The sequence below is a fragment of the Allobosea sp. RAF48 genome (genome assembly GCF_052114025.1).
GTDB lineage: Bacteria > Pseudomonadota > Alphaproteobacteria > Rhizobiales > Beijerinckiaceae > Allobosea.
The window spans coordinates 1-104,163 of sequence record NZ_JBFRDZ010000017.1; the positions used below are offsets into that span (position 1 = coordinate 1).

Annotated in this window: 93 protein-coding genes and 8 pseudogenes; 51 read left to right on the forward strand and 50 right to left on the reverse strand. The window is 64.0% G+C overall.

Features of this window, described 5'->3' with window-relative positions:
* Both AB4Z10_RS25095 and AB4Z10_RS25100 read left to right on the forward strand, forming a co-directional pair.
* The coding region (locus AB4Z10_RS25095) for an AAA family ATPase (protein WP_465247581.1) at window positions 1-279 on the forward strand (279 nt) is incomplete at its 5' end.
* Window positions 280-418: 139 nt separating this feature from the next.
* A complete protein-coding gene (locus AB4Z10_RS25100; RefSeq protein ID WP_441473132.1) occupies window positions 419-1,282 on the forward strand; it encodes an aldo/keto reductase in 864 nt (287 codons plus the stop codon).
* Between the two features lie 170 nt (window positions 1,283-1,452).
* On the opposite strand, the pseudogene AB4Z10_RS25105 reads toward AB4Z10_RS25100, so the two are convergent.
* Window positions 1,453-1,716 (reverse strand): annotated as a pseudogene (locus AB4Z10_RS25105) (MFS transporter); the annotation flags it as partial.
* Between the two features lie 65 nt (window positions 1,717-1,781).
* The gene (locus tag AB4Z10_RS25110; RefSeq protein WP_441473133.1) at window positions 1,782-2,225 is read right to left on the reverse strand and encodes a VOC family protein; all 444 of its coding nucleotides are present in this window, start codon (window positions 2,223-2,225) and stop codon (window positions 1,782-1,784) included.
* 115 nt (window positions 2,226-2,340) lie between these two features.
* On the opposite strand from AB4Z10_RS25110, the gene AB4Z10_RS25115 reads away from it, so the two are divergent.
* Complete coding sequence (locus AB4Z10_RS25115) at window positions 2,341-2,784, forward strand: MarR family winged helix-turn-helix transcriptional regulator (RefSeq protein WP_441473134.1); 444 nt, start codon at window positions 2,341-2,343, stop codon at window positions 2,782-2,784.
* A gap of 80 nt (window positions 2,785-2,864) precedes the next feature.
* On the opposite strand, the gene AB4Z10_RS25120 is transcribed toward AB4Z10_RS25115, so the two are convergent.
* From AB4Z10_RS25120 to AB4Z10_RS25170, 11 genes are all read right to left on the reverse strand, one after another.
* A complete protein-coding gene (locus AB4Z10_RS25120; RefSeq protein WP_441473135.1) occupies window positions 2,865-4,064 on the reverse strand; it encodes an alpha/beta hydrolase family protein in 1,200 nt (399 codons plus the stop codon).
* Between the two features lie 446 nt (window positions 4,065-4,510).
* Complete coding sequence (locus AB4Z10_RS25125) at window positions 4,511-5,614, reverse strand: NAD(P)/FAD-dependent oxidoreductase (RefSeq protein WP_441473136.1); 1,104 nt, start codon at window positions 5,612-5,614, stop codon at window positions 4,511-4,513.
* A 36-nt stretch (window positions 5,615-5,650) separates the two neighbouring features.
* Complete coding sequence (locus AB4Z10_RS25130; RefSeq protein ID WP_441473137.1) at window positions 5,651-6,739, reverse strand: NAD/NADP octopine/nopaline dehydrogenase family protein; 1,089 nt, start codon at window positions 6,737-6,739, stop codon at window positions 5,651-5,653.
* 78 nt (window positions 6,740-6,817) lie between these two features.
* On the reverse strand, window positions 6,818-8,560 hold the full coding sequence (locus AB4Z10_RS25135; protein WP_441473138.1) for an ABC transporter substrate-binding protein: 1,743 nt from the start codon (window positions 8,558-8,560) through the stop codon (window positions 6,818-6,820).
* 47 nt (window positions 8,561-8,607) lie between these two features.
* Complete coding sequence (locus AB4Z10_RS25140; RefSeq protein ID WP_441473139.1) at window positions 8,608-9,720, reverse strand: NAD(P)/FAD-dependent oxidoreductase; 1,113 nt, start codon at window positions 9,718-9,720, stop codon at window positions 8,608-8,610.
* A gap of 25 nt (window positions 9,721-9,745) precedes the next feature.
* Window positions 9,746-10,777 (reverse strand): ABC transporter ATP-binding protein, encoded by a 1,032-nt coding sequence (locus tag AB4Z10_RS25145; RefSeq protein ID WP_441473140.1) that lies wholly within the window; start codon window positions 10,775-10,777, stop codon window positions 9,746-9,748.
* On the reverse strand, window positions 10,770-11,852 hold the full coding sequence (locus AB4Z10_RS25150; protein WP_441473141.1) for an ABC transporter ATP-binding protein: 1,083 nt from the start codon (window positions 11,850-11,852) through the stop codon (window positions 10,770-10,772). The genes AB4Z10_RS25145 and AB4Z10_RS25150 overlap by 8 nt, the downstream gene beginning before the upstream one ends.
* Window positions 11,852-12,796 (reverse strand): ABC transporter permease, encoded by a 945-nt coding sequence (locus tag AB4Z10_RS25155; protein ID WP_441473142.1) that lies wholly within the window; start codon window positions 12,794-12,796, stop codon window positions 11,852-11,854. The genes AB4Z10_RS25150 and AB4Z10_RS25155 overlap by 1 nt, the downstream gene beginning before the upstream one ends.
* Before the next feature lie 5 nt (window positions 12,797-12,801).
* Window positions 12,802-13,770, reverse strand: coding sequence for an ABC transporter permease (locus tag AB4Z10_RS25160; RefSeq protein ID WP_441473143.1), 969 nt, complete (start codon window positions 13,768-13,770; stop codon window positions 12,802-12,804).
* Window positions 13,771-13,988: 218 nt separating this feature from the next.
* On the reverse strand, window positions 13,989-14,888 hold the full coding sequence (locus AB4Z10_RS25165; protein WP_441473144.1) for a LysR substrate-binding domain-containing protein: 900 nt from the start codon (window positions 14,886-14,888) through the stop codon (window positions 13,989-13,991).
* A 139-nt stretch (window positions 14,889-15,027) separates the two neighbouring features.
* Window positions 15,028-15,921, reverse strand: a complete 894-nt coding sequence (locus AB4Z10_RS25170; protein WP_441473145.1) for a LysR family transcriptional regulator — start codon at window positions 15,919-15,921, stop codon at window positions 15,028-15,030.
* Window positions 15,922-16,149: 228 nt separating this feature from the next.
* Here AB4Z10_RS25170 and AB4Z10_RS25175 point away from each other — a divergent pair, with 228 nt between their 5' ends.
* The 6 genes from AB4Z10_RS25175 (at window position 16,150) to AB4Z10_RS25200 (ending at window position 23,962) form a co-directional block, all read left to right on the forward strand.
* A complete protein-coding gene (locus tag AB4Z10_RS25175) occupies window positions 16,150-17,682 on the forward strand; it encodes an ABC transporter substrate-binding protein (RefSeq protein WP_441473146.1) in 1,533 nt (510 codons plus the stop codon).
* 22 nt (window positions 17,683-17,704) lie between these two features.
* Window positions 17,705-18,631: an ABC transporter permease gene (locus tag AB4Z10_RS25180; RefSeq protein ID WP_441473147.1), complete on the forward strand. Its 927-nt coding sequence runs from the start codon at window positions 17,705-17,707 to the stop codon at window positions 18,629-18,631.
* Window positions 18,628-20,595 (forward strand): dipeptide/oligopeptide/nickel ABC transporter permease/ATP-binding protein, encoded by a 1,968-nt coding sequence (locus AB4Z10_RS25185; protein WP_441473148.1) that lies wholly within the window; start codon window positions 18,628-18,630, stop codon window positions 20,593-20,595. Before AB4Z10_RS25180 ends, AB4Z10_RS25185 begins: the two co-directional genes overlap by 4 nt.
* Entirely contained in the window at window positions 20,592-21,692 is a 1,101-nt protein-coding gene (locus AB4Z10_RS25190; protein WP_441473149.1) for an ABC transporter ATP-binding protein, read from the forward strand. The genes AB4Z10_RS25185 and AB4Z10_RS25190 overlap by 4 nt, the downstream gene beginning before the upstream one ends.
* 19 nt (window positions 21,693-21,711) lie before the next feature.
* Window positions 21,712-22,917 (forward strand): NAD(P)/FAD-dependent oxidoreductase, encoded by a 1,206-nt coding sequence (locus tag AB4Z10_RS25195; protein WP_441473150.1) that lies wholly within the window; start codon window positions 21,712-21,714, stop codon window positions 22,915-22,917.
* Window positions 22,918-22,990: 73 nt separating this feature from the next.
* A complete protein-coding gene (locus tag AB4Z10_RS25200; RefSeq protein ID WP_441473151.1) occupies window positions 22,991-23,962 on the forward strand; it encodes a M14 family metallopeptidase in 972 nt (323 codons plus the stop codon).
* Between the two features lie 9 nt (window positions 23,963-23,971).
* On the opposite strand, the pseudogene AB4Z10_RS25205 reads toward AB4Z10_RS25200, so the two are convergent.
* Window positions 23,972-24,925: pseudogene (locus AB4Z10_RS25205) on the reverse strand (sulfatase-like hydrolase/transferase).
* Between the two features lie 510 nt (window positions 24,926-25,435).
* A complete protein-coding gene (locus AB4Z10_RS25210) occupies window positions 25,436-25,897 on the reverse strand; it encodes a Ros/MucR family transcriptional regulator (protein WP_441473152.1) in 462 nt (153 codons plus the stop codon).
* A 502-nt stretch (window positions 25,898-26,399) separates the two neighbouring features.
* Between AB4Z10_RS25210 and AB4Z10_RS25215 the strand changes: the two genes are divergently transcribed.
* Both AB4Z10_RS25215 and AB4Z10_RS25220 read left to right on the forward strand, forming a co-directional pair.
* On the forward strand, window positions 26,400-26,591 hold the full coding sequence (locus AB4Z10_RS25215; RefSeq protein WP_441473153.1) for a hypothetical protein: 192 nt from the start codon (window positions 26,400-26,402) through the stop codon (window positions 26,589-26,591).
* A gap of 196 nt (window positions 26,592-26,787) precedes the next feature.
* Window positions 26,788-27,009, forward strand: a complete 222-nt coding sequence (locus tag AB4Z10_RS25220) for a hypothetical protein (RefSeq protein ID WP_441473154.1) — start codon at window positions 26,788-26,790, stop codon at window positions 27,007-27,009.
* Between the two features lie 102 nt (window positions 27,010-27,111).
* Here AB4Z10_RS25220 and AB4Z10_RS25225 read toward each other — a convergent pair whose 3' ends face one another.
* Complete coding sequence (locus AB4Z10_RS25225) at window positions 27,112-27,861, reverse strand: SDR family oxidoreductase (RefSeq protein WP_441473216.1); 750 nt, start codon at window positions 27,859-27,861, stop codon at window positions 27,112-27,114.
* Between the two features lie 96 nt (window positions 27,862-27,957).
* Between AB4Z10_RS25225 and AB4Z10_RS25230 the strand changes: the two genes are divergently transcribed.
* The gene (locus tag AB4Z10_RS25230) at window positions 27,958-28,860 is read left to right on the forward strand and encodes an AraC family transcriptional regulator (protein WP_441473155.1); all 903 of its coding nucleotides are present in this window, start codon (window positions 27,958-27,960) and stop codon (window positions 28,858-28,860) included.
* A gap of 73 nt (window positions 28,861-28,933) precedes the next feature.
* Here AB4Z10_RS25230 and AB4Z10_RS25235 read toward each other — a convergent pair whose 3' ends face one another.
* On the reverse strand, window positions 28,934-29,548 hold the full coding sequence (locus AB4Z10_RS25235) for a TetR/AcrR family transcriptional regulator (protein WP_441473156.1): 615 nt from the start codon (window positions 29,546-29,548) through the stop codon (window positions 28,934-28,936).
* A 113-nt stretch (window positions 29,549-29,661) separates the two neighbouring features.
* On the opposite strand from AB4Z10_RS25235, the gene AB4Z10_RS25240 reads away from it, so the two are divergent.
* The 9 genes from AB4Z10_RS25240 (at window position 29,662) to AB4Z10_RS25280 (ending at window position 39,190) form a co-directional block, all read left to right on the forward strand.
* A complete protein-coding gene (locus tag AB4Z10_RS25240) occupies window positions 29,662-30,546 on the forward strand; it encodes a metallophosphoesterase (RefSeq protein WP_441473157.1) in 885 nt (294 codons plus the stop codon).
* A 17-nt stretch (window positions 30,547-30,563) separates the two neighbouring features.
* Entirely contained in the window at window positions 30,564-31,874 is a 1,311-nt protein-coding gene (locus AB4Z10_RS25245; protein WP_441473158.1) for an ABC transporter substrate-binding protein, read from the forward strand.
* 76 nt (window positions 31,875-31,950) lie between these two features.
* Window positions 31,951-32,916, forward strand: coding sequence for a carbohydrate ABC transporter permease (locus tag AB4Z10_RS25250; RefSeq protein WP_441473159.1), 966 nt, complete (start codon window positions 31,951-31,953; stop codon window positions 32,914-32,916).
* Window positions 32,906-33,793 (forward strand): carbohydrate ABC transporter permease, encoded by an 888-nt coding sequence (locus tag AB4Z10_RS25255; protein ID WP_441473160.1) that lies wholly within the window; start codon window positions 32,906-32,908, stop codon window positions 33,791-33,793. The genes AB4Z10_RS25250 and AB4Z10_RS25255 overlap by 11 nt, the downstream gene beginning before the upstream one ends.
* Window positions 33,793-34,527: a tyrosine-protein phosphatase gene (locus tag AB4Z10_RS25260; protein WP_441473161.1), complete on the forward strand. Its 735-nt coding sequence runs from the start codon at window positions 33,793-33,795 to the stop codon at window positions 34,525-34,527. The genes AB4Z10_RS25255 and AB4Z10_RS25260 overlap by 1 nt, the downstream gene beginning before the upstream one ends.
* A 1-nt stretch (window position 34,528) precedes the next feature.
* Window positions 34,529-35,650: an ABC transporter ATP-binding protein gene (locus AB4Z10_RS25265; RefSeq protein ID WP_441473162.1), complete on the forward strand. Its 1,122-nt coding sequence runs from the start codon at window positions 34,529-34,531 to the stop codon at window positions 35,648-35,650.
* On the forward strand, window positions 35,647-35,832 hold the full coding sequence (locus AB4Z10_RS25270) for a hypothetical protein (protein ID WP_441473163.1): 186 nt from the start codon (window positions 35,647-35,649) through the stop codon (window positions 35,830-35,832). Before AB4Z10_RS25265 ends, AB4Z10_RS25270 begins: the two co-directional genes overlap by 4 nt.
* Before the next feature lie 620 nt (window positions 35,833-36,452).
* The gene (locus tag AB4Z10_RS25275; protein ID WP_441473164.1) at window positions 36,453-37,292 is read left to right on the forward strand and encodes a hypothetical protein; all 840 of its coding nucleotides are present in this window, start codon (window positions 36,453-36,455) and stop codon (window positions 37,290-37,292) included.
* Between the two features lie 275 nt (window positions 37,293-37,567).
* On the forward strand, window positions 37,568-39,190 hold the full coding sequence (locus tag AB4Z10_RS25280) for a DUF1254 domain-containing protein (protein ID WP_441473165.1): 1,623 nt from the start codon (window positions 37,568-37,570) through the stop codon (window positions 39,188-39,190).
* Window positions 39,191-39,388: 198 nt separating this feature from the next.
* Here AB4Z10_RS25280 and AB4Z10_RS25285 read toward each other — a convergent pair whose 3' ends face one another.
* From AB4Z10_RS25285 to AB4Z10_RS25310, 6 genes are all read right to left on the reverse strand, one after another.
* Window positions 39,389-39,883: an SUMF1/EgtB/PvdO family nonheme iron enzyme gene (locus AB4Z10_RS25285; protein WP_441473166.1), complete on the reverse strand. Its 495-nt coding sequence runs from the start codon at window positions 39,881-39,883 to the stop codon at window positions 39,389-39,391.
* 137 nt (window positions 39,884-40,020) lie between these two features.
* Complete coding sequence (locus AB4Z10_RS25290; protein ID WP_441473167.1) at window positions 40,021-40,377, reverse strand: HdeA/HdeB family chaperone; 357 nt, start codon at window positions 40,375-40,377, stop codon at window positions 40,021-40,023.
* 147 nt (window positions 40,378-40,524) lie between these two features.
* Complete coding sequence (locus tag AB4Z10_RS25295; protein WP_441473168.1) at window positions 40,525-41,250, reverse strand: outer membrane protein; 726 nt, start codon at window positions 41,248-41,250, stop codon at window positions 40,525-40,527.
* Between the two features lie 124 nt (window positions 41,251-41,374).
* Window positions 41,375-41,770: a hypothetical protein gene (locus AB4Z10_RS25300; protein WP_441473169.1), complete on the reverse strand. Its 396-nt coding sequence runs from the start codon at window positions 41,768-41,770 to the stop codon at window positions 41,375-41,377.
* 112 nt (window positions 41,771-41,882) lie between these two features.
* Window positions 41,883-42,104, reverse strand: a complete 222-nt coding sequence (locus AB4Z10_RS25305) for a hypothetical protein (protein WP_441473170.1) — start codon at window positions 42,102-42,104, stop codon at window positions 41,883-41,885.
* A 501-nt stretch (window positions 42,105-42,605) separates the two neighbouring features.
* Window positions 42,606-43,073, reverse strand: coding sequence for a helix-turn-helix domain-containing protein (locus AB4Z10_RS25310; RefSeq protein ID WP_441473171.1), 468 nt, complete (start codon window positions 43,071-43,073; stop codon window positions 42,606-42,608).
* 197 nt (window positions 43,074-43,270) lie between these two features.
* On the opposite strand from AB4Z10_RS25310, the gene AB4Z10_RS25315 reads away from it, so the two are divergent.
* From AB4Z10_RS25315 to AB4Z10_RS25345, 7 genes are all read left to right on the forward strand, one after another.
* Entirely contained in the window at window positions 43,271-44,272 is a 1,002-nt protein-coding gene (locus AB4Z10_RS25315; RefSeq protein ID WP_441473172.1) for an AraC family transcriptional regulator, read from the forward strand.
* A gap of 111 nt (window positions 44,273-44,383) precedes the next feature.
* Window positions 44,384-44,950 carry a hypothetical protein gene (locus AB4Z10_RS25320; protein ID WP_441473173.1) on the forward strand — a complete coding sequence of 189 codons (567 nt, stop codon included), beginning with the start codon at window positions 44,384-44,386 and terminating at the stop codon, window positions 44,948-44,950.
* 279 nt (window positions 44,951-45,229) lie between these two features.
* On the forward strand, window positions 45,230-46,054 hold the full coding sequence (locus AB4Z10_RS25325; RefSeq protein WP_441473174.1) for an LssY C-terminal domain-containing protein: 825 nt from the start codon (window positions 45,230-45,232) through the stop codon (window positions 46,052-46,054).
* A gap of 111 nt (window positions 46,055-46,165) precedes the next feature.
* Window positions 46,166-47,209 (forward strand): AI-2E family transporter, encoded by a 1,044-nt coding sequence (locus AB4Z10_RS25330; RefSeq protein ID WP_441473175.1) that lies wholly within the window; start codon window positions 46,166-46,168, stop codon window positions 47,207-47,209.
* Between the two features lie 399 nt (window positions 47,210-47,608).
* A complete protein-coding gene (locus AB4Z10_RS25335) occupies window positions 47,609-48,907 on the forward strand; it encodes a cytochrome c (RefSeq protein ID WP_441473176.1) in 1,299 nt (432 codons plus the stop codon).
* A gap of 13 nt (window positions 48,908-48,920) precedes the next feature.
* On the forward strand, window positions 48,921-49,394 hold the full coding sequence (locus tag AB4Z10_RS25340; RefSeq protein ID WP_441473177.1) for a (2Fe-2S)-binding protein: 474 nt from the start codon (window positions 48,921-48,923) through the stop codon (window positions 49,392-49,394).
* A complete protein-coding gene (locus AB4Z10_RS25345) occupies window positions 49,387-51,714 on the forward strand; it encodes a xanthine dehydrogenase family protein molybdopterin-binding subunit (protein WP_441473178.1) in 2,328 nt (775 codons plus the stop codon). The genes AB4Z10_RS25340 and AB4Z10_RS25345 overlap by 8 nt, the downstream gene beginning before the upstream one ends.
* Before the next feature lie 854 nt (window positions 51,715-52,568).
* On the opposite strand, the gene AB4Z10_RS25350 is transcribed toward AB4Z10_RS25345, so the two are convergent.
* The gene (locus AB4Z10_RS25350) at window positions 52,569-52,790 is read right to left on the reverse strand and encodes a hypothetical protein (RefSeq protein ID WP_441473179.1); all 222 of its coding nucleotides are present in this window, start codon (window positions 52,788-52,790) and stop codon (window positions 52,569-52,571) included.
* A 330-nt stretch (window positions 52,791-53,120) separates the two neighbouring features.
* Window positions 53,121-54,917, reverse strand: coding sequence for an arylsulfatase (locus tag AB4Z10_RS25355; RefSeq protein ID WP_441473217.1), 1,797 nt, complete (start codon window positions 54,915-54,917; stop codon window positions 53,121-53,123).
* A 981-nt stretch (window positions 54,918-55,898) separates the two neighbouring features.
* On the opposite strand from AB4Z10_RS25355, the gene AB4Z10_RS25360 reads away from it, so the two are divergent.
* The 9 genes from AB4Z10_RS25360 (at window position 55,899) to AB4Z10_RS25400 (ending at window position 64,930) form a co-directional block, all read left to right on the forward strand.
* Window positions 55,899-56,501: a M15 family metallopeptidase gene (locus AB4Z10_RS25360; RefSeq protein ID WP_441473180.1), complete on the forward strand. Its 603-nt coding sequence runs from the start codon at window positions 55,899-55,901 to the stop codon at window positions 56,499-56,501.
* A 501-nt stretch (window positions 56,502-57,002) separates the two neighbouring features.
* On the forward strand, window positions 57,003-57,719 hold the full coding sequence (locus AB4Z10_RS25365; RefSeq protein ID WP_441473181.1) for an IclR family transcriptional regulator: 717 nt from the start codon (window positions 57,003-57,005) through the stop codon (window positions 57,717-57,719).
* A 1-nt stretch (window position 57,720) separates the two neighbouring features.
* On the forward strand, window positions 57,721-59,451 hold the full coding sequence (locus tag AB4Z10_RS25370) for a hypothetical protein (protein WP_441473182.1): 1,731 nt from the start codon (window positions 57,721-57,723) through the stop codon (window positions 59,449-59,451).
* On the forward strand, window positions 59,448-60,143 hold the full coding sequence (locus tag AB4Z10_RS25375) for a hypothetical protein (RefSeq protein WP_441473183.1): 696 nt from the start codon (window positions 59,448-59,450) through the stop codon (window positions 60,141-60,143). The genes AB4Z10_RS25370 and AB4Z10_RS25375 overlap by 4 nt, the downstream gene beginning before the upstream one ends.
* A 12-nt stretch (window positions 60,144-60,155) precedes the next feature.
* Window positions 60,156-61,121, forward strand: coding sequence for a dipeptidase (locus tag AB4Z10_RS25380; protein WP_441473184.1), 966 nt, complete (start codon window positions 60,156-60,158; stop codon window positions 61,119-61,121).
* 12 nt (window positions 61,122-61,133) lie between these two features.
* Window positions 61,134-62,195 (forward strand): ABC transporter substrate-binding protein, encoded by a 1,062-nt coding sequence (locus tag AB4Z10_RS25385; RefSeq protein ID WP_441473185.1) that lies wholly within the window; start codon window positions 61,134-61,136, stop codon window positions 62,193-62,195.
* Window positions 62,180-63,070, forward strand: coding sequence for an ABC transporter permease (locus AB4Z10_RS25390; RefSeq protein WP_441473186.1), 891 nt, complete (start codon window positions 62,180-62,182; stop codon window positions 63,068-63,070). The genes AB4Z10_RS25385 and AB4Z10_RS25390 overlap by 16 nt, the downstream gene beginning before the upstream one ends.
* A 1-nt stretch (window position 63,071) precedes the next feature.
* The gene (locus AB4Z10_RS25395) at window positions 63,072-63,860 is read left to right on the forward strand and encodes an ABC transporter permease (protein ID WP_441473187.1); all 789 of its coding nucleotides are present in this window, start codon (window positions 63,072-63,074) and stop codon (window positions 63,858-63,860) included.
* 8 nt (window positions 63,861-63,868) lie between these two features.
* Complete coding sequence (locus tag AB4Z10_RS25400) at window positions 63,869-64,930, forward strand: ABC transporter ATP-binding protein (protein WP_441473188.1); 1,062 nt, start codon at window positions 63,869-63,871, stop codon at window positions 64,928-64,930.
* Between the two features lie 185 nt (window positions 64,931-65,115).
* Here AB4Z10_RS25400 and argC read toward each other — a convergent pair whose 3' ends face one another.
* The 4 genes from argC to AB4Z10_RS25420 form a co-directional block, all read right to left on the reverse strand.
* Window positions 65,116-66,090, reverse strand: a complete 975-nt coding sequence (gene argC / locus AB4Z10_RS25405) for an N-acetyl-gamma-glutamyl-phosphate reductase (RefSeq protein WP_441473189.1) — start codon at window positions 66,088-66,090, stop codon at window positions 65,116-65,118.
* 387 nt (window positions 66,091-66,477) lie between these two features.
* A complete protein-coding gene (locus AB4Z10_RS25410; RefSeq protein WP_441473190.1) occupies window positions 66,478-72,966 on the reverse strand; it encodes an autotransporter domain-containing protein in 6,489 nt (2,162 codons plus the stop codon).
* Window positions 72,967-72,969: 3 nt separating this feature from the next.
* A complete protein-coding gene (gene ampH, locus AB4Z10_RS25415; RefSeq protein WP_441473191.1) occupies window positions 72,970-74,103 on the reverse strand; it encodes a D-alanyl-D-alanine-carboxypeptidase/endopeptidase AmpH in 1,134 nt (377 codons plus the stop codon).
* Between the two features lie 250 nt (window positions 74,104-74,353).
* A complete protein-coding gene (locus AB4Z10_RS25420; protein WP_441473192.1) occupies window positions 74,354-75,331 on the reverse strand; it encodes a LytTR family transcriptional regulator DNA-binding domain-containing protein in 978 nt (325 codons plus the stop codon).
* Between the two features lie 101 nt (window positions 75,332-75,432).
* Here AB4Z10_RS25420 and AB4Z10_RS25425 point away from each other — a divergent pair.
* The 3 genes and pseudogenes from AB4Z10_RS25425 to AB4Z10_RS25435 all read left to right on the forward strand — a co-directional run.
* Window positions 75,433-75,714: pseudogene (locus AB4Z10_RS25425) on the forward strand (IS110 family transposase); the annotation flags it as partial.
* Window positions 75,715-75,772: 58 nt separating this feature from the next.
* On the forward strand, window positions 75,773-76,057 hold the full coding sequence (locus AB4Z10_RS25430) for a transposase (RefSeq protein ID WP_441473218.1): 285 nt from the start codon (window positions 75,773-75,775) through the stop codon (window positions 76,055-76,057).
* A 242-nt stretch (window positions 76,058-76,299) separates the two neighbouring features.
* Window positions 76,300-76,536 (forward strand): TOBE domain-containing protein, encoded by a 237-nt coding sequence (locus AB4Z10_RS25435; RefSeq protein WP_441473219.1) that lies wholly within the window; start codon window positions 76,300-76,302, stop codon window positions 76,534-76,536.
* 233 nt (window positions 76,537-76,769) lie between these two features.
* Here AB4Z10_RS25435 and htpG read toward each other — a convergent pair whose 3' ends face one another.
* The 4 genes from htpG to groES form a co-directional block, all read right to left on the reverse strand.
* Window positions 76,770-78,653 carry a molecular chaperone HtpG gene (htpG, locus tag AB4Z10_RS25440; RefSeq protein ID WP_441473193.1) on the reverse strand — a complete coding sequence of 628 codons (1,884 nt, stop codon included), beginning with the start codon at window positions 78,651-78,653 and terminating at the stop codon, window positions 76,770-76,772.
* Between the two features lie 305 nt (window positions 78,654-78,958).
* The gene (locus tag AB4Z10_RS25445; protein ID WP_441473194.1) at window positions 78,959-79,174 is read right to left on the reverse strand and encodes a hypothetical protein; all 216 of its coding nucleotides are present in this window, start codon (window positions 79,172-79,174) and stop codon (window positions 78,959-78,961) included.
* 70 nt (window positions 79,175-79,244) lie between these two features.
* Window positions 79,245-80,870 (reverse strand): chaperonin GroEL, encoded by a 1,626-nt coding sequence (gene groL, locus AB4Z10_RS25450; RefSeq protein ID WP_441473195.1) that lies wholly within the window; start codon window positions 80,868-80,870, stop codon window positions 79,245-79,247.
* 58 nt (window positions 80,871-80,928) lie between these two features.
* The gene (gene groES / locus AB4Z10_RS25455) at window positions 80,929-81,243 is read right to left on the reverse strand and encodes a co-chaperone GroES (RefSeq protein WP_441473196.1); all 315 of its coding nucleotides are present in this window, start codon (window positions 81,241-81,243) and stop codon (window positions 80,929-80,931) included.
* 262 nt (window positions 81,244-81,505) lie between these two features.
* Here groES and AB4Z10_RS25460 point away from each other — a divergent pair, with 262 nt between their 5' ends.
* From AB4Z10_RS25460 to AB4Z10_RS25475, 4 genes are all read left to right on the forward strand, one after another.
* Window positions 81,506-81,775: an usg protein gene (locus AB4Z10_RS25460; RefSeq protein WP_199090198.1), complete on the forward strand. Its 270-nt coding sequence runs from the start codon at window positions 81,506-81,508 to the stop codon at window positions 81,773-81,775.
* Window positions 81,776-81,969: 194 nt separating this feature from the next.
* A complete protein-coding gene (locus AB4Z10_RS25465) occupies window positions 81,970-82,263 on the forward strand; it encodes a DUF982 domain-containing protein (protein WP_441473220.1) in 294 nt (97 codons plus the stop codon).
* 441 nt (window positions 82,264-82,704) lie between these two features.
* Window positions 82,705-82,914 (forward strand): cold-shock protein, encoded by a 210-nt coding sequence (locus AB4Z10_RS25470; RefSeq protein ID WP_441473197.1) that lies wholly within the window; start codon window positions 82,705-82,707, stop codon window positions 82,912-82,914.
* A 117-nt stretch (window positions 82,915-83,031) separates the two neighbouring features.
* Window positions 83,032-83,265, forward strand: a complete 234-nt coding sequence (locus tag AB4Z10_RS25475; RefSeq protein WP_441473198.1) for a hypothetical protein — start codon at window positions 83,032-83,034, stop codon at window positions 83,263-83,265.
* Between the two features lie 434 nt (window positions 83,266-83,699).
* Here the strand turns inward: AB4Z10_RS25475 and AB4Z10_RS25480 are convergent, their stop codons facing one another.
* From AB4Z10_RS25480 to AB4Z10_RS25495, 4 genes are read right to left on the reverse strand one after another with little or no spacing between them, the layout of a single operon-like run.
* Window positions 83,700-84,908, reverse strand: coding sequence for an ABC transporter substrate-binding protein (locus AB4Z10_RS25480; protein ID WP_441473199.1), 1,209 nt, complete (start codon window positions 84,906-84,908; stop codon window positions 83,700-83,702).
* A gap of 56 nt (window positions 84,909-84,964) precedes the next feature.
* Window positions 84,965-85,984 (reverse strand): SMP-30/gluconolactonase/LRE family protein, encoded by a 1,020-nt coding sequence (locus AB4Z10_RS25485; RefSeq protein ID WP_441473200.1) that lies wholly within the window; start codon window positions 85,982-85,984, stop codon window positions 84,965-84,967.
* An 8-nt stretch (window positions 85,985-85,992) separates the two neighbouring features.
* Complete coding sequence (kce, locus tag AB4Z10_RS25490; protein ID WP_441473201.1) at window positions 85,993-86,919, reverse strand: 3,5-dioxohexanoate:acetyl-CoA acetone transferase; 927 nt, start codon at window positions 86,917-86,919, stop codon at window positions 85,993-85,995.
* Window positions 86,920-86,942: 23 nt separating this feature from the next.
* A complete protein-coding gene (locus tag AB4Z10_RS25495) occupies window positions 86,943-87,725 on the reverse strand; it encodes a cyclase family protein (RefSeq protein WP_441473202.1) in 783 nt (260 codons plus the stop codon).
* Window positions 87,726-87,858: 133 nt separating this feature from the next.
* Here AB4Z10_RS25495 and AB4Z10_RS25500 point away from each other — a divergent pair, with 133 nt between their 5' ends.
* From AB4Z10_RS25500 to AB4Z10_RS25515, 4 genes and pseudogenes are all read left to right on the forward strand, one after another.
* On the forward strand, window positions 87,859-88,500 hold the full coding sequence (locus tag AB4Z10_RS25500; protein WP_441473203.1) for a TetR/AcrR family transcriptional regulator: 642 nt from the start codon (window positions 87,859-87,861) through the stop codon (window positions 88,498-88,500).
* Between the two features lie 278 nt (window positions 88,501-88,778).
* A pseudogene (locus tag AB4Z10_RS25505) lies at window positions 88,779-89,628 on the forward strand (IS3 family transposase); the annotation flags it as partial.
* Between the two features lie 35 nt (window positions 89,629-89,663).
* Window positions 89,664-89,992 (forward strand): annotated as a pseudogene (locus tag AB4Z10_RS25510) (ATP-binding cassette domain-containing protein); the annotation flags it as partial.
* Window positions 89,993-90,013: 21 nt separating this feature from the next.
* A pseudogene (locus AB4Z10_RS25515) lies at window positions 90,014-90,601 on the forward strand (recombinase family protein).
* A gap of 373 nt (window positions 90,602-90,974) precedes the next feature.
* Here AB4Z10_RS25515 and AB4Z10_RS25520 read toward each other — a convergent pair.
* Both AB4Z10_RS25520 and AB4Z10_RS25525 read right to left on the reverse strand, forming a co-directional pair.
* Window positions 90,975-91,310, reverse strand: a complete 336-nt coding sequence (locus AB4Z10_RS25520) for a type II toxin-antitoxin system HicB family antitoxin (protein WP_441473204.1) — start codon at window positions 91,308-91,310, stop codon at window positions 90,975-90,977.
* Complete coding sequence (locus AB4Z10_RS25525; RefSeq protein WP_441473205.1) at window positions 91,307-91,513, reverse strand: type II toxin-antitoxin system HicA family toxin; 207 nt, start codon at window positions 91,511-91,513, stop codon at window positions 91,307-91,309. Before AB4Z10_RS25525 ends, AB4Z10_RS25520 begins: the two co-directional genes overlap by 4 nt.
* 150 nt (window positions 91,514-91,663) lie before the next feature.
* On the opposite strand from AB4Z10_RS25525, the pseudogene AB4Z10_RS25530 reads away from it, so the two are divergent.
* Window positions 91,664-91,762, forward strand: a pseudogene (locus AB4Z10_RS25530) (IS6 family transposase); the annotation flags it as partial.
* Between the two features lie 198 nt (window positions 91,763-91,960).
* Here the strand turns inward: AB4Z10_RS25530 and phnE (AB4Z10_RS25535) are convergent.
* The 9 genes from phnE (AB4Z10_RS25535) to AB4Z10_RS25575 all read right to left on the reverse strand — a co-directional run bounded on the left by phnE (AB4Z10_RS25535) (window position 91,961) and on the right by AB4Z10_RS25575 (window position 100,855).
* The gene (phnE, locus tag AB4Z10_RS25535) at window positions 91,961-92,785 is read right to left on the reverse strand and encodes a phosphonate ABC transporter, permease protein PhnE (protein WP_441473206.1); all 825 of its coding nucleotides are present in this window, start codon (window positions 92,783-92,785) and stop codon (window positions 91,961-91,963) included.
* Entirely contained in the window at window positions 92,782-93,579 is a 798-nt protein-coding gene (gene phnE, locus AB4Z10_RS25540; protein ID WP_441473207.1) for a phosphonate ABC transporter, permease protein PhnE, read from the reverse strand. The genes phnE (AB4Z10_RS25535) and phnE (AB4Z10_RS25540) overlap by 4 nt, the downstream gene beginning before the upstream one ends.
* Entirely contained in the window at window positions 93,576-94,358 is a 783-nt protein-coding gene (gene phnC / locus AB4Z10_RS25545; RefSeq protein WP_441473208.1) for a phosphonate ABC transporter ATP-binding protein, read from the reverse strand. Before phnC ends, phnE (AB4Z10_RS25540) begins: the two co-directional genes overlap by 4 nt.
* Before the next feature lie 69 nt (window positions 94,359-94,427).
* Window positions 94,428-95,438, reverse strand: coding sequence for a phosphate/phosphite/phosphonate ABC transporter substrate-binding protein (gene phnD, locus AB4Z10_RS25550; protein ID WP_441473221.1), 1,011 nt, complete (start codon window positions 95,436-95,438; stop codon window positions 94,428-94,430).
* Window positions 95,439-95,646: 208 nt separating this feature from the next.
* Complete coding sequence (locus AB4Z10_RS25555; RefSeq protein WP_441473209.1) at window positions 95,647-96,627, reverse strand: carbohydrate kinase family protein; 981 nt, start codon at window positions 96,625-96,627, stop codon at window positions 95,647-95,649.
* Window positions 96,624-97,466 carry a carbohydrate ABC transporter permease gene (locus AB4Z10_RS25560; RefSeq protein WP_441473210.1) on the reverse strand — a complete coding sequence of 281 codons (843 nt, stop codon included), beginning with the start codon at window positions 97,464-97,466 and terminating at the stop codon, window positions 96,624-96,626. Before AB4Z10_RS25560 ends, AB4Z10_RS25555 begins: the two co-directional genes overlap by 4 nt.
* On the reverse strand, window positions 97,463-98,272 hold the full coding sequence (locus tag AB4Z10_RS25565; protein WP_441473222.1) for a carbohydrate ABC transporter permease: 810 nt from the start codon (window positions 98,270-98,272) through the stop codon (window positions 97,463-97,465). The genes AB4Z10_RS25560 and AB4Z10_RS25565 overlap by 4 nt, the downstream gene beginning before the upstream one ends.
* A gap of 164 nt (window positions 98,273-98,436) precedes the next feature.
* A complete protein-coding gene (locus AB4Z10_RS25570) occupies window positions 98,437-99,681 on the reverse strand; it encodes an ABC transporter substrate-binding protein (protein ID WP_441473211.1) in 1,245 nt (414 codons plus the stop codon).
* A gap of 97 nt (window positions 99,682-99,778) precedes the next feature.
* The gene (locus tag AB4Z10_RS25575) at window positions 99,779-100,855 is read right to left on the reverse strand and encodes an ABC transporter ATP-binding protein (protein WP_441473212.1); all 1,077 of its coding nucleotides are present in this window, start codon (window positions 100,853-100,855) and stop codon (window positions 99,779-99,781) included.
* 145 nt (window positions 100,856-101,000) lie between these two features.
* On the opposite strand from AB4Z10_RS25575, the gene AB4Z10_RS25580 reads away from it, so the two are divergent.
* On the forward strand, window positions 101,001-101,846 hold the full coding sequence (locus AB4Z10_RS25580) for a metallophosphoesterase family protein (protein WP_441473213.1): 846 nt from the start codon (window positions 101,001-101,003) through the stop codon (window positions 101,844-101,846).
* A 39-nt stretch (window positions 101,847-101,885) separates the two neighbouring features.
* Here AB4Z10_RS25580 and surE read toward each other — a convergent pair whose 3' ends face one another.
* Window positions 101,886-102,641 (reverse strand): 5'/3'-nucleotidase SurE, encoded by a 756-nt coding sequence (gene surE / locus AB4Z10_RS25585; protein ID WP_441473214.1) that lies wholly within the window; start codon window positions 102,639-102,641, stop codon window positions 101,886-101,888.
* A gap of 227 nt (window positions 102,642-102,868) precedes the next feature.
* Between surE and AB4Z10_RS25590 the strand changes: the two genes are divergently transcribed.
* Window positions 102,869-103,849 (forward strand): sugar-binding transcriptional regulator, encoded by a 981-nt coding sequence (locus AB4Z10_RS25590; protein WP_441473215.1) that lies wholly within the window; start codon window positions 102,869-102,871, stop codon window positions 103,847-103,849.
* A 17-nt stretch (window positions 103,850-103,866) separates the two neighbouring features.
* Here the strand turns inward: AB4Z10_RS25590 and AB4Z10_RS25595 are convergent.
* Window positions 103,867-104,163, reverse strand: a pseudogene (locus AB4Z10_RS25595) (dihydrolipoyl dehydrogenase); the annotation flags it as partial.

Consider the following 104,163-nt stretch of genomic DNA (forward strand, 5'->3'; position numbering starts at 1 on the left):
TCGCTGTGCATGAGCCCGAAAATCATGCTGTTCGATGAGCCGACCTCGGCGCTCGACCCGGAGATGGTGAAGGAGGTGCTCGACACCATGGTCTCGCTGGCGGAGGAGGGCATGACCATGCTCTGCGTCACCCACGAGATGGGCTTCGCCCGCCAGGTCGCCGACCGCGTCATCTTCATGGACGCCGGACAGATCGTCGAGATGAACACCCCCAACGAGTTCTTCAAAAACCCGCAGCACGAGCGCACGAAGCTCTTCCTCAGCCAGATCCTGCACTGAAGTGGTCGCCAGTATGGCAGCGGAGTTCGGTCAAACGGGCGCCCGCCAATCCGCAGTCAAGCTTCTTCAAAGCGAGGGCGAGTGCTGGCCTCGTTCCAATCGATCGGGTTCCCGATGTTCAAAGAAGGAAACAAAGGACATGACTAGCCCAGCTTTCGATACCGTGCGCAAAATTGGTGGCGATCTCGAGGTTTCGCGCCTGGGGTATGGCGCTATGCGCTTGACCGGTCAGCCCGGCAACTGGGGCCCATACCCAGACCCTGAGGCTGCCAAGAAGGTGTTGCGGCGCGTCATTGAAGTCGGTGTCAACCTGATCGATACGGCCCATGCTTATGGAGCCGGTTACAATGAGGGGCTGATTGCCGAGGCACTGCATCCGTATAGAGACGACCTCGTCATCACTACGAAATGCGGTCTCACCAAAATGGGGCCGGGCATCGCCTACCGGGACGGGCGACGCAAGGCCATCAGGACGGGCTGCGAAGCAAGTCTTTCCCATCTTCGTGTGGACAGGATCGATCTCATGCAATTGCATTGGGTTGATGAGGATACACCCATCGAGGAGACGGTCAGCTCACTTGCCGAATTGGTCAAAGAGGGCAAGATCCGACACATCGGAATTTCCAACGTAACTCTCGACGAACTCAAGCGCGCACGAAGCATCGCGCCGATCGCATCGGTGCAAAATCGGTTCAGTTTTGCCGATCGCTCGCAAATTGACCTGGTGCGATACTGCAGCGAAGAGGACATTACTTTCTTCCCATATGGTCCTCTCGACGGGAACCCTGCACAAATTGGGGCGCCGCTTGCCGATCAGACTGGCAATATCGCGATCGAGGCAGGCAAGCGGGGGTGCTCGACTTCGCAGTTCGCCTTAGCCTGGCTGCTGGCACTGAGCCCCGTCATCGTCCCCATTCCAGGCACACGTTCTGTCGTTCACCTGGAAGAAAACGTCGGGTCGCTAAATGTGCCTCTGACCCAGGAAGAGGCAAAGGCTCTATAGCAGTGCCTCCGTGCTTGTCGGAGTCCGTATCAGTGTTGGCGGCGGGTCGCTGTTTGCAAGCAGCCGCTCGCTGATGCGCCGGTCGCAGATGTCCGCTTCCAAGCGGTGCCCCAATGTCCGGAACTGGCGCCAGACGTCCGTGGACAGACGAGTTTGGCGAGAGCCTCAGCTTAGGCTGTGGCGATTGGCATCGGAGGTTTTACCGGAAACGGTCTGGAGGTGGCGAGGATCAGCGTAGCCGCCAGGCCCAAGCCCCAAGACGCGACATACATCGGCGTATAAGTTCCGATATTGTCGTAGATCAGGCCGACAAGCACAGGCCCAGTCAACATGCCGAGGCTCCCGGCCATCCCGGTGCCCCCGATGATGGTGCCCATCATCCTCACCGGGAAATACTCGCGGATAATTACGGCGTAGAGCGGCATCGTGCCGGCGATTTTGGCCTCTGCGAGCCTGAGATCGGTTCTTGGATCGAGCCGTTCGCCCTCTGCCGGCGACATCAGCCCTTCGGCTTCCAATCGCCCGACGGAATGGTGTTGATCATCCAGGGGATGCCGAACTTGTCGATCAGCGAGCCGAAGCCCGGTGACCAGAAGGTCTCGCCGAATGGCATGACCGCCTTGCCGCCCTCGGACAGTTTTTCGAACCAGCTTTGGCCCTGGGCCTTATCCGTGCTGTGCAGGGTGACGTCGAACCCGTTCTTGGGCTTGTCGATGTTAGGCGCCCACGCGGCATCCATATCGGCGCCCATCAGGGCCTGATCGCCCACCTCCAGCCAGCAATGCATCAGCCAGCTCTTGTACTTCTCGTCGGTGATCGGCATGCCGGGAGGTGCGTCACCGTAAGGAAATGCGGCCGTGATCTTGCCGCCGAGAACCTTCGCGTAGAACTCGAAGGCCTCGCGGCATTGCCCCTGAAAGCTCAGGCTCGTCACGATCTTCATGGTTTTCTCCCTGTGTTGATCGAAGCGCCGATGCGGTTAGGACGTGACATCGATTGGCGCTTTCCCCATTTAGTTGATATCCACCTATATCATTCCGGGGATGTCAACTCACCTGATGCGCGCCCAAACCGAACTTACCTTCGAGACGACCCTTCTGGTACGCGATGCCTGCCTTTGCCTTCATGCGCAGCGGGCAGCGCGCGCGCTTGCCCGACGCTTCGATCTCGCGCTAAGGCCTGCCGGCATCAGCAGCGGCCAGTTCTCGCTCCTGATGTCGCTGAATCGTCCCAGTCCCCCAAGCCTCGGCAGCGTCGCCGCCCTGCTGGCGATGGACAGAACGACCCTGACCGCAAACCTAAAGCCGTTGGAGCGGCGCAAACTCGTCGAGACCAGCCATGACGCAGCGGACCGGCGCGTCCGCCTCCTGTCTATGACGCCGGCAGGCAGAGCCGTGCTGGCCGATGCGGTGCCAATCTGGAAACAACTGCACGCGGCAATCGAAGCCGAGCTGTCAGACCCCATCCATCTGCGTTCTAATCTGGCTCTGCTGTCCCAATGAACGAAGGTCCGCGTATTGACGTAGAGGTGATGTCAGGTTTTGGCCCATCGCGGCTTCCAACCCCTGAACCCAGACGTAGGTCACAGCCCGTCGAACGAGCTCTTCCATAGCGGCACAGCCTTGGCGAAGGTGCCTCGGTGGCTCGTGGCGCCGGTCGAGATCGCCTCCACGCGATCGTTGCCGAGTGCCTTTTGGTAGGTCATCGGCAGCTGTCCGAGTTCCGTCCGGATCGCCTCATCCGTCTCGCCGTAGAAAGTCCTCACCGGCGTCTTCACCACCCAGCGATAGGCCTGCGTGGCGGCGACGAGTCGCCCATAGGCCGAGTTCGCGAAGAATTGTGCGTCGAAATATTCAGGTCGGATGATCTTGCGGAGCTCCGTCGGCACTTGGCTGGCGTCGAAGGGCAGCCTCTCATAGGCCTTGCGCGACAGCTCGTAATAGTCGTCCGTGAGCAGCGAGCGGGCAAGGCCTGGCACCCCATAGTAGTTCTCGAAGGAGAAGGCCGAGAGGATAAAGAGCGTCGGCACCCAGTCGGCGTCGATCTTGCGGGGAAAGTCCAGGAAGCCGTTGAGGGCGACGAAGATGTCGGCCGGAGCGCTGGCCGTCACTGCAGCCGTGACCGGAATCTTGACATTCTCCAGCTTCTCCAGCATGGCCAGCGTCACGAAGCGGCCCTGCGACCAGCCGGCGAGGAACAGCTTCGGCGTCGCGACCTTCAGGTCGGCGAGGACGGCGCGCGCCGCCATCAACATATCGTAGGTTGCCTGCTGGTGGCTGGCCTTCACCATGTACCCTTCGGGTTCGCTGGATTCGCCTAGGCCGAAGTAGTCGGCAGCGACCAGGACATAGCCCTGCCCAGCGAACTGCGCGAGCATGAGCTGCGTCTCGGGCGATTGGTCGGCGAAGGACGGAACCTGCTGCTTTCCGTAGACGGTGCCGTGCTGGTAGGATACCATCGGGAAGCTCGCTTCACCGGTGTCTGGCACCGCGACGAGGCCGGTAGCAACGGTCGGCCGATTGCCGCGCTCGGGCACGACTGACGCATAGCGGACGCGGTAGAGCCTCACCGCGTTGCGAGCCGGGGTGTAGCTCACCGGGATGCCTGCGAAGGTTGGCGTATCGGTCGTCAGGATGCGGTTTAGCTTGTCGACATCCCAGCGCGCCAGGAATTCATAGCTAACGCCAGAGGCGACGGCGACTGGCCCTGTTGTTTGAGCCAGCGAAGCCGGCATAATGCCGACCAGAGCGGCGGCGAGGCAGAGGATACGAAGCAAGGGCATGAGTGCTCACGGTTTGCGCCCGTTGCGTTTCGCAGCGTCCGGTAAAGATTCCGTCGTCATGCCAAGTCCGCGGGATTCACTGACCCTGGCTTACAACTGAGTGCTTCCGCGTCGCATTGCTCGACATGTCCTGGGAGGCATCCGCAGATATCACTCCGCATCTTCGGTTATAGGCCGATGCTGAATTGGGGACCCACGTGCCGCTTTCAGTCGCGCCACTATCGCGCACTGGACGTCCGCTTGGGATTTCGGCGCGTGGCGTGGCCCATTGTCGAGAAGCACACATCCACGATCAGCGGCGCAAGTCAGACGCTTCCGAACCGCTGTGGGCCCGGCCTGCCAGCCAGGCCCTTCTTGGTCTCAACTATCCGCTGCAGTTGCATTCGCCGCGAGCGACAAGCGCCCTGCTCCCATCCGACCACGTCAGCGCATCGAGCAAAGCGCTTTTACAAGAAGAAGCGTGCCGGCCTGAAGCTCTCGAACTCGGGGCGCTGCGTCCCGTTGACGATTTCATCGGCGGCCATGGCGCCCAGCGCCGGCGAGAGCGTGGCGCCACTATGGGTGACCATCACATAGTAGTTCTCGACACCCGGCACCGGGCCGATCACCGAGAGGCCGTCCCTTGGGATCGGCCGTACGGTGACGCGCGCGGCTTCCGGCTTGAGCGGCGCGATGCCCGGCAGGATGCGTAGGAGGCGGTCGACCAGATCGGCCGCCTGCTCCATGCCCGGATTGACGCCGATCTCGGGCGTGACCGTGGCGTCGGCCGCCCCCCAGTGCAGCATCAGGCGCCCGGCTCCGTCCGGGCGGAAGTCGCAGACCGGCGTGGCGACGACGCGCTGAATGCTGGCGGGAACGGGCGGCGTGAAGACGAGGAAGCCGACCGTGGGCGCCAGCGGCACGTTCGGGATGACCGTGCCGATCGTATCGTTGGACCAGCGGCCGGTGCAGTTCACGACAAGGTCGGCATGGAAGGTCTCGCCGCCTTCGCTGCGCACGCCCTTCACCTTGCCGCCTTCGACAAGCAGGCCCGAGACCTTCGTCTGCGTCCTCAGGCTCGCGCCGTGACGCCGTGCCGCACTCATCATCGCATGGGAATAGACCACCGGGTCGAGCCAGCCGTCGTTCGGATACCAAGCGATCGGCGCGTCGCCTACCGCTTCCGGCGCGATGTCGGGTTCCAGCTCGAGCAGTTGCTTGCGGTCGATCCACTCTGCCGCATAGTCCCAGCTCCGCAGCCGCTCGACCTTGGCCTTGAGGGCAGCCTGCTCGGCTTCGGCTCTCCATTCGACGCGCCCGCCGCCATGCCACCAGGGCGTGGCGCCGAACTCGTCCTTCAGAGCGGCATGGGCGCGCATGCCGGCGACGTTGAGGTCATGATAGGCGCGCGGCGACTTGTTGCTGGAGTTAGTCCAGGCGAAGGAGATGCCCGAGGTGCCACCGCCGACGCGGGTGGCTTCGAGCACCGTGACCTTCGCGCCGGCTCGCGCCAGCCGATAGGCGACAGACGTTCCGATGACGCCGGCGCCGACAACGATGATTTCAGTCATGGTCCATATCCATTAATGAAGAGGGGCAAGCAGGCCTTACGCCGCGCGCTTCGTGGCCCAGCCGTCGCGCACGAGCGCTTTCAGCTCCGCAAGCGACATCGCCTCAAGGCCGATATCGCCGAGCAGGTCGTTCTCCGCCGCGAAGTCCCGGCCGTAGAGCGCCGAGAAGATGTCGACGCCGGCCTGGTGCAGTGTCGCCGGCCGGCCGGCGAGCTTGCCGAGCAGCACCGTGGGATGCAGCCCGAAGGGCGCGTCTTCCAGGACATAGCGGGTATCGATCGTGCTTGGCCCGTTGCCGCCATTGCCACGAGCAGCGAGTGCACGCGCCATCTCACCGACCGGTCCGGGCGCGACATGGAAGGAGAGGTTATAGTGCTCGCGAATGGTGCGGACCCTATAGCCGGCGGCCTCGGCGATGGCGAGCCGTTCGGCATCCAGCGCCTCCAGAAAGCGGCCGACGGAATCCGTGTTGTTTTCGTTCTGCCCCCAAGTCTCGCCATGCTCCATGCGGGTGAAATTGCACAGCGCGATGCCGAGATGGTTCTGCGGGTTGAGATTGGAGAGCGAAATCGCGAGCGCATCGTCGCGCTGGACGAAACGGTCCCCGAACAGTTCCTGGCAGATCTTCAGGCCGCGATCGGCGGCGGAAACGGGAATCGTCGCGATGTCGACCTTCGAACGGATGGTCGAAACATTGACGCTGGCATCGCCGGTGCGGCGCCCGGCGGTGACCGTCGTGCCCCAGACGACGACGGGGACGTCCAGCCCGCGCTCGGCGATCTTGCGCGCGATGTAGAGGCCGCTGAACGAGGTGTGCGAACTGATGATGACGACCTGCCCGGCGTCCAGGTGCGGCGCGGCCTCGTCCATCGCCTTGCGGTGGCCATTGGCCGGCAGCGCGAACAGCACGGCTCCCGCGCCGGCGATGGCCTCGGCGGCGCTGGCCGCGACGGCGACCTTGAAGCTGCCGCTCAGGCTGCCTGTCGCGGTTAGCGGCTCGCCCTGCGCGATGCTCCGGCCGCTCTTGCCGGAGGGCGACCACAGGACCGGCTCATGGCCGAGAGAGGAAAGAAGAGCGGCATTGCCATAGGCAATCGAGCCCGCACCGAGCACTGCGACACGCATCGTCCTGATCCTTGAGAGTTTCGATGATGGGGGCGGATCGGGCCCGCAGGCCCGACCCAGGCATGGACGCTTGCTGCGTCAATATTTGTAGCCGGCCTTTTCCATGTACTGCTTGGCCAGGTTGAAGTCGTAGGCGATCGGCTTCAGCAGATCGTGGTCGTAATATTCCGAGGTGAAAGGCATGGGCACCGTTCCCGGCTTGCCGAAGCCGGCGACGACATTCTTGATGATCTGCTCGCGCGGGATCATGTGGCTCATCGCCTTGCGGACATACATCGCCGCCTCGGCGGCGCGGCTGGGGTCCTGCTTGCCGAGCGGCGTCTCGACTCCGGTCCCGAAGACCGGGTGGTTCATGTTGAGGCAGGTCTGCATCCACTTGAACGAGTCGAAGCGGTTGATCTTGCCCCAGGAGGCATCGACCGTATCGAGCAGGCCGCCGACATCGTACATGGGGTCATGCGCGTCGATGGCACCGGATTTGATGGCGCTCAGCAGGGCGTCGGCGCCTTGGATATTGACGACGTAGAAGGTTTTGACGTTGCCGTCCGTCTTGCGCCAATAGTTCTCGTTCCGGACGTATTTATAGGCCTTGCGCGAGGGATCGAAGCCTTGCGGGATCCAGGGCCCGGTGCCGACACCGCCCTTCGCCTCGAAGACCTTGCCGTCGGACGTCTTGACCGGGAAGGTGCCGAGCCAGGTCGAGATGACGTGGCCGCGCAGCTCCTCCGGCTTGATGTCCTTGTAGGCGTGCTTCGGCATGATCGCGATGACCGGCAGCAGGAAATCGTAGAACATCGAGTTCGGCTGCGGCAGCGAGACGGTGATCTCGTGCGTGCCGGTGACCTTGTAGGCGTCGCGCGAGCCCATCACGGTTTCGAGCGGCGACTGGAACAGGCTCGCATAGGCCTTGTCGATGATCGTATCCCAGGTGAACTTCACGTCTTCGGCGGTGAACTCTTCGCCGGAGTGCCATTTCACGCCCTTGCGCAGGTTCAGAACCCAGGTCTTGCCGTCCGCGGAACCCGTGACTGATTCCGCCAGCGCGGGGCTGAGCTTCTTGTTCGCCCAGCTGTCATATTCGAGCAGCGCGTTGTAGACCGGGCCGAAGATGTTCGCCTCGTTGTAGCCGCTGCCATACATCGGGATGAGCTGGCTCGGAGGCTGCCAGGAGGCAAAGGTGGCGGTGACGTCGCCGGTCGCCCCCTCGATCGTCCAGTCCTCCGCACGTGGATAGAAGACCGGGTTGTAGGTCGTCGATTCCATCCCCTTCAGCTTCGGATTGGTGATGATCACCTCTTCCGGATAGAAGACGATGTGCAGCGGCTCGATCTCGTACCAGCGCTTCACGAAGGCGGTCATCGCCGCCTTGCGATCCTCCTCGGTGATCGCGCGGGAATACTTCTCGATCGCCTCGTCGATCTGCTTGTCCGCGACCCGATAGTAGTTCTGGCCGTTGGGCGGCATGTTCTTGCTGTGGAACAGCGTCTCGGGCATCGGCGACAGACCGCTGTAGTAGATGCGCTCGGAATACATGTCGAAGCCGCCCTCGACATGGGTCTTGCCGCTGTCGTTGGCGCGCCGGGCAATCACCACGGAGGGTGGCTGGTAGCTCGCATTCACGTCGATACCGAGCCGCGCGAACTGCTTGCCGATCAGATCGGTCCAGATCATGCGCGACTGCAGGTTGTTGAAGATCATCAGGTAGAGCTTGAAGTGGGGCGGCTTCGCCAGGGCCGGCTCCGGCAGGCCGCCGGCGGCGAGCGCGGCCGCCCCAGCGCCAGTCCATTTCAGAACGTCACGTCGCGTCGATTTTTCAGGCATCGTTGTCCCCTCTTCTGCTTGATTGGAAACGGCGGCGCTCCCGCGGCTCAGGCCTGGAAGCGCGTCGGTCGGAACTCCTCGAGCTCGGGCCGCTGGCGGCCGCGCAGCACCTCGTCCGCAACGGCCTGGCCGAGGAAGGGCGAGAGCGTGACGCCGCTATGGGTGACGACGACGTAGTAGCCGTCGACGCCACGCGCGCGCCCGACGGTGGAGAGCCCGTCGGCCGGGATCGGGCGCACCGTTGTCCGGACCGCCTCGGCCCTGACCCCCTTGAGGCCGGGTAGGATCTCGGCCGCGCTTTCGAGGGCGATCCGTGCTTCCTCGCAATCCGGCGTCCGGCTTTCGAGCGCCGCGAAGCGGTCGTCGAGGGAGTCCTTGCGCACCATCAGGCGGCCGGCGCCGTCCGGCCGGACATCGACATCGGGAGCGTGGAAGGGCCGGCGCAGATCGACCCCGACCGGCGGGGTGAAGACCAGGAATCCGACCGTGGGCGCAAGCGGGATGTTCGGGACGCTCTCGCTCACCGTCTCGTTCGACCAGCGGCCAGTGCAGTTGATCACGAGGTCGGCCTCATGAAGCGCACCGCTGTCGTCGCGGGCACCGATCACGCGGCCGTTGCGCGTCTCCAGCCCGGTGATCCGGACGCCGGTCTTCAGCGCGGCGCCATAGCGCTGGCGGGCGGCGCGCAGCATCGTGCCGGCATAGAGGACCGGGTCGACCCAGCCTTCCTCCGGGCAGAACACGATCTGGGCGTCGTCGGGAACGGCACTAAGCGCGATCTCGGGTTCGAGTTGGCCGAGCCGCTTCTTGTCGACGATCTCGACGGCGTAGCCCCATTCGCGCAGTCGCGCGACCTTCTGCGCCTGGGCCGCCACCTCGGCCGGATCGACGCGCCATTCCAGGCTGCCGCTCTGATGGAACCAGGGCGTGGCGCCGAACTCGTCCTTCAGCGCAGCATGGGCCCGCATGCCGGCGACGTTGAGGTCGTGATAGGGCCGCGGTGTCTTGTTGTTGGAGTTGGTCCAGGCGAAGCTGACGCCCGAGGTGCCGGCACCGACGCGCTCGGCTTCGAGAACGGTGACCCTGGCGCCCCCCTGCGCCACCCGGTAGGCGACCGAGCTGCCGACGATGCCGGCTCCGACGACGATGACGTTCATCATGGCATATCCTGTGGTCTGGCCCGCATCAGCGCGGGTTGTGGCAAGCGAAGGCGTGGCTGCCCTCGGGGGCGGCCAGCGGTGGAACCTGCTGGGAGCAGACCGGCAGCGCGGCCGGGCAGCGGGTGTGGAAGACGCAGCCGTGAGGCCGCTTCACCACGCTCGGGATTTCGCCCTTGATGGCGTCGCGCGGCCTCTGGCGGGCCGGATCTGGCACCGGAATCGCCGAGATGAGGGCCGCCGTGTAGTGATGCCGAGGGCGGGCGAAGATCTCGTCGACCTCGCCGATCTCGACGAGATCGCCGAGATACATCACCGCGATGCGGTTGCTCAGGAAGCGCACCGAGCTCAGATCGTGCGAGATGTAGAGATAGGAGAGCCTCAGCTCCTCCTGCAGCTCGGCCAGCAGATTGAGGATCTGGGCCCGCACCGAGACGTCGAGCGAGGATACCGGCTCGTCGCAGATCAGCAGCCGCGGCTCGACCGCGAGCGCGCGGGCGATGCCGATGCGCTGGCGCTGGCCGCCGGAGAATTCGTGCGGATAGCGGTCGGCATGTTCGGCCGGCAGCCCGACACGCTCCAGCAGCGCCTCGACCGCGGCGTCCCATTGCGCCGGCGGCAATAGGCCGTGGACCCGCAGGGGCTCGGACAGGATCTGCCGGACGCTCCAGCGCGGATTGAGCGAGAGATAGGGATCCTGGAAGACGTATTGCATCTGCCGGCGCAGCGCGAGGACATCGGGCCGGCGGTCCTGAGCGAAGGTCTCGCGGATATCGACGCCGCCGAGCCGGATCGCCCCGGAGGTGGGCGGTACGAGATGCAGGATGGCGCGCGCTGCCGTGGTCTTGCCGCAGCCGCTCTCGCCGACGATGCTGAGCGTCTCGCCCTCGTCGAGGCTGAAGCTGATGTCGTTGACGGCGCGGATCTCGCTGGTGACCTTCTGGCGGAACAGGCCGCGGCGAAGCAGCGGATAGCTCTTCACCAGCCCGTCGACGCTGAGCAGAGGGCGGGTAGCACGCTGCCGCGCGTCGGGCGCCTGCTCGATCAAGGGCTCAACCATGGTCGGGCACTCCGGCGCTGCCGCGCTCCAGGCAGTGGACGACACGGCCCGGCTCGATTGCGGCGGCCTGCGGTACGAGGCGGGAGCATTCCGGCTGTGCCTCGGGGCAACGGCCGGCGAAGCGGCAGCCGCCGGTAAGCGGTTGGCCGGGCGTCGCGGCGCGACCGACAGTCGGCAGGCGCTCGCGCCGACCCTGGGCGTTGACCGCATAGGGCCGGTCGATACGGGGCGTCGAGGCAAGCAGCGCCTGGGTGTAGGGATGCGACGGCCGGGCGAAGACGGCATGTTTGTCGCCGGTCTCACAGACCTGGCCGGCATACATCACGGTGATCCGGTCAGCGATGCGGGCGACGACGCCCATATCGTGCGTGACGAAGATCATCGACATGCCGAGCCGCTGCTTCAGCTCCTCAAGCAAATCGAGGATCTGGGCCTGAATGGTGACATCCAGCGCCGTGGTCGGCTCATCGGCCAGCACCAGCGCCGGGTTGCAGAGCAGCGCGCGGGCGATGCAGACCCGCTGCTTCATGCCGCCGCTCATCTCGTGCGGATATTGCGAGAGGCGCGAGCCGGGATCGGTGATCCCGACCAGCCGGAAGAGCTCCTCGACACGCTGCAAGGCGACCGCGCGCGGCAGTTTCTCGTGGACCTTGAGGATCTCCGCGAGCTGGGCACCGACGGTCAGCAGCGGGTTGAGCGAGTAGCCGGGATTCTGGAAGATCATGGCGAGCCTGCGTCCGCGCAGCTTCTGCATCTCCTGCTGCGATTTCGCCGCCAGGTCTTGGCCTTCGAAGAGGATGCGGCCGCCGGCGATCCGGGCGGGAGGCGGCAGGAGGTTGAGAATGGCGAGGCTCGACAGCGTCTTGCCGCTGCCGGATTCGCCGACGATGCCCATCGTCTCGCCGGCATGGACCTGATAGCTGACATCCTCGACGATCCGGACCGGCGCGTTCCAGGGTGGGAACTGGATGCGCAGATTCTCGATCGAGATCAGCGCCGGTGCCGACTGATGCCGTGTCCCGGATTGCTCCAGCGAAGCCGAGGGAGCCTGTCTTTCGTCGGCGAGGCTCGTCATCAGCGCTTGGCCCGCGGGTTGAAGGCGTCGGTCAGCCCGTCCGCCAGAAGGTTGAAACCCAGCACGGTGATGAAGATCGCAACGCCCGGGCTCAGCGAAGCCCAGGGCGCGACCTTGAGCGCCTCGTAGTTGAAGTAGAGCAACTGGCCCCAACTCACCGCGGCCGGATCGCCGAAGCCGAGAAAGCCGATCATGGCCTCCGCCAGCACGGCGCCGCCGATGCCGAGCGCCACGATGACGACGAGCGAGGGCAGAGCGTTGGGCAGGATGTGCCGGAACAGGATGTCGCCGGAGGTCGCCCCGATGCAGCGCGCCGCCTCGACGAATTCCTGGTTCTTGAGCCGCAGGAATTCGGCGCGGGTCATCCGCGCGATCGGCGCCCAGGAGAACATCCCGATCAGCAGGATGATCACGCCGAGATTGAGATAGGGCACGCTCTCGAAGGGCGTGTTGACGATCGCGACGCCGAGAAGACGGACCACGGCAAGGATGACGACGAAGACCGGGATCACCAGGAAGAAGTCGGTGAAGCGCATCAGCACCTCGTCGATCGTGCCACCGCGATAACCGGCGACACCACCGACCAGAACTCCGATGACCGAGGCGATCGACATGGCGCCGAGCCCAACTGCGAGCGCCGTCGGTGCGCCATAGATCAGGCGGCTGAGCACGTCGTAGCCCATGCGGTCGGTGCCGAGCGGGTGCGTCCAGCTCGGCGGGGCCTTGGCGCCGGGGTCTATCATCGGGCTCTGGTCCTGCGGGTCGAAGGGCGCCAGAAACGGGCCGACCAGCGCGGTCGCGACGACGAGCGCGACGAGGATGAAGCCGAGCATCCCCGTGCGGCTGCGGGCGAAGCGCTGCCAGGCCTGTCGCCAGATGCCCTTGGCGGGCTTGCGGGCCGGTTTCGGCACAGGCGCATGACTCGTGATCGTCTGGTCGGTCACGCCACTCACTCCAGGCTGATGCGGGGGTCGATCAGGACGTAGATCACGTCCGTCAGCAGGGTCGTGCAGATCAGCATGAAGGCGATGACCGCACTCGCGCCCATGATCACGGGGTAGTCGAGTTGGTGGATCGCCGAGATGTAGAGGTAGCCGAGCCCCGGCCAGGTGAAGACGGATTCGGTCACCGGCGCCGTGCCGAGCATCAGGCCGATCAGCAGGCCGAGATAGGTCAGCATCGGGATAAAAGCGGCTCGTAGCGCGTGGACGTAGATGACGCGCCGCTCGGGAATGCCGCTGGCGCGCATCGCCGCGATGAAGTCGCTCTTCAGCACGTCCACCATGTTGGACCGCATCAGCAGCGTCAGCGTCGCGGTGTTGAAGAAGGTCAGCATCGCGACGGGCAGGATCATGTGCCAGAGCGCGTCGAGAACCGGGCTGCCCCAGAGCGGGTTCCGCGTCGCATAGGCGCCGTAGCTCGGCAGCCAGTCGAGCGTGTAGGAGAAGACGAAGATCAGCAGGATGCCGAGGAAGAAGGCGGGCAGCGACTGGCCCAGCAAGGCGGTGCCCATGACCGCGAAATCGGAGCGCGAATGCTGCCGCCGGGCCGCGGTGACGCCGAAGACGATGGCGATGGCGAGCGCGATCAGGATCGCCGGGAGCTGGATCTTCAGGGTTTCCCAACCCCAGGTCACGATCAGCGATCCGACCGGCTGGTTGTAGACGATGCTCGTGCCGAAATCGAGGTGAAGGAGTCGCCCGAGCCAGAGCAGATAGCGGGTGAAGGGAGGGTGATCGAGCCCGTAATAGGCTTTCATCCGCTCGATGACCTCCCCGGTCATGCCGGGCGTCTCGGCCATCATCAGCTCGATCGGATTGCCGATGGCGTTGACCAGGAAGAAAATCGCCGCGCTGACGCCGAGCATCAGTATAATCGCGAAGATCAACCTTCTTGCCAGAAAGACGAATATCCGCATCGCGGAAAATATCTCCCCTTCAGATTGGCAATAGATCTCCCGTTTCCCGAACATGCTGTGCAGCACATCCAGGATCGGCCCCGTTTGTTTGATCTATGTCAATGACAGCGAAGGTATGGAGCGAAGATCCAGGCGTCAAAGAATATGATTTTGCCAGTTCATTCCTTCAGGTTATGAACCTCGCCTCGCCGGATCGCGCATCAAATCCTCGGCCCGCGCTATGAATCCGCGCGGTAGCCGAGCCTTTCCAGCTCGTCTTCGATATCCCGTATCAGTGCCTCCGCCAGCGACGAGCCGATCAGCGTATTCGGGCGCACATGCCAGACCGGCGAGAAGACCTCCGGCGCGAAGGGCCTTGCGACCAGGCCACGCCCGATGAAGCTCTGGGCATTGAGCTCGTCGACGAGTGCGATGCCGGCGCCGTTCGCCACCAGGGCGCTCGCGACATTCGCCATCGGCGCATCGATGAACATGCGCGGCAGCACGCCCGCCTGCTCGAAGACCTTCTCGATGAAGACGCGACGATCCGCGGATCCGATCGAGACGAAGTTCTCGCCATCGAGGTCCTCCGGCCGAATCCGCTTCAGCCCCGCCAGCCGATGGCCCGCGGGCACCGCGCAGACATTGGGGATGCGCGCGATCATGCGGCAGATGACATTGGGATGCGGGGTGGAGTGCTCGGTGATCCCGAGGTCGATCTGGCCGGCGATGGCCCATTCGAGGATGCGGTCGGAACTGCGCGAATGCAGCTTCACCGCCGTCTTCTCATGCGCCTGGCAGAAGCGCGTCAGCAAGGGCGGGATCAGCGTCCCCGCCAGCATCGGCATGACGCCCAGATTGAGTCGTCCGAACTGAAGCTCCCGGATGTCGCGCGTCATCCGCTCCAGGCGCTCGACGCTTTCCCAGGTGCGCTGTACCTCCGCGAAATACAATTCGCCGTCCCGCGTGGGCTTCAACCGCCCTTTCATGCGCTGGAACAGAATGATGCCGGTGCTGCGCTCGAGCTGGTTGAGCATCTTGCTCGCCGCCGGCTGCGAGACGGACATGATCTCGGCCGCCTGCGTGAGCGTGCCAAGGTGCATGATGTGGCGGAAGAGCTCGACATGCCGCAGATTCATCCTCACCCGTCCCCTCGCATTGCTGACCCGCTCCCCACGCGGACGATGCCGTCCGGCATTTGCTGCCAACCAGCCCCAGAGCTCGCCGCCTTGCAAGGGTATTGCCATCGGCCGCGAGCGGCCGGCCGTCGCCGGCGCTTCAGGCCGGGACGCTGCGGAAGGGCGGCGGCGGCTTCAGGATCGCACTGAAGGCCTCCACCAGCCTGCCCGTCGGGCGTCCGCGCTGCCGGAACAGAAAGATCGGCACGTAGATCGCCGGTCGGAAGCTGCGGAAGACGAGGCCGGTGCCGGGCATCCGCGCCGCCTCGCTGTCGACGATACCGACCCCGCAACCGGCTGCGACGAGGGCGCAGATCGTCAGGCCGAGACTGGCATCGATGACCGTGCGCGGGTGCTGCCCGGCCGCTTCGAGGGCCTGCCCGAGCTTCCGGCGGAACTCATCCTCCGGGCCGAGTGCGATGACGGTCTCGCCTGCGAGATCGGCAGCCTCGACATAGGGTTTGCGGGCAAGGCGATGTCCTGCAGGCAGGGCGATGACCCCCTCCAGGTCGAACAGCTTGCGGCGCGAGAGGTTGTATTCCTCGCTGCGCAGCTGGGCGATGCCGAGATCGATCTCGCCGCTGCCGACCAGCCTCGCCGCATCGACGGAGTTGCTGGAATGCAGGGAGATTGTGACGTCCGGATGGGCCTCCGAGAAGCGGGCGACCACCGTCGGCAGCCAGGCGATCCCGAGCGCGGGAATGGTGCTGACGACGATCCGTCCCTGCCGGCGATGCCCGAGGCTGGCGGCGAAGCGCGTGAGGTTCTGCATGCCGAAATAGGTGCGCTCGACCTCGGTGTAGAGCAGCCGCGCCTCTTCGGTCGCCGCGATGCCTTTCGTCGTGCGATCGAACAGGCGAAGACCGAGTTCGGCCTCCAGCTGCTTGAGAGCCTTGCTCACCGCGGGCTGCGAGATGCGAAGCGTGTTGGCCGCCTCGGTGATCGAGCCGGCATCCATGATCGCCTTGAAGATCTCGACCTGGCGGTAATGCATGGCGAGACCATAACCTCAGTTCATGCAGAACGTAAATTTATGAATTTGAGGCAGATCAATTGCTGTGATTTGCTGGCTTGCGTCGCCACCACCCGCATCTCGACGGGCTGAGCAGGATGGCGGCCAAGAAACCAAAGACTGACTTCGCCTCGTGAAAGCGGCGGACGCTCTGGCGTTCGCCAGCGCTCGCGCGACCGACGAAATTGCCAGCTTGGGGAACAGCAGAACATGCGCAGCCTTCGTCAATCCTGTGCCGTGGCGGCGCTGGCCGCCGGCCTCTCTCTCATGGCGATCCAGGCCATGGCACAGCCGGCCGGCGTGCTCCGGGTCGCGGTCGGTGCCGATCCGGCCACCTTCGACCCCGCCTTCAACGATCTACCGGTCGGCAATGCGGTCGATCTCGCGGTGCTGGAGGGCCTGTATCGACTGGACCCGCAGAACAACGTCCAGAAGGGGCTCGCGACCGAATCCTCCTTCTCGCCTGACGGCAAGGTCTTCACCGTCAAGATCAGACCCGGCAAGACCTTCAGCAATGGCGACCCGCTGAATGCCGAGGCCGTTGCGGCAAGCTTCAACCGCATGCTCGACGAGAAGACCGGCTCGATCTATCGCGGCCTCTATGCATCGCTCGGTACGGTGAAAGCCGTCGGCGAAGACACGGTCGAATTCCACCTGGCCGAGCCCAATGGCCATATCCTCATGCTGCTCGCCAGCACCGCCGCCAGCATCGTCAACGTCAAGGCGGTCAAGGAAATGGGCGCCGAGTACGGCCGCAAGCCGGTGGGCTCCGGCCCCTATATGGTCGAGCGCTTCGTCGGTGGCGAAGGCTTCCGGCTCGTGCCGAACCCGAAATATTCCGGCGAGTATCCGGCGACGCTGAAGGCAATCGAATTCGCCGTCGTGCCGGAGGACGGCTCGCGCATGGCGCTGATCGAGACCGGAGCCGCCGATATCGTCGAGCGCGTGCCGCCGGAATCGATCGATGCGATCAATGCGCTGAAGAGCGCCAAGGTGGTGACGCCACCGAGCATGTTCTCGATCAACATGGAGATGGTGCTGCGCGGCCCGCTCGCCGATGCGCGGGTCCGCAAGGCCCTGAATCTCGCGATCGACCGCGAAGGCATTGCGAAGGGCGTCCTCGGCGGGCTCGGCACGCCGTCCGTCGGCATGGTCGGCCCCGGGACGCAGGACGAATTGCGCAAGACCTTCCCGGCGATCGCATTCGACCCGGAGGGGGCGAAGAAGCTCCTGGCGGAAGTCGGCTACAAGCCCGGCCAGCTCTCGCTCAGCTTCACCTGCCCGACCGGGCGCTACATCAAGGACGTGCAGGTCTGCCAGGCGCTGGCCGGCTCCTTCGAGAATGTCGGCATCAAGGCGACGCCACTGGTTGTGGATCGCGGCACCTGGACCAAGGTCGTCGGCATGGAGCCGGCACAGCGCACCGACAATATGGGCATGGTCGGACGCGCCACCGCCGGTATGGACTACACGCTCTACCGGCTCTTCTTCACCGGCGTCGGCGCCAACCGGTCCGGCTACACAAATCCGCGCGTCGACGCGCTGCTCAAGGAGGGCCGCGCCGCGACCGATCCGGCGAAGCAGAAGGAGATCTATGGCGAGATCCAGGAGATCGTCTGGAAGGACCAGCCCTTCCTCTTCCTCTGGTACCAGACCCAGGCGATCGGCGTCGCCAACCGCGTCCAGGGCTTCGCCGTCCAGCCAAACGAGACGTTGGTCTTCGACAAGGTGACCCTGAAGTAGCGGCCGCCGGGAGGGCAGGACGATGTTCGTTCTCAGACGCCTCGGCGGTGCGCTGCCGACACTCTTCGCGGTCTCGCTGCTGGTCTTCCTGTTCGTCGACCTGATCCCGGGCGATCCGGCGCAGATCCTCGCTGGACCGACCGCCTCGAACGAGGAGATCGAGAGCATCCGCCAGTTCCTCGGCCTGAACGAGCCGCTGCTCTCCCGCTACGGGCATTTCCTGCGCGGCATCTGGGACCCTGCCGCCGCGACCTCCTTCCGGACCCATCGCCCGGTCGTCGTCGAGCTGGCAGAGCGGCTCCCGAATACGCTGATCGTCTCGATCGGCGGGCTGCTGATCGGTGTCGTCGTCGGCACGCTCGCCGGCATCGTCAGCGCCATGCGGCCGGGCGGCCTGGCGGACGCCGCCATCACGGTGCTGACGCTCGCCGGCATCTCGATGCCGATCTACTGGCTCGGCCTGCTGTGCATCTGGCTGTTTGCGGTCAATCTCGGCTGGCTGCCCGCGGCGGGGGCCTCCACGCCCGCGCATTTCGTCCTGCCGATCCTGGTGATCGCCACGCGCCCGGCCGCAATGTTCAGCAGGCTCGTCGCCGCGAGCCTGACCGAGACGATGGGCAAGGATTATCTCGACACCGCCCGCGCCAAGGGGCTGAGCGAGACGCGCGTCGTGCTCGCACATGCGCTGCGCAACTCGCTGATCGCGGCGGTGAGCGTCGCCGGCGTCCAGTTCGGCGGCATGCTCGGCGGCTCCGTGGTGACGGAGACGGTCTTCGGCATTCCCGGCGTCGGCCGCCTGCTCGTCGATGCGGTATCGCGCGCCGACTACCCTGTCATCCAATACGCGATCCTGATGTTCGCGGTCTTCTTCGTCCTCATCAACCTCGTCACCGACCTGCTGACGCAATGGCTCGACCCGCGCACGCGCGAGGAAGAGAGGCCGGCATGAGCCTGGTGCAGAACATGGCGGCGAACCTTGCCCCTCCCCTCGCGGATACGAGCCGAGCCGCGCCGCGGCAGCGCTGGACTTTGCTGCGGCGCATCCTAGCCCAGCCGAAAGGCGCGATTGGGCTGACGCTCGTCATCCTCTATCTGCTGCTTGCGGTGTTCGGGCCGATGCTCGCGCCACAGGACGCCTTTCGCCAGAACTTCGCGCAGACGTTGCGCGCCCCCTCTGCCGCGCATTGGTTCGGCACCGACCAACTCGGTCGCGACGTCTTCAGCCGCGTTCTGATCGGCGCCCGCGCGACGCTGGGGATCGGCGTCGGCGGCGTCACGATGGCGTTTCTCATCGGCGTGCCGCTCGGCATCCTCGCCGCTTGGCGGCGCGGCTGGATCGAGGCCGTGCTGATGCGCGTCATCGACATCATGCTGAGCTTTCCGGACATCGTCTTCGCGCTGGCGGTCGTGGCGATCCTCGGCGCCAACACGCAAAACGTCATCATCGCGGTCGGCGTCGTCTCGATCCCGGTTTTCGCGCGCACCGCCCGTGCGGTGACGCTCAGCATCCTGGCCGAACCCTACATAGAAGGTTCCGCCGCGCTCGGGGCCAACCCCGCTCGGATTATCCTGCGCCATGTGCTCCCGAACATCGCGGGCACGCTGCTGACGCTCTCGACCCTGCTCTTCGCCTCGACGCTGCTCTCGGCATCGGGCCTCGGCTTCCTCGGGCTGGGGACGCAGCCGCCCTTCCCCGAATGGGGCACGATGCTCGGCGAAAGCCGGTCCTACATCCGCAGCCATCCCTATCTCGCGACCTTTCCGGGGCTGTTCCTCGCCGTCTCCGCTCTCGCCTTCAACCTGCTCGGCGAGGCGCTGCGCGTGATCTACGACCCGACCAGCCGCCGCAGTGCCGGGCGCGCGCGATTGTTCGCCTTCCTGCGGCGTGGCACCCGGAGCGCGCCTACAACGACGGTGTCCGAGCCCGCAGCCGGGAGCGCCGTCTCGGTTCGAGGCCTGAGCATGGCGTTCCGGGCGCGCGACGGACTGCTCGACGTCGTCCGCGGTGTCGATCTCACGATCCAGCCCGGCCGGACGTTGGCGCTGGTCGGCGAGTCCGGCTCCGGGAAGTCGACCCTGCTGCGGGCGATCGGCACGCTGGCCAATCCGCAGGAAGTCGCGATCACGGCGGGAAGCATCCGCATCGGTGGCGAACCTGCGATCGGCTTGTCCGCTGCGGCTCTGCGTGCGCTGCGCCGGCGCAAGATCGGCGTCGTCTTCCAGGATGCTGCGAGCGCGCTCAATCCCGTTCTTACCATCGGCGCCCAGATCGCCGAGGCGGTGCGGGCGGGCACGCAGATCGACGGTCGGACCGTGCGGCAGCGCTGCATCTCCCTGCTGAAGGACGTCCGGATCGCGGATCCGGAGCGGCGCCTCGACATGTATCCGCACCAGTTCTCGGGCGGGATGAAGCAGCGCATCGTCATTGCCATCGCCCTCGCCCAGGACCCGCAGGTTCTGCTGGCCGACGAGCCGACGAGCGCTCTCGACGTCACGATCCAGCAACAGATCCTGACCCTGTTGCGCGAGATCCAGATGAAGCGCGGCATGGCGGTGCTGCTCGTCACCCACGACCTCAACCTCGTCTCGCGCTTCGCGGACGATGTCGCGGTCATGTACGCCGGGCGCATCGTCGAGAGCGGCGAGGTCGCAACCGTGCTGGAACGCCCGCTGCATCCCTATACCCTGGCGCTGCGCGCCTCCGCTCCCTCTGGGGGAGAGGCACGCGGCCAGCCGCTCCGCAGCATCCCCGGCGAGCCGCCTCTGGTCGGCCGATTTCCGGCCGGCTGCGCCTTCCGGGCGCGCTGCCCACGCACGCTGGGCCGGGCCGAATGCGCCGAGCACGAGCCGCCGCCCCGCCCGGTCGCCCGGCGCGAGATTGCCTGCTTCTTCGCCGAGGAGGGGCAGCTGTGAACGCGCCCTTCCGCCTGCCCCCGCGCCGCGCCGACGGCGAGTTCGACGACATCGTCGTCGTCGCGGAGGTCAGCCGTCATTTCGGCGGCCGCAAGGCACTCCTGAGCCGCGTCGCCGCGCCGGTGGTCCGCGCTGTCGACGGCGTCTCCTTCAGCGTGCCGCGGGGAACCTGCTTCGCCATCGTCGGCGAATCCGGCTCCGGCAAAAGCTCGCTCGCCCGGCTGATCGTCGGGCTGCTGCAGCCGACGCAGGGCGAGGTCACGATCGACGGCACCCGCCTCTCGGCGCTCGACAAGGCCGGCTTGCGCAGCCTGCGCCGGAAGGTCCAGCTCGTGCTGCAGGACCCGCGTGCCTCGCTCGACCCGCGCATGACGGTGTTCGACACGCTGGCCGAGGCCCTGACCGTCCACGGCCTGCATCGAGAGCGCAACGCCCGTATCGAGCGCATCAACGCGGTGATGGCCATGGTCGGCCTCAATGCGGCGCATCTGGAGCGCTATCCGCACGAATTGTCGGGCGGCCAGCGCCAACGCGCCGCCATCGCCCGCGCCATCATCTGCGAACCGGAAATCCTCGTGCTCGACGAGCCGGTCAGCGCGCTCGACGTCTCGGTCCAGGCGCAGATCATCAATCTGCTGGCCGAGCTGCAGGCGCGCCTGGCGCTGACCTATATCGTCATCACCCACGACCTCGCCTTGGTCGCCCATATGGCCGATGCGGTCGGGGTCATGTATCTCGGGCGCTTCGTCGAACAGGGCGATGTGGCGGAGGTCTGCGGGACCCCACGCCATCCCTATACGCGTAGCCTGATGGCGATCGCCGCACCGGTCGCGCCGTCGATGCGCGATGCGCGCCCGGCCCTTCTCGAAGGCTCGATCCCAAGTCCGCTGGCCATTCCGAGCGGCTGCAGCTTCCATACGCGGTGCCCTCTCGCCCGCGACCTCGCGGCCGGCGGCGCGCCGAGCGTCGGCACGCCCGACGGGCGTCTACCCCGCCGCTGCGTCGAGGAAACGCCCGATCTCCACCCTGCGCCCGGGGGCCGCAGCGCCGCAAGTTGCCATTTCGCGGATCAACGCCCCCACATCCAAGCGAGCTGAAAGACGAAGGATTCGATCGATGTCCGATCACAACAGCGCCTCCGAAGTCGTCATCGTCGGCGGCGGGATCTACGGAACGAGCCTGGCTTACCGCCTGGCGAAGGCGGGCCGCAGCGTCACCTTGCTCGAAGCCGGCGAGATCGCCGGCGGAGCCTCCGGCGGGCCGGGCGAACGCGGCGTGCGCGCCTGCGGCCGCGACCTGCGCGAGCTGCCGATCTGCGCACTGGCGCAGGAGCTCTGGGCCGACTACCAGGCGAAGATCGAAGGCGGTGTCGGCTATCGGCGCGTCGGCGGCTTGAAGATCTACGACGTCTCCTATGGCCATCGCGAGCATGAGGTGCGCGGCCGCATGGAAGCTACGGCCGCCGCCCAGTCCAGCCTCGGCACGCCCTCCCAGGTGCTGTCGCGCGACGAGGCCCTGGCGCGCGAGCCGGAACTGGCGCCCGGCATCCTCGGCGCCATCTGGTGCCCGAATGACGGCGTCGGCGACCACAGCTTTGCGACCCGCCAGTTCGCCAAGGAGGCGGCAAAGGCCGGCGTCGTGATCCGCACGGGCGCGAAGGTCACCGAGATCGTGCAGAGCCGCGGCACGGTGACCGCGGTCAAGCTCTCCAGCGGCGAGAGCGTGCCGGTGGGATCGCAACTGGTCGTCGTGGCCAATGCCGGCGCTGAGGCGCTGCTGAAGCCGGTGCTGAAGCCGCATGAGCTCGGGCCGATCTGGAATCTGATGCCGCAGATGCATTTCGTCTCGAACCCGCTGAACAAGACGGTCAACCATCTGCTCTCGCACGCCCATCGCCGGCTCGCGGTGAAGCAACTGCCCGACGGCACGATCATGCTGTCCGGCGGCGCCCATGTCGGCCATACCCCGGAGGGGCTGTGGAAGGGCTCGCTCAGCTCGATGACGCAGAACATCACCGACGCGGTGCTGACCCTGCCCTTCATCGACAATTCCAGCTTCCTCAGCGTCGATGCCTCCCGGGTCGAGGCGGTAGCGGTCGACCAGATACCGCTGATCGGGCGGGCCGAGGCGCTGCCGAACCTGACCTATGGCTATGGCTGGTCGGGCCACGGCTTCGCGATTTCGCTCGGCTTCACCAAGCTGTTCGCGGACTGGATCCAGAGCGGCGAGAAGCCGGAGGCGCTCGAGCCGTTCTCGCCGCTGCGCTTCCACAAGCCGGCGGAGATGCTCAAGGCCGCCGCGCTCGGCCGCGCCGCCGCCTGAGCCTTCCTACGTGGCCCATGCCAACCAGCGGACGGGGGAAGACCCCATCCGCTGCAAGACAGGATTTGGATTCATGCTGACCGATTTCAACCCGGCCCGTCCGGGCAAGATCATCCAGGACCTCGGCCCGATCGCGGGGCCGCTGGAGGGGATCGCAGGGGATATCATCTGCTGCATCAACAATGGCGCGGGCGCTTCGGTGCTGCTGCTCGGCGGCATCCATGGCGACGAATACGAGGCGCAGATCGTGCTGCGCCGGCTGGCCGAACGGTTGACGCCCGCCGATGTCACCGGCCGCGTCATCATCATCCCCTCGCTGAACTTCCCAGCCGCGCAGAAGGGCAAGCGCCTCTCGCCCTTCGACGGCCAGAACATGAACCGCTGCTTCCCCGGCAAGGACGACGGTACGCCCACGGAACGGCTCTGCGCCTTCGTGACGAGGCGCCTCTTCCCCGCCGTCGACATTCTGATCGACGTCCATGCTGGCGGCGGCGACGTCTCGGTGGTGCCGATGGTCTTCGGCTTCGCGACGGAGAAGAGCGTCGTCGACGACACCCGCCTCAACCGGTTGATGGAAGCCTGGGGCTACCGCTTCGTCCAGCATGTCGACGGCATCGACGAGACGGCCTGCGGCGCGGCCAAGCTGGCCGACCTCGCCTCGATCGAGGTCGAGGGCGGAGGCGGCCGGATGAAGCCCGCCGAGCTGACGATCATGGAGGACGGCCTGCTGCGGGCATTGGCCGATTTCGGCCCCATCAGGCCGCAGCTCGCGCCGGCGCCGTTTTCAGGCGTGCATTTCACTGCGGGTCCGGAGGGGCAGTATCTCGCGCCGTGGCCGGCGCTGGTGGAGCATTGCGTCGCGCTCGGCGACAAGGTCGAGAGCGGGCAGCTCGTCGCCCGGCTACACCCGACCGGCGGCCGATCGGCAGCGGCGCTGGAGATCAAGGCGCCGATGCCGGGCTATATCCTGCGCCAAACTGAGCACGCCTTCGTCGCCAAAGGGCAGCTGATCGGGAACGTCGGCAGCCCAATCGATGCGACCTGAATGGTTGGTTCAGCGCGACGCGGAAGCGCCGTTGACAATCAGGACATTGGACCAGGGCGCCAAAAGTTGACGCGCGTTTGTGGCATCAGGAGGCGCGGCATAGGTGTGCCGATGCACATCTCCCGGCGCATTCTTGTAGGCCTCGATGTCCTGCTTAGGAGCGTGACAGGGAGCGTGCGGGGCAAGCGATGCAACGTGGAGAAACAGCGGCCCCGACGTGTCGTGCTTCTCAATGATGTTCACGGCCTCGTTGCCGATCAGTGTCGTGAAGTAACCGTCTTTCTCGACGAAATTGCGGTCCCGCTGCCAATCAATGATCCCGCCTCGCTCCTTGGAGAAATAGTCCACCTCGCCGACGAGGTTGCCGTAGAAGTGCTCGAAGCCGCGGCTCTGTGGCCAGTATTTCCGATCGGCATGGCCGACGTGCCACTTGCCGACCATCGCCGTCTGATAGCCGACGTCCTTCAGGGCCTACGCCAGCGTGCGCTCGTCGGTCGCCAACCCAAAGGTATGGCTCGGAAAGATGACCAGCGTCTGCAAGCCGTATCGCATGGCATAACGGCCGGTCATCAGCTGCGCCCGTGACGGGGTGCAGACCGGCATTCCGTAAAAGGACTCCGCCCGTACGCCTTCGGCTGCGAGCTTGTCGATATTGGGGGTCTCTATGTCGCTGCCGCGGTAGCCAAGGTCTGCATTGCCGAGATCGTCGGCAAGGATGATGACGATGTTCGGCCTGTTGGCCTGCTGAGCCCAAGCGGAGTCCGCCAGGCCACCCGTGAGCACCGACGCCACCACCAAGGACGTGCCGCTCAAGAGAATGTCGCGCCGTCTGACGTCTTCACTGTTCGCCGCGACACCATCTTGCGGCTTTCCGAGGTGCTGGTCCTTATTCATGACGTGCGCACCCTTTCTCTTAATTTCTGGTGACGCATCGCCCACCACATGGCTCGTGGAGGCGTCCATCGGCTCCGCATGACGCGCGGCCGGACGACAGCGACAGCAATAATCGGGGGGCCGCCTTTATGCCGTGCGCGCTGCAGGGCTATTTTTTAACAGGGCGTCACGCGCGTTTATTAATCTGCATCAAGAAAGCCCGTCGCAACAATGAAGCGCCTCATCGATTGCGGTATTTCCGATACTAGAGGGTGATGTCACATTAACTTCGTGGAGAGGCTGGCCATTGCCAAGCTAGATGCCGTCGAGCGTCAACCCGAAGCATCTTCTCCTGTTCAACCGATCCATACCGCCGACGACCCGGTTGCGGCAATGTATCAATGGTGGAACTGGATGCCATGGTTGCGGCGCGGCGGAAGGGGCATCCGATATCCGGCAGGGGTCAGTTGTCACGCACGCATCATAGCCCCGCGGGCCGAAGCCAGCGGGGACTTTTTTATTTCGGCTCTGAAGGCCATAGCAAGAGCGATCCGGCCCCTTTCGACCTCGCGCGGTCAGGTTGGGTTGAGCTGGCCCATTTTACTTGGCTGTTGGAGTTTTCCGGCCGCCGCGAGTGGGCTTTGCAGGAGGCAGCGGCGCGGCTGCCTTCCGGCCAAGTCCCAGCGACTTCGCCAGTTTCGCTCGAGCTTCGGAGTAGTTGGGCGCTACCATCGGGTAGTCGGACGGCAGCCCCCACTTCGCGCGGTATTGCGCCGGTGTCAGTCCAAACTTAGAGGTCAGATGGCGCCGCAGGGATTTGAATTTTTTCCCGTCCTCGAGGCAGATCAACCAGTCAGGGGTGATCGACTTCTTGATCGGCACAGCGGGAACGAGCTTGACCTCCTCCAGGATCGGCTCGGACGCTTTGCCCAATCCGGTTAGAGCTGTGTGCGTCTGCTGGATCAATCCAGCGAGGTCCGACTGCGGCAAGCTGTTGTGCTGGACGTAGGCGGCCACGACCATTGCTGAGAGGCTAAGCAGTTCCGTGTTGCTATCAGGCATGGTTCCCTGCCAATATTCACTTGCGATAAGGTGGCTTTAGCAGATCGAGTATGCGCGGCAACCTCTGCCGATAAGATCGTCGCGGATTCAATGTACGTAAAACTTTAGATTATCTCTTTCCAGGGCCTTACATTTCCGGTGGCAGCGTCCCGATGTTCGAAAGGGACCCCGAATGGAAACCGACTACGCGGCCACGCGCGCGCACTTAATCAAAGCCGCTCAGACCTTGGTGGCCGAAACGCAGGAGCATGATCAGCTGCGGCGCGCGATCGGTCTCGTGATGGAGGCGGTCGTGCGAACGGAGGCCGCCGATCGTCCGTCGAACGTAGTGCGATTTCCCAAGCCACCTGCTGAAATTCCTGCCGGTCCAGCGAGTCAACATGAGCTGCGAAAGAGGCCGTGTTCTGCGAGATCGACCGAGAGCTGAGCTGTAAGGCCGGTGTAAGTCGCAGGCTCCTATAACCGCCCCAACGACATCACACCCAGTCGAAAGGAGCCGGTCATGAACGAAGAACTCAACAACGTTGCCCTGAATGACGAAGACCTCGAGGCCATCAACGGCGGCGGCCTGTTCGATGAAGGAGGCCTGCTCCATTCCAAGGCGCTCGTGAAGCTCGGCGACACGCTGAGCTCCATGGGCAGCCTGATGAAGAACGCGTACTTCGGCGATCACCTCGTCCACTACGACGACTAAGCGGATAGCTGGGGGAGGCCTATTCTGTTGAGAACCGCCTGGTCGTCCAAGTGGTCGAATATGCGGCGTATCAAAGGACGGCCGCACCAAGCTTGGCCCGGTCTCCGAAAAGGGGCCGGCTTAGCATTTGACATTGCCATGTCGGAGCAGCGCGCTAATTTTTCCTCCGTCCATTATCGTTACGGAGGTGGGAGTTATGCCATTCTCATCGCTGAGTGATCCTGTCGACCTCGCTCGGGCGCAGGGGGCCTTGGAGGCTGCTTGGAACGAAGTCAGAGACAGCATTCCCGATGCCTTTGACGAGCGAGAACGTGTCAGGCTGGCCTATATCGTTGCCGCGCTGGTAGCTGTCGCGGAGGATGAGGACGAGCTGAGGGACCGGGCGATCGAACGGTACCGACAATCAAAAGCGGCTTGAACGTAAGCCCGCCGGCATCGTCGATGGATTGTTGCGCTGAAAGGCCACGATGGCGGCAAGGTCGTTTAAGCCGCGCCGCCTTTCGTTATCTCAGGGCGGTTCTCAGCCCGGGAGGGCTTGCGCCAGGGCTATGGCGTCGGGGCCTGCGGGAAACCGGAGCTGCCCGGAGACGTCGTTGACCGCCTGCCAGACAGCTTCTGCAACATCGGTCTCCTTCGTCACCATTGCCGGCTTTGCGAACGCCTCGAAAATCGGGGCAGCAAAGGCGGCATAGGCTTCCGGAATCAGATCCTCGATGCGCACATTGGTATTCTGCGCGAAGCGTGTCGTCGGCCCGTAGCCCGGCTCGACCAGCTTGGCCCGGACGCCGAAGTGTCCAAGTTCGTGCGACAGGGACCCCGTGAAGCCTTCGATGGCCTGCTTGCTCGCGGTGTAGGCCGCTGCCAGCGGCATAGCGGCAAGCGTCACGCTCGATGTCACGTTGACGACGACGCCCGAGCGGCGCGCGCGGAACTGCGGGATGATTGCCTGCGTCATCGCCATCACGCCGAACGTGTTGGTCTCGAAGACCTTGCGCACATGCGACATGGGCGTGGCCTCGAAGGCACCCACCACGCCGATCCCGGCATTGTTGACGAGGGCGTCGATTGGGCCGCTCGCTTCAAGGACAGCAGCGATGCTTTCGGACCGGGTGACATCTAGGGGCAGCACGCGCAGCCGGTCCGACTTCGGCAGGAGGCCTTCGCGCGGATTACGCATGGTGGCGATGACGGTCCAGCCTTGGGCATGGAAGTGGCGCGCGGTCTCCAGGCCATAGCCTGACGAGCAGCCGGTGATGAGCACGGCTTTCATAAGGATGATCCTCTTTCGCGTTGACGAGAGAGAAATAGCCTCCACAATCAGGACTATCATCAATCATAAGTCCGAGATTAGTTTTCGGAAGTCCGAATGCCTGATCCACTCACCCAGTTCATTGAATTGCTGCGACCGCGCGCGGTCTTCTCCAAGAGCATCAGCGGCGCAGGTTGCTGGGCCGTTCGATATTCCGCCTTCGGCCAACCAGGCTTCTGTGCCGTCCTAGAGGGCAGATGCCGCCTTGCGGTCGATGGAGAGCAGCCTGTCACGCTTGAGAACGGTGATTTCGTGTTGCTGCCGGCAACGCCAGCCTTCACCATGTCGGGCTTCGAGCGGGCGCCGCCAAAGCGTATCGATCCCAAGGCGACGCCTGCCCCGACGGAGGAGGTCCGGCATGGCCGCCCCGATGGCCCGCCCGATGTCCGCCTGCTCGGTGGCTATTTCGAGTTCGCTTCGCCGGATAGCGCTCTGCTGGTGTCGCTGCTGCCGACGATCGCGCACATCCGCGGCGTCGAGAGGCTGTCCACGCTTGTGCGGCTCGTCGGCGAGGAGGCGAACGCAGAGAATGTCGGACGCGACCTCGTTCTGGCCCGTCTCGTCGAAGTGCTGCTGATCGAAGCGCTTCGCTCGTCGCAAGGAAAGGATACGCCGCCCGGCCTGCTGCGCGGACTGTCGGACGCACGCGTCGCAAAGGCATTGCGCGATATGCACGACGATCCGCAACGCGCCTGGACGGTAGTCGAACTCGCCAATGCGGCGGGAATGTCGCGCTCCGCCTTCTTCGACCGCTTCGCGCGCACGATCGGGCTTCGTCCGATGGAATATCTTCTCGCCTGGCGCATGGCTGTGGCGAAGGACATTCTGCGCAGCCAGGATGTTGCGCTGGACGAAGTCGCCAAGCGTGTCGGCTATGGTTCCGCGAGCACGTTCAGCACGGCCTTCAGCCGCCACGTCGGCCAGCCACCGGGTCGATATGCGCGAATGGAGCTCAGGTAACGACTCGTAGCATCCGCCGTCGCAATATTTGTCGATGTGTCGGGCCGGAACGCCCGAGTGCGCCTAGGCGCGGTCAATCCTTGCCGGCCATCGTGGGCTCGGCAGCGATCGCCGACCAGCACATCGCTACGAGCTGCCGGCGCCTTTCCGGGCTGAGCTCTTCGCCGCGGGCGCGCATCCATTTCAGGGTGTTGCGCAGCCCGCCACCGATGAACGCGCCCATGTCGTGGCTACCGAAGTCGCGCAGCACGCCGGTCTCGCGGGCATCCCGGATGACGCCGTTGGTGAAGGCTGTGACGGGTGCGAAGATCTGCAGCATCTCGGCCGCCGGAACGAGCGGCACATTCGAGAGATATTCGAACAGCAGCGCCCGGTCGGCATCCGCCCAGATGAACGCGATATAGTCCTCGATATAGCGGCGCAGCCGCGCCTCGGGGGCGGCTGCGGCATCATGCTCGACGATCAGCGCCGTGGCGACGGCCTCGGTCAGTTGCGCATAGACGCCGCGGATCAGGTCGTCCTTCGACTTGAAGTAGGTGTAGAGCGAGCCAGTGGCGACGCCCGCCGTCGCGGCGATTTCCGCCATCGAGCATTGCAAGCCATTGCGCACGATCAGCGTGGCAGCCGCGGCGAGGATTCGCTCGCGCTTGTCGAAAACGATGGCATCCATGATTGAATGAACGTTCATTCGGTTGTCATGATGACTAGGTAGCGGTGCCGCCGTCCTCGCGCAAGAGCGAATACGCGGCCTCCGGCAAGCGTGTCCGTCTGCGCCCCCTCGATTTGACGCAGAGCTCCGCCATGTCGCACCCGCTGACCTTCGTCCACCTCACCGACCTGCATATCGGCGACCCGGCCGTGCAGGACGACCATCTCTATTCCGACACCTCCGCCACGCTGCGGGCGATCCTCGCCGATGTTAAGCGCGTCGAGCCGAAGCCAAGCTTCGTGATCGCCAGCGGCGACCTGACCAATCGCGGCGACATCGGCAGCTACGAGCAGCTCAAGGCCATCCTGGCCGAGGCCGCGCTCGACCTGCCCGTGCTCTTCACCCTCGGCAACCATGACAAGCGCCAGGGTTTCTACCCGGCCATGCTCGGCCGGACCGAGGACCTGTCCGCGCCTTACGACCATTCTGCCGTGATCGACGGCGTCCATGTCATTCTCGTCGACACCAGCACGCCCTATAAGATCGGCGGGCATTTCGAACCGGGCCAGCTCGACTGGCTGGCGGCGGAGCTCGACCGCGAGCCCGAGTTGCCGAAGCTGATCGCAATGCACCACGCGCCGGCACTCGACGCCGACCAGCCGGATCTGGAGTGGGAGGCCCTCTCCTTCGCCGATACGGAAGCGCTGCGCGCGCTGCTAGATGGCCGCAGGAACGTACTCGGCATCCTCTCCGGCCATATCCATTACGATCGCGTCAGCAACTGGCACGGCATCCCGGTCATCGTCGGCATCGGCCAGCACGCCGCGACCGACGTGCTGCGCCTGCACGAGGAGCTGCGCATGGTCTCCGGCGCCTCCTTCGCGATCGGGACCGTCCGTCCCTCGGGGCTGACGATCTCCTTCGTGCCGCAGCCGGCCGAGCGCCGCGAGCTCAAGGTCCACAGCTTCTCGGGCATGGCCGAGATCATCAAGCGCTACGAGGCCGAGGCCCACGCCGCGGCGCTGGCTGCTGAATGACCTTCCCCGGAGGAACCATGATCAAGAACGCCAGGTCTTTCCTGCAGGGCGCTCTCGCGCTCCTGGCTGCGGGCGCCATCTTTCCGGTGCTCGCCCAGCCCGTGCCCACGACCGTCGACCGCCCGGTGACGATCAGCTACTACAACTACAACCTCGCCTCCGCCGGCAACGGCGCCGAGGCGACCAAACGGCTGATCGCCCAATTTGAAGCCGCCAATCCCAACATCAAAGTCGAGCCGGTCGGCGCGAGCTCCTTTGAGCTGACCAGCCGCGTGCAGGCCGACGTCGCCGCCGGCCGCATCCCGGACGTCGTGCAACTGGTGTTCTCCGACCTCGCCTTCGGCGTCGACAATCTCGGCGTCGCGGCGCTCGAGGACATCGTGCCGGAGGATGAGCGCAAGGCGCATTTCGCGGGGATGTCGCCCAACGGGCTGAAGCTCGGCATGATGAACGGCAAGACCTACGGCCTCGCCTACACCTTCTCGACCCCGGTGCTGTTCTACAACGCCGACCTGTTCAAGGCAGCGGGCCTCGACCCCGACAATCCGCCGAAGACCTGGGCGGAGGTCAAGACCGCGGCGCTCGCCATCACCAGGAAGACCAAGGCGGCCGGCATCGCGACCGGCATCTTCGGCCCCTCGGCCGGCGACTGGCTGTTCCAGGGCGTGCTGCGCTCCAATAATGGCAGCCTGCTGACGCAGGACCGCAAGACGCTCTCCTTCGCCGAGCCGGCCTCGGTGGAGGCCGTTGCAATGCTGCGCGACCTCTATGAGAGCGGCGCCTACACCAATCTAGAGATCGACGCGGCGATGGAAGGCATGGCCGCCGGCAATATCGGCATGTACCTGCAGACCTCCGCCATCCAGGGCTTCCTGATCCGCGGCGCGCAGGGCAAGTTCGACTTGCGCGCTTCGACGATGCCGCGCTTCGGCGAGAAGCCGCAGCGCCCGAACAACTCGGGCAGCGCGCTGGTGATCCTCAGCCGCGATCAGCTCAAGCGCCGCGCCGCCTGGGAGCTGATGAAGTTCATGACCTCGAAGGAGGCCTATACCGTCATCACCTCCCAGATCGGCTACCTGCCGCTGCGCACCGACATCGTCGACGATCCGCGATATCTCGGCGACTGGGTCAAGAAGCATCCGCTGATCAAGCCCAATCTCGAACAGCTCGCGATGCTGGAGCCCTGGGTCTCCTTCCCTGGCCCGAACTACCGCCAGATCCAGAAGATGATGATGGAAGGTGCGGAGATGGCCGTGTTCGGCGGCATGAAGCCTGCCGAGGCCATGAAGGCTGCACAGGACGGTGCCCAGGCGCTGATGCCGCACTGATCAACGACGACGCCGGCCCAGCTTGCGCTGGGCCRTGCTCACAGGACGTCTTTCACCCCCATTATCGAGAGCCCCGATGTCGGACGCCACGTTGAGCGGCCCCATGCAGGCCCCGTCGCAGCCCCGGCGCCTGGCCCGTCTTGCCGCGCCGACCCGGCGCGCCTCGGCCGGGCGGATTGCGCCCTGGCTCTATCTGGCGCCAGCAGTCGTTACGCTGATCCTCTGGATCTACTGGCCGCTGCTCGATGCCTTCCGGCTCAGCTTCTTCCGCTGGAACATGCTGCCGGGCGCGCCGATGACCTTCGTCGGCTGGACGAACTACCAGAATATCTTCGCCCTGCCGAAGTTCTGGCTGGCGCTGCGCAACACCGGCATCTACATCCTCGGCCTTGTGCCGCTCGCCGTCATCGTCCCGGTGGCGGTCGCGATCTACACGCACGACCTGCCGGCCCGCTCCCGCAACATCTATCGCGCCATCATCTTCGTGCCGATGATCATCGCTCCCGTGGTCGCCGCCGCGGTCTGGCGCTGGCTGCTGGATCCCGGCCACGGCATGGTCAACGAAGCGATCACGCTCTTCGGCTTTCGCCCCGTCCGCTTCCTGCAGGATCCTGCCGTCGCGATCTGGACCATTATCGTCCTGACGGGCTGGAAGCTGATCGGTTTCTCGACGCTGATCCTCTCGGCCGCCAACGCCAACATCAACCCGTCGCTGATCGAGGCCGCGCGCATGGACGGCGCCTCGAAATGGGAGATCATCCGCGACATCCGCCTGCCGCTGCTGCGTTCGACCATCCTCTTCCTGACGCTGATGACGATCCTGCTCGGCGCGCAATGGAGCTTCTCCTACATCCACGTGCTGACCGGCGGCGGGCCGCTCGGGTCCACCACCAATATCTTCTACATTCTCTGGGATTTCGGCTTCTCCACCCTCTCGGTGGGCTGGAGTTCGGCTGCGGCCGTCATCCTCTTCCTCAGCTTCGGCGCGCTCGCCTTCGTGCTCTTCCGCCTGATGGACAGGTACTCCTTCCATGACAACTGACGCGATGACGCTCACGCCGGCGCGGCCGTTGCCGAGGCCGGCCCGCCGCCCGCGCAAAGTGAAAGCGGGCTGGGGCTGGAACACCGCCGCCGGCCATCTGGTGATGGTGGTGCTGGCGATCTTCTGCCTGTTCCCGGTCTACTGGATGATCGTCACGTCGCTGCGCCCGGCGAACGCGATCTTCGAGACCTCGCTCTGGCCGAGCACGGCCTCGCTCGACAACTACGCCTATGCGCTGAAGGCGATCCCGATCCTGCGGATGCTGATCAATACGCTGGTGGTCGCCGCCACCGTCACGGTCGTGCAGCTCTTCACCGGGCTCCTGGCGGCCTATGCCTTCGCCCGCTGGCGCTTTCCCTTCGACAAGCTGATCTACACGCTGATCGCGCTGACTTGGCTCGTGCCCTTCCAGGTGGTGATGATCCCGAACTATCTGCTCGTCGCCAATCTCGGCCTGCTCGACAATCTCTTGGCGCTGATCCTGCCGCATTTCGCCGCGGCGCTCGCCATCCTCCTGCTGGCACAGTCGATGCGTTCCTTCCCCCGCGAGGTGCTGGAAGCGGCACGGATGGACGGCGCCCAGAGCTGGCGCATCCTGTGGGAGATCGTCACGCCCAATCTGCGCGGCACCATCGCCTCGCTGGCGATCCTGATCTTCATCTCGACCTGGAACGAGTATTTCTGGCCGCTGCTGCTGTCGCGCTCGCCGCAGAACAGCGTCGTCCAGATCGGCATCCAGATGTTCATGAGCTCGGAGGGCACGCAATGGGGCCCGCTGATGGCCGCCTCGACCATGGCCAGCCTGCCGATCCTCGTCATCTACGTCGTCCTGCAGCGGCAGGTGATCCAGTCCTTCATGAAATCCGGAATCCGATGATGCCCGTCAGCCAACGCCATCTGCCGGTCCCCGGCACCTTCAATATCCGCGATCTCGGCGGCTATGCCGCCGGTCCAGGGGAGACGCGCTGGCGCCGCATCCTGCGCGCCGACGGCCTGCACCATCTCGACGAAGTCGGCATGGCCGTGCTGATGAGAGAGGGCGTCACCACCGTCATCGACCTGCGGCACGATCACGAGCTGGAAAGCCGGCCCAACCCCTTCCACGCGCATCCGGCTATCGCCTATCACAATGTCTCGCTGTTCGAACGGCTGGCGCCCGGCGACCTATCCGCCGGCGACGTCCTGCTCGATCTCTACATCCAGGCGCTCACCACCCGGCATGCAGCGCTTTCGCAGGTGCTGACGCTGATCGCCGAGGCGCCGCAGGGCGTCGTGCTGTTCCACTGCACCGCCGGCAAGGACCGCACCGGCCTCATCGCCGCGCTGCTGCTGGCACTGGCCGGCGTTGAGACGGAGACCATCCTCGACGACTACGCCCTGACCAAGCGGATGATCGCGCCGCTGCTCGATCGGCTGATCGCGGAGGCCGAGGAGCGCGGAGCGGATATCCCGGCCTTGCGCCCGTTGCTCGCCTGCGAGCCGCGGACCATGGCGGCCACCATCTCACATATCGGCGATAATCACGGCTCGGTCGAAGCCTATCTGCTCGCGATCGGCCTCACCGACGCCACTATCGCCGCGCTGAAGACGCGCCTGCTGGAGGATGCCTGACATGGCCCAGCTTTCCCTTTCCGGGCTCCGCAAGAGCTATGCCGGCAAGCAGGTCCTGCACGGCGTCGACGTCGAAATCGATCAGGGGCAGTTCGTCGTCATCGTCGGCCCGTCCGGCTGCGGCAAGTCCACCTTGCTGCGCATGATCGCTGGACTGGAGGACATCACCGAAGGTGAGATCGCGATCAACGGCCAGATCGTCAACGATCTCGACCCGGCCGATCGCGGCTGCGCCATGGTCTTCCAGAACTATGCGCTCTATCCCCACATGACGGTCGCCGAGAACATCGCCTACCCGCTCAAGATCGCGCGGATTCCCAAGCCCGAGCGGGGGCGGCGCGTACGCGAGGCAGCCGCGATCCTCGACCTCTCGGATTATCTCGACCGCCGCCCGGTCCAGCTCTCGGGCGGGCAGCGTCAGCGCGTCGCCATGGGCCGGGCGATCGTCCGCGAGCCGCAGCTCTTCCTCTTCGACGAGCCGCTCTCGAACCTCGACGCCAAGCTCAGGGTCTCGATGCGCATCGAGATCAAGCGCCTGCACAAGCGGCTGAAAGCCACCTCGATCTTCGTGACCCACGATCAGGTCGAGGCGATGACGCTCGCCGATACGCTGATCGTGATGAATGGCGGCCGGGTCGAGCAAATCGGCGCACCGGCGGAGATCTACGACAGGCCGGCCTCGACCTTCGTCGCCGGCTTCATGGGCGCGCCTGCGATGAACCTGCTGCCAGCGACGGTCATCGAGCCGGGGCGCATCGGCATCGACGGCGTCCCTGGCTCCTCGATCCAGATCGCGAGCTGTGACGCGACACCGGGGACGAAGCTCACCTTCGGCATCCGGCCCGAGGATATCCTGGTCGCGACGAGCATCGATGGCAGCACGCTCTCTGGCACGGTCGATCTCGTCGAAGAACTCGGGAGCAGCCGCGCAGCCTATTGCTCGGTCGGGCCGCATGAGGTGGCCGTCATCCTACCTAAGGGTTGCACTTATGACCACGCCGGAGCGCTCGCTTTGACGATTCCGGCAGGGGCCGCCCACCTCTTCGATGCAGCAAGCGGGTTTCGCCTGCGGTCGACGGGCGAGCTGCGGCTCTCTGGGGCAGGAGAAAGCGTCGCTACTTGACCGGCTTCGAGAAGGGCCGTGATTACTTGCCTTTTCGGGCTTGCGCTGACAGCGGAGCTGCCCATTCAAGCATTGTCCCGGACATTGCCTGCTGTTTCGTGTTGCGCCAGTTGATCGGCAACACTTCATCGATGGTCGAGCAGCGCAGGCGAAATCGGCGCAAGCCGAAATCCTACGGATGATCGCGCTCACGAATTGGCTCCGCCAGAGAGAAGGCCAACTGTTGCGCGCCATCTGCAGACGTTGAGGCGCTGCCAGACACCGGACGTTGCCGATCGACTGAGATCGCGTTTGATCACGCCCCATGCGGACGTTTCGTCAGGCACCAAGTGTCTTCCCGTGGCTTTCCGCGCTGGGAAGCCTGATCGACGCTGATCAACCGCACCGGCCCCCGCTGTTCAAGACAGATGGCGCGACATAAGTCCGAATGCAGGCGGTTCCGAGCCGCAGGGTTTGGCGCGAGATGGCAAGACTTGCCTCCGTGAGCCGATACGAGATGGCGAGACGGAAGCGCGGTCGCCAATTGGTGCTGTCGGTGCTTGTCGAGATTGCGCGGACTAACGGAGGATAGGGTGAGCGGCGGGACGTGCGGGGCATCGGACGAGCATTCGGAACTCTCGCAACACCACAGCGGGCTATCCGGCATCACCGACGCCGACGCGCCGATTATTCGCGCTGAGCCTGAAGGGAGTGGCGGACCAATGCTGAGGATGCGCCCGGTTCAATCAGTGCGCCTGCTGCTTATCGCTGGGCCACGCTGTTCCACCGGTTACAGCGGGCTGGAGGTCAGATGGAGCACCTCATGATTGAATTGCACAGGGGCCGCCGGCGATTAGGATTCTGGCTCGCATTCGCCATCCTGGCGGGCAGTGGCAGCTCTTTCGCTATCGCGCAGGAGGAGCACGGGAAAAGCACCGACGATCTGGCCAAGGCGGCGCAGAACCCCGTTGCCGACATGATCAGCCTGCCTTTCCAGAACAACTTCAATTTCAACGTCGGCCCACACAAGCAACTGCAGAATGTCCTCAACATCCAGCCCGTGATCCCGATCACGCTGGGCAAGGACTGGAATCTGATCACGCGCTGGATCACGCCGGTGATCGCGCAACCGGCCCTGACGGTGAATGGCGACCGCGAGTTCGGCCTGGGCGACATCAACCCGAGCTTCTTCTTCTCGCCGAAGCAGCCGACGCGCGGCATCATCTGGGGCATAGGCCCGACCTTCGTGCTCCCGACCGGCACTGACAAGACCCTCACGGCCGGCAAGTACTCGGCGGGCCCGGCCTTCGTGGCCCTGGCGATCGAAGGGCCCTGGGTTGTCGGCGTCCTCGTCAACAACGTCTGGTCCTTCGCGGGTAAGAGCAACCGCGGCGCGGTCAACGCGATGACCCTACAGCCCTTCGTGAACTACAACCTCCACGGCGGCTGGTATCTGACCTCGTCTCCCATCATCACCGCCAACTGGGAAGCCGGCGGTGGCGACCGCTGGACGGTGCCGATCGGAGGCGGTTTTGGGCGCGTGTTCAAGATCGGGCATCAGCCCGTCAACGCGCAGCTCGCAGCCTACTACAATGTCGCAAAGCCCTCCGGAGCAGCCGATTGGCAGCTCAGGGCTCAGCTCCAGTTCCTGTTCCCGAAGTAGGAGGACAAGCAAGCCGCGTCGAACGTTCTACCCGCCCTGTTACTGATATGATCTTGCGCCGGTATTGGCGGACCTGAAATCCGTCTCGTGTCGTCGTCTATTACGGTGGGGCCGGCGGCGGCGGGATCGATTTCTGACTATGCCAAGTAGATGGGCGCCGGTGTTACGGCAGCCGCCCGCTATCAATCTGGCGCAATAATTATCTCCGACCATACTGACGCGTGGTGCTGGGTGCGGCACCGGGCATCCCGAACTGCGACAAAGGATGAAAAACCATGAAACGCTACCTGAAATTGGCCGGCGCTACTGTGGTCGGTGCCCTCGCGCTGCCCTCTGCCGCTGCCGTTGCGCAGGTTCCACAAGAGACCGTTCGATCTCTCGGCGCGCCCGATACGGCACAGACGCGCATCGGCACGCTGGAGTTCAAGGACGGTGCACCGACCGCCGAAACTGCTCGCAAAGTATATGACACGCTCGATTTCACCCGTGCGCTCAACGTCTACAACAACAGCTTCCGCGGCGCCTCGGCGCTGGCGATCGTCAAGGGCTTTGAAGGCCTCGGCGTCAAGCCGGGCGATGTCGCCATCTTTTCTGAGCTCATGGATTCGAGCTCGCTGTTCCTGACGGCGAATGCGGACACCGTTTACTACCTCACAGCGCTCGATCTGAGCAAAGGCCCGGTGGTGCTAGAGCAGCCGCCGAACGCCGTGGGTACCATCAACGACATGTGGTTCTCCTGGATCATCGACATCGGCACGCCGGGCCCGGATCGTGGCCTCGGCGGCAAATATCTGATCGTGGGTCCTGACTATGACGGCCCGCTGCCTGAGGGCGGCTACTTTGTCGCCCGTTCCAAGACAAACCTCGCACTCTATGCCGCGCGGGCCTATCTCGTCGGCGGCGATCCGAAACCGGCCGTCGAGAACGTCAAGCGAAACCTGAAGATCTATCCCTACAAGCCGGGTTCCTACGGAACGAGCATTGCCCAGGCCCTTGAGGGTAAGGTGCACATCGCGGGCGAGCCGAAGATTCCCGAGATGAAGTTCGTTGAGGCCAGCGGGCGCTCGTTCAACACGATACCGCCGAGCGGGTACGATTTCTTCGAACTGATCAACGAGAACGTCCAGAGCGAGCCCGCCACCAGCTATGATGTCGAGCTCGCAGGACAGCTTGCCGCGATCGGCATCGTGCATGGCAAGAAGTTCGCGCCCGACGAGCGCATGAAGAAGATCCTGTCGGACGCGGCCGTTGTCGGCCAGGCGAGCGGGCGGTCGCTCAACTGGCGCTATGCGATGAAGCACCCGGATTGGGCCTACTACGAAGGCTCGCAGTGGGGCAGCATGCTGTGGGAGGGCGGCGCGTTTTTTGAAACCCCGCCGCCGATCTTCAAGGACGGCATGTTCAAGCCGCTTGCACCGACCGGCGCGCGCACGCTCGATTCCCGCACGGCCTTCTACTACGGCTACACGTTGGACTCCCCGGGCATGATCATGCGCATTCCGGGTGTCGGCTCGCAGTATCTCATGGGCTTCCTCGATCCCGAGGGAACCCCCTTTGACGGTGCCAAGACCTACAAGGTGACGCTGCCCAAGGACATCCCAGCCGCGGCATTCTGGTCGTTCACGCTCTACGACAACCAGACGCGATCGATGCTGCAGACGCCGCAGAAATACCCGCGCGCCGGCAGCCAGGACTATCCCTCGCCCGCGGCTGAAGCTGCCGCCGATGGCACGACCACGGTCTATTTCGGACCGACGCAGCCGAAGGGCGTGGCACGCGGAAACTGGATCCAGACCGACCCCGGCAAGGGCTGGTTCACGATCTTGCGCCTGTACAGCCCGTTGCCGTCGTTCTTCGACAAGAGCTGGCGGCCGAGCGAAATCGCACTGGTGAAGTGATCAAAGGCCGGCCTGCGATGTTCCGCAGTCCGGCTCGCCGGTTCCGTCCGCGCCCCCGGCGGCACTCGGACGACATGGAAGTGCGTGACCGGCTGAAGGCGCCTGGCAAGCCCACACACCGTCGGCTTGGCTAAGGCGAGCGCGTCGGCACAGGTCCCATGGACGACCGCGCGATTGTCGAGCGCGTTGATGTTGCTCTTACGGCCGCAGGGACGACGCCAGTTCGCGCCCTTCGGCGGGCTTCACTATTGCCCAGATCGCGCGGATCGGACCGGGCCCTTCGCTGCCGTGAACGCGAGCGATCCAGCGTCGATCATCTGCGGAAGCGTCTCGGAATAGTCCCTCGGATCGGGGGCGACCCCAGCGAAGGTGACGTAATCGGTAGCCCTGACGAACTCTTTGAACTGCCGGTTGGGCATCGGGAAAGATCCGGTCCATCCAGAACCCGTCGACGGTGACGCGACGCGCCGGCGCCTCCTCCGGGTAGTGCCGGTCCGAGCCCATGCGGAACGTCCCGCCGGGAATGAACACTATGTCGGGAGGCGGCGCGGCTCCGATGTCTACCTGATCCCCGGGAAGCGAAGCCAGTAAGCGGTCTGGAACGCCGGCGTCTCTCACGGCGTCCTCGTTGGATGCGCACAACGTGGTTAAGCCGACAGCCCCCCGATGAAATCGCGGGGCTGTCGGCTTCATGCGCCTCGTGAGCGCGCGCGGCCCGCTCAGATGCGAAGCGATCGCCCATGATGGGGCGCGCCGCGTGCGCGCCCCTCTTTTGCTCCGAAGGCGCTATGATGTCCCTAAAGCGCCCCGCATTGGCGACGCCACCGCTCTCACTTCATGTGGATCCCTAGCTTGGCGCGTTCGTCCTTGAAGACGACCGCAAGCGCCTCGATGACCCTCTTCCCGGGATTGGCCTTGCAGTAGACGATGACCTCGTGCTCGACGACCTTGCCCTTCTTCAGGTCGAGAAAGTGCTTCTTGGCGAGGCCGTTATACCAGCCGCTATACCATGCAGAGAGCGCATCGGCGTCCTCCTGGAAGGTGCCGGCCAACTGAGCACAGGTCAGCTCCTGGACATCGATGAAACCGTTCGCATCGGCATAGCTCGTGAGCGGAACCTGGGCTGTCGCCATGCCCGACGCGGTAAGGACGATCGAGGCAGTCATTGCTGCGAGAGTTCGGGACATAACAGCATTCTCCTTTGCTTTAGTGAACGAGACCGGCCGAAGGTGTCCTGGGAAACGCGGGATGCTAGGGACACTTCGACGGCGTTGATTAGACCGAGCCTGTCAGGGCAATCCTGCCGACCCGGTCATTTTCTGTTCCGAGGCGGATCAGAACTTGTAGAGCAGCCGCCCGACAACTTGATTGGTGCTCAACTGCTGCTTGAAACCGACGATCCCGAGTCCGCCGACGCCATTCGGGTAGGTGAAGGTATTCTCCTCGAATTGTGAGTAGCGATACTCCAGGCCGGCGATCCAGTTGTTGGTGATCGTGTATTCGGCGCCGGCACCGAGCGTCCAACCGACACGGGTGCTGTCGCCCGCACCAAAGGAATAACCTGTGCCCGTCACCGTCGACTTGGGAGCAGCCAATGCGAGGCCGCCGGTAGCGTAGATCATGAACCGGTCGAAGGCATAACCGACACGCAGCCTGGCCGAACCGACCCAGTTGGTATGGGCGGTGATGAAATCGCCGGTCAGCGCGGTGTATCGCTGCTTACCAGTGATGAGGGCGGCGCCGTCGATCTCGCCACCGAGGACAAGATGGCCGATCTGGTAGTTGTAGCCCAGCAGCAGGCCGACAGCGGCACCGTTTCTGTTCAGGCTCGGTAATGACGTAGCGGCCGCCCCACCGGCGATCGCCGCGCCTGCCGTCAGTTCGGTTCTGGTCTGCGCCCAGCCGGCCTGAGCGCCGATATAGAAGCCGGACCAGGTGAACGCAGGGGCTAAGGGAACGACAGGCGCGATTTTCCGCGATGGCAAGTCTGCAGCCTGCGCRGTGATCGAGCACGCCGCGAAGGCAATTCCAGCATAGAATCTTGTAATAAAGGCAGACATCTTTAATACACCCCTAGTGAATGACAGAACGATCGCGCGTATTGGCTCGCTTACTAATAGGGCGCGGCTAACACTTGCGTCGTGTTCGATTTTTATTTGATTTATTTAAAGATTAACGTCGATTTCAGTACATGAACGGTCCTGGCCCACCCCATGGGCCGAAATCGAAGGCGTCCTGGTTCATCACCGCGGTCATCTGGCGCTCGTCGGCCAGTTTCTGCGCGAAGACCATCTGGCGAAATTGGGCGTAAGCCGCCTGGTTGCCGAAGTAGACGCATTGGCAAACGACCGGATCGGCATAGACGTAGACGATTTGCGAGTCTTTCGCCTGTTGAACGAACTTGTTGGGGGGCAACTTCTTCATGGCCGCAATGCGCTGCGGCGTATTCGCGGGCTGTGGAACGAAGCCGGCCGCCGAGAGCAGGTCTTCCTTCTGCTGCACGGCCTGGGGCGTGGACTGGCAACCAGCCAAGGCCAGCCCGAAGCAAACGGCAAGGGCGGTGACGACGCGCGATGTCATGATATTCTCCTGATAAGGGCTAGACTCGGATCCGTTTGAGCGCCGGGCAAGCAGCGGGGCTTGCCGCGAGCGTGCCAGGTCGCATTGGCCGGGGGAAAAGCCTGGCATGGCCTCAGTCGCCAACGGCCGCGCCGAGCAGATAGTCCTTCTGCAAGGCCTGATCGGACGACGGGTAAAGCGTCTGGCATTCCGACCAATAGAAGGTCTTGGGTTGCCGATTGGCGGGATCGGCGCAGATCGCGGCGAGTTGCGCCTGTCTTGATTGCGCCGTCTGGCATCCGGCAAGAACAAGTCCGGCGATAAGCAACAAGCAGACAAATTGAACCGGTTTCATCTTGGGTTTGCCCTTGGGAGCCGACTAAATCGGGTTATGCGTACCGGGCCGTTGTGTTCGGCCCGGGCAGCTATCGATGAAGGCGGCCCTCTGCTGAAGTCCAACCGCGATCGGTGTCGAGCGCGCGTCGCCCCCCGGGCCCTGTCGTCGTCGCCTGGCAGGCAGGCTTTGAGCGCCGTGATCCAGCGCCAGGTTTAGCGGCAGACCCGTCGCCCATTGACGATCGCACAGCTGACCGGCGCCGGTCTCACCACCACGGCGGCCCTTGGAACAGCGCGTCGCGCGACGACGGCGCCGTTCGGGCCGGCGCATCCCGCTCTCACGACGCCCCGCGCGCRGACGACGGCGTTCGCATCCACCGGAATGACGATTACGGCCAGCCCGAACATGCCGGCCGCCAAGATTAGAGCTTTCATGAACGGTTCTCCTGCGAACGTCGCCTGGCCATCTCTCGCTAGCTCGCAGGAACTAGTCCTGCCATTTCGCGCCAAACGCGGCGGTTCAGCGTGGGCAGCTCGAATTCGGTCCCTCGCCGCGGGACATGCCGCTGTCCCTGTGTTGCCGCCTAAAAGTGGCAGGTTGAACTTTCATCATACGCATGAAGGTGCGGTTGAAGCTGCTGGCGCCGGTATAACCAAGGCGCAAGGCGATGTGCGAAATGCGCTCGCTGGTTTCGGCAAGCAGATGGCACGCTGTATCGAGACGCACGTCTATAACCAATTCTCTGTAAGTGGTTCCTCTCGCGGCGAGATGGCGCTGCAGTGAGCGTGCGCTCATTCCCAGTTGACTTGCGGTCCATTGCAGAGATGCGCCATTGTGCTGCAGTGACGCAGCGATCGCTGCTCGCACCGTGCATCGGGAGGGAAATTGGACAAGCTTCATAGCCACGCCGTGAAAGGTCGAAGCCTCTGCGTTCCCGTTCGAGTCATTGCGCCAGTCAAGGCCCAAAAGTATCGGCCGTCTGGCCATCAGCCGCCAAAATTAAACTGGAACGAGCATCACTTGGAGATGGCGGGGACAACGCATCTGCGCCACAGCGAAACATGCAGAATCTGACAGCGCGTCGTTGAGAGTCTGCGGTCTATCCTTTGCTCCGGTGGGGCAACAGCGCCGAAGCAAAGGATAGACAGCAAAACGATCGATTCCGCAGCCGGGGGGCAAAAAGCGTGGGCGGAATTCCCTTAATCCGTTGCCAGTTCCTAATTCCCTTCGCCGACGTCCACGACGAGATCGGAGCGCCCACCGACTCGCTGCTGACAAAGTTTCGGCTGCCGACATCTTTGGCTGAAAAAGCCAACCACTTTTTACCACTACTGCCCGCCGTCCGCTTCGTGGAAGCTGCGCAAAGATCGCAAGGCATTACGGATCTCGGGTTTCAGGCCTCGCAGCGGTTGCAGTTTTGCCATCTCAGCGAAAAGCTCAGGACAGTGATCGGATATTCCCCGACGCTGTTCGCCGCACTTCAGCAAATGTGCAAATGGGCGGCCTTTGAAGACACTGTTCTGAAGATGTGGCTCGAACGCTGCGATGATCACGTGAAGATTTGCAGCAGGCTGTTCGGGACCTCCGGAATAGCGCACCTGGAACACTCGCAGTGGCTTCAGAATGTGCTTCCCATTCACATTGTCCGACAGTTCGCCGGATCAAGCTGGGTTCCAGCAACAATCGCCTTCGAATCCCGGTATACCCCAAGCTCTGGGACTCGGTCGTTCTGGCCAAATACGCGCTTCCTGTCTGGGCAAAGAGCCTCGTGGATCGACGTGCCGATATCGCACTTGAGTCTTCCCAACGTGGCAAGCCAGGTGCTGACCGATCCGACCGACGACGAAGCCGGGCCGACCGGCAACGACATCATTGGCACGCTCAAGCTGATGTTGCCATCATACCTGGACGAACGAATCCCCATGGTCGCTGAAATCGCGGAGATGGCCCGCATGAGCGTCAGGAGTCTTCAACGGAAGCTCTCGGGCGCGGGCCTTACATATTCCGACCTGCTAGGCGCGGCCCGATTTGAAAACGCGGCCAAACTCCTGCGCGAGACGGACGCCAAGATTATCGAGGTCGCTTTCTCTTCCGGTTATACGGACCCTGCGCATTTTGCCCGCGCATTCCGCCGGATTTCCGGGGTTGCGCCACGGCAATATCGTGAGACGTGGAGACCGCAATAGGCGTGGTCATTCCTCTGCTATATGCTCAGCAACGGACGTAGGCTCTCAATTGGCGCGAGATGGCAATTTTAGCCGACGCAAGCCCGCTATGAGTTGGAGAGAGCAGCGTGGTTGTGCCGCCGCACGGCGGCGACGTTGTACAACTGGCAAACCGGGCTTCGCGGCGGTGTTATGGATGTTCTAGATGCAACCCCATGGGGGAGCGATTGGGCCTGGGGCCTGCCGCTGATCCTGCTGAATGTCATCATTCATGTCTTCGGCCTTGCGTTCATCTACGACGCGTTCACCTTTCTCTTGCGGGAGGTGACGGTTCGCCGCCGTTTCATGATCCGATTTGCCGAGGTCATGAGCGCCTCCGTGTTGCTGATCGTCGTTCTGCATGGTCTGGAGGCGATCACGTGGGCTGTCGCATACCTCTCTCTGGGCGCGGTGTCGGACAGCAAGACCGCGATGCTCTATTCGCTCGGCGCGATGACCGGATTCGGGGTTGGGAACATTTCCTTGCCGTCTCACTGGCAAATGATGGGCGTTCTGCAATCGCTCGCCGGACTGCTTCTGTTTGGCCTGACCACAGCGTTCATGTTCGCCATGTTCCAGGCGGTGTGGCCGTTGCAACAGCCGCCGGAGCGGGTAAATCCGCGGCGCGACAAAGATTCAAGCGCCGGCCGCGTTGATTGATACCCGTCCCCAACACCTTCAAGAAATTGAGCCACGGTGCGCGGCCCAACCCATTCAATGCGGCCACGGTCGATTGCAGCCAGAGAAGCAGCGGCGGAAGTGATCCGCAACAGGTGACACAAGCAGGGGGGGCGCGGGCGAATATGCGTGGCCTCGCTCGCCTTTGCCGGTTGAACGGGCGTCGGATTCGAGGCCTAATGTAACGCTGGACGGTGAAACCCGCATACGAACAGACAGAGCTGCGACGACCTCATCTCCTGCCAGACAGGACAGAGAATTGTGAGATTGCTTGCGCGCCTATTCCAGAGATTACTCATTTTCTGCCTGGGCGCATTCAGCGTCTGGCTGATAGTCTTCGTCGTATTCGATACGGCGGACCACAGACTTCCATGGATCCTAGCAGTAAGCTTCACTTACGGGCTGGCAGCCTATGTCATTTTGCCAATCGTGGTCCGAATGGGGCTGAAGGTTCTCCATCGGAGACTTATCCCTAGATACACGATCACCGGAGATGGCTTGCCCGGCGATCCGGTAAACCTCGTCCTCATCGGCACCCTTCAACAACTCTGCGATGCGTTTGCGACGGCCGGCTGGTCAACAGCCGATCGTTTGGGAATCGCGAGTTCGTGGCGAATGATACGCGCGTTTTTACTCAACTCCCCGTATCCCACAGCTCCCTTCAGCTCCCTCTATCTCTTTGGACGGAGGCAGGACATAGGTTTCCAAGAGCCCATCAACAACAGCCCGCGCAAGCGCCATCACGTCCGTTTCTGGGCGTTGAGCCTCGCCCACTCGGAGGACGATATGGCAGCGGCGAGCTTCTGGTTGAACACGGATAAACCGTCGACCGATCAGCGCGTGCTTTGGGTCGGGGCGGGAACCAGAGACACCGGCCTATCACTGGCCCGACTAACGCTCCAAGTGACCCATGCGACCGATTCAGACACGAATGCGGAACGCAACTACGTCGTCGCCCAGTTAACGGCAAATCGGGTGATCGGGGATGTCGCATTGCACCAATCCGGATCACGGTTGCAGACCGGAAAGGTTAACCACTACATTACCGATGGCGAGATCGCGTTCGCCAGCCTGATGGAAAATTGAACAAGGATCTGTACGACCGCTACTCTCGCTCGGATTCGGGGATCTGCGCTGGGAATCGGCGGGCACCGAAGCCGGCAGTCGAGCTCGAAACCGCATGTGCGACGAAGGCCGATGAGAATTACACGACCAGCGACGTTCTGGCTCGCGGTCTCTGCGCTCGCGTTGGTTACGCTGGTGCTGTTGCGCCAAATCCTGCTGCCGTTCGTGGTCGGTACGTTGCTCGCATACCTGCTCGTTCCAGTGGTCGACAGGCTGGAGCGGCTCGGGATTAGCCGTTCCCTTGCGGCTCTGGCCGTGTTCCTCCCGCTGGTCGCGGCTCTTGTCGCCTTTCTGCTCGTGATGCTCCCGGCCATCATTGGCGAGCTCAGATTTTTCGTTGAGGAGTTCCCCGGCTACGTCACAAGACTCCAGTCGCTCATGAGCGATGCAAGCCGCCCCTGGCTGCGCAGTGTCATGGGCGACGAACTCCACATCGAGCAATCCACCGCCGAAATCGCGAAGACGATGGGCAGCAACTGGCTCGATGGCGTCCTTCGCTCGTTGTGGTCGAGTGGACTGGCCTTGATTTCCCTTCTTTCGCTCATCGTCGTCACGCCGATCATCGCCGTCTATCTCGCAATTGACTGGCAAAAAATGATGGCGACGGTCGATGGCTGGTTCCCCCCGGCATACCGCGACGATATGCGGGCGCTTGGGCGTGAAATCCACGATACGGTCGCTGGCTTCGTGCGCGGGCAGGTCGTCATCTGTCTCGTTCTTGCCGTGCTTTATGCGACGGCTCTGAAAATGACAGGGCTCAACCATGCCATTTTGATAGGAGTGACCGCAGGCCTCATCAGTTTTGTTCCCTATTTCGGGGCCGCCACCGGGTGCTTAGTTGCGGCCTGCGTTGCAATGGCCCAATTCTGGCCGAATTGGGCACCCGTCGCTGTGGTGGGCGGCATCTTCGTCGTCGGAGAAATGCTTGCCGATTATGTGCTGTCGCCGCGCTTCATCGGCCGCCGCGTCAACCTCAACCCGGTATGGATGATGTTTGCGCTGTTCGCCTTTGGATGGCTGTTCGGCTTCATCGGCGTGTTGTTGGCGATACCTCTCGCGGCATCGCTGGGCGTGATCCTGCGGTTTGCGCGGCGTCAGTCTCTGGTTAGGTCGTAGCCTCATGAGTGCGAAGCGGGACACGATCTTGGAGGCCTGACTCGCGCTGGTTCCCAGCCGCTGGGCCGCGCCCGCGAAACTGCCGACTTCGAGCATCGCGACGAACATGCGATCACAATCGAGACGTTCCACGTCCTGCACCTCACCATAACGGCCCGGCCGCATGGCCACCGCGAGAAGACGCGACGGACCGGAGCCCGTCGTCCGCGCATGCAGCGCCGCACAAGCTCGAGCCATAGCCGCAACCGGCACCGACAAGAAACGTTTCCGCGGTCGGCGCGCTGTCGCTTCTTGCGCGGCGGACGGATGACCGGACCTCCAACGCGTCCTTTGCATAAGGAGTGGATCGGAGTTTAGAGCGGGTGTAATCGTGTACTCACACGATCGGAGGCCAGTGTCATGAGATTGAGGACGGTGCTGGCCGGAATCGCGCTTGCAGGCGTGGCTGCGCTGGCGGGCGTCGGTCTGTATGCCTATCGTTCAGCTCTGCCCGCGATAGCGGCGGCCGAACGGCCCGCCGCCGACGCGGCGACCATCGAGAAAGGGCGTGTGCTCGCCTCTGCGGGCTACTGCGCGACCTGCCATACCGCCAAGGGCGGGCAGCCCTTCGCGGGCGACTATCCGATGGTCACGGGTTTCGGCACGATCTACGCGTCGAACATCACGCCAGACCCTGAAACCGGCATCGGGACATGGTCGCCCGCCGCCTTCCGCCGCGCGATGCATGACGGCGTCGCGCGCGACGGGTCTCACCTCTTTCCCGCCTTCCCCTTCGATCATTTCACCAAGATGACGGACGAAGATGTCGATGCGATCTATGCCTATCTGATGGCCCGCGTCGCACCGGTAAAGCAGGTGACGAGGACGAGCGAACTGCCGTTCCCGCTCAACCTGCGCATTCTGCAGGCCGGGTGGAAGCTGCTCTTCGTGGATTTCGGCCGCTACCGGCCCGACCCTACCCGGTCGGCGCAATGGAACCGCGGCGCTTATCTCGCCGAGGGCGTGGCGCATTGCGGGGCCTGCCACACGCCGCGCAACCCTCTGGGTGCCGAAAAAAAGGGCGAACGCTTTGCCGGAGCCGACATCGACAACTGGACCGCGCCGGCACTGACCGCCGCGAACCCTTCCGCGGTGCCGTGGAGCGCGGCGTCCTTCGCGCGCTATCTGGAAACCGGCGCCGGTATCTATCACGGCGTTGCGGCGGGGCCCATGGGGCCCGTCCATGTCGGGCTGCGCGAACTGCCGAAGGCCGATATCGAGGCTATCGGCACCTATCTCGGTGCGGCACTTCCAGCTCCTCCAGCCGATCCCGCCAAGATTCCGGCGGTGGCGGCGAGCCTCGCGGCGGCCCGGCCGGATCCCGCCTATCGCAAGGACCGCGGCGAGCGGCTCTACCTCACCGCCTGCGCCTCCTGCCATTACAATTCGGAGAAGGTCGTCGCCGGCCGGCCGGAGCTCGGCATCAACACGTCGACGCGACTGCCGGACCCGACCAACCTGATCCACGTCATCCTCGACGGGATCGGCGCGCAGGACGGCACGTCAGGCATCGTGATGCCGGCATTCCGGGATGCGCTCTCGAACGACGATGTCGCAGCCGTCGCGAGCTACCTTCGCGAGAAGCGGGCCGGGCTCGCGCCCTGGCCCGATCTCGCGGCAAAGGTCGGCCGCGTGCGCGCCGAAGCAACCGGACATTGACGGAAGCAGCAGCATGATCGCCTTCACCATCAATGGACGCGCCGTCAGGGTCGACATCGAAGCCGATGTGCCCCTGCTCTGGGTCATCCGCGACGAGATCGGCTTGACCGGAACCAAGTTCGGCTGCGGCATCGGCATGTGCGGTGCCTGCACCGTCCTCGTCGGCGGCAGGGCGACGCGCTCCTGCATCACCCCCGTCGGGGACGTGGCCGGGGCGGAGGTCACGACGATCGAGGGGCTCGATCCGAAGGGCGACCATCCGGTCCAGCAGGCCTGGCGGCACCTGCGCGTGCCGCAATGCGGCTACTGCCAGTCCGGCCAGATCATGCAGGCTGCCGCCTTCCTGAAAGACATGCCCAATCCCACCGACGACGACATCGACGCCGTGATGACGGGAAATCTCTGCCGCTGCATGACCTATAACCGCATTCGTGCCGCCGTCCGGGAAGCGGCCGCCGCCCTGCGCGGGGAGAAAAACCATGGCTGACGGCCTCGTCCTGCATTCCCGCGGACCCAGCGCCATGGAGCCGAGTCGCCGCGGCTTTCTGGTCACGATGGCCGCGGCGGGCGCCGTCTTCGGCTTTCCCCAGCAAGGTCTTGCGGCAATGGACCCGGCGGTTGCCGGCGGCACGCCGATGCAGGCCGCAGGTGCCCGGTTCGAGCCGACCATCTGGTACTGGATCGATACGCGCGGGCGCGTGAACGTCAATGTCATCCGCGCCGAGATGGGCCAGCATGTCGGCACTGCGATCGCCCGCATCCTCGCCGACGAGCTCGGCGCGAAATGGGACGATGTCAGTATCGAACACGTCGACAGCGCCGCCAAATGGGGGCTGATGGTGACCGGTGGAAGCTGGTCGGTCTGGCAGAGTTGGCCGGTCTACCGACAGGCCGGCGCAGCGGGGCGCGTCGCCCTCGCCGCGAGGGCGGCCGAGCTCTGGGGCATCGACCCCGCCGCGGTCACGGTCGTTGATGGTCTGATCTCCGGTGGAGGACGCAGCGCGAGCTTCGGAGAGATCGTCGCACTGGGAATCTCGCGCAGCTTCACCGAGGCCGAGCTGAAGGCGCTGCCCCTGAAGCCCCATGCGGAGCTCAAGCTGGTCGGGCGGGACGTGACCGCGCTCGACATCGCCGGCAAGACAACCGGGCAGGCCATCTATGGAATCGACGCCAAGGTCGAGAGCATGCTGCATGCGGCGCCGCTCCTGCCGCCGACGCGCTACGGCTCGCGGATCGTGCGGATCGACGACGGCGCGGCAAAGTCGATCAAGGGGTACCGACAGACGCTTTCCCTCGATGATCCGTCGGGCACCACGCCCGGCTGGGGCATGGTCATCGCCGACAGCCTGTGGGCCGCACATAAAGCGGCAGCCGCGATCAGGGTCGAGTGGGAGGCTGGAGAAGCCGCACGGGTCGGCGAGGCCGATATTCAGAACCACGCCCGTGCCCTGATCGCGGACGAGACGACCGGCGCGCTACTCGAAACCGGCGACAACGACGTGGCCCCGTTCTTCGCGCGCGCCGCCGACACGGTCGAGGCCGAGTATACCACCGCCACGGTGCTGCATTTCCAGCTCGAGCCCGTGAACGCGCTCGCCTTCCGCAATAGCGAGGGAATCTGGGAGATCCATAGCGGCAACCAGTGGCAGTCGCTGGCCCTGCCCTGGCTGGAAAAGGCGCTCGGCGTCGCGCCCGGCGGCGTGGTCATGCGTTCCTACATGTTGGGGGGCGGCTTCGGGCGCCGGCTGAATGGCGACTATACAGTGCCGGTCGCACTGGCTTCGAAGGCCCTCGGCGGCAAGCCGGTAAAGATGGTGATGACGCGGCCGCAGGACCTGCTCTTCGACAGCCCGCGCTCGCCCTCGGTGCAGCGCCTGCGCATGGCTTTCGACAAAGAGCGGAACGTCATCGCGATGGACACGGCCGTGGCTGCCGGCTGGCCGACCAAGGCGATGATTCCGGGCTTCATGCCCAAGGGCGTGAACGGCGTGCCCTACGACCCGTTCGCGAGCGACGGCGCTGATCACTGGTACTCCGTAGGCGCCCAGCGTGTCCGGGCCATCTCGAACGATCTCGCGGAAAGCACCTTCCGGCCCGGCTGGCTCCGGTCGGTCTCGCCCGGCTGGATCAACTGGGCGGTCGAGAGCTTCATGCACGAGGCTGCCGTCAAGGCCGGGAAGGATCCGGTGCAGTTCCGCCTCGGGCTGCTGAAGGCGGAAGGGCGCAATGCCGGCTCAGCGCCGGATGCTGTCGGGGGAGCGGCGCGGCAAGCGCAAGTGCTGGTGCGCGTTGCAGAACTCTCCGGCTACGGTAAGGGCAAGCCGGCCGCCGACAGCGCGATCGGCATAGCAACAAGCTACGGTCAGGCGCGATCGATGCCGACCTGGGTTGCCTGTGCCGTCCAGCTCCATGTCGACCGCAAGAGCGGACATGTAGACGTGCAGAAGATCTGGCTCGTCGTCGATTGCGGCATCGTGGTCGATCCGGACGGCGCGCATGCGCAATGTGAGGGCGCGGCGCTCTGGGGCCTGTCGATGGCGCTCTGCGAGGGGACCGAGTTCGAGAACGGACAGGTGCGCGATCGTAATCTCGACAGCTATACGCCGTTGCGCATGGTCGACACGCCCGAGGTCGTCGTCGAGTTCGTCGAGAGCACGGAGGTGCCGGTGGGGCTGGGCGAGCCAGGCACGACCGTGATTGCGCCGGCGATCGGCAACGCGATCTTCGAGGCCGTCGGCGTCAGGCTGCGGCATCTGCCAATCACGCCGGACGCCATCCTCTCGGCGCTGGCCCGCTCCCGTTCCTGAGGAGTGTCCGACACCCGGCGAGCCGAAGTCGGCTATGCCGATGCCGCGACGTTGCGGTCACTTTTGCGGAAGCGGCTGGGTCGCGGCGTCCGGGAGCTGCGGACCGTCACGCAGTAACGAAGAGTCGCTTGGATGCTCGTCCGGCGGATAGTGAGTTGCGCCAGATCCGGAAGCTGGGCCGGTGCCGAAAGCGGACGTTGGCTGATATCCAGACAGGAGCTCCACAATTAGTCGTGGCGGCTGTCAAAGCCGCAAGCCGACAGCAACGATCTCAATATGAGCCAGGCGCTCAAGCCACCTGCCACCAGGGCAGCCGGCGCGCGATCCGCCCCTTGCCGCTGATCACAACGCAGTCCTTGTAGTTCAGCGCATTAAAGAAGACGATTGGTCGAAGGGCTAAACAACTGGCTCCTGAGCGATCGACCGGAACTGCTCCATTCGTCGTCGCCAAGCAGGCAGGCTACAAGCCCCGCAGCGAGTCGCCGAGCGGTCTTGCACGAGACCCTGAATCTGCTGCCTGTACATTACGAACTGGCTAGCCCCTCCACGAAGTCGCATGAACGCTAACTGTGACCGCGCCATCACAGCGCTGGGCGGATGCGGCCAGAGCGGAGTTAAAGTGTTGCTCTACCTGGGCTGATCAGCAAAGCTCGTCTATGGGAGGACTTGTCATGCGTGCGCCCAATACCTCAGAGGCCTCAATGGCCCGCATCCACGGCGTTTTGATCCGGACGGTTATCGTGCTTGCTCTAGCCGCGGTTGTGGTGCTGCCGATGGCTATTCGCTGACAGCTATCTGCCGCGCCGCGCTCCCGAACGAAAAAAGCCCCCCAGCCGGAGCTGGCAGCGCCGATCTCATGCCGCGTCGGACTGTCTGTATCGGTCGATCGCCCGGCGGGTCAGATCGTCTTCGTCTTCGGCGACATGCGCCAGCGCGGCAATGATGTAGGCCAGTTTGGTGCGCTCGCGTCCATCGCATGGATTTGGAATGGGCAATCTGACTTCGTCCCATGCGGCATCCAAGGCCGCCTGCGCGCGGGCGAGGTCAACAGGGTCACTCAGCGATGAGAACGGCATAACTCCCACCTCCGTAAGAAAACCGGATGGGGGCACGCTAGCGCGCTGCCACGGCATGGCAATGTCAAATGCTAAGCCCGGCCCCTTTTCGGAGACCGGGCCGAGCTTCGTGCGGACGTCATGTCGAGCTGATGTCCGTCAGGTCCCGACATTGCCGAATGATGAGGGCAGTGTCCGCGATGGCTCGTGAGCTGGCTCTCCCGCCAGCTCCCTGGCTTCTCTCCGAAGTCGGAGCGGTGGCCGCTGGCTGGGTCCGCGCCGGGCATTTGAAGGATCGAGTGCCCGGCATTCGCATCAGCGGCCAGTTTTTTGAGCAACTCGCGCCAGCAGTCAATCAGACCGGCCTTTTGCGTTCTTGATCTGATCCATGACCTGATCGAGGTTGTAGCTCGCCGGGTCCTGCATGGGCGGGAAGTCCCTGTAGGAAAGGAGTTCCTTCATCCACAGCGCCTGGCCGATCGGCAACATGTTCCAATCGTAGACATAGGCGGTGGAAGGTGAGCCGATCGTGCCGCCCATGCCCATGAGCGTCTTGTATTGCGAGCCGATCGAGGTTTCGAAGGGATCACGCTTGATATTGACGACCTGGGCCCAGTGGAAGGGCTGCACGCCCGAGATGAAGCCGGCCGGCGAGTCGGACACCATCGCGAAGTAGATCTTCCAGTTCTTGTAGCGCACCGCCGACGGGTCCTTGCCGGAATAGTAGAAGAACGTGTCGCGCGCCGATTTGTCAGACCGCCCGAGAAGATATTCGGTCTGGTCGAAGCCATCGAGCTTGGTCTTGACGATGCCCGGATAGTTGCCGGCCATGATGCGCTGGTTCAGCGCATCGCCCTTGTCTCCGCCCGCGAGGTTGACGAGCGTCGGCAGCCAATCGAGCGCTGCGAAAATGTCGTTCTTGACGGTGCCCGCCCGGATGCCGCCGGCTGGCCAGCGGACGAGAAGTGGCGCGCGCATGCCGCCTTCCCAGGTGCTCAGCTTGCCGCCCTTGAAGGGCGTTGTGCCGCCGTCCGGGAAGGTGATCGTCTCGGCGCCATTATCGGTGGTGAAGACGACGATCGTGTTGTTGAGCTGGCCCATATCCTCGAGCTTCTTCAGCACGACGCCGATATTGTCATCCAGCTGCTTCATGCCGGCCTCGTTGAGGCCCCAGTCCTTGCCGCCGGGCTCGCCGATCATGGCCTCGTATTTCGGCGAAAGCACGGTGGTGATGTGCATGCGCGCCGGGTTGTACCAGGCGAAGAACGGCTTGTTGGTTCGTCTCGGGTCGTTGCGCTCCAGGAAGTCGACCACCTTGGCGGAGATTTCCTCGTCCACGGTCTTCGAGCGTTCCAAGGTCAGCGGACCTTCGTCGCGGCAGGTCTGATTGGCCGCCGTGCCGTTGGAGGATGTGCAGAACATCACGGGACGTGGCGGCGTCAGGCAAACCGAGGTTCGCGGATCCACCGCACCGGGAACCGGAGGAAGACCCGGGATCGTCGTGTTGATGCATGGCGGAGCCACACTCTGCTGGGTCGGGCTCTTGTTGATGTCGGGGAAACTTACGCCCTGCATCGCATCGAGGTGATACAGGTAGCCCCAGAATTCCTGGAAACCGTGCGCGGTCGGCAGCGCATCGGTGTGGTCTCCGAGATGGTTCTTGCCGAACTCGCCGGTGTTGTAGCCGAGGTCGAGCAGGAATTTGGCCAGCGCCGGGGTTCCAGGCCGCAGATAGGACGGGCTGCCCGGCAGTTGCGGCGGGATCATGCCCGTCCGCAGCGGGTGCATGCCGGTGAAGAAGGCGTTGCGGCCGGCCGTGCAGCTCTGCTCGGCGTAGTAGTGCGTGAAGAGCGCGCCTTCGCTGCCGATCCGGTCGATATTGGGAGTTTCCCCGACCATCAGGCCCCGATGGTAGATGCTCGGCTGCATGATGCCGATGTCATCGCCCATAATGAACAGGATGTTCGGTCGCGCGGACGCCTGAGCTGGCGTTGGCGCTGGCGCTTGGGCCGGGGCTTGCGCGACGGCCGGCGTCAACGCTGCGGCACCGATGAGCGCGGTGGCGCCCAGCAGGCCGGCACGGGTTCGCCCGCACCAGCAACAGAACGCGCGCTGCAAGTCGTCTTTGATGTCAGAAAGTCGACGCATCTCGTTTTTAGCTGCCATTTTCATCTCCAACATTTGCTGAATGCAAGGTTTGATGAATGCAGGCGTCTTCGATAAGCGCGAAAAAGCCTTCCCGCAGATCTCGAGTTGAGCTGCCGAAGTAGGCATTTGATTTATATTTCAACTTACTCAGGACGAGCGGGCGGATTTAAATTCAGGGGGCAAATTAATCGAAGGATACTCGATATAACGTAGCAACCATCCGCCAGAAGACTATATAGAGCATTCCGGCATCAATGTGAAATGAATTCGAATTCGATCAATGCCGTTACATCACATCCGTATCTCGTGCCTGATCGGCGGTAGAGGAAGGGAGCCGCACCTGCGAGGCGGGGCCCGCACAACTCCCACCCTCGTAAGGATACCGGACGGGGAAATTAGCGCGCTGCCACGGCATGGCAATGTCAAATGCTAAGCTCGACCCCTCTCGGAGACCGGGCCGGTAATGTTGACTCCCGACCCCATTGAGACACTCGACGCAGTCGATAATCGCTACTCACTGATTACGGACTTGATTGCGCAAGAGTTGACTGAACAAATATCGCGCCACCCGAGCAAGGCGGGGCGGTATAATAGAAAAAGAAATGGGGATCGCTAATAAGAATTCGCGCACTTTAATGAAAATACTCACATGAAACCTTGTAACTCCAAATTACTTCCAGTAGAATGTATCTCGAACAAGGTCTTTCCGTAGCGGTCCGCGCCGGCTGGTCGATTTTTTGGCGCCGCGATGATACCTTTGGCATCGACTGTCGCGCTGAGATTTCCATTAGCCGAAATATATAGCCCATCGCCATTCTTATTAATTCCGCCAGAATCGGACATTAGGCGATCACCCGGATCCGGACATGCCAGGCCGGGTCTAAAGCGGCCTTTTCATGCGCGGGCGCTCAACTTTGCCTGAACTCAAACTCAAGCGGCCCTGCCTTCCTTTGGCACCATCGGACTGCGATTGTGTGGGCCATGATGCGTGGAAAGGCACGTTACCTCTTGAGATTAGGGGGCATTGCGCTCTTCAGTTTCGGCCTGAACAGCGGAGTTCAGAGCGAACCAGGCAGTGGATTGCGTACGTCACCGGGTGTCCTTGTCGATCCGCTGCGATACGGACCGGGCGGCATCTACGCGAAAATTCCCCCTCGGGATGAATTCGGGCGGGACCAACGCGCGATGTTTCGCGCATGGAATCCGGATCCACTGGCAAATCACGAGGCGAACCTTCGCGCCATCCGACCAATCCTCGCCAAGGTGGTACGGAAGGCGCAAGCTGACAATCCAGGGCTGCGCTTCGTGATTGGTTCCGGGAGACGTGACCGCAAACAGCAACGCATGGCGGTTGCCTGGGGCTGGTCCATGACACGTGCCAGTTCGCACCGGTCGGGCAAGGCAGTGGACCTATGGCCGCTCGATCAGACGGGACAGATCATCTTCGATCCGGAAGTTCAGAACCGGATTGCTGACGCGCTGGAGCAGGCCGGACGTGAATTGGGCGTATCGCTCCGATGGGGTGGTCATTTCCACGGCTACAAGCACATGGACCGCTCGCATTTCGAGCTCGTCTCGCCGTAGCGCCGGCAAGCGGTGATCGGCGCAGCCGTCGCCGGCCCCTAATCCCGGCAGCGCACCGAGCGCCAGAAGAATATTTTCCAGAAGCTGTTTGGCCCTGAGGTTCAGTAATTCAACCAAGCTCATTATTTTCATGGGCCGCGTTCAGGCTGCGCCAGGAGCGAACTTGCCTCTCAGCCCGAAAGCGGACCTCCGATTGGTGGCTTTGTGCCGCCAAAAGCGAGCCAGCTCGGAGTTTGGACTTTTGCGCAGACTTGCCTCTGGTCCGACGGCATGCAGGGGCCGCATTTAACGACCTGAACAGCGGGGCAAGCGATCAATCGCGCTTGGAAGAGCCCTCAGAAAAGACTTCCTGAGCAAACAGTCGATTCTCGCGATCGCGCCACCATAAATCAAACCAGCATCGCAATTCGTCCATCCGAGCCGAACTCGCAATTTCGCGCTTGACATGGGGCTCGCGCGGTATGATTTTTATAGCATACGTTGTCTGCTATAAGAATACAAATGGCTGTTCGCTCCCTCTCCTCCACGCTCAAGACGCTCGCGGTCTGCGATATTGTCGCGGCTTCGCCGAAGCCGCTGCGGCTGGCCGATGTCGTGCGGGCCAGCGGCGATGCGCGGGCGGTCGTCTATCAGCGGCTGCGGACGCTGGTGGAGGCCGGCCTGCTCGACCAGACCGAGGACGGCGCCTTCCGGCTGGCGCTGCGCTTCCAGTTCTATGCGGTACGCGCGCTGGAGCAGGCCAATCTCGGCGAGCGCAGCAGCGAGTTGCTCCAGGGCATCGTCAATGAAAGCGGCGAGACCGCCACGATTTCCGTCGCCGATGGCTATCACGCCGTCATCATCAACCGCGTCGAGTCCCGGCAGGTTCTGCGGGCCGATCTGCGCGTGGGCGCCAAGCTGACGCTCGGCGGCAGCGCCTCGGGCGCCGTGTTGGTCGCCTTCGGTTCGGAGGAGATGCGCGAGAGCCTGCGCCAGCAGGGCGTCACGCTACCGCCGGAAGCCGAATTGCAGGCGGTCCGCGAGCGGGGCTATGCCGTCTTCGCGCCAACCGACCCACATTTCGTCGCCGCCGTCGCCGCCCCCGTCTTCGACGCCGCGCGCCAATGCGTGGCGGTGCTCGCTATCTCCGGCCCGATCTTCCGCTTCGACCACGACCGCTGTGGCCCCATCGTCGTCGCCGGCGCACGGCGCCTCAGCGCGCAGTTTGGACATTCCTGACATGACGGTTTCCGCCCTTCTCGCCACGGAAGGCCCGCTGCTGCCGCATGCGCTGATGCGCGGCCCAGAGGAACTGATGCGGCCGGAGCGGCTTGCCGCCATCCAGCCCTCGCGCGTCAGCGCCTCGCGCAACCTGATCGCGCGGGCGTCGCGCCAGCGCTGGACGATCACGCAAAAGGCCTTCGATATCGACGAGAAGGGCCGCGGCCACGCGCGCTATGCGATCGAGGCAGGGTGCTCGCGCTTCTCCTTCCCGATCTTCTCCTTCGAGCCCTCGGCGCGCGAACGCACCGGGCGCATCATCGGCCGCGCCTGGGACATGATGGGCGCCCTTGTCGAAGGTGAGATGTCGGCGGCGGCAATCGCAGCGCTTCAGGGCGAATTGCCGAAGCTCTACGAAGGGCGCGCTACGCCCGACACCCTGACCTGGGCGCGCTCGAACCGCTCGGGTCGCCTGTTCGACCTCGCGGTCAATGCCCTGGCCAGGGGCGAGCAACCGGCCGTGGAAGCGTTAGGTGGCACCTGCTACCTGATGCGCAACACCGGCATCGACGGCAACGGCACGTTCGGGACCAAGTCCTTCCTGGCCTATGAGAAGGATCACCCCCTGCGCGCCTCGCTTCAGGCGCAGATGCTGACCGCCTATATGATGCGGGTCTTCGCGCTCGATCTGGTCCAGCACTTCGCCCGACTGCACGGGGGAGCGAAAGCGGTCGGCTTCGCGCCGGAGCTCGCCCGCTTCCTCGGCGTCGGCAACGGCTCGGCGCTCGGCCTGATGTTCTTCGTCAACAACCATCCGCGCCTGATCAACCAGTGGCTGACAATCCGCGAGACGGCCATCGCCCATGGCAAACTGGTACCAGTGGGACTGGACGCAGCGCCGCTGCGGACGCTCGCGGCCCTGCTGGACAAGGCAATTCTGGCGCGCCAGCAGGACCGGTCCGAATACGAGTCCTTCACGCCGAGCCTGCAGGTCGCTGAGGACTTAATCGTCATTCGCCGCGAGCTCGAAGCGCTGATCGGGCGCGTCCAGGCCGGCGAGTCGGAGGCTGCGCCGCTCGTCGCCTTCACGGCCTCGCTGAACGGCCGCGTCCATGACGAAGCCTTCGAGACGCTGCTCTCGCTCGTGATCGAGCTGGTTCCGGATGTCGCCGACAGCCTGTCGGAAACGCTGATCCTCGACGAGGAGCTGACCGGGCGGCCGGAAATGCGGCTCGGGCGGCTGCGCGAGATCGTCCGCAGCGACTATCGCTGGGCCTTCGACCTCGACCTCACCTCCGAGCGCTCGCAGCGTTACGTCTGGTACAAATCGCGCACCGCCGAGGAGCCGCGGCGCGGACCGCGCGAGGAAATCGGCGAAGCCCATAATCTCGGCCTCGACCTGCCCCGGCTGATCGTCGCCCTGGATCGCGACCTGCGCGAGGCCAATCCGCAAACCAGCGTCGCCCGCTTCCTGCTCCAGCACCCGGAGCATCGACTCGTCGCTACGCGCGTCCAGGCGCTGGCCGGGCTGCCGTTCCATTCGCCGCATGCCGACATCATGAGCGAGGATTTCGTGCCGGCGCAGATCACCCGCCTGCTGAATGTCGGCATCCACGGCATCGACAAGGCGCGCGACTTCCTCAACCGCAACCTGCGCGGCGTGATCTTCCATGGCGCGCCGACACCGGCCGATCTGGCGGCAGGAACGGCCGATCCCCACTGGTTCTATCCTTCGGAGCCCCGCACATGACGGAGCTGCGCCTCACCCTGCGCGAGATGCGCCTGATCATCGAACGCATAGTCCAGGCGGCAGGCGTCACGCCGGGCCTGCTCTTCGCCGCGCGCGATGCCGCGGTGGTGTCGGCGGTCCTGCCTGTCGCAGGCTTTGCGAACCTCTCAACGGAAATCGCCGCGCTGGCCGCTTCGACCGCAAAGCCCGCGAGGCTGAGCGAAGGCGAGGACGGCGTCCTGCACGTCGATGTCGCCGGCCAGCATCCCTGGCTCGTCGCCGAGGCCCTGCTCGATCTCGCGGTCGAGCGGTTCCGGCTGACGGGGCGTGGCGAGGTTCTGGCACGCGGTGCCGTGAGCCCGCGCGAGTTCGGCGTGGTCAAGGGGCTCGCCGAAAAGCATGGCCTCGCAGCGACCTGCTCCGCGACGGCGGATGGCATGCTCCTGCAAATCCGGCCGCGCCCGGCACAGGCCATAAGTCTGCTCGATCGCATCCGGTACGAAGGCTGCACCGTCGAAGCCGGCCTGTGGTGGCCGCTCTATCACGCCTCGCATGCGGCACTGGCTCCCGATTCCTTCGAGAGCCGCCGCCATGCCGGCACCATCCGCGTCGAAGCCGATGGCCGCATCATCGGCCGCAACGACGAGGACGAGACCGATCTCGCCATGCTCGCCGCCGACCCCTCGCGGCTGCACCCCGCTTCCATCCCGTAAAGGTTCCAACCGATGCTGATCGACGGCTTGCAATGCGGCTTCTATGGCCGCGACGTGTTCGAGGAGCTGAAGGCGGGCGGCTTCACTTGCGTCACGCCGACGCTGGGCTTCTGGGAAGGTGCGATCGAATCCTTCGACGCGATCGGCAAATGGCGCGACATGGCGCGCGCCAACAGCGACCTCGTCACCATCGCGCTCAAGACCGACGACATCCTCGCAGCCAATCGCGACGGCAAGACCGCGCTGCTGCTCGGCTATCAGAACACCAACCTGCTCGACGGCCGCATCCGCTATGTCGAGCTCTTCGCCGATCTCGGCGTCCGCGTCCTGCAACTGACCTACAATAACCAGAACGATATCGGCTCGAGCTGCTACGAGGCGATCGATCCCGGCCTCTCCCGCTTCGGCCGCGAGGTCGTGCGCGAGATGAACCAGTGCGGCATGCTGGTCGATTGCTCGCATGTCGGCGACCGGACGACACTCGACGCCATCGAATGCTCGCATAAGCCGATCGCGATTACCCACGCCAACCCTTCGTCGGTGTTCCCGCACAAGCGCAACAAGAGCGACGAGGTGATCAAGGCCCTGGCCGCGAAGGGCGGCATCATCGGCTGCGCCGCCTATCGCAACATCACGCCGGTCGAGGCCTGCGATCGCGTCGACGCCTGGGCCGAAATGGTGGCGCGGACCGTCGACATCGCCGGTATCGACCATGTCGGCCTCGGCACCGATTTCAGCCACCACACCAGCCAGACCTATCTCGATTGGATGCGCAAGGGGCGCTGGACGCGGACAGCCCAGTACGGCGCGGGCTCCGCGACCAATACCGCTCCGAGCGAGAAACCGGCCTGGCTCAAGAAGATCAGCGGCCTCGCCGCCGTGGCGCCGGCGCTGGCGAAACAAGGCTTCAACCCGGAAGAAGTCGAGAAAATCACCTCCGGGAATTGGCTGCGGGTCTATCGCGCGGCGTTCGGCTGAGAGGAGAGAACCATGAGCGGCGACTACGCTTCGAGCCTACGGCTCTCACGACGGAAACTGCTCGTTGCCGCAGGCGCGGGCAGCTTGTCCATGCCCTTCGTCCATCGCGCCCGCGCGGCGGAAGCGATCTATGTCAACACTTGGGGCGGCCCTTGGGAGGAGGCGGCGCGCGCCGTGCTCTTCGATCCCTTCACGCAGGCGACGGGGATCGAGATCAAGACGATCGCCCCGGTCTCCTTCGCCAAGCTCGCGGCGCAGGTGCGCACCGGCGTCTATGAGTTCGACGTGACGACGCTCGGCGTCTCGGAGCTCGCCCGCGCCAATCACGCCAATCTTCTCGACAAATATGACGAGAGCAAAATCCCGGCCGCATCGCTCTGGCCCGGCGCGGTGACGCTCAACGGCGTCAATTCGCACGCCTTCGCCAACATCATCGCCTATCGCAAGGACAAGTTTCCCACAGGCGGCCCGAAGAACTGGGCCGAGTTCTGGGACACGAACAGGTTTCCGGGCTCGCGCTGCCTGCAGAACTACCCCGCCCGCGTCCTCGCCTTCGCGCTGATGGCGGACGGTGTCGCCCCGGCCGATCTCTTTCCCTACGACCTCGACCGCGCCTTCAAGTCGTTGGACCGGATCAAGAAGGATGTCCGCGTCTGGTGGAGCCAGAGCCCGCAATCCCAGCAATTGCTGCGGGACGGCGAGATCGAGCTGATCGGCATGTGGAACACCAGCGCCCAGCAGCTCATCGACCAGAAGGTGCCGATCGCGCTGAACTACGACCAGGCGGTGATCGACGTCGCGGCCTGGGTCGTCGCACGCGGCACGCCGCGGACGCGCAATGCCTGGCGCTTCATCGAGTTCGCCGTGCAGCCGGAGCGGCTGGCGCAGTTCGCCCAGCGCAACAATTACGGCCCGATGAACCCGGCCTCGTTCAAGAGCCTGCCGCCGGATGTGGTCGCGCGCATGCCGACCTCGCCGGAGAATCTGGCCAAGGCCGTCGTCCTGAACGCCGAAAAGCTCGGCCCGCAATTCGACGTCATGGCGAAGCGTTTCGAGCAATGGCTGTCGAGCTGACGCGCCCCGCGCTCGCGGCCGAGGCGTCCGCGCTCCCTGCGCGGGCGCCTCTGGCTGCGCTCCTGCGCCCGCCCTTCATCCTCTATGTGCCGGCAGCGCTGTTCCTCACCGCCTTCTTTCTCGTCCCGCTCGGCCTCGTCGTCTGGACGAGCGTCAGCGACCCGGAATTCGGCTTCGGCAACTACACCACATTCTTCGCCTCGCGCTACGACCTCGCCGTGCTGGCGCGGACCTTCCAGACCGCCTTCGTGGTCACGCTCGCGAGCCTCGTCTTCGCCTACCCGATCGCCTACGTCGCGGCCCGGCGCGGCGGCGCCGTCGGCGGCTTCCTGCTCGGCGTCGTGGCACTCAGCTTCTGGACCAGCTTCCTGGTGCGGACCTATGCCTGGATGGTGATCCTCGGAGCCAAGGGGCCGGTCGTCGGGCTCTTGACGGCGCTAGGCGTCAGCCCGCCCCCTCGCCTGCTCTTCACCACCTTCGCCGCCACCTTCGCGATGGCGCATATGCTCGTGCCCTTCATGGTGCTCGCGCTCTATGCCGTGATGAAGCGGATCGACGAGAGCTACATGCGCGCCGCTGCAAGCCTCGGCGCCCGGCCCCTGCGAGCCTTCCTCACGGTCTATTTCCCGCAGAGCCTGCCCGGCGTGGTCAACGGCGCGACACTCGTCTTCATCACCTGCCTCGGCTTCTACGTGACGCCGACCCTGATCGGCAGCCCGCAGGACAAGATGATCGCCGGACGGATCGGGCAGGAGATCGAGCAATTGCTCGATTTCGGCGCGGCCTCGGCGACCTCGATGATCCTGCTCGCCGCCGCGCTCGCGCTGTTTGCGCTTTACGATCGCTTTTTCGGCATCGACAGGATGTGGAGGTAGCATGTCCCGCTCCACGATCGTCCTGGCGGTTCTGGTCGCGATCCTGCTCGCGGGGCCGATGTTCATCGTTGTGCCGATGTCGTTCAGCACGGCGCCCTCACTCGAATTCCCGCCGCCGGGCTTCTGGCTCGGCTATTACCGGCGCTTCTTCTCCGATCCGAACTGGACCGGGCCGCTATTCAACAGCTTCGCCATCGGCTTCGGGACCATGGTGCTGGCGATGCTATTCGGGGCGCCCGCCTCCTTCGCGCTGATGCGGCATCGTTTCCGATTCCGCGGCGTCTTCCGGATGCTCGTGCTTTCGCCACTGATCGTCCCGCATATCGTGATGGCGCTCGGCTACTACAGCTATTTCGGCTCGCTCGGACTGGTGCAGAGCATGACCGGAGTCATCCTCGCCCACACCTGCCTRACCATCCCCGTGGTGGTGCTGACGCTGACCTCGGCACTCGCCAATTTCGACCGCCGGGTCGAGAATGCGGCCGCCGGCCTGGGCGCGCGCCCGCTCACCACCTTCCGGCTGGTGACCTTCCCGATCCTGCGCCCGGCCTTCCTGGTCGCGGCCTTGTTCGCCTTCATCCATTCCTTCGACGAGACCGTGATCGCGATCTTCATCTCGGGCCGCGACAGCGCGACCCTGCCGCGGCAGATGTTCAACAGCTTCCAGATGGAGGCGGACCCGGCGATCTCCGCCGCCTCCTCGCTGCTGCTCGCCGCCGTGCTTGTCGTCATCGGCGCGCGCTGGGCCGCGCGCCTCGTCAAACCACAGCCTGCCCGCGCGAAAGCCTAGGACAGATCATGAAGAACGCCCGCGCCCTCTCCCTGCGTGCCCTGTCGAAGAGCTACCTTGCCGGCCAGAACGCCGTCGACAGCATCGATCTGGAAATCAAGCCCGGCGAGTTCGTCTCCTTCCTCGGCCCGTCCGGCTCCGGCAAGACGACGACCCTGATGATGATTGCCGGCTTCGCCAAGCCGAGCAGCGGCGAGATCGCGATCGGCGGGCGCAGGATCGGCAGCGTCGAGCCCTATGATCGCAATATTGGCATGGTCTTCCAGAACTACGCCCTGTTTCCCCATATGAGCGTCACTGACAATGTCGGCTTTCCCTTGCGGATGCGCCATGTCCCGAAAGCACAGGCCGCGAAACGCGTCACGCAGGCGCTCGCGATGGTCGGCCTCGCCGATTTCTCCGGCCGCAAGCCGGCCGAGCTCTCCGGCGGGCAGCAGCAGCGCGTCGCGCTGGCGCGGGCGCTCGTCTTCGAGCCTGATGTCGTGCTGCTCGACGAGCCGCTCGGCGCACTCGACAAGGCGCTGCGCGAGCAGATGCAGATCGAGCTAAAGCGCATCCATCGCGAGCTCGGAGTGACCATGGTCTATGTCACGCATGACCAGGGCGAGGCGATGGCGATGTCGGACCGCATCGCAGTGTTCAACCGCGGGCGGATCGAGCAGGTCGGTAGCCCGGCCGAGGTCTATGCCAGGCCGCAGACGCGCTTCGTCGCCTCCTTCATCGGCGACAGCAATCTCATCGGAGGCGTTGTTGCCCGCGACGGAATTGTCGAGCTGGCCTGCTTCGGCCCGGTCGCGACCGGCCGCAGCGATCTCGCCGCGGGCTCACCGGTTGACGTGCTCGTGCGGCCCGAGATCATTCGGCTCTCCAAGGGAGGCGCGTTACCTGACGGCTTCGCTTTCACCGTCGACGAGATCGTGAATTACGGAGACAGCTTCCTGATCATCGGCAAGAGTGGTGGACAGGAGCTGCGCGCCCGCGTGCCAGGCCTAGATATGCCCGCGCTCTCCCGGGGGGAGCGTTGCGGTATCAGTTGGCCCAAAGAGCGTGTTCACGTCGTTCCAAGATGATCTCAGTCCGGCAGAGCCCGGAGACCGACGCCTGAGGTCATGCTGAAGTTATCCGATACGCACCAGTTCCGGACATTGGCCAACAGCCGGAAAGCGGATGTTGGCGGGCGCTCGCCATCGCCGTCTGCTGGCGGCCTTAGCGGACCCTCGAAGCGGATTGATCAGCTGTTGAAGCTCCGACCTCATCATGGCCAGACAGGTATGCCGTCCAGCCCCGTGGTTTCTGGCAGGCCGCAGATCAGATTCGCATTCTGTACCGCCTGACCTGCCGCTCCCTTGCCGAGATTGTCGACCACGCCCATCGCGATCACCAGGTTGCGCTCCGGATCGGCCGCATAACTGACGAACGCGAGGTTCGAGCCGGTCGCCCATTTGGTCTGCGGCGGCTTTTCGGTCACGCGGACGAACGCCCGCCCAGCGTAAAAGTGCCGGGCCGCTTCCAAGCACTGGCCCGTGGTGGCGCGGCCGCGGCAGTAAATGGTGGCGAGTATGCCGCGGGTCATCGGCACCAAGTGTGGTGTAAACACCAGCCCGGCCGCGCTGCCGTCACTCAACCGCTCGATCGTCTTGGCAATCTCGGGCATGTGGACGTGCTTAAGCAGGCCGTAAGGCATCAAGTTCTCGTTGCTCTCAGCGTAGCCGAACTTGCTGTCGCCGCCCCGGCCGGCACCAGAGATGCCCGTCTTGACGTCGATCACGATGTTGCTGGGCTCGATCAGCTTGTTGACCAGCAGCGGCGCCAGCGCGTTCAGCGTCGCTGCAGGGAAGCAGCCGGGGTTGGCTATGCGGGTCTGACCGCCGATCTGGGCGGGCCAGACGTCGGCGAGGCCGTACGCCCAACCCTCGACGTAGCGGTGGTCGCCGCCGATATCGACGATCTTCACGCTCTTGGGGACGCGCGCCAGCGCCTCGGCCGAGGTGCCCGTGGGAAGCGACGCGAACAGTACGTCGAGCTTCGGCAAAGTCACAGGGTCCCACTTCTCGATCACCAGTTCGGCCAGCTTGGCCGGCACACCGGGGAAGCGATCCACTAGCCGGCTGCCGGCGCTGCTCTCGCCCGCAGCGTAGACCAGTTCGTAAGACGGGTGGCTCGCGATCAAGCGCATCGCTTCGCCGCCGCCGAAGCCACTGATTCCGACAATGCCGACGCGAATGCTCATGGTGATGTCCTTCTGAGTTTGGGCAAAAGAAAACCCCCGGAGCCGAGGGCTGCGGAGGTTCAGGAACGCGGGCCGGGGCCGCTTCGGCGGATGAAATCTACGGTGAGGCAGTCATCATGCGGAAGGACGCTGATCGGCGCGCAGCCCGAGGAGCCGCCGCTTGTGTGAAGCAGCGTCGGCGTCGGTCACAGAGGTTCTGGTTCCTGAGCATGTCCTGCGACACTGTCGCTACACCACAGCCATCGTCAACAGGAATGTGGGCTGAAAGCTGAAGCAGCCAACTGCACATGGCCTACGGCGTGACGGTCTCCGCCGCGCCATCAGCAGAAACTCAATTGATGCTATGACGTGGATATTCGCGGCGGGTCGCAGGACCCACGGATGGTATCAGAACTTCACTGCGAGTCGGGCATTGAAGGCATGATCGGTCGCGCGCGACGCGAGCTGCCCGTCATAGGACAGTCCGATTTCGGCTTCCGGTGAAAGATTCAGCGTGAGGCCGGTGCTGACGACCAACGCGTCGCGGGCGATCGGAGTGCCTGCGATCGAGAACGGCGCGCCGCCGGAGAAGGCCTGGAGCGAGAAGGGGGTAACGTCGCCCGCCGCGTGCCGCCAGCCGAGCGTGCCGCTGATCCGCGCGACGCTGCTGCCGAGATCGAAGCGCATCTGAGCGCGCAGCCCGAGCGTGGCGAAGGCGACGGCCGTGGTCTGCGCCCTGGCGGTGAGCGCCGCGACGCCGCCTGTCTCGGTGAAGCCGGCGCTGCGCAAATTGATATAGGCGAGATTGGCGAAAGGTTCGAAGGTGGCCCGCCCCGCGTCGAAGCGATAGGCGAGCTCGCCGAAAGCCTGCAGGCTGCGGGCGTCGTAGCCGGAGCGCAGCTCCTCGCCGAAGCCGGAGAATATGGCGCTGCGCCGGGTGTCCAGCTCATGCCAGGCATAGGTGACCCCTCCAGTCAGGCGGAGGCGGTCGAGTTCGGCTCCCCCATAGAGGCCGATATGGTAATTATCCGCCTCACCGCGGGAGCGGCGCCGAGCGACCTTGAAGGTCGAGCGCGAGTAGCCCGCCACTACGCCCAGCCGCGCCTCCGACGCTACCGGAATGTCGAATCCGGCAAGGAGGCCGCCGCTCGATCGTGTGAGGGAGGCGGCGTTGCCGTCGCCACGTGTCTGGCCCCAGGAGCCGGAGCCGCGCGCCCACAAGGCAAAGCCCTCGCTCGCCCCGCCCGCTACGACCGCCCCGTGGCTGGAGGCATAGGCCAGTGTCGCGATCCGCGGCGCGCCAATTCCGTCGAAGGCGGCGCGGATCCGGTCCGACACCGCATTGCGCACTGCCTGGCTGCCCTCGATCAGCACCGTCTTGGCCGAGGCATGGATCTCGCCCGACAGGCTGTCATAGGCGCGCCGGGCCTCTCCCTCGTCGCGCAGTTGCGTGAAGCTCAGCCATAGCGGGTTGGCATCACCCAGGCTTTCCAAGCCGAGGGCCGTCTGGCCCTGGTTGCGCGTTTGCGCGATCGCGGCGAACGGCAGATCGTTACGCAGCAGGGTCAGCCTGACATTGTTGGTGTCGTATTCCAGCCTCGGATCGAGGAAGAGGAAGTTGGAGCTGACGTCGTCGAAGCGGCCTTCGACGCCCTGACCGGCCGTCAGGATGGTGTAGCGCTGGTTCGCCCAGTAAGGCCCGTCCTCGCCGATATGGACCACCGAGCCGCCCGAGAGGCGCGCCTTGCCGCTGGCACGGATCAGGTCGCTCGACGAGCCGCCCGGACTGACCTCGACCGCATAGGTCGCGCCATGCTCGAAGCGGATGTCGCCGGAGACGGTGAGCGTGCCGATCGAATTGCCCGGGGCGATGGTCGCACCGGCATGGATCGTGGTCGGCCCGACGGTGCCGTTGCCTTGCAACCGACCGCCGGCCAGGACATCGAGCCCGCCGCCGAGCGCGCCGTTGACGATGAGCGTGCCTGCGGACACCGTGGTCGAGCCGGAGAAGCCGGAGCTGTCGCCGGTCAAGGCAAGGGCTCCCCCGCCGGCCTTGGTGAAGCCGCCGGTGCCGGACAACACGCTCGCCAGGCTGGCATCGTTTCGCTGGTTGAAGACGACCGCGCCGTTATTGGCGATATCGCCGGAGATCGACGCGGCGTCGCCGATCAAGGTGCCGGTGGTAACAAGCGTGTTGCGATAAAAGTTCGTTCCGCTCAGCGTCAGCGTGCCGGCGCCGGCCTTGATCAGATCGCCATAGCCGTAGACGCCGCCTGTCAGCGTTGCATCATGGCCGTTGGTGTCCACCGTGCCATTGCCGATCAGCAGCATGGTGCGATCGGTATTGAACGAGGCACCGAACCGCAGCGCTCCACCCAGGAAGGAAATGGCCGTTCCGCCGGCGCCCAGATTGGCGTCGCGCGAGACCTGCAGGGTTCCGGCCTCGATCAATGTGCCGCCGGAATAGGAGTTCGTGCCAGTCAGGCTCGTCATCCCAGTGCCGGACTGAAGGACGATGCCGGCGCCGGAGATGGCGCCACCGAAACTGTATAGATTCGAGCGGTTGAAGCGCAGGACAGCGTCGTTTGAGACGTCGCCGGCGAGCTCGCCCGTCGTGCCGCCATCGCCGATCTGGAGCGTGCCGGCCGCGATCGTCGTGCCTCCGGCATGGCCAGCGCTGCCGGTCAAGGTCAGCGTTCCCCAACCCTCCTTGACCAGGTTGCCGCTACCGCTGGTCGAGCCGCCGAGGACGAAACGCGTGCCGGCAGCGGTCTCGATCGTGCCGGTGCCGGCAAGCGTGACCGAGCGGCTGCTGGTGATGTCGGCCAGCGTCATCAGGCGACCGCCGCCGTCGAAGGCGATGGCGGAAGAAGTACTGCCGAGATTGGCGTCGGCGACGATGGCGAGTGTGCCGTCGCGGATCACCGTGCCGCCGGAATAGCTGTTCGTGCCGGTCAGCAGCAATGCGCCGGGACCATCCTTCAGCAGGCGCCCCGCGCCGGTGATGGTTCCAGCATGGAGGCTGTCCTGCGCCTGATTGACGGTGAGGTCAGCGCCGGCCAGCGCGATCTCGCCGCCGGTGCTCGCCAGGAAGGCCATCGAGAGATCATGGCCGGCGAGGTCGAGCTTGCCGCCGGTCAGCATCCAATCGGTCATGGTCGGCAGGGCGCCGGCGCTGCCAGCCCTGATCGTGCCGGCAGTGAGCAGGGTGCCGCCCGCCCAGCTGTTGTTGCCGGTGAGGAGAAGCGTGCCGTCCCCCCATTTGATCAGCCCGCCGGCGCCGCCGACCGGGCCGGACAGAGTCAATGTGGTGCCGGCATCCGTCTCGATCGCGCCGGTGCCGCGCAGCACGACATTCCGGCCGCTGACCATGTTGCCCACGGTATGAAGCGCGCCGCTGTCGAATGTCAGCCCGCCGCTCGCCGCGCCGAGATTGGCGTCGGCCGAAACCTGCAACTTGCCACCCGAGATCGTGGTGCCGCCGCTGTAGCTGTTGGCGCCGCCGAGGATGAGCGTGCCGTCGCCGGTCTTCTCGAAACCGGCCGTGCCGGTAAGCGTTGCGTCGATCCGGGCCGTCTCGCCGTCTAGCACCCTGATTTCCGGCGTGGTGATGGTGATGCCGCCGCCGCTATAGCCATGCAGGTCGAGGCTGTCGCCGGTCAGCGTGTAGCTGCCGCCGGCAAATTGCAGCCCGACGGCGCCCAGCGCACCGTTGACGCTGTCGAGCGTGACGGTGCCCCCCGGGCCCCGGAACACGCCATAGCCGCTGCCCCATTGCGTCGGCGTTGCGCCGCCGAGGTCCAGCCAGTTCTGATTGGTGGCAGTCCAGCTCCCACTGGCGCCACCGGCCGATGTTGTGCCCCAGAGCTGCAGGATGTTGACGCCATTGGCGCCGACGAGCACATCGACCTTGCCGCTTTGCGAGGTGTCGACGCTGTAATTGTAAGCGAACGGCCCGGTGTTCGGCACCGTCCCGACGGGGAGGCCAGCACCGGACAGAGTTCCCGTATAGGTGAAGGCGCGGTGGTAGCCGAGCGCAGGCTGAGAGCTGCTGGCAAGATTCAACGTCCCGCCATTGAGGGCCAGGTTGCCGTTGACGCGCGTCGTTGCCGAGCCGACGGCTGACGATCCGTAGCCATGCAGCCGGTAGTCGTAAGCGCTGCCGGAATTGAGCGTCAGCGTGCCATCGACGATGAGGCCGGCGGCATCCGAAGGCCGGAGGGTGCCCCCGCTGTTGACGGTCACGTCGCCGTCGATCGTGAGGGCGTTCCAGCCGGAAGGCGCGAGCGTGCCGCCGTTGTTGACGGTCGTCGCGCCAATGCTGCCGCCGCCTTCGACCCGGCCGCCGCCATCGATGCTGACGGTGCCGCCGAGCCGTCCGCCGTCTGCCATCCGAAGCGTGCTGCCCGTGATTGTTGTCGACCCTGAAAAGCCTCCGCTATCGGCCGTGAGGATCGTCGTACCGGCGCGGAGGTCGATCGCGCCTGCGCCCGATACCGCTCTGGTGAATGTGTAGCCGCTGGAGGTGTGGTTGAAGACCAGCCTGCCGGTGCCGGCACCGAACTGGATGTCGCTGGCGAGTGTCCCCGGTGCGGTCGCGGCTTGCCCGGCAGCCGCGCCGATATTGATGGTGCCGACGCTGCCCAGATTCTTGGCGACCTCGATGTTCCGGCCCCCGCCAGCGCCGGCTCGGCCGCCGTCGGCGACCGTAAGATCGGCGCTGCCGAGGTTCGCGATCGTGAGCGTATCTGCCGTCAGGCTCGACGTGGCCCCGGACACCAGGGCCGATGCCGTACCGGCATCGCCGAGCACGAGGCTGCCGGCTCCCAGATGCGAGCCGTTGCCCCTGATGCTGATCGTGCCGGTCCCGCCGACCGCCGTTCCGGCCCTGATCGAGCCGGCGAGAACGGCGCCTCCGTCGGCGACCGTCAGGCCGCCCTGACCTTGATTGCCAACGACAAGCGGACCGTCGACGGTCCATTTCGCTCCAGCCCCCGTGACCGAGACGGCCGCGGTCGAACCCGCGCCGTTTGCGATCTGAGCATTCGTCGCCGTGAGCTGCGCTCCTGCCGCGAAGGCGAGCGTTCCGGCATCGATCGCCATGTCGCCGCGAAAGGCCGTCGCAGCACCCGACAGGGTCCAGGTGCTCGCGCCGCCCTTGTTGAAATCCGAGAAGCCCAGATATTGCGAACCCAGCCCGCTGAGATCGAAGCTCGCATTCGTCGCTCCGCCGAGAATGAGCGTCGCATTGCTGCCGCCGACCACCTTGCCGACCAGATTGTATCCCGCCTGCAGCTCGACCGAATTGCCGTTGCCGGTGAGGGCAATCGCCGCGCCTTGCGAGCCGGGAACAAAGCCCTGGCTGTCGCCGCCGCGCACCTCTCCGGCGATGATCAGGGATGTCCCGCCGCGCAGCACCTCGATGCCCGAGCCGCCATCTCCTCCGCGGCCTGCGGATGATTGCTCGCCGAGGCCGCCGCGTCCGCCAGATACTTGCGCGCCGTTCTGAACCGTAACGTTGGCCTGGCCGTCGACGAAAATGCCTGCACCGCCGCCGCCGCCGAACCATGCACCGTTGACATCGCCACCGCCGCCGCCTGTCGCAGTCCCGCCCACGGTGATGGTCGCGGGCCCGGCTACACGAATGCCGTCGCCTCCCCAGCCGGGCGAAGCAAGATAGCCGGCCCTGCCACCCTTGCCCCCGAGGGCATGGCTATCCGACGACAGGGAGATGGTCGTACTGCCGCCACTTGTCGCGACGACCTCGATGCCGGCACCGCCACGGCCGCCGTTTCCGTTCGTTCCGAAATTGCCGCGAGCGCCATCCGTCATGCCGCTATAGCCGTAGCTCGAGCCGCCATTGCCCCCGCCTCCGAGGCCGCCGCCGTCTCCGCCGTTGCCGCCCTGAGCGGTCGTCGCAAAAAGGCTGATCTGCCGGCCGTAGAGCGACAGCAGACCGGCGCCGCCGGCACCACCGTCTCCAGCGGAGCCGCCGGGTCCGCCATCGCCCGGATACATGCGGATCGGCAAACAGCCCCGACCTCCCGGAAGGCAGGTTTGCGACACATAGGCCCCCGAGCCCGATCCTCCGTCGCCGCCGTCTCCGCCTCGGCCACCATTGCCGCCCTGCAGCCTCGCATTCGTGGTGGTCACGGCAAGGTTGGGCGGTGGGACCCAGTGAAACCCGACCGACGAAGGGCTGAAGACGAGCTCCTGACCCGGCAAAGACAACCCCGCGGCACCGCCGCCGCCACCTCCGCCGCCGCCTCCACCAGCGCCACCATGTCCGATGAAGGGGTCTCTGTAGGAGTTACCGCCGTTCGCTCCAGTTCCGCCATTGCCGCCATTGCCGCCGACCAGGTTGATCGTCTGGCCCGCCGTCAGCAATGTCCCGTAGAAATCGAGACCGACGGCTCCCCCGCCACCGCCGCCGCCACTGCCGCCATCATGTCCCGGGGCGCCGGCAGCGCCATGCGAGGGCGAGCCACCCGCCGAACCGGACTGCCCGACATGGCCGAGATATCCAGGTGGAATCGACTGGAGTACGGATGAATTGCCGCTGATGTCGCCGCCATCGCCGCCGCCATGGCCGGCCACGCCGCTGCCGCCCTTGCCGCCTGTGGATCCGCCGCTTGGCCGAGCATTGGCCCCGCCGCCGCCGCCACCACCACCGCCGGAATATTCGCCACCGAGGCTACCTGCCTGTCCTGTGGTGGGACGACTGATGCCGTGGGCACCGCCGGCTCCTCCCTTTCCGCTGACTTGCCCCCAGGCGGGCAGCGCCAGCACGAGTGGCGCGCAGGAAGCGGCTGATCCGGCCAGAGCGAGCCAGACGCGCAGCATCGCGGTCGAGCAGGCGAGGTGGCTCGATCTGCGGAGGGGAGGGAACGCGGCCATCGTCTACGGGGTCGCCGGGGCCAGTTCCGCCGCCAGATCACGGACAGCGGTCCTCAGCCCTTCGAACATGGCGAAGTCGACCTTGCTCGCGACGACGAAGATGCCGAGCCTGCGATTGGGCGCGAGCACGACATAGCTCATGAAGCCGCCGATCCCGCCGCTCTTGCCGAGGAGGAGAGGCACCCTGTCCTTCGGCCGGCTGACGATCCAGCCAAGCCCCATCCCCTCGGAGTCCGTCGCCTCGACGCCGACCAGGCGGGAAAGCCCGTCATGCGGTCGCCAGAGCGCATGTGCGAGCGTCCGTGCCGGCCGACCGGCCGCATCGTCGGCGAGGTGCCAGCGCATCCACCTCACCATGTCGTCGGCGGTGGTGTAGATGCCGGCGCTGGCCTGCATGACCTCGCTCGCCTCCCAGTTCGGATCGGGCTTTCCGAACGGGTCGAGGCCGGTCATCAGCCGAGGCTTCTGTGCCTCCGAGAGGCGCAACGTCGTATCTGCCATCCCGAGCGGCTTGGTGATGCGCTCGCCGACCAGTTCCGCGAACGGCTTTCCGCCGGCCTTGCCAAGCGCCTCGCCGAGCAGGCCGAAGGCGAAATTCGAGTAGATTGCGGTCGTGCCCGGCCGATAGGCGGGCCGATGGCTCGACATCCAGTCCCAGTAATACGAGGCCTTGAAGGCCGCGAACGGGTTCTTCTCGTCAGGCGGTGTCGCGGGATCGGGCATCTCGCGCGGCAGACCCGCCGAATGCGTCGCAAGATCGAGGAGCGTGACCGGCCTGTCTTCGAAAGCCAGCGGCGTCTTGCCCGGTGGAGCATAGCCGGCAAGCGGCGCATCGAGCGAAACCTGCCCGGTCGCCGCCAGGGCAGCGAGCACATCGGTCGCGAAAACCTTCGAGACCGAGCCGACGCGAACGATCGAACGGCCGTCCGGCTCCTTGCCGCTGCCCGGGGCGATCTCGCCATATCCGGCAATGAAGCTGTCCTCGCCGCGGACGACGGCGAGGATCAGGCCGGGCGCGCGCGCATTGAGGAACATTCCGACGCCGGCCATCGACGCCGCATCGCGCAGCGCGAGATCGTCGGCTTCCGCCCGCTGCGCGCCCGCGATCGATGCGATCGCAAACAGGGAGCAAAGCAAGAGCCGTGCGATTTTGCGCGCCGGCAGGCATCTCGGTTTCAGTTCGTCGAGGCGAGGGGGGCGGCGAAAAGGCATAGGCGGGGGCGGGTCCGTCGAACGATGTCCGCATTGAGATCGCCCGCCCGCCGGGCGGCAAGCACTGTTCGACGAATAGACATGCGGGTTCGACGAACGGAGCTCCGAGCCGAACTCATCGTGAAGAATCGGTTAAATGACCGAAGATGGAGACCCCGCGAATCGGCCGCGGTGTTCAGACGCCCAGGCGCTTTCGCAACTCCTGCCGGTATTGTCGCGAGACTGGCCAGCGCTCGGCCACGCGATTGAGCCCAATGGTCCAGCGATCGCCTGCGCGTCGGTCGAGGCCGCTGACATGCTGCAGGTTGACGATCGCCGTGCGGTGGACGCGCAGGAACGATGCCGGCGGCAGCATCCCCGTCCAGAGCGCGAGCGGGCGCAGATCCAGCATGGACGAGCCGTCGTGCAGCCATACCTTCACATAGTCGCGCGCAGACCGGACGCCGAGGATGGCTTGCGGCTCGACGCCGATGGTTTGCCCCGGTCGGCGCAGATAGATCAGTGGGGCGAACGGTCTCGAGGCGCCGGCAAGGGACCGCCCGTCCTGAAAGGGGCCATAGCGAGCCAGCGCAATCAGGTCGGCGCACTGAAAGAGCGCCTTGATGTCGGCGGGCGCCCAGCGCCGGATCGCAGTGGTCGCATCGAAGCCAATGCAGGCGCGCAAGCGGCCTTCGTGAAAGAGGGGCATGCTGAGCACGCTCTTGTCGTTCTGCCTGAGCATCTCGACCTGGAGCGCCCGAGCCGGGCGCGGCAGGTCTGCGACCCGGTTGATCATCACCGCCTGGCCCTTCACCAGAAACTGGTGGAGCCAGGCGATCATCATCACGGGCGTATTCTGCAGGTCCTCGACGAAGGACCGCACGCCTTGCCTGCTCCACTCGTGCGTGTTCCGGAAGCGGAGCAACTCGGCGTCATATTCGAACATCCAGGCCCGATCCGCTGCGGCGAGCTCGCCGATCTCGGCTAGCGCAGCGGTGATTGCAATGTCGATCGGCTCCCGAAACAGCCACCGGGCCATGTGATAAGGCCAGCTCGGCATCGTGCCGTCGCCGCATACCGCTGATGGATAGACTTCGTAGACGGCGTCGACCGCGGGAGCCGGATACTCCATGCTGGAAAGAACCTCCTGCTGTCGGCCACCAAGTCTACTCACGGCCTATCCTACAGAAAATCAACACTCTCCGGATTGCTGAATGGGCGTGGTCATTTCCTTTGAGGAGGAAACGCCGCGATCTTCGTCAGCGTACGCAGCTCATGAACAGGGTCCGTGGGCTCCTGGCCGAGTTCGGCATCGATGTCCCGAAGGGGATCACCGACGCCCTGGCCTTCGTGCGACGCGCAGTCGCCGGCGGGGCGCACGAGGTTCCCGATCTCGCCGCCAAGGTGATTGGCACCTTGGCCGAGCAAGCGATCGAGGCTCAGGACCGCATCCGCCAGCTCGAACGAGACTTGCTGGCCTGGTACCGCTCGAACGATCTCGCGCGGCGCATTGCCACCGTTCCGGGCGTGGGCCTGCTCGTAGCGAGCGCGTTGGCGGCCACTGTCACCGATCCGACCCAGTTCCGCTCCGGGCGCCAGTTCGCGAGCGGCCTGGCTGGGACAGACGCCGCTCAACAACTCCAGCGGCGGCAAGGAGCGCCTCGGCCGCATCTCCAAAATGGGCGATCAATACCTGCGGCGCCTTCTGGTCACTGGCATGACGTCGCTCGTAAGACGTAACAAGTATCTCCCCGAGGCAGCGGATCCTCGCGTAAACGTGCTGCTCGCCCGCAAGCAGATTCGGCTCGTCACCGTCGCCCTGGCGAAACGGGCGATCTGGGCCATCATGGTTCGCGGCGAGATTTACCGCATGCCGGCGCTCGGCTCGGCAGCAACCTGAGAGTCAGCCGTCCAAAACTGCGCGCAATCCGCGCGAAGGAGGTTGCGAGGACCATGTGAAATGATGGCGCACCGTTCAAACTGGGGATGAGGACAACCCGCCGAATGTCGAAGGCGTCAAAGCCCGCAAAGCAGAATGGGACCTTATCCGCGGAAACCATCAGGGCCAGCGGTCGGCCGCGCTGCCGCGATCGTCGTCAAGCAAGATGCGCAATTCACCTTCCGGCGTGATCAGGAGAGGTTCTGCTTCGCCCCGAGGCCGTTTCGGTCACCGATGCCGGCCAAGCAAACACGCTGAAGGCGACGGTCGAGCAAATTTCCTATCAAGGCTCCATCGCCAATCTGCATGGCAGATTGACTGACGGAAGTACGCTCGTTGCCTCCGTGCCGCCGGACACACTACGCGGCTTGTCTCCGGGCGCTGCTGCAAACCTCGCGATCAGGGCTAACGCAATGCGTTGGTTTGATGGGAGCCAGTAAGTCTTATGCGATCCGGCAGTTGCTGGCAGGCTCAAACCGTTGCCATCTGCTGGAACGAGTCCTGGCGGACACTCGCATCGGCGAACAAGGCTTAGCCAGGCACGCTTAGCGCCGCCCGCCTCGCCGCGTTGCAAGACCGAATAAAGTATATGCGACCCGTTTTCCGGGTCGCATATCCGGCTCAGCATTCTGCCCCATGGGGCGTGAAACACAGTGGCTTCCTGCTTCGCCGCTCAGCCTTTGCCGAGGCTTCTCGCGACCACTCGACTCAGCCGCTTGGCGAAGCCGCTCGCATCGACAGGGCGTTCGCCGTCCAGGATGCGGGCGGTGTCGACAAGAAGATGAGCGATGTCAGCGCGCAGGGCACCGTCTTCGACAGACGCGAGAGCCGCGACCATCGCATGGCGCGGGTTGACCTCGAGGATCGGCTTGGCCGCGCTGTCTACTCGGCCGGCGGCGCTGAGCAGGCGTTCGAACTGGCGATCCGGCCCCTTGTCCGACGCCACGAGGCAGACCGCGCTGTCAGTGAGCCGATCGGAGGTCCGGACATCCGCAACCTCGTCGGCCAAGGTCTCCTTCATCGACGCAAGCAGCGCGCCGATCTCTTCGCTCGTCTCAGCAGAAGGAGAGGCCGAGCCATCGAGCAGCGGGATAAGACCGAGATCAGCAGCGCCCTGCGTCACAGACTTCAAAGGCTTGCCCTCGAAGTCCGGGGCGGCCGAGGCCCAGAAGCTGTCGATCGGATCCGACAGTAGCATCACTTCGATACCGCGCGCACGGAAGCCTTCGAGCTGCGGGGAGGCTGCGATCCGTGAGGCATCGTCACCGGCGATGTAGTAGATGGCCGTCTGGTTTTCTTTCAGGGCGCCGACGTAATCCTTGAGACTCCGCCAGCCCTCGCCGGAAGCCGTCGTGCGGAAGCGAGCGAGACCGAGAAGCTGTGTCCGGCGCTCGAAATCCTCGTAGAGTCCTTCCTTGATCACAGCGCCGAAGTTCTCCCAGATCGGTCGGAAGGTTTCCGGATCCTGATCGGCCAGCTTCCCGAGATCGGAAAGCACGCGGTTGGTGACGCCCTTCTTGATTGCGCCGAGCAGCGGGCTGTTCTGGATCATCTCGCGAGAGACGTTGAGCGGCAGGTCGGCTGTATCGACGATGCCGCGCACGAAACGCAGATAGCGCGGAAGGAGCTCGGCCTCGTCCGTGATGAAGACGCGCTTTACGTAGAGCTTTATCCTCCCCTTGCGGTCGGCGTCGAAGAGATCGAACGGGCGTGCGCCCGGGACGAAGGCGAGCGCGGTATATTCGTGCAAGCCTTCCGCGCGAAAATGGATTGTGGCCGCCGGCTCGTCATATTGCCCCGCAACGCTGCGGTAGAAGTCGGCGTATTCGTCCTTGGTGATCTCGCTCTTCGGCTTGGTCCAGAGTGCGGCCCCGTCGGAGAGGGAGACTGGTTCGGCTCCCGGCTCCGCGATCAAGGAAATCGGGACGGGCACATGGCCGGACTGCTCCTTAACGACGCGCTCCAAAGTCCAGCGCTCGGCGTAGGTCTTGGCATCGTCCATCAGATGGAGCATCACCCGCGTCCCGCGGACCGGAGCCTCCTCCAACGCCGCGGGCGCCACCGTGAACTCACCCTTACCGTCGGATGACCAGGTCCAGGCTTCGGCGCTATCGGCGCGGCGGCTGACGACCTCGACCTTCGCGGCGACCATGAAGGCGGAATAGAAGCCGACGCCGAACTGGCCGATGAGCTGCGCGCCGTCCTTGCCATCGGCGGTCGCGACCCGCTCCATGAAGCTGCGCGTGCCCGAGCGGGCGATCGTGCCGAGAGCCTCGATCATCTCGTCATGGCTCATGCCGATGCCGTTGTCGGCAATGGTCAGCTTGCTCGCCTCCGGATCGGCGATGATGGTGATCGCGAGCTTCGGCTCTTCGCCGAGCAGTTCGGGCTTCTCGATCGCTTCGTAGCGCAGCTTCTCGCAAGCGTCGGCTGCGTTCGAAATCAGCTCACGCAGGAAAACGTCGCGGTCGGAATAGACCGAATGCACCATCATGTGCAGCAAGCGGGAGACGTCGGCTTCGAAGCTGCGATGCTCGGCTGTGGCGGTCGTTGTCATTCGGATTTTCCGGATAGGGTCCTGATCAAGACGAGTATGGCGTTTAATCGCGCGGTAGCGAACTCTCCCGCGCCGGGCAATTGGGACTCGATGTGAGCGGCGACTGTCTGCCAGGTTGCCGATCCGTCCCGTGTCATGACGGCCAAGAGATTATCCTTAAGCCCATATGTTGCGCTCTCGGCTTTCGCAATGAGGGCTTGAAGCGGTCGGAGGGTGAGATTTCCTTCGATTCCTGAAGACCATCGGTTATGTCGGCTGCCTGATATGATTGTGGCGAATGCTGGGGCTTTCCCTAAGCCTCTCGCCTAGGTTTTCTCGCGATACCGACCGACCGCACGCTGTGCGAGATCGTCCTCGTCGAGCGCGAGAGGAACCAGCGAAGTACCGATATAGGCGAGGTTGTTCCGCTCCAGTTCGTCAGAGCCTGCCGGAAGCGATGGCTTGAGTTCCGCCCACGCTTTTTCAAGAGCGGCCTCGGCACGGGCCAGGTCGATGGGATCGGTCAACGATGAGAACGGCATGGCTCCTCCGACATGCCTAAGATTGCAGCGTTTGAAAGAGGGCGCCGCGGCGTCGCGGCGCCCTCGATGCTCAATAGTCCATGCCACCGGCAGGCAATGCCGGCGCCGGATCCTTCTTCGGAAGCTCCGCGATCATCGCCTCGGTGGTGATCAGCAGGCCTGCGACCGACGCCGCATCCTGGATCGCGGTGCGCACGACCTTGGTCGGGTCGATGATGCCGGCCTTGACCAGATCGCCGTATTCGCCGGTCTGGGCGTTGTAGCCCCAGGCATAGTCCTGCGACTCCAGCAGCTTGCCGACCACGACCGCGCCATCGCCGCCGGCATTCTCGACGATCTGGCGGGCCGGCGCGGTGATCGCCTTGCGGACGATCTCGACGCCGGTCTTCTGGTCGTCATTGCCGGGCACGAGCCCTTCGAGGGCCTTGACCGCGCGCAGCAGAGCGACGCCGCCGCCCGGCAGGATTCCTTCCTCGACCGCGGCGCGGGTCGCGTTCAGCGCATCGTCGACACGATCCTTCTTCTCCTTGACCTCGACCTCGGTCGCGCCGCCGACGCGGATCACCGCGACGCCGCCAGCGAGCTTCGCCAGACGTTCCTGGAGCTTCTCGCGGTCGTAGTCCGAGGAGGTCTCCTCGATTTGGGCCTTGATCTGTGCGACCCTTGCGTCGATCTCGACCTTCGAGCCGGCGCCATCGACGATGGTGGTGTTCTCCTTCTCGATCCGAACCTTCTTGGCACGGCCGAGCATGTCGAGCGTAACATTCTCCAGCTTGATACCGAGATCCTCGCTGATGGCGGTGCCGCCGGTCAGGATCGCTATATCCTCCAGCATGGCCTTGCGGCGATCGCCGAAGCCCGGAGCCTTGACGGCTGCGATCTTGAGGCCGCCACGAAGCTTGTTGACGACGAGCGTGGCGAGAGCCTCGCCCTCGACGTCCTCCGCCACGATCAGCAGGGGCTTGCCGGTCTGCACCACCGCTTCCAGCAGCGGCAGCATCGTCTGGAGGCCAGAGAGCTTCTTCTCGTGGATCAGGATGTACGGGTCTTCCAGCTCCGCGACCATCTTCTCGGTGTTGGTCACGAAATAGGGCGAGAGATAGCCGCGATCGAACTGCATGCCTTCGACAACGTCGAGTTCGGTTTCGGCGGTCTTGGCTTCCTCGACGGCGATGACACCCTCGTTGCCCACCTTCTTCATCGCCTCGGCGATCATCTCGCCGATCGTACGGTCGCCATTCGCAGAGATGGTGCCGACCTGCGCGACCTCCTCCGAGCCGGTGATGGTCTTGGAATGCTCGCCGAGCGACTTCGTCACCGCCTCGACGGCGAGATCGATGCCGCGCTTCAAATCCATCGGATTGATGCCGGCGGCCACCGCCTTGGCCCCCTCGCGGACGATCGCCTGGGCCAGGACCGTGGCGGTCGTGGTGCCGTCACCGGCCGCGTCGTTCTGCTTCGACGCCACCTCGCGGACCATCTGGGCGCCCATGTTCTCGAACTTGTCGGAAAGCTCGATCTCCTTGGCGACGGTGACGCCATCCTTGGTGATGCGCGGGGCGCCGAACGACTTCCCGATCACGACGTTGCGGCCCTTCGGACCCAGCGTGACCTTCACGGCATTGGCCAACGTGTCGACGCCGCGCAGCATCCGCTCGCGCGCGTCCTGCGAAAACTTCACGTCCTTCGCAGCCATGATTCCTCACTCCTTCAGACTTGAGGTTTCAGGTTGATGAGATGGGATGAAGGCCCCGTCAGGCGGCCTTCTTGAGGGCAGCAGCCGTCTCGACGACGCCCATGATGTCGGACTCCTTCATGATCAGGAGATCCTGGCCATCGATCTTGACCTCGGTGCCGCTCCATTTGCCAAAGAGCACGCAGTCGCCAACCTTGACGTCGAGCGGCACGAGCTTGCCGGTCTCGTCGCGAGCCCCGGCGCCGACAGCAACGACCTCGCCCTCCTGCGGCTTTTCCTTGGCAGTGTCGGGAATGATGATCCCGCCCCTGGTCTTCTCCTCGGCGTCGATGCGCTTCACGACGACGCGGTCATGCAGTGGCCGAAACTTCATGAGTTCCTCCAGTTTCCATGTCGGTCACATGTCAAAGCGGCTCGGCCCTGTTCGGGTCTCGCGGCGAGGTTCCGCACGCCCCTGAGGCGCCGTGCCCGCGCGATGATTTGGGTTGCTCATTTTTGGCCTTCAAGAGGCCGGCAGCACTTTTTTTGATCGAGTGCTAACAGGCTGAAAAGGCAGCGAAAACGCAAACTTTCGGCTTGCCAAGACGTTGGAAACGCGCTGCCATCGGCGCAGTGAAACCAGGGGGCTGAAAGGAATGGCTTCGACGGACTTCGCCCGCCAGATCGCCGGCTACGGATTGACCACCGCCGGGATCCTCTACCGCTTGCCCGACCACCCTTCGATCCTGCAGGAATACATCTGGCAGGACTACGACCTCGCCCCTCGCTTTCCCGAACTGAACAAGTTCCTTGCCTTCTGGCAGGCCAAGCTCGAGGGCAAACTCTTCCGCATCACCGTCGCTCATAAGGACCTGATCGGCCCTGCCGACCTCAGCGCGGTGAGCGGGGAATTTCGCCTCCAGTAGCGACGAGCCGCGCAACGTACCGATCGATAGCTGCAAGGGCTTGATCTGAGCAAAACCCTCACCAAAATCAGGGAGCCGCCGATCACGACAATCGGTTCGACGCGGCGATCAACCAAACCGGATCCATGTTGCTTCCAGGAGGATATGGCTATGGCAACGTTGGCACTCGCTCCCCGCCCAGGGAGGACTGCATGATGACATCTGACGACTTTGAGAGACCGGTTGTTATCCTGACCGGTCTCGGGCACCCGGCGGCGATTGCGTCGGCGATGGAGGCCTTCATGTTCCTGGCCGACTGGCCGGTGAGCAGGCGCGATCCGGTCCATGGCTTTGCTTTGAAAGCCTGCCTGGCGGCGATCCGCGGCGAGATCGAACCGGAAACGGCGCGGGGCTTATTCGCCTCATGGGCGGAAAGGCACGACCTTCTCGCGCCCGACGTGGCTGCGTTCATGGGAAGCCGAAGGGAAGGCTCACGGGGCAGGGCCTGACGACGCGCCCGGCCCGGCGCGAGCGGGCCGGGTTATTCATCGAGCGGGGACACGACTTCGCCCCGGCCCACTGAGCGTTGTGGGCCGGGTGTTAGCCGTTGGATTACCCCTGGCTTCCGGGCAGCCAGACAGCGTTGTCCACTTTCAAGGGCCCGCCGATGCCGGCCGGATATGGCAGAGAATTGACAGAATTCTCGCTAAAAATGTTCCGCGAGCAGGTAGTTGAAATCATGAGCACAAAGATAAAAATCGTATTTATGATAATTATCTTGACGCAATCGGTGACCTGAGTTATTTGTATTTTATCGAGATTGCTTGGACGGCCGTTGTTATTTTCGCGCTTTGGCGCGGCTCTGATAAACTCCCCCCTTTCGAAATCGTTCTGAACTCGTCGAACATTCTGTCGACGAGCGACAGGTCTTGCCAAAAGGAGGGTTTCTCATGACCACCGGCACAGTGAAATGGTTCAATTCCACCAAGGGTTTCGGCTTCATCCAGCCGGATGACGGCGGCCAGGATGTGTTCGTGCACATCTCCGCCGTCGAACGAGCTGGGATGCGGGATTTGCAGGAAGGCCAGAAGCTTGGATACGAAGTCGCTCGCGACAACCGGTCCGGCAAGATGGCCGCGGAACAGCTCCAGACTGCGTGATTTGGCAATCGTCGCCGTTGACCACGGATGTACTGGCACCAGCGACTATAGCCACTCGAAAGGCCGGGCACTTGCTCGGCCTTTTTGTTTTCAACCTAACTGCGAATGGAAATCATAGTGTTCGAACTTTCAAAGCAACGCTTAACCGCCGACAATCAGTTCCTGAAAATCCAAACGCGGGCGCTCTCTCACGCCAGGATTATGTCCGAAACGGAGAAACTGACCCAGCAGCGCGAGGACAACATGCATAAACTGCGCGGACTCCGTTTGGCGAGGGACGCCAATGTTAAACAGGCCGGGCTCGCAGCGCAGATCAATACGAAGTCGCGGCGGCGTCCTGGCTTCAAATAGCCCTAGATCCCACTCGCTGATCTGAGAATTCAGAGCCCGCCGATGGTCTGAATCGCGACGGCAAAGTGTTTCGCGATCGCCCGTATTGGCTGTAGCTGGCGAACCACTTCGCTTCGGTCATTGGCGGTCGAAGCTCATCAGACACCTCTCATCGTCCTCGGATGTGATTCTGCATCGACGCGTGTCTCTGCCTCACTGCGCTTGAATATCCATGGCACCTCCCCCTCTAGGGATGCCGCAACCGGCATTATTCTATTAAATGCTGCGGGAAGTAGCGCTCGCCTCGCGCCACAACCAGACATCGAGCCGCTGCCCGAAAGCGGGCATTCGCGCGGGGGCACGCACTTGGTCTGGCAACGCCGTAACTCGAACCGCACGTCACCCGCCGCGAGAGGCGTACCCGGAGAATCCCGCGGCGACACCGGTCTTTTGTCTTAGCGTTTGATCGCCGGACAGGCGCTTTCACTCAGGGGGCGGAAAGCCTGGTCACCCGGAATCGTGGCGACGAGATCGTAGAGATCCCATTCGCTTTTCGCTTCCGATGGCTGCTTGGCGCGGAAGACATAGAAATCATGGACCATGCGACCGTCCACACGCAGCTTGGCGTTGCGGACGACGTCGTCCTCGATCGGCAATTCGCGCATCTTGGCGATCACCGTCTTGGCGTCGTCGGACTTCGCGGCGGCGACCGCCTTCAGGTAGTGGCGGACGGAAGAGTAGATGCCGGCCTGGATCGCCGAGGGCACGGCGCCATGCGTGGCCTTGAAGCGTTCCGAGAAGGCACGGGTGCGGTCGTCGAGGTTCCAGTAGAAGCCCTCGGTCAGCACTGTGCCCTGCGCCGCGGCGAGGCCGACGCTCTTCACGTCCATCGCGGTCAGGAAGAAGGCCACGAGCTTCTGCTTGTCCTGTCCGATGCCGAAATCGCGCGCCGTCTTGATGCCGGCGATAGTGTCGCCGCCGGCGTTGGCGAGTGCAATGAAATCGGCGCCCGAGCCCTGCGCCGTCAAGAGCTGCGAGGAGAGGTCGACGGCCGGAAAGGCGTGACGGACCGAACCGACATAGGTGCCGCCCTTGGCCGTGACCAGCGTCTTCGCATCCGCCTCTAGCTGATGGCCGAGTGCATAATCAGCCGTGACGAGGAACCATTTCGTGCCGGGCTTGGTCAGGTAGTTCGCGACGCCGGCGACCTGGACATAGGTGTCCCACATCCACTGGACGATGTGGTCGGGTTGGCAGGCGTCGCCTGTCAGCCGCGCGGTGCCGCCGGGGAACAGGCCGACTCGGTTCTTTTCCTTGAGCAGCGGCGGAATGGCGAGCTGCAGCGAGGCGTTCGACATGTCGGCGAGGACATCGACACCCTGCCGGTCGATCCATTCGCGCGCGATGGTCGAGCCGACATCCGGCTTGTTCTGGTGATCGGCCGAAACGACCTCGATCTTCATGCCGGCGCATTCCGCCTTCAGGCAGTCATCGACCGCCATCCGGGTGGCGACGATCGAGCCCTTGCCGGTGATGTCGGAATACACGCCGGACATATCGGTCAGCACACCGATCTTGACGGTACCGCCCGAGATTTCGGCCTGCGCCGCGCCGGCCAGGCACAGCGCGGATACGCCCGCCAGTGCAGAGATGATGCGCTTCATGGTTCCTCCCGGATCGTTGTTTTGATTGCAGCGAGCGTCGTCGAACGACGCCGGACCTACCAATGCGCCATGGGCAGACCGGCGACGGGTGAGCGGAAATAGGGAATGCGCGAGCCCTTCAGGCTGCCGACATAGACCGTCTTCAGGTCCGGGCCGCCGAAGGTGATGCTGGCACACCAGGGGGCGATCGTGCCGCCGCAGGCGAGCATAAGCTCCGGTGTCGCCTCGTCGCGGGCGAAGGCGGCGAGAAAGGCCTGCCCCGCGGCACTCCCGCAGTCGTCGTCGAGCAGGATGCGCAGTTCGCCTTCCGGCGTGATCGCAAAAATCCTGTCGGTGAAGACATGCGTGCCCCAGAGATTGCCATGGGCGTCGAAGGCGATGCCGTCGATGCAGGCGCCGTGATCCTCCGGCCCGAAGGTCTCGCGATCGGTCAGGCTGCCATCCGGCAGGACCCGCAACCGCGTCACCTTCCGCGCGCAGGTCTCGGCGACGTAGAGCCACTTTTCGGTGGCATTGAGCCTGATCTCGTTGGTGAAGGCGAAGCCGTCGGCGACGATCCGCAGGCGTCCGCCATCGTACAGGGCGACATAGCCGTCGCACACATGCGGGCTGATCGCTCGCATCCAGTTCTTCGTGCGCGTCGAGATCGTCAGCCAGATCCGGTCCTTGCTGTCACGCAGGACAAAATTGACCTTGCCGATCGGCTCGCCATCGACGGTGTCGACCAGCACGCGGGTCTCGCCGTCCCGGGTCATGATCTCCAGCCGGTCGGTACCGAAATTGGAGATCAGGATATCGCCATTGCCCGCGAAGGCGAGGCCGTTCGGCAGCGTGCCCGAGACGAAACGTGCTTCCTCGTTAGTCGCGTCGATGAAGCCGCGGCTGGCCGTCTGAGTGATCAGGCGCTGCGTGCCGTCGGGCCGGATATGAACCACGCCGCCCCGCGCATCGGCGCTCCAAAGCGAGCCATCGCGTTCGGCGAGGATGCATTCGGGCCGCTGCAGGCCTTCGCCGACATAGCGGATCGCCGCCGGGTCGACGGTGAAGCCATCGAGCGGATTGGGGGTGCGCGACATCGGCGGGCTCAGAAACTGACCCGGTCGCCGCCCTTGAGGCCGAGCGTGTCGCGGGCCTCCTCGGGGGTGGCGATCTCGTAGCCGAGCTCCTCGACGATGCGGCGTATCTTGGCGACCTGCTCGGCATTGGAGGTGGCGAGCTTGCCCTTGCCGATGAACAGGCTGTCCTCCAGCCCGACGCGGATATTGCCGCCCATCATCGCGGCCTGGGTGCAGAAGGCCATCTGGTGGCGTCCGGCCGCGAGCACCGACCAGTGGTAGTCCTTGCCGAACAGCTTGTCGGCGGTGCGCTTCATGAACATCAGGTTTTCAGGGTCTGCACCGATGCCGCCCAAAATGCCGAAGATCAACTGCAGGAAGACCGGCGGCTTGAACCAGCCGCGATCGAGGCAATGCGCGAGGTTGTAGAGATGGCCGACATCGTAGCACTCATGCTCGAACTTGGTGCCGTGGCCCTCGCCGAGCAATTTGTAGATGCGCTCGATGTCGCCGAAGGTGTTGCGGAAGATGAAGTCCTTGGTGCCGGCGAGATAGGGCTGCTCCCAGGGATGCTTCCAGTCGCTATACTTCTCCGCCAGCGGGTGCAGCGCGAAGTTCATCGAGCCCATATTGAGCGAGCACATCTCGGGCGCAGCCTTGAGTGGCGCCGCGAGGCGCTCATCGACGGTCATGGTCAGGCCGCCGCCGGTGGTGATGTTCACCACCGCGTCGGTCGCCTGCTTGATGCGCGGCAGGAACTCCATAAACACAGCTGGGTCCGGCGTCGGGCGGCCATCCTTTGGATCGCGGGCGTGCAGATGCAGGATCGCAGCGCCCGCCTCGGCGGCGGCGATCGCCTGTTCCGCGATCTGGTCGGGGGTGATCGGCAGATGGTCGGACATGGTCGGCGTATGGATGCCGCCGGTGACCGCGCAGGTGATGATGACCTTGCTCACACGCTTCTCCCATGATTGTCGATTCAGGCCGGCAGGATGGCGACGGCCCGCGTCCAGCCGGCAGAGCCGTTGCGCACCTTCACCGGCAGACAGCTGATTATGAAGCCGGTCGCCGGCAGGGCTTCGAGATTGTGCAGCTTTTCGATCTGGCAGTAACCGGCCTCGCGGCCGGCCTTGTGACCTTCCCAAATCAATGAGGCATCGCCGGTTTCGGCGAAGCGCCGAGCAGTATGGCTGAAGGGCGCGTCCCAGCTCCAGCCATCGGTGCCGACGACCTTGATGCCCTGACGGACGAGATGCAGCGTCGCCTCACGGCCGAAGCCGCAGCCGGTATCGATGTAGTCGGCTTGCCCATAGCGGCTGCCGGCGCGGGTATTGGCCACGACGATTTCGAGCGGGCTGAGCTTGTGGCCGACCCGTTCCAGCTCGGCGTCGATCTCCGCCGGCGTGACGACGTGGCCATCAGGCAGATGGCGGAAATCGAGCTTCACCCCCGGCTGCAGAAACCACTCCAGCGGGCATTCGTCGATCTTGAGCGCAGGCAGCCCCCCATCCTGCGTCGGATGGTAATGCCAGGGCGCGTCGACATGGGTGCCGTTATGCGTCGAGATCGTCGCCAGCTCGACGGCCCAGCCCATTCCGTCCGGCAATTGCTCGGGCCGCAGTCCAGGGAAGGCCGCCGCGATATCCTTCGCCGTGCCTTCATGGGTGCTGTATTCGATCCTCACCTTCTGGAAGGGTGGATCGGCGGGCACGTCGTTTTCGAGCGGGATCGAGAGATCGACGAGTCGCCCGGTCGGCATCATGCTGGTTTCCTCCTGTCGCCCAGCGTGCTCTTGTCGGCATGAATTTGGACGAACGTCCGACCAATAGCGCATGATGCGCTTTCTGGTAAGAGGCCACTCACGCAGAGCAGGTGCGCTGCGCAGGAGGGATTCGATGGGACCTGCGCCGACGCGCGAGCGCATTCTCGACGCAGCCGAGCGGACATTCGCCGAACGGGGCGGCGCCGACGGCGCCTCCATGCGCGATCTCGCCGCTGCGGCCGATGTGCGGCTGTCGCAGCTCAGCTAYTATTTCGGCTCGAAGGAGGCGTTGTACCGGGCCGTCTTTGCGCGCCGGGCCGATGCGCTGGCCTTGGCGCGCGGAACTGCGCTCACGGAGGCGATGGCTGCGCCCGCGCCCGAGATCCGCGCGGTGGTCGAGGCCTTCATCGGCCCTTCGGTGCGGCAGCGCTTCGCGGAAGGCGTTCAGGGAGCCGCCTTCGCGATGATCACGGCGCGGGAGGCGGTCGATCCTCGCGAATCCGCGCGCGGCGTTCTCGCCGAGCATTTCGACCCGACCGCGACTGAATTCCTAGCGGCGTTCGCGAAACTCTACCCGAGATCCTCGCGCGGGGCGATGGTGGATGCCTATCTGTTCATGGTCGGGGCACTGGTCATGACCATGGCCGCGGGCGACCGCGCTGCGCGCCTCGACGATGAGCGCCACGCTCTGTCCGCCGCCGGCCTTGCCGAGCTTCTGCTTGAGCGCCTGACCAGCTTCTGCGCGGCTGGCATTGATCGGTTGCTGGTCGAATAGGTCGCGGTTGCGCCAATTTCGGACGTTGAGAGCTTGCCAGATGCCGGACGTTCGTCACGAATAGATTTTCCGATTTCCAGATTTCGGAATGTAGTGTCTAGGGACGAGAGCGCACTCCGCTCAGACTGCTACGCAATCCGATCGGAGTGCCGACCTCAATCGCAGGTTCATTGCCGGCGGCGCTTTATCTCTTCGTGCCGCCTCAGCCATCTACCGAACAAGCCCCGGCACCGGCTCTGCCAGACCACGGCCTACTGGGCTGCCCCCCATGCCATGGTGAATTTGGCGTATCGGAACGGCTGGCGTGCCGGGTTCTGGGGCAGCACCGATCGACGCAACGCAAGGTGCCGGCGGGGCGCAGCGACGAGGTGGCGCTGACTGCCGACATCGTCGCGCTTGCCACCCAGTATGGCCGCTACGGCTATCGCCGGATCGCAGCGATCCTGCACGCGTCAGGCTGGGCGGTGAACATCAAACGCGTCGAGCGGATCTGGCGGCGTGAGGGGCTCAAGGTGCCGGCCAGGCAACCGAAAAAGGGGCGTCTCTGGCTGGATGATGGGGTCGTGCACCCGGCTTCGGCCAGAACATCCCAACCATGTCTGGTCCTACGACTTTGTCGAGGATCGCACCCATAACGGCAGGAAGTTCCGCATGTTGAACGTGATCGACGAGTTCACCCGGGAATGCATCGCGATCAGGATCGACCGGAAACTCAAGTCCACCGACGTCATCGATGTCCTGTCCGATCTCTTCATCCCGCGCGGCGTGCCTGGGCATGTTCGTTCGGACAACGGTCCAGAGTTCGTCGCCAAGGCGGTGCGGGATTGGATCACAGCGGTCGGCGCAAAAACGGCCTTCATCGAGCCGGGCTCGCCGTGGGAAAACGGCTACCGCGAGAGACTCAACTCCAAGCTTCGCGACGAGCTCCTGAACGGTGAGATGTTCTAAAGCCTCGCCGAGGCTCGGATCGTCGTCGAGGGCTGGCGCGAGCACTATAATACCCGGCGCCCGCACTCCTCGTTGGGCTACCGGCCACCAGCACCGCTCGCTGTGGTGTGGCCGCCTGCGCAAACCCAACMCACCTCGCCGGACACCTCAACCGTGGCCGGCAAGCTCACCATGCATTAGACTTGAACCGGGCCACCTAATGGGGGCAGGCCACTTCCGGGTCGGGTAAATCGACCCTGATCCGCTGTATCAATGGGCTGGAGCGCGTGCAGTCCGGCGAGATCCGTGTGGCGGGGATCGCGCTCACGCAGAACCGCCGCGGTCTGCTGGCCCTGCGCCGCGACATCGGCATGGTCTTCCAGCACTTTAACCTGTTCCCACATCTGACGGTGCTGGAGAACTGCGCGCGGGCGCCGATCCAGGTCCTGGGCCGGTCGGCGGGCGAGGCATGCGGCGAGGCCCTCGCGATGCTGCGCATCGACGATCAGGCTGGAAAATATGCTCGCAGTTGTCCGGCGGCCAGCAGCAGCGCGTCGCCATCGCCCATTTTTTTGGACGAAAGTCCATGTCTCGCGCCTCCGCCTATGTCCGGGTGTCGACAAATGGGCAGACCACCGAAAATCAAATTCGGGAAATTGGGGCCGCCGGCTTTCGGGCCGAGCCGCACAGGGTCATTTCCGAAACAATATCCGGCAGCGTAGCCATTTCCGCCCGCCCAGGATTTACCCGGCTGCTCGATAGGCTTGAGCGTGGCGATATTCTGATCGTCACGAAAATGGATCGGCTCGTTTGAAATACGATCGAGGTCAGCTCCACAGTGCATAAGCGCGAGGAAATGGGTGTGCGGGTCCACTGCCTGGCGCTGGGTGGTGTCGACCTCGCCGGCCCGGACGGGAAGATGACCATGAACGTCATCCACGCCGTCGCGCAGTTTGAACGGGATCTTCTCATCGAGCGGACGAATGCCGGCCTGCGGCGGGCGAAGTCAGAGGGAAGAAAACTCGGAAGGCCGACCGCCCTCTCCTCCTCACAGCGCGCCGAGATTAAATCGGCACTGGAGGATGGCCAAAAGATCGCGCCGTTGGCAAGGCGCTTCGACGTCAGCCGGCAGACGAACATACGGATTCGCGATGAGGCGATTGTTCCAGGCTAGTCGCAATGGGTAATTGATCTGCCAATACATGTGGGACATGGCGCCCCAACTTCCGAACCCCGAGATCGGCGTAGGCACCGTTCTCGTCATCGGCGAGGTTTTTATTTGGCGCGACCTGTATGGTATGTCGGCGTGATGGGAGGCCGCCATGTCGCGCTCGCGAAAGAAGAATCCTTTGGGCGGCATGACGACGGCTGCGAGCGACAAGATCAGCAAGACGCGGCTCACCGCCTGACGCGGAGGGCCGCCGATGTAGCACTGCCGGGGAGAGGAGGACTTGCTGCCCATCAGACTTACTGAAAATCCGTGGCGATATGAGAAGGACGGCAAGAGCTGGTATGGCGATTGCGATCCGAAGCTCCTGCGGAAGCGATCAGGCGGCCGCCGCTACTTTAATGGTGTCGGACACCCATTCGTTCAAGCTCTTGCCTTCAGCTGCCGCTGCAAAGACCGCCGCTGCGTGATCGCGGGGCTCGAGGCGCACATTGAACTTCCCGGAGAAGCTCCGATGAGGCTCGATGTTCTTCTCCCGGCACATATCCAGGAACACGGCAAGAGACTTGCGGCCCTCCTCGATAAGAGACTGGACGCTCTCGGCGTAAAAGTCGGCGCTACCATTCAAGCCGATGAACTCGCCACGAAACATCCCGATCTCAGGGTCGAACGCCAGAACAGCTTTCTCGGTGTCGATCTCGATAATATTCTTCATGGTTTCACTCCGTTCTCTTCAAGCCATTTGCGGATGCTGGCTACCGGGCCCTTGTCAGTATCCGGCGAGGGGTGCGGGCGATGAAAAACGCGCACCTCTTTGAAGAGGAAGACACCGACCCGAGAACCTTCCCGTTCGCTGACCTCAGCGCCAAGCGCGATGAATAGCGCTTCGATATCGGCCCATCGGATCGAGCCGTTCACGGGCCGAACGAAGATCAGCCTCAGCGTGGCTTCGTGGCGCTTCTTCGTGTGAATTCGGTACCGAAATATAGTACCATTGTCAAGCCCAGCTTGCGCGAGGGCATTGTCAGGTTAACTTCAGCCTGGCGCCAGCGGAGTAGATGGGTTCGCATGAGCCTGCCCTGCGTCAGCTCCAAGCGCCATCCTTTCCCGCCTGCGATCATCGCCCATGCGGTGTGGCTGTACTTCCGCTTCCCGCTGAGCCTTCGACTGTCATCGGCGCAAAGCCGCAAAGGCGTTCGCACATGGAATAAACCGGAACGGAAGGTGAAGCTCAGCTTCAGCTCCCTTCAAATCCTGCCCTAGCTTGTCCGACCATCTCGGCAAAGCGGCCTCATACTGAGGAAAGCAACACTGCATTCGATGGGCCCGAACCTATAGCGGATGCACATAGCGATAAGGCCTTCTCTATATAATTCGCTTCCTGATCACGGTCGTGGCAGCTTCGACAACAATGACGATGGCCAGGATGATCGCCAGAATGAGGCCAGCCTGATCCCAGTAGAGGTTCGATAGCGCGGCATCGAGCGCGACGCCGATCCCGCCCGCGCCGACGAGTCCAAGCACCGATGACTCGCGCAGGTTGATGTCCCATCGCAGGAGGGCGACCGACCAGAAGCCCGGCTCCACCTGTGGCCAATAGCCCTTCAGCAGCAGATGGGGCCAGGGCGCACCGAGCGCGGTCAGCGCCTCGATCGGTCCCGGACGCGCCTCCTCCAGCGCTTCCGAGAGCAGCTTGCCGACGAAGCCGACGGAGCGACAGGCGATGGCGAGCGTACCCGCGAGGGCGCCCGGCCCGAAGACCGCGACGAACAGCAAGGCCCAGATCAGCGAGTTCACCGAACGCGAGGCGACGAAGACGAAGCGCGCGGCCCCGTTGAGCAACGGATTACACGTCACATTGCGCGCGCCCAGGATGGCGACCGGCACGGCGAAGGCCAGCGACAGCAAGGTGCCGAGCGTCGCGATGTGAAATGTCTCGATCAGCGCCGCATGGATGGCCTTGGGATAGTAGCTCCAGTCGAATGGCCACATTCGCCGGAACAGATCGAGAGTCTGCTCGGGCGCGTCATAGAGAAATTCCGGAATGATCTCGATCGTCTTCAGCGACCAGGAAACGGCCACTGCCACGAAGAGATAGGCTCCGAACCGGCCGAGACGCTGCATGGGCGTGAAGCGCGTCCAGCGCGGCGCCGGTGCCGAGCGGGCAGAGCTGGTCGTCGTATGCGTCATTGGAAGAGCCTGCGCAGCCGGCCGGTCAGCGCCTCCGTGGCCAGCACAAGCGCGATGACAGTGATCAGTATGGTCAGCACGAAATCATAGTCGAAGCGCTGATAGGCGGTGAACAGCGGCGCGCCGATGCCGCCGCCGCCGACGATGCCGACCATCGTAGAGTTTCGCAGGTTGGAATCGAACTGATAGGAGCAGAAGCCGATGAAGCGGGCTGCGACCTGGGGCAGTACCGCCATGAGCATGACCCCCATGAACGAGCCGCCGGCGGCGCGGGCTGCCTCGACCGGCTTCATGTCGATTTCCTCGACAGCCTCCCCGAACAGCTTCGAGATGAAGCCCAGCGAGGCGACGATCAGTGCAAGCGTGCCGGCCAGTGCCCCGAACCCCACCGCCTTGACGAAGAGGATTGCGACGACGACCGGATGCAGAGAGCGGCAGAGCGCGATGAAGCCCCGCGCCGTCCAGCTCACCGGCGCCGGCATCAGGTTACGCGCCGCCAGGACGCCGAGCGGCAGCGCGAGAAGCACGCCGAAGAAGGTCGATAGAACCGCGATCTGCATGCTCTCGAGCACGCCGTCCCAAAGCAGCAGCAGCTTGTCCGGCGCCGTCTGCGGCGGGACCATCCGCGACAGGAAGGTCGCTCCGTTGCCGAGCCCGGAGACGAAGCGCGACCATGTCAGGTCGAGTGTCGATGCCGCATAGAGCGCATAAATTAGCAGCAGGAACTTCAACCCGCGCGACCACCAGTCCGCTGGAAATGGGTCGAGGCGCGTAGTCCGCGACACAGCGCTCATTGCAGCCAGCCCTCGCCGCCATAAATGGCAGTCAGATGGCTATCGTCGAGAGCCTCCGGCTTGCCGTCGAAGACGATTGCCCCGCGTGACATGCCGATGATCCGGCTGGCGCAGCGGCGTGCCAGCTCGACATTGTGAATATTGATCACGACCGGGATGCGCTGGCGCTGCGAAAGTTCGCCAAGCAGGTCCATGATCTCAATCGAGGTGCGCGGATCGAGCGACGAGGTCGGCTCGTCGGCGAGGAGGAGACGCGGCTGCTGCATCAGTGCCCGCGCGATCCCGACACGCTGGCGTTGGCCTCCAGAGAGCTGATCCGCCCGCCGCGTCGCAAAATCACTACCGAGCCCGACGGCATCGAGCAGCGCGAAGGCTCGCTCGATCTCCTCAGTCGGGAATTTCCGCAGCCAGACCCGCCAGAAAGGCAGATATCCGAGCCGGCCGCTCAGAATGTTTTCGATGACGGAGAGCCGCTCGACCAGATTGTACTCCTGGAAGATCATGCCGATTTGCCGCCTTGCCAGCCGTAGGGCGGAGCCGGAAATCGCCGCAAGATCGCGGCCCTCGAACCAGATTTCGCCGGACGTCGGATCGACCAGGCGATTGACGCAGCGGATCAGAGTAGACTTGCCGGTTCCCGACGGCCCGATGATGGCGGTGACACCGGAATCTGGAAAGACGAGGCTGACGCCTTTGAGGACGGGCTGCCCCGACCGGTATTCCTTGACGAGATTGCGGATCGCGAGCGGGCCGCCGCTCGAAAACGTCTGTAAATCCATCATCATCCATGCCGCGCCGCAGTGCGGGCGCAAGCGTAGCCTGCGCCCGCGGGCCGGTCCGCCAGAAGCTCAATTCTTGGGTTGCTGGGCCTTCTTGCGCTCAAGCGCCTCGGTCTCGCGCTTGGACTCTGCTTCGTAGCTGCGCTTGTTGAACGGCGTGCCGGACTTGTCGGCGACCTCGCGCACCACTGCCCACTTGTCCTTGTAGGTGATCGGGACGTAGCGGTCCTCGCCGTTGAACTCCTTCTGCTCCTCGGCCGAAAACTTGTAACTGAAGAAGCATTCGCGGACCTTGGCCGCCAGCTCAGGCTTCAGGTCATGCGCGTGCACATAGCCGTTGGTCGGGAAAACCTCGCTGGTATAGATCACGCGGAAATCCTCGCGCTTGATCGTGCCGCGCGCGACCATGCGCTCGAACACGTCGTCGGCGACAGCCGCCATGTCGTAATCGCCGTGGCCGACGCCCAGGATCGACTTGTCGTGACCGCCCGACATCAGGGGCTTGTAGTCCGTATCGGGCGTCAGCCCGAGCGGCGGGAAGAGCACGCGCGGCGCGAGGTTGCCGGAATTGGACGACGGCGAGGTGTGGGCGACTTTTTTGCCCTTCAGGTCACCCATCGCTTTGTAGTCGCTCGACGCCTTGACGAGCGCTACCAGCTTGTACCCGCGCGGGCCGGCTTCCGAACCACCGGCGGCAAAAGGCACCGCCCCTGCCATATTGACCGCGAAAGCGGTTGGACCTGTCGAGAACCCTGCGATGTGGAGGCGGCCGGAACGCATGGCCTCGATCTGGGCCGTGTTCGACTGGACCGAGAAATACATCACCCGGCGACCGATGCAGCTATTCAGGTGGTTGATGAACGGCTTCAGCAGATTGGCGTAGATAGCGGGGTCTTCGATCGGGGTGTAGGCGAAGACGAGCGTGGAAGGGTCCTTGAGCTTAGCCGGGTCGGTCGGCACATCGGCGACCAGATCGCCATTCGCGTCACAGTAGAGATCGTCGAGCTGACCCCGGTTGGAGCAGGCGTCCTGGGCACTGGCACCGCCGAGCGAAATACACGCCCCGGCGAATGCGATCATGATGGCGCGCAGCAATTTAACTCTCCCGATTCCAGCCGCTCTTGTGACGTTCGGGGCAATGGCCCGAATGAGTAGGCGGCTCAATAATCGATCATCTTGCACAGAAGTTCAGCCGTCAACACGAATGATCAAAAAGGCTCCACTGCGCCGCGGGCGTTGTTCGCGAGCCATTTTTCTGCCGGGCGAGTTGCTCGATATCAGAGCAATGCTAGGCGCGCAGCGGGACGGTTGTCATGAAATCCCAGGTATGCTCAAAAGATTGCACGCCGGCCTGTGATCCCAACCCGGTTGCATTGAGTGCCGAGGTCGCTTGGGCGAAGCGCACGGCGGTTTCCGGATCCAGGTTGCGACAGAGCGCGACCGCCATCCCGGCATTGAATGCATCGCCGCAACCGCAAGTGCATTTCACCGGGACATCGAAGGCCGGAACCCGAAACTCCTGTCCGTCTGAATGGTGGTAGGATGCGCCCTCGGCCCCCAGGGTGAAAATGCAGCAACGCGCCCCATAATCGAAAAACTGACGGGCTATCACGGTCGGATCGTTTCCGCCGGTCAACGCCATGGCCTCTTCGATCGAGGGCATGAAATAGTCGGTATAAGGCAGGACACGAGCCACGGCTGGCAGATCGGCCTGCGAACCGGCGAACACGTCGACGGTCGTTATCGCTCCCGCTTGCTTTGCGCGTTGGAGCAGGCGCGCGTTCTGGCTGTGGTCCATCCGGTCCATAAGCCCTACGCCGCCAAGATGAACGATACGCGCCGAACAAACTGCGTCGAGGGCATGATCTTCTACAAAGAAGTCCGCCGTCGCGCCCTTCATGTGCAGGGCCGGTCTGGAACCGTCACGTCGCGTGGTTACGATCGATGACGAGGTTCGGCTGCCGGCGATCTGCTGCATGCGGGAGACATCGATGCCGAACTCGCGCAGGCGTTGAAGCACCCAATGCCCCATGAGATCATCACCGACGCCACCGACCGCCCGGCATGAAAGCCCCATCTTGGCCGCGGCGATAGCAGCCGTTCCGGCCGCGCCGGATACTGCGAGCGTCAGCTCGTCGAGGAAGAACGTTCCCCCGCCGTCAGGGACGCCCTCGAAAGGCCAGCCGAGACAGTCGAACGTGTAAAAGCCGATCGAAGCGTAATCGTACTTCGTTAGGCTGGCTCCGCCGTCTGCAATCGTTGTGCTCATTTGATTCCTGCGCGCATGAAGCTTTGCACGAACTGACGCTGGAAAAGCAGGAAGCCGATCAGCAGCGGCGCGGACGTCATCAGGGCGGCAGCGGAGATGATGCTCCACTGCACGCCTTGGTCCGGGGAGGAGAATATCTGGAGGCCGACCGTCAGCGGTCGGGTCGATACCGAATTGGTGATGACCAGCGGCCAGAGAAGATTGTTCCAGTGATAACTCACCGACACCAGCCCATAGGCCACGTAGATCGGGCGCGAGAGCGGGACATAGACCTTCAACAGCACGGCCAGCGTGCCGGCGCCTTCCACGCGGGCGGCATCGTCGAGTTCTTTGGGAACAGTGAGGAAAGCCTGGCGCAGCAGGAAAATGCCGAAGGCGGACGCGAAATAGGGCAGGCCTATGGCCCAAACCGTATCGACCAGGCCCAGACGAACCATCGTGCGGTAGTTTTCGACCAGAAGCACTTCCGGCATGATCATCAGTTGGATCAAGATCAGCAGAAATACGACCAGCTTTCCGGGGAATTCGTAGCGGGCGAAGGCATAGGCCGCGAGTGTGCAGATGACGAACTGCGATGCCAGGATGACGCTGATCAGTAGAAACGTGTTGAGGAAATAGCGCGCGAACGGAGCGGACTGCCAGGCCTCCGTGAAGTTCGAAAGAGTGAGCGGCGCAAACAGCTCGAAGCGCGCCTCATAGGCTGCCGGATGAAACGCCATCCAGACGGCATAGAACAGCGGCAAGATCCACAGCAGGCCGAGCAAATAGCTGCCGGCGATTTCAATCCACCGGCCGACTGTTGGGAATGATGCCGGCGCGGTGCCTGCTGACGCGCTCATTTGTAATGCACCTTTCGATCGAGGACGCCGAACTGCACGAATGCCAGCGTCGCCAGCAGGCCAAGCAGCACCACAGTCAGCGCGGCCGCGTAGGATGTGTCCCAGAAACGGAATGCGGTGTTGTAGACATAATAGAGGAGGAGCGTGCTGGCGTTGTCGGGGCCGCCCCGGGTCATAACGATCACATGGTCGATCAGCCTGAACGAGTTGATGATCGCGTTGATCAGAACGAAGAGCGTGGTCGGCATCAGCAACGGAAAGGTCACGCGGCGGAAGAAATACCAACGGCTCGCCCCCTCCAAGGCGGCAGCCTCGCGGAGAGTCGGGCTCTGCTGCTGCAGCGCAGCCAGATAGAAGATCATGAAGAAGCCGGCTTCCTTCCAGATCGCGAGCAGCATCAGGCTGCCGAGCACAGTGTCGGCGTCACCCAGCCAGTTGTGTTGGCTGTGGCCGAAGATCGACAAGGCGCGGTCGAACAGTCCGTAACCGGGCGTGTAGAAGAACAGCCAAATGTTGGCGACCGCGATCATCGGCAAGACGGTCGGCAGGAAGAACGACATGCGCAACAGCGCCCGCCCACGGATCGCGGAATTGACGATGAGCGCCATGGCCAACGACAGTGCGATCGACAGCGGCACAGTCCCCAGCGAATAGATCGCGTTATTCTTCAATGCGGCGAGGAAGACCGGATCGGCCAGCATCGCGGCATAGTTGTCGCCGCCGATGAAGCGAGCCGGCCGAGCGCCTCGTGGCGTCGTGTAGAAGCTGTTGATGACGGTCAGAGCCGCGGGAATGTGGGTGAACATCGTCAGCAGGACGACGGCCGGGAGCAACAGCAGCCAGGCGGTGACATAGTTCGACAATCTGGTCACGGGCGTCCCCAGATGGCGGCAGAGCCGCCGTCCATGTTGTGCGGAACGACACCGCGCCGGACGGTCGGCGCGGCGGATTGCTGATAAAGCCGAAGCGCTCAGCGATAGCTGCGAAGTATGCGCTCAGCCTCACGCTGGGCGTTCGCCATCGCCTCGGCGGGTGAACGCGTGCCGGTCATCGCGGCCTCGATGCCGTCGTCGATGGCGCGGGCGACCCGCTGGTTCTCGTGCGTCGAGAGCTCGGGGACCATGAATGGGATCTGCTGACGAGGCACTGCTGCGCCGGGGAAAGTGGCGACGTAATTCTTCATCGCGGGGGTCTCCCACGCGTCATCGCGAGGCGCGATGTAACCGGTCTTTATGCTCCACTCCGCGGCCTGCTCCGCCGAAGTAAGCCATTTTGCGAAGGTGAAGGCGGCCGCCTGCTTGGCGGCATCGGAACTCCTGAAAATGAAGATGTTGCCGCCGCTGGTCGGTGCACCGCGGCGCTTGTTCTCGGGCAGGATCTGAACGCCGAAAGGAAACGGCGCGTTGTTCTTCACATTGGTAAGATTGCCGCTCGTCGTCGTGAACATCGCGGTGCGGCCCTCGAAGAAGTCCTTTGGTGTCGTCGCCCACTCGATCACGCCGGGCTTCATGACCTTGTGCGTACGCGAGAGGTCGACAAGGTATTGTAGCGCGCCGACCACTTCAGGTGAGTCGAAGTGGGTCTTCCGCCCATCCAGGTCGGCGATCTTTCCACCATTCTGAGCGACGTAACCTTGCAGGATCCAGTATGAAGTCAGCGATGTGGGGACCTGCATGCCCCATTGTGTGACGTTACCGTTCCCGTCGCGCTTGGTCAGTTTCTTGGCGAAGGATACGACTTCCTCCCAGTTCTGCGGCCCGATTTCCGGATTTAGCCCTGCTTCCTTGAATGCGTTCTTGTTCCAGAAGAAAACGGTCGTTCCCCTCTGGAACGGGATGCCCCATGTCTTGCCGTCCGAGCGGCTGTTGAGCATGAAGACGTCGGAGAAGCCACCTAGCCAGCTTTTGTCGTCGGCCGTTTTGGCCAGGCTCTCGATCGGAACGATCGCATCCTCGTCGACGAGTGTGTACATGTCGGCCGACAGGACGACAGCCATTTCGGGCGGGGTACCGGATTTCAGGGCGGCCAGCGATTTGGACAGTGTTTCCGGATAGGTTCCCGAATAAACGGCCTTGACCTTTATGTCGGGATGGCTGCTCTCAAAGCGGTTGATCAGGTCGTCGACGACCTTGGTGACTGGACCACCGATGGCAATCGGATAATAGAAGCTGATCTCGACCTTCGCTGCCGCCGCTTGAGCCATGCCAGCCAGCATGCTCGCCGCCAATATGCACCGTCTGGTCCAATTAAACCGTCCGCTCGACATGTCGTCCTCCCTTATTGTGATTATTGGTGTTGTTTCGAGCTCCGCTTCATGCGGCCCGGCCATAGGGCGCCGCAGCCGCATCGATGCGCCGCTCGGTGGTGGCGCAAAAGAGATGAGCGTCCTCTGCTGCCCAACCGAGTGTGATCTCGCGCCCCTTCTCAAAGCGCTGCGCCCCCTCGACACGGACCTGCAGCGCCTGGGATCCTACGCGGCACTCCAGCACGCTGTCGGCACCATGATACTCGGCAACCGCCACCGTAGCGGGCACTCCGCCGGGAACACCGACGCGAATATCCTCGGGGCGCAATCCAAGCAGCATGTCACCGGTCGCGCCCGGAACACCCGCCTGCGCGGGCGATCCCGCGATCGTCGCTCCGGAAGCGCCATGCTCGAGCGCGACAAGGTTCATCGGCGGGGTCCCGATAAAGCGGGCGCAGAATGCGCTGGCCGGCAGATTGTAGAGCTGATCGGGGGGGCTCTTTTGCTCGATCAGTCCTCCACGCATCAACACGACCTGGTCTGCGAGCGTCATCGCCTCGACCTGGTCATGGGTGACGAAGACCATCGTCATTCCCAGTTGCTGCTGGAGGCGGCGTATTTCGCGCCGGGTTTCGAGCCGCAACTGAGCGTCGAGATTCGAGAGCGGCTCGTCCATAAGGCAGACTGACGCTTCGGCGACGACAGCTCGTGCCAGCGCCACTCTCTGCTGCTGGCCGCCCGACAGTTGCGATGGCCGGCGGTCGAGCAATTTGGAGAGGCCGAGCACATCGGTCGCGCGCGACAACCTCCGCTGGCGCTCGGCCGCGGGCACGCGTCGGACCTTGAGACCGAAGACGACGTTCTCGGCGACGCTCAGGTGCGGAAACAGAGCATAGTTCTGGAAGACCATCGCCAGCCCGCGCTCTGCCGGCGGAGCTTGCGTGACGTCCCGGCCGCCGATGCGGATTGTACCCGACGTCGGCTGGTCGAGCCCCGCGATCATCCGCAAGGTGGTGGATTTTCCGCAGCCGGAGGGCCCGAGCAACACGGTCAGCGTGCCGGGCTCGACTGAAAAGCTGATTCCATTGACGGCATTGAAGCCGCCCCAAGCCTTCTTCAGGTCCCGGATTTCGATCCCTGCCATCCGCTCCCCTTTCGGTGTTTGGATCAGCGGCCTGCGCCGTCTCAATCTCGATCCTGTTGCCGACAGTAAATGAACTATTTTTGTGTAGTCAAGACATATGTTCATATTCTAGGATCGGCATCACCTGCCCTGCGCGAGGACGCCCATGCCCCCTTTTCGCATTCTCCAGATCTCCGACACGCATCTTTCGCCCCGCACGGAGCATTTCCGGCTGAACAACGATCTGATGCGAGAGCCACTGCGCCAATGCGACCACGATCTGATCGTGCACACCGGCGACATCACGCTCGATGGCGTGCGTTACGAGGAGGATCACGCCTATTGCCGTGACTTCTTCGGCCAGTTCCCGAAGCAGGTGTGGTTCATCCCGGGCAATCACGATGTCGGAGACAATCCGGCCTTGTCGAAGCCCGAGCAGATGAACGGGAGCGCGATCAACCTCGGCCGGCTCGAGCGTTACAGGCGCTTTTTTGGTCCTGACCGTTGGTCGTTCGACACGCCAGCCTGGCGGGTCATCGCGATCAATTCGATGTTGGTAGGCTCAGGACTGGACGAGGAGCAGGCACAATTCGACTGGATGGACCAGCAGCTTGCTAGCGCCGAAAGCCGGTACATCGCACTTTTTACTCATCAACCGCTTTTCATCGACGAACCGGAGCCGACAGAGCGAACCTACTGGACTGTCGATCCGAGCGGCGGGCGCCGGTTTCGCAGCCTCGTGGAGGATTCCCGGCTCCGGCTCATCGCCAGCGGCCATTTGCACCAGCAGCGCTCCCGCCGGTATGGTGGAATAGCGCTGGAATGGGGGCCTTCAGTCGCCTTCACGACCCGAGAAGCGCTGGTTCCCGAGATGGGCGGATCGCGGCAGGTTGGTCATGCCGAGCATACCCTGCATGACGATGGCCGTATCGAAACGCGGGTGCTGCACATCCCAGGTTCGGTGACTAGTTATCTCGACGATATGATCGAAGAGGTCTACCCGACCCATTGAGGCGGTATGCGGGCAGGCTGCCGGCCTGCCCGCTATAACTCAAGCCGGCTCAGCGGCGATATCCTTCAGCGCGCTGAACGGAACCTCTGCCTGACCCATCCAATTGAAGCAGACGACGGAGGCGATCCCGGAATCGATAAGGTGATTTTCGTCGCCCGGCGTCGAGGCATAATCGCGGTCTGCCAAGGGTTCGATCACGGCGCGATCCTCCGTTTCCCGGTGGATGATCACCTTGTTGGCGACCTTGTCGCGTCCGATCCTCGCCATGCGCATGTGGGCCGGGACCATCCTCGGAAGGTTCACGCTCAGCCAGTGGCCATCGCGCGCCCATTCGGCACGGGCCTCCCAAAAGGCATCGATGCGTTCGGCAAGCCATCCGCTGCCTGCGTCATCGAACTCCAGGCTGTCGCGGGGCCGGGAGAATGCGATGCCGGGGACGCCGCGCAGCGCGGCCTCTCGGGCGACGGCCATCGTGCCGGAATAGGAGACGTCCTCCGCCACGTTGCGTCCCTCGTTGATGCCGGAGAGCACGAGATCGGGAAGCTTCGCATCACGAAAAACCCAGCTCATGGCCGCTATAACGCAGTCCGCCGGAGTTCCCGAACAAGTATAGCGTTGCGGAGCGACACGTTCGATGTCGAAGCCCTTGCGGAAGGTGATGCCATGCGCAAACCCGCTCCGATTTCCGTCCGGAGCAACGACCCAGACATCCTCGCTCAGGCGCCTGGCTGCGCGCTCAAGCTCTGCGAGGCCGTGGGCGCTGATCCCATCGTCGTTCGAGATCAAAATTCGCATGGTCGTCCTTATCCCGCCGCCATCAACTGTAGATGAAGAATGTGCACTTTTATGTCATATATAGTCTATATGTTCAAATAATTTCACGACACGTCGGTTCCGATTTTGCGGGGACGATGCGGATTTCACTTTCCGTTTCGATGCTGTAGAGCCGGTCCAACGTTTCGAAAACGCACGCATTCGTGGTTTCCACGCGATCGATGCGACCGACCAAGATTGGAGGAACGATGGCTAGGAATGTGCCCCCCAAAATCACGAAATTCCAGGCCGACCAGAACGAGCTCAAGCTCAAGGCTGCTTGGCTGTATTTTGTGGAGGGGCACACTCAGGAACAGGTCGCGGAGCGGATCGGCATCAGCAGGATCAAAGTCCTGCGCCTCCTGGCTGCTGCTCGCGAGGATGGCACGGTCAAAATCTCCATCAACTCGCAGGCAGACTCAATCTTTACGCTGCAACGGCAGCTCGAACGGCATCTCAAGCTGAGCGAGGCCGTCGTGGCGCCGGCGAGCGCCCAGAGCGAGGCTAGCATCGCCGCCGTTGTCGGTCATGCGACCGGGCAGTACATCTCCGAACAGCTCTTTGCAGGCGCGACGGTCGGTGTAGGCTGGGGTGCGACCCTCAAGGTCTGTATGCAGGCACTGACTTGGCGGGAAATAGAAGATCTGACTGTGGTGTCCCTGCTTGGCGGGTTGACGAACGCCACCGCCGACAATCCGTCCGCAGTGTCGTGGCGCTTGGCCGATTTCTACAAGACCAAGCTCTATCAGATCGCAGCGCCGGTTTTCCTGCCGCAGGCAGACCTTGCCCGGCAGCTCTGGGCAATACCCGGTTTTCAAGACCTGCGGGAAAGAGCTCGGCGTGTCGATATCGCACTGATCAGCGTTGGCAGCCTGGGCGAGGAGGCGTCGATATTCCGGCGCGGGATTCTGGAAAAGGACGAATTGAAAAGCCTCGCTGCGGCCGGCGCGGTCGGCGACGTGCTCTGTCATTTTGTCGATGCAGACGGGCGTCTGGTCGATCACGCGGTAAACCAGCGTGTGATGGCCGTGAGCCCGGCTGATTTGCATGACGTCGGTAATGTCGTGATCTCATCCGGGGGACAGCACAAGGCAAAGGCGATCCGGGCCGGGATCGCAGCAACCAAAGCGACGGTGCTGATCACCGACACGTCGGCGGCAAAAGCGTTGTTGAAGCTGCCCCCCCTATAAACATTCGCTTCACGGCCTCAGGCGTTCAACACCTTGCCGTAGGCGTCGAGCACGCTCTCCTTCATCACCTCCGACAGGGTCGGATGCGGGAAGATGGTGTGCATCAGCTCTTCCTCGGTCGTCTCGAGGTTCATCGCGACGACGAAGCCCTGGATCAGTTCCGTGACTTCCGGGCCGACCAGATGGGCGCCGAGCAGCTTGCCGGTCTTGGCGTCGAAGATCGTCTTGGCGAGGCCGCTGTCCTCGCCGAGCGCGACCGCCTTGCCGTTGGCGACGAAGTTGAAGCGGCCGACCTTGATCWCATGGCCGGCGGC

Coding starts and splice junctions, on each gene's coding strand:
- AB4Z10_RS25555 (WP_441473209.1), bottom strand. CDS start 96,627: ATGAGCACAACGATTGCAGACGGCGGAGCCAGCCTAACGAAGTACGAT.
- AB4Z10_RS25465 (WP_441473220.1), top strand. CDS start 81,970: ATGACATCTGACGACTTTGAGAGACCGGTTGTTATCCTGACCGGTCTC.
- AB4Z10_RS25245 (WP_441473158.1), top strand. CDS start 30,564: ATGATCAAGAACGCCAGGTCTTTCCTGCAGGGCGCTCTCGCGCTCCTG.
- AB4Z10_RS25375 (WP_441473183.1), top strand. CDS start 59,448: ATGACGGAGCTGCGCCTCACCCTGCGCGAGATGCGCCTGATCATCGAA.
- AB4Z10_RS25160 (WP_441473143.1), bottom strand. CDS start 13,770: ATGCGGATATTCGTCTTTCTGGCAAGAAGGTTGATCTTCGCGATTATA.
- AB4Z10_RS25115 (WP_441473134.1), top strand. CDS start 2,341: ATGCGCGCCCAAACCGAACTTACCTTCGAGACGACCCTTCTGGTACGC.
- AB4Z10_RS25310 (WP_441473171.1), bottom strand. CDS start 43,073: ATGGCCAGACGGCCGATACTTTTGGGCCTTGACTGGCGCAATGACTCG.
- AB4Z10_RS25140 (WP_441473139.1), bottom strand. CDS start 9,720: ATGATGAACGTCATCGTCGTCGGAGCCGGCATCGTCGGCAGCTCGGTC.
- AB4Z10_RS25575 (WP_441473212.1), bottom strand. CDS start 100,855: ATGGCAGGGATCGAAATCCGGGACCTGAAGAAGGCTTGGGGCGGCTTC.
- phnE (WP_441473207.1), bottom strand. CDS start 93,579: ATGAGCGCTGTGTCGCGGACTACGCGCCTCGACCCATTTCCAGCGGAC.
- AB4Z10_RS25335 (WP_441473176.1), top strand. CDS start 47,609: ATGAGATTGAGGACGGTGCTGGCCGGAATCGCGCTTGCAGGCGTGGCT.
- phnD (WP_441473221.1), bottom strand. CDS start 95,438: ATGATCGCATTCGCCGGGGCGTGTATTTCGCTCGGCGGTGCCAGTGCC.
- AB4Z10_RS25185 (WP_441473148.1), top strand. CDS start 18,628: ATGAGCCTGGTGCAGAACATGGCGGCGAACCTTGCCCCTCCCCTCGCG.
- AB4Z10_RS25300 (WP_441473169.1), bottom strand. CDS start 41,770: ATGACATCGCGCGTCGTCACCGCCCTTGCCGTTTGCTTCGGGCTGGCC.
- AB4Z10_RS25195 (WP_441473150.1), top strand. CDS start 21,712: ATGTCCGATCACAACAGCGCCTCCGAAGTCGTCATCGTCGGCGGCGGG.
- argC (WP_441473189.1), bottom strand. CDS start 66,090: ATGAGCATTCGCGTCGGCATTGTCGGAATCAGTGGCTTCGGCGGCGGC.
- AB4Z10_RS25170 (WP_441473145.1), bottom strand. CDS start 15,921: ATGCATTACCGCCAGGTCGAGATCTTCAAGGCGATCATGGATGCCGGC.
- AB4Z10_RS25240 (WP_441473157.1), top strand. CDS start 29,662: ATGTCGCACCCGCTGACCTTCGTCCACCTCACCGACCTGCATATCGGC.
- AB4Z10_RS25145 (WP_441473140.1), bottom strand. CDS start 10,777: ATGGTTGAGCCCTTGATCGAGCAGGCGCCCGACGCGCGGCAGCGTGCT.
- AB4Z10_RS25255 (WP_441473160.1), top strand. CDS start 32,906: ATGACAACTGACGCGATGACGCTCACGCCGGCGCGGCCGTTGCCGAGG.
- AB4Z10_RS25215 (WP_441473153.1), top strand. CDS start 26,400: ATGAACGAAGAACTCAACAACGTTGCCCTGAATGACGAAGACCTCGAG.
- AB4Z10_RS25125 (WP_441473136.1), bottom strand. CDS start 5,614: ATGACTGAAATCATCGTTGTCGGCGCCGGCGTCATCGGAACGTCTGTC.
- AB4Z10_RS25385 (WP_441473185.1), top strand. CDS start 61,134: ATGAGCGGCGACTACGCTTCGAGCCTACGGCTCTCACGACGGAAACTG.
- phnC (WP_441473208.1), bottom strand. CDS start 94,358: ATGGATTTACAGACGTTTTCGAGCGGCGGCCCGCTCGCGATCCGCAAT.
- AB4Z10_RS25380 (WP_441473184.1), top strand. CDS start 60,156: ATGCTGATCGACGGCTTGCAATGCGGCTTCTATGGCCGCGACGTGTTC.
- AB4Z10_RS25235 (WP_441473156.1), bottom strand. CDS start 29,548: ATGAACGTTCATTCAATCATGGATGCCATCGTTTTCGACAAGCGCGAG.
- AB4Z10_RS25210 (WP_441473152.1), bottom strand. CDS start 25,897: ATGCCTGATAGCAACACGGAACTGCTTAGCCTCTCAGCAATGGTCGTG.
- AB4Z10_RS25225 (WP_441473216.1), bottom strand. CDS start 27,861: ATGAAAGCCGTGCTCATCACCGGCTGCTCGTCAGGCTATGGCCTGGAG.
- AB4Z10_RS25495 (WP_441473202.1), bottom strand. CDS start 87,725: ATGATGCCGACCGGGCGACTCGTCGATCTCTCGATCCCGCTCGAAAAC.
- AB4Z10_RS25220 (WP_441473154.1), top strand. CDS start 26,788: ATGCCATTCTCATCGCTGAGTGATCCTGTCGACCTCGCTCGGGCGCAG.
- AB4Z10_RS25100 (WP_441473132.1), top strand. CDS start 419: ATGACTAGCCCAGCTTTCGATACCGTGCGCAAAATTGGTGGCGATCTC.
- AB4Z10_RS25340 (WP_441473177.1), top strand. CDS start 48,921: ATGATCGCCTTCACCATCAATGGACGCGCCGTCAGGGTCGACATCGAA.
- AB4Z10_RS25285 (WP_441473166.1), bottom strand. CDS start 39,883: ATGAAGCCGACAGCCCCGCGATTTCATCGGGGGGCTGTCGGCTTAACC.
- AB4Z10_RS25480 (WP_441473199.1), bottom strand. CDS start 84,908: ATGAAGCGCATCATCTCTGCACTGGCGGGCGTATCCGCGCTGTGCCTG.
- AB4Z10_RS25265 (WP_441473162.1), top strand. CDS start 34,529: ATGGCCCAGCTTTCCCTTTCCGGGCTCCGCAAGAGCTATGCCGGCAAG.
- AB4Z10_RS25485 (WP_441473200.1), bottom strand. CDS start 85,984: ATGTCGCGCACCCCCAATCCGCTCGATGGCTTCACCGTCGACCCGGCG.
- AB4Z10_RS25330 (WP_441473175.1), top strand. CDS start 46,166: ATGAGAATTACACGACCAGCGACGTTCTGGCTCGCGGTCTCTGCGCTC.
- AB4Z10_RS25565 (WP_441473222.1), bottom strand. CDS start 98,272: ATGTTCACCCACATTCCCGCGGCTCTGACCGTCATCAACAGCTTCTAC.
- htpG (WP_441473193.1), bottom strand. CDS start 78,653: ATGACAACGACCGCCACAGCCGAGCATCGCAGCTTCGAAGCCGACGTC.
- AB4Z10_RS25200 (WP_441473151.1), top strand. CDS start 22,991: ATGCTGACCGATTTCAACCCGGCCCGTCCGGGCAAGATCATCCAGGAC.
- AB4Z10_RS25280 (WP_441473165.1), top strand. CDS start 37,568: ATGAAACGCTACCTGAAATTGGCCGGCGCTACTGTGGTCGGTGCCCTC.
- AB4Z10_RS25365 (WP_441473181.1), top strand. CDS start 57,003: ATGGCTGTTCGCTCCCTCTCCTCCACGCTCAAGACGCTCGCGGTCTGC.
- groES (WP_441473196.1), bottom strand. CDS start 81,243: ATGAAGTTTCGGCCACTGCATGACCGCGTCGTCGTGAAGCGCATCGAC.
- AB4Z10_RS25275 (WP_441473164.1), top strand. CDS start 36,453: ATGATTGAATTGCACAGGGGCCGCCGGCGATTAGGATTCTGGCTCGCA.
- AB4Z10_RS25180 (WP_441473147.1), top strand. CDS start 17,705: ATGTTCGTTCTCAGACGCCTCGGCGGTGCGCTGCCGACACTCTTCGCG.
- AB4Z10_RS25355 (WP_441473217.1), bottom strand. CDS start 54,917: ATGCGTCGACTTTCTGACATCAAAGACGACTTGCAGCGCGCGTTCTGT.
- AB4Z10_RS25570 (WP_441473211.1), bottom strand. CDS start 99,681: ATGCTGGCTGGCATGGCTCAAGCGGCGGCAGCGAAGGTCGAGATCAGC.
- groL (WP_441473195.1), bottom strand. CDS start 80,870: ATGGCTGCGAAGGACGTGAAGTTTTCGCAGGACGCGCGCGAGCGGATG.
- AB4Z10_RS25260 (WP_441473161.1), top strand. CDS start 33,793: ATGCCCGTCAGCCAACGCCATCTGCCGGTCCCCGGCACCTTCAATATC.
- AB4Z10_RS25135 (WP_441473138.1), bottom strand. CDS start 8,560: ATGCCTGAAAAATCGACGCGACGTGACGTTCTGAAATGGACTGGCGCT.
- AB4Z10_RS25150 (WP_441473141.1), bottom strand. CDS start 11,852: ATGACGAGCCTCGCCGACGAAAGACAGGCTCCCTCGGCTTCGCTGGAG.
- AB4Z10_RS25460 (WP_199090198.1), top strand. CDS start 81,506: ATGGCTTCGACGGACTTCGCCCGCCAGATCGCCGGCTACGGATTGACC.
- AB4Z10_RS25345 (WP_441473178.1), top strand. CDS start 49,387: ATGGCTGACGGCCTCGTCCTGCATTCCCGCGGACCCAGCGCCATGGAG.
- AB4Z10_RS25130 (WP_441473137.1), bottom strand. CDS start 6,739: ATGCGTGTCGCAGTGCTCGGTGCGGGCTCGATTGCCTATGGCAATGCC.
- AB4Z10_RS25290 (WP_441473167.1), bottom strand. CDS start 40,377: ATGTCCCGAACTCTCGCAGCAATGACTGCCTCGATCGTCCTTACCGCG.
- AB4Z10_RS25560 (WP_441473210.1), bottom strand. CDS start 97,466: ATGAGCGCGTCAGCAGGCACCGCGCCGGCATCATTCCCAACAGTCGGC.
- AB4Z10_RS25390 (WP_441473186.1), top strand. CDS start 62,180: ATGGCTGTCGAGCTGACGCGCCCCGCGCTCGCGGCCGAGGCGTCCGCG.
- AB4Z10_RS25410 (WP_441473190.1), bottom strand. CDS start 72,966: ATGGCCGCGTTCCCTCCCCTCCGCAGATCGAGCCACCTCGCCTGCTCG.
- AB4Z10_RS25250 (WP_441473159.1), top strand. CDS start 31,951: ATGTCGGACGCCACGTTGAGCGGCCCCATGCAGGCCCCGTCGCAGCCC.
- AB4Z10_RS25360 (WP_441473180.1), top strand. CDS start 55,899: ATGATGCGTGGAAAGGCACGTTACCTCTTGAGATTAGGGGGCATTGCG.
- AB4Z10_RS25305 (WP_441473170.1), bottom strand. CDS start 42,104: ATGAAACCGGTTCAATTTGTCTGCTTGTTGCTTATCGCCGGACTTGTT.
- AB4Z10_RS25580 (WP_441473213.1), top strand. CDS start 101,001: ATGCCCCCTTTTCGCATTCTCCAGATCTCCGACACGCATCTTTCGCCC.
- AB4Z10_RS25350 (WP_441473179.1), bottom strand. CDS start 52,790: ATGCCGTTCTCATCGCTGAGTGACCCTGTTGACCTCGCCCGCGCGCAG.
- AB4Z10_RS25445 (WP_441473194.1), bottom strand. CDS start 79,174: ATGCCGTTCTCATCGTTGACCGATCCCATCGACCTGGCCCGTGCCGAG.
- AB4Z10_RS25165 (WP_441473144.1), bottom strand. CDS start 14,888: ATGAATCTGCGGCATGTCGAGCTCTTCCGCCACATCATGCACCTTGGC.
- AB4Z10_RS25400 (WP_441473188.1), top strand. CDS start 63,869: ATGAAGAACGCCCGCGCCCTCTCCCTGCGTGCCCTGTCGAAGAGCTAC.
- AB4Z10_RS25230 (WP_441473155.1), top strand. CDS start 27,958: ATGCCTGATCCACTCACCCAGTTCATTGAATTGCTGCGACCGCGCGCG.
- AB4Z10_RS25590 (WP_441473215.1), top strand. CDS start 102,869: ATGGCTAGGAATGTGCCCCCCAAAATCACGAAATTCCAGGCCGACCAG.
- AB4Z10_RS25370 (WP_441473182.1), top strand. CDS start 57,721: ATGACGGTTTCCGCCCTTCTCGCCACGGAAGGCCCGCTGCTGCCGCAT.
- AB4Z10_RS25110 (WP_441473133.1), bottom strand. CDS start 2,225: ATGAAGATCGTGACGAGCCTGAGCTTTCAGGGGCAATGCCGCGAGGCC.
- AB4Z10_RS25120 (WP_441473135.1), bottom strand. CDS start 4,064: ATGCCCTTGCTTCGTATCCTCTGCCTCGCCGCCGCTCTGGTCGGCATT.
- AB4Z10_RS25175 (WP_441473146.1), top strand. CDS start 16,150: ATGCGCAGCCTTCGTCAATCCTGTGCCGTGGCGGCGCTGGCCGCCGGC.
- surE (WP_441473214.1), bottom strand. CDS start 102,641: ATGCGAATTTTGATCTCGAACGACGATGGGATCAGCGCCCACGGCCTC.
- AB4Z10_RS25520 (WP_441473204.1), bottom strand. CDS start 91,310: ATGAAGAATATTATCGAGATCGACACCGAGAAAGCTGTTCTGGCGTTC.
- phnE (WP_441473206.1), bottom strand. CDS start 92,785: ATGACGCATACGACGACCAGCTCTGCCCGCTCGGCACCGGCGCCGCGC.
- AB4Z10_RS25470 (WP_441473197.1), top strand. CDS start 82,705: ATGACCACCGGCACAGTGAAATGGTTCAATTCCACCAAGGGTTTCGGC.